98 protein-coding genes and 1 rRNA gene (1 of these 99 running past the window's edge) are annotated in these 115,343 nt (G+C 41.1%); 42 read left to right on the forward strand and 57 right to left on the reverse strand.

Annotated elements, in window-relative coordinates; translation table 11 throughout:
- The first annotated feature begins 202 nt into the window (after positions 1-202).
- Together rrf and ATK78_RS18770 are read left to right on the forward strand one after the other, a co-directional pair.
- Positions 203-314, forward strand: a 5S ribosomal RNA gene (gene rrf, locus ATK78_RS18765).
- Between the two features lie 240 nt (positions 315-554).
- A complete protein-coding gene (locus ATK78_RS18770) occupies positions 555-1,535 on the forward strand; it encodes an acyl-ACP desaturase (protein ID WP_133577672.1) in 981 nt (326 codons plus the stop codon).
- A gap of 222 nt (positions 1,536-1,757) precedes the next feature.
- Here the strand turns inward: ATK78_RS18770 and ATK78_RS18775 are convergent, their stop codons facing one another.
- The 16 genes from ATK78_RS18775 to ATK78_RS18850 all read right to left on the reverse strand — a co-directional run bounded on the left by ATK78_RS18775 (position 1,758) and on the right by ATK78_RS18850 (position 25,224).
- Positions 1,758-5,147, reverse strand: coding sequence for a methylmalonyl-CoA mutase family protein (locus ATK78_RS18775; RefSeq protein ID WP_133577673.1), 3,390 nt, complete (start codon positions 5,145-5,147; stop codon positions 1,758-1,760).
- Positions 5,148-5,253: 106 nt separating this feature from the next.
- Positions 5,254-6,921 (reverse strand): alkaline phosphatase PafA, encoded by a 1,668-nt coding sequence (gene pafA, locus ATK78_RS18780; protein ID WP_133577674.1) that lies wholly within the window; start codon positions 6,919-6,921, stop codon positions 5,254-5,256.
- Between the two features lie 67 nt (positions 6,922-6,988).
- On the reverse strand, positions 6,989-8,275 hold the full coding sequence (locus tag ATK78_RS18785; RefSeq protein ID WP_133577675.1) for a bifunctional folylpolyglutamate synthase/dihydrofolate synthase: 1,287 nt from the start codon (positions 8,273-8,275) through the stop codon (positions 6,989-6,991).
- Positions 8,276-8,313: 38 nt separating this feature from the next.
- Positions 8,314-9,132, reverse strand: a complete 819-nt coding sequence (locus ATK78_RS18790) for an energy transducer TonB (RefSeq protein ID WP_133577676.1) — start codon at positions 9,130-9,132, stop codon at positions 8,314-8,316.
- A complete protein-coding gene (locus tag ATK78_RS18795; RefSeq protein ID WP_133577677.1) occupies positions 9,132-9,533 on the reverse strand; it encodes an ExbD/TolR family protein in 402 nt (133 codons plus the stop codon). Before ATK78_RS18795 ends, ATK78_RS18790 begins: the two co-directional genes overlap by 1 nt.
- Positions 9,533-10,243: a MotA/TolQ/ExbB proton channel family protein gene (locus tag ATK78_RS18800; protein WP_133577678.1), complete on the reverse strand. Its 711-nt coding sequence runs from the start codon at positions 10,241-10,243 to the stop codon at positions 9,533-9,535. The genes ATK78_RS18795 and ATK78_RS18800 overlap by 1 nt, the downstream gene beginning before the upstream one ends.
- A 2-nt stretch (positions 10,244-10,245) precedes the next feature.
- Positions 10,246-13,152: a hypothetical protein gene (locus ATK78_RS18805; RefSeq protein WP_133577679.1), complete on the reverse strand. Its 2,907-nt coding sequence runs from the start codon at positions 13,150-13,152 to the stop codon at positions 10,246-10,248.
- A gap of 54 nt (positions 13,153-13,206) precedes the next feature.
- Positions 13,207-14,898 (reverse strand): porin family protein, encoded by a 1,692-nt coding sequence (locus ATK78_RS18810; protein ID WP_133577680.1) that lies wholly within the window; start codon positions 14,896-14,898, stop codon positions 13,207-13,209.
- Positions 14,899-14,908: 10 nt separating this feature from the next.
- Positions 14,909-17,926, reverse strand: a complete 3,018-nt coding sequence (locus ATK78_RS18815; protein ID WP_133577681.1) for a tetratricopeptide repeat protein — start codon at positions 17,924-17,926, stop codon at positions 14,909-14,911.
- Positions 17,927-18,061: 135 nt separating this feature from the next.
- Positions 18,062-18,994 carry an aspartate carbamoyltransferase catalytic subunit gene (locus ATK78_RS18820; RefSeq protein WP_133577682.1) on the reverse strand — a complete coding sequence of 311 codons (933 nt, stop codon included), beginning with the start codon at positions 18,992-18,994 and terminating at the stop codon, positions 18,062-18,064.
- 1 nt (position 18,995) lies between these two features.
- Positions 18,996-19,544 (reverse strand): bifunctional pyr operon transcriptional regulator/uracil phosphoribosyltransferase PyrR, encoded by a 549-nt coding sequence (pyrR, locus tag ATK78_RS18825; protein WP_133577683.1) that lies wholly within the window; start codon positions 19,542-19,544, stop codon positions 18,996-18,998.
- Between the two features lie 88 nt (positions 19,545-19,632).
- The gene (locus ATK78_RS18830) at positions 19,633-20,397 is read right to left on the reverse strand and encodes a CPBP family intramembrane glutamic endopeptidase (protein ID WP_133577684.1); all 765 of its coding nucleotides are present in this window, start codon (positions 20,395-20,397) and stop codon (positions 19,633-19,635) included.
- Entirely contained in the window at positions 20,398-20,919 is a 522-nt protein-coding gene (locus tag ATK78_RS18835) for a hypothetical protein (protein WP_133577685.1), read from the reverse strand.
- 82 nt (positions 20,920-21,001) lie between these two features.
- Entirely contained in the window at positions 21,002-22,936 is a 1,935-nt protein-coding gene (rpsA, locus tag ATK78_RS18840; RefSeq protein WP_133577686.1) for a 30S ribosomal protein S1, read from the reverse strand.
- Between the two features lie 114 nt (positions 22,937-23,050).
- The gene (locus tag ATK78_RS18845; protein WP_243732574.1) at positions 23,051-23,977 is read right to left on the reverse strand and encodes a GlxA family transcriptional regulator; all 927 of its coding nucleotides are present in this window, start codon (positions 23,975-23,977) and stop codon (positions 23,051-23,053) included.
- A 95-nt stretch (positions 23,978-24,072) separates the two neighbouring features.
- Complete coding sequence (locus tag ATK78_RS18850; protein ID WP_133577688.1) at positions 24,073-25,224, reverse strand: PepSY-associated TM helix domain-containing protein; 1,152 nt, start codon at positions 25,222-25,224, stop codon at positions 24,073-24,075.
- Between the two features lie 234 nt (positions 25,225-25,458).
- Between ATK78_RS18850 and ATK78_RS18855 the strand changes: the two genes are divergently transcribed.
- Complete coding sequence (locus ATK78_RS18855; RefSeq protein ID WP_133577689.1) at positions 25,459-26,478, forward strand: LacI family DNA-binding transcriptional regulator; 1,020 nt, start codon at positions 25,459-25,461, stop codon at positions 26,476-26,478.
- 246 nt (positions 26,479-26,724) lie between these two features.
- On the opposite strand, the gene ATK78_RS18860 is transcribed toward ATK78_RS18855, so the two are convergent.
- The 4 genes from ATK78_RS18860 to cmk all read right to left on the reverse strand — a co-directional run bounded on the left by ATK78_RS18860 (position 26,725) and on the right by cmk (position 29,728).
- On the reverse strand, positions 26,725-26,907 hold the full coding sequence (locus ATK78_RS18860; protein ID WP_133577690.1) for a hypothetical protein: 183 nt from the start codon (positions 26,905-26,907) through the stop codon (positions 26,725-26,727).
- A 71-nt stretch (positions 26,908-26,978) separates the two neighbouring features.
- On the reverse strand, positions 26,979-28,292 hold the full coding sequence (locus ATK78_RS18865; protein ID WP_133577691.1) for a sensor histidine kinase: 1,314 nt from the start codon (positions 28,290-28,292) through the stop codon (positions 26,979-26,981).
- A gap of 18 nt (positions 28,293-28,310) precedes the next feature.
- Positions 28,311-28,988 (reverse strand): response regulator transcription factor, encoded by a 678-nt coding sequence (locus ATK78_RS18870; RefSeq protein ID WP_133577692.1) that lies wholly within the window; start codon positions 28,986-28,988, stop codon positions 28,311-28,313.
- Between the two features lie 59 nt (positions 28,989-29,047).
- Entirely contained in the window at positions 29,048-29,728 is a 681-nt protein-coding gene (cmk, locus tag ATK78_RS18875) for a (d)CMP kinase (protein WP_133577693.1), read from the reverse strand.
- A gap of 28 nt (positions 29,729-29,756) precedes the next feature.
- Between cmk and ATK78_RS18880 the strand changes: the two genes are divergently transcribed.
- Positions 29,757-30,167, forward strand: coding sequence for a peptide chain release factor-like protein (locus tag ATK78_RS18880; RefSeq protein ID WP_133577694.1), 411 nt, complete (start codon positions 29,757-29,759; stop codon positions 30,165-30,167).
- Here ATK78_RS18880 and ATK78_RS18885 read toward each other — a convergent pair.
- The 3 genes from ATK78_RS18885 to lon form a co-directional block, all read right to left on the reverse strand.
- A complete protein-coding gene (locus tag ATK78_RS18885) occupies positions 30,164-31,114 on the reverse strand; it encodes a lipid A deacylase LpxR family protein (RefSeq protein WP_133577695.1) in 951 nt (316 codons plus the stop codon). The genes ATK78_RS18880 and ATK78_RS18885 overlap by 4 nt on opposite strands.
- Before the next feature lie 130 nt (positions 31,115-31,244).
- Complete coding sequence (locus tag ATK78_RS18890; RefSeq protein WP_133577696.1) at positions 31,245-31,748, reverse strand: hypothetical protein; 504 nt, start codon at positions 31,746-31,748, stop codon at positions 31,245-31,247.
- A 35-nt stretch (positions 31,749-31,783) separates the two neighbouring features.
- The gene (lon, locus tag ATK78_RS18895; RefSeq protein ID WP_133577697.1) at positions 31,784-34,258 is read right to left on the reverse strand and encodes an endopeptidase La; all 2,475 of its coding nucleotides are present in this window, start codon (positions 34,256-34,258) and stop codon (positions 31,784-31,786) included.
- Between the two features lie 314 nt (positions 34,259-34,572).
- Between lon and ATK78_RS18900 the strand changes: the two genes are divergently transcribed.
- Positions 34,573-35,199 carry a tetratricopeptide repeat protein gene (locus ATK78_RS18900; protein ID WP_133577698.1) on the forward strand — a complete coding sequence of 209 codons (627 nt, stop codon included), beginning with the start codon at positions 34,573-34,575 and terminating at the stop codon, positions 35,197-35,199.
- 52 nt (positions 35,200-35,251) lie between these two features.
- On the opposite strand, the gene ATK78_RS18905 is transcribed toward ATK78_RS18900, so the two are convergent.
- Positions 35,252-35,776: a hypothetical protein gene (locus tag ATK78_RS18905; RefSeq protein ID WP_133577699.1), complete on the reverse strand. Its 525-nt coding sequence runs from the start codon at positions 35,774-35,776 to the stop codon at positions 35,252-35,254.
- The gene (gpmI, locus tag ATK78_RS18910) at positions 35,776-37,296 is read right to left on the reverse strand and encodes a 2,3-bisphosphoglycerate-independent phosphoglycerate mutase (protein ID WP_133577700.1); all 1,521 of its coding nucleotides are present in this window, start codon (positions 37,294-37,296) and stop codon (positions 35,776-35,778) included. The genes ATK78_RS18905 and gpmI overlap by 1 nt, the downstream gene beginning before the upstream one ends.
- Positions 37,297-37,429: 133 nt before the next feature.
- Here gpmI and ATK78_RS18915 point away from each other — a divergent pair, with 133 nt between their 5' ends.
- From ATK78_RS18915 to ATK78_RS18930, 4 genes are read left to right on the forward strand one after another with little or no spacing between them, the layout of a single operon-like run.
- On the forward strand, positions 37,430-37,825 hold the full coding sequence (locus ATK78_RS18915; protein ID WP_243732575.1) for a DUF4783 domain-containing protein: 396 nt from the start codon (positions 37,430-37,432) through the stop codon (positions 37,823-37,825).
- Positions 37,826-37,861: 36 nt separating this feature from the next.
- Positions 37,862-38,704: a carboxylating nicotinate-nucleotide diphosphorylase gene (nadC, locus tag ATK78_RS18920; protein WP_133577701.1), complete on the forward strand. Its 843-nt coding sequence runs from the start codon at positions 37,862-37,864 to the stop codon at positions 38,702-38,704.
- A gap of 3 nt (positions 38,705-38,707) precedes the next feature.
- A complete protein-coding gene (plsY, locus tag ATK78_RS18925) occupies positions 38,708-39,358 on the forward strand; it encodes a glycerol-3-phosphate 1-O-acyltransferase PlsY (protein WP_133577702.1) in 651 nt (216 codons plus the stop codon).
- Between the two features lie 7 nt (positions 39,359-39,365).
- Positions 39,366-40,193, forward strand: coding sequence for a M48 family metallopeptidase (locus tag ATK78_RS18930; RefSeq protein ID WP_133577703.1), 828 nt, complete (start codon positions 39,366-39,368; stop codon positions 40,191-40,193).
- Between the two features lie 3 nt (positions 40,194-40,196).
- On the opposite strand, the gene ATK78_RS18935 is transcribed toward ATK78_RS18930, so the two are convergent.
- From ATK78_RS18935 to ATK78_RS18950, 4 genes are all read right to left on the reverse strand, one after another.
- The gene (locus ATK78_RS18935; protein WP_133577704.1) at positions 40,197-41,465 is read right to left on the reverse strand and encodes an anthranilate synthase component I family protein; all 1,269 of its coding nucleotides are present in this window, start codon (positions 41,463-41,465) and stop codon (positions 40,197-40,199) included.
- A gap of 78 nt (positions 41,466-41,543) precedes the next feature.
- A complete protein-coding gene (locus ATK78_RS18940; protein ID WP_133577705.1) occupies positions 41,544-42,821 on the reverse strand; it encodes an adenylosuccinate synthase in 1,278 nt (425 codons plus the stop codon).
- A 39-nt stretch (positions 42,822-42,860) separates the two neighbouring features.
- Complete coding sequence (locus tag ATK78_RS18945; RefSeq protein WP_133577706.1) at positions 42,861-43,346, reverse strand: Fur family transcriptional regulator; 486 nt, start codon at positions 43,344-43,346, stop codon at positions 42,861-42,863.
- A 62-nt stretch (positions 43,347-43,408) separates the two neighbouring features.
- Positions 43,409-45,616: a RelA/SpoT family protein gene (locus ATK78_RS18950; protein ID WP_133577707.1), complete on the reverse strand. Its 2,208-nt coding sequence runs from the start codon at positions 45,614-45,616 to the stop codon at positions 43,409-43,411.
- Positions 45,617-45,878: 262 nt separating this feature from the next.
- Between ATK78_RS18950 and ATK78_RS18955 the strand changes: the two genes are divergently transcribed.
- The 4 genes from ATK78_RS18955 to ATK78_RS18970 are packed head-to-tail and all read left to right on the forward strand — an operon-like array spanning position 45,879 to position 49,134.
- A complete protein-coding gene (locus ATK78_RS18955) occupies positions 45,879-46,496 on the forward strand; it encodes a DUF4294 domain-containing protein (protein WP_133577708.1) in 618 nt (205 codons plus the stop codon).
- A gap of 6 nt (positions 46,497-46,502) precedes the next feature.
- A complete protein-coding gene (locus tag ATK78_RS18960; RefSeq protein WP_133577709.1) occupies positions 46,503-46,979 on the forward strand; it encodes a glutathione peroxidase in 477 nt (158 codons plus the stop codon).
- 23 nt (positions 46,980-47,002) lie between these two features.
- Complete coding sequence (bshB1, locus tag ATK78_RS18965) at positions 47,003-47,719, forward strand: bacillithiol biosynthesis deacetylase BshB1 (protein ID WP_133577989.1); 717 nt, start codon at positions 47,003-47,005, stop codon at positions 47,717-47,719.
- Positions 47,720-47,772: 53 nt separating this feature from the next.
- A complete protein-coding gene (locus tag ATK78_RS18970) occupies positions 47,773-49,134 on the forward strand; it encodes an acyl-CoA dehydrogenase family protein (RefSeq protein WP_133577710.1) in 1,362 nt (453 codons plus the stop codon).
- Positions 49,135-49,136: 2 nt separating this feature from the next.
- Here ATK78_RS18970 and ATK78_RS18975 read toward each other — a convergent pair whose 3' ends face one another.
- The 3 genes from ATK78_RS18975 to ATK78_RS18985 form a co-directional block, all read right to left on the reverse strand.
- On the reverse strand, positions 49,137-49,541 hold the full coding sequence (locus tag ATK78_RS18975) for a hypothetical protein (protein WP_133577711.1): 405 nt from the start codon (positions 49,539-49,541) through the stop codon (positions 49,137-49,139).
- The gene (gene lat, locus ATK78_RS18980; protein WP_133577712.1) at positions 49,541-50,872 is read right to left on the reverse strand and encodes an L-lysine 6-transaminase; all 1,332 of its coding nucleotides are present in this window, start codon (positions 50,870-50,872) and stop codon (positions 49,541-49,543) included. The genes ATK78_RS18975 and lat overlap by 1 nt, the downstream gene beginning before the upstream one ends.
- Before the next feature lie 151 nt (positions 50,873-51,023).
- Positions 51,024-52,721, reverse strand: a complete 1,698-nt coding sequence (locus ATK78_RS18985) for an ATP-binding protein (RefSeq protein ID WP_133577713.1) — start codon at positions 52,719-52,721, stop codon at positions 51,024-51,026.
- A gap of 192 nt (positions 52,722-52,913) precedes the next feature.
- On the opposite strand from ATK78_RS18985, the gene ATK78_RS18990 reads away from it, so the two are divergent.
- Positions 52,914-55,949: a glycosyl hydrolase gene (locus ATK78_RS18990; RefSeq protein WP_133577714.1), complete on the forward strand. Its 3,036-nt coding sequence runs from the start codon at positions 52,914-52,916 to the stop codon at positions 55,947-55,949.
- On the opposite strand, the gene ATK78_RS18995 is transcribed toward ATK78_RS18990, so the two are convergent.
- Positions 55,941-56,813: a 1-aminocyclopropane-1-carboxylate deaminase/D-cysteine desulfhydrase gene (locus ATK78_RS18995; protein ID WP_133577715.1), complete on the reverse strand. Its 873-nt coding sequence runs from the start codon at positions 56,811-56,813 to the stop codon at positions 55,941-55,943. The genes ATK78_RS18990 and ATK78_RS18995 overlap by 9 nt on opposite strands.
- A 252-nt stretch (positions 56,814-57,065) precedes the next feature.
- Between ATK78_RS18995 and ATK78_RS19000 the strand changes: the two genes are divergently transcribed.
- Positions 57,066-58,097, forward strand: a complete 1,032-nt coding sequence (locus tag ATK78_RS19000; RefSeq protein ID WP_133577716.1) for an RluA family pseudouridine synthase — start codon at positions 57,066-57,068, stop codon at positions 58,095-58,097.
- Positions 58,067-58,936 (forward strand): aminotransferase class IV, encoded by an 870-nt coding sequence (locus tag ATK78_RS19005; protein WP_317126225.1) that lies wholly within the window; start codon positions 58,067-58,069, stop codon positions 58,934-58,936. The genes ATK78_RS19000 and ATK78_RS19005 overlap by 31 nt, the downstream gene beginning before the upstream one ends.
- Here the strand turns inward: ATK78_RS19005 and fmt are convergent.
- Positions 58,931-59,839: a methionyl-tRNA formyltransferase gene (fmt, locus tag ATK78_RS19010; RefSeq protein WP_133577717.1), complete on the reverse strand. Its 909-nt coding sequence runs from the start codon at positions 59,837-59,839 to the stop codon at positions 58,931-58,933. The two genes, ATK78_RS19005 and fmt, sit on opposite strands and share 6 nt — an antisense overlap.
- 59 nt (positions 59,840-59,898) lie before the next feature.
- Between fmt and ATK78_RS19015 the strand changes: the two genes are divergently transcribed.
- Positions 59,899-60,966: a DNA topoisomerase IB gene (locus ATK78_RS19015; RefSeq protein WP_133577718.1), complete on the forward strand. Its 1,068-nt coding sequence runs from the start codon at positions 59,899-59,901 to the stop codon at positions 60,964-60,966.
- A 19-nt stretch (positions 60,967-60,985) separates the two neighbouring features.
- On the opposite strand, the gene ATK78_RS19020 is transcribed toward ATK78_RS19015, so the two are convergent.
- The 3 genes from ATK78_RS19020 to ATK78_RS19030 form a co-directional block, all read right to left on the reverse strand.
- The gene (locus ATK78_RS19020; RefSeq protein WP_133577719.1) at positions 60,986-61,198 is read right to left on the reverse strand and encodes a hypothetical protein; all 213 of its coding nucleotides are present in this window, start codon (positions 61,196-61,198) and stop codon (positions 60,986-60,988) included.
- 10 nt (positions 61,199-61,208) lie between these two features.
- Positions 61,209-62,483 carry an exo-beta-N-acetylmuramidase NamZ family protein gene (locus ATK78_RS19025; RefSeq protein WP_133577720.1) on the reverse strand — a complete coding sequence of 425 codons (1,275 nt, stop codon included), beginning with the start codon at positions 62,481-62,483 and terminating at the stop codon, positions 61,209-61,211.
- A 65-nt stretch (positions 62,484-62,548) separates the two neighbouring features.
- On the reverse strand, positions 62,549-63,955 hold the full coding sequence (locus ATK78_RS19030; RefSeq protein WP_133577721.1) for a discoidin domain-containing protein: 1,407 nt from the start codon (positions 63,953-63,955) through the stop codon (positions 62,549-62,551).
- A gap of 550 nt (positions 63,956-64,505) precedes the next feature.
- Between ATK78_RS19030 and ATK78_RS19035 the strand changes: the two genes are divergently transcribed.
- Positions 64,506-65,726 (forward strand): ABC transporter permease, encoded by a 1,221-nt coding sequence (locus ATK78_RS19035; RefSeq protein ID WP_133577722.1) that lies wholly within the window; start codon positions 64,506-64,508, stop codon positions 65,724-65,726.
- An 11-nt stretch (positions 65,727-65,737) separates the two neighbouring features.
- On the opposite strand, the gene ATK78_RS19040 is transcribed toward ATK78_RS19035, so the two are convergent.
- Complete coding sequence (locus tag ATK78_RS19040) at positions 65,738-68,146, reverse strand: S9 family peptidase (RefSeq protein ID WP_133577723.1); 2,409 nt, start codon at positions 68,144-68,146, stop codon at positions 65,738-65,740.
- A 300-nt stretch (positions 68,147-68,446) separates the two neighbouring features.
- Between ATK78_RS19040 and ATK78_RS19045 the strand changes: the two genes are divergently transcribed.
- Positions 68,447-69,316, forward strand: a complete 870-nt coding sequence (locus ATK78_RS19045; RefSeq protein WP_133577724.1) for an Rpn family recombination-promoting nuclease/putative transposase — start codon at positions 68,447-68,449, stop codon at positions 69,314-69,316.
- A gap of 53 nt (positions 69,317-69,369) precedes the next feature.
- Positions 69,370-69,567, forward strand: coding sequence for a hypothetical protein (locus tag ATK78_RS19050; protein WP_133577725.1), 198 nt, complete (start codon positions 69,370-69,372; stop codon positions 69,565-69,567).
- Positions 69,568-69,578: 11 nt separating this feature from the next.
- Here ATK78_RS19050 and ATK78_RS19055 read toward each other — a convergent pair whose 3' ends face one another.
- Positions 69,579-72,017 (reverse strand): phosphocholine-specific phospholipase C, encoded by a 2,439-nt coding sequence (locus ATK78_RS19055; RefSeq protein ID WP_133577726.1) that lies wholly within the window; start codon positions 72,015-72,017, stop codon positions 69,579-69,581.
- A gap of 173 nt (positions 72,018-72,190) precedes the next feature.
- Between ATK78_RS19055 and ATK78_RS19060 the strand changes: the two genes are divergently transcribed.
- On the forward strand, positions 72,191-73,486 hold the full coding sequence (locus ATK78_RS19060; protein WP_166664917.1) for a DEAD/DEAH box helicase: 1,296 nt from the start codon (positions 72,191-72,193) through the stop codon (positions 73,484-73,486).
- 8 nt (positions 73,487-73,494) lie between these two features.
- Here the strand turns inward: ATK78_RS19060 and mazG are convergent, their stop codons facing one another.
- From mazG to ATK78_RS19095, 7 genes are all read right to left on the reverse strand, one after another.
- Positions 73,495-74,301, reverse strand: a complete 807-nt coding sequence (gene mazG / locus ATK78_RS19065; protein ID WP_133577727.1) for a nucleoside triphosphate pyrophosphohydrolase — start codon at positions 74,299-74,301, stop codon at positions 73,495-73,497.
- Between the two features lie 6 nt (positions 74,302-74,307).
- Positions 74,308-74,604 carry a hypothetical protein gene (locus tag ATK78_RS19070; protein WP_133577728.1) on the reverse strand — a complete coding sequence of 99 codons (297 nt, stop codon included), beginning with the start codon at positions 74,602-74,604 and terminating at the stop codon, positions 74,308-74,310.
- 11 nt (positions 74,605-74,615) lie between these two features.
- Complete coding sequence (locus ATK78_RS19075; protein WP_133577729.1) at positions 74,616-75,728, reverse strand: AI-2E family transporter; 1,113 nt, start codon at positions 75,726-75,728, stop codon at positions 74,616-74,618.
- Between the two features lie 103 nt (positions 75,729-75,831).
- Entirely contained in the window at positions 75,832-76,785 is a 954-nt protein-coding gene (locus ATK78_RS19080; protein WP_133577992.1) for an aldo/keto reductase, read from the reverse strand.
- A 173-nt stretch (positions 76,786-76,958) separates the two neighbouring features.
- Positions 76,959-77,435 carry an Lrp/AsnC family transcriptional regulator gene (locus tag ATK78_RS19085; RefSeq protein ID WP_133577730.1) on the reverse strand — a complete coding sequence of 159 codons (477 nt, stop codon included), beginning with the start codon at positions 77,433-77,435 and terminating at the stop codon, positions 76,959-76,961.
- Positions 77,436-77,785: 350 nt separating this feature from the next.
- Positions 77,786-78,523, reverse strand: a complete 738-nt coding sequence (locus tag ATK78_RS19090; RefSeq protein WP_133577731.1) for a LytR/AlgR family response regulator transcription factor — start codon at positions 78,521-78,523, stop codon at positions 77,786-77,788.
- The gene (locus tag ATK78_RS19095; RefSeq protein WP_133577732.1) at positions 78,513-79,589 is read right to left on the reverse strand and encodes a sensor histidine kinase; all 1,077 of its coding nucleotides are present in this window, start codon (positions 79,587-79,589) and stop codon (positions 78,513-78,515) included. Before ATK78_RS19095 ends, ATK78_RS19090 begins: the two co-directional genes overlap by 11 nt.
- A 186-nt stretch (positions 79,590-79,775) precedes the next feature.
- Here ATK78_RS19095 and ATK78_RS19100 point away from each other — a divergent pair, with 186 nt between their 5' ends.
- Genes ATK78_RS19100 through ATK78_RS19115 form a run of 4 tightly spaced genes read left to right on the forward strand, consistent with a single transcriptional unit; the run spans position 79,776 to position 84,284 of the window.
- Complete coding sequence (locus ATK78_RS19100; protein ID WP_133577733.1) at positions 79,776-81,110, forward strand: TolC family protein; 1,335 nt, start codon at positions 79,776-79,778, stop codon at positions 81,108-81,110.
- Positions 81,111-81,113: 3 nt separating this feature from the next.
- On the forward strand, positions 81,114-82,286 hold the full coding sequence (locus ATK78_RS19105) for an efflux RND transporter periplasmic adaptor subunit (protein ID WP_133577734.1): 1,173 nt from the start codon (positions 81,114-81,116) through the stop codon (positions 82,284-82,286).
- A complete protein-coding gene (locus tag ATK78_RS19110; protein ID WP_133577735.1) occupies positions 82,286-83,032 on the forward strand; it encodes an ABC transporter ATP-binding protein in 747 nt (248 codons plus the stop codon). The genes ATK78_RS19105 and ATK78_RS19110 overlap by 1 nt, the downstream gene beginning before the upstream one ends.
- A gap of 31 nt (positions 83,033-83,063) precedes the next feature.
- Entirely contained in the window at positions 83,064-84,284 is a 1,221-nt protein-coding gene (locus tag ATK78_RS19115) for an ABC transporter permease (protein WP_133577736.1), read from the forward strand.
- Here ATK78_RS19115 and ATK78_RS19120 read toward each other — a convergent pair whose 3' ends face one another.
- On the reverse strand, positions 84,285-84,632 hold the full coding sequence (locus ATK78_RS19120) for a DUF6370 family protein (RefSeq protein WP_133577737.1): 348 nt from the start codon (positions 84,630-84,632) through the stop codon (positions 84,285-84,287).
- Positions 84,633-84,666: 34 nt separating this feature from the next.
- Positions 84,667-85,374, reverse strand: coding sequence for a tRNA (5-methylaminomethyl-2-thiouridine)(34)-methyltransferase MnmD (gene mnmD, locus ATK78_RS19125; RefSeq protein WP_133577738.1), 708 nt, complete (start codon positions 85,372-85,374; stop codon positions 84,667-84,669).
- A 60-nt stretch (positions 85,375-85,434) separates the two neighbouring features.
- On the opposite strand from mnmD, the gene ATK78_RS19130 reads away from it, so the two are divergent.
- Entirely contained in the window at positions 85,435-85,782 is a 348-nt protein-coding gene (locus tag ATK78_RS19130; protein ID WP_133577739.1) for an MmcQ/YjbR family DNA-binding protein, read from the forward strand.
- On the opposite strand, the gene ATK78_RS19135 is transcribed toward ATK78_RS19130, so the two are convergent.
- Positions 85,783-86,418, reverse strand: a complete 636-nt coding sequence (locus ATK78_RS19135; protein WP_133577740.1) for a DsbA family oxidoreductase — start codon at positions 86,416-86,418, stop codon at positions 85,783-85,785.
- A 183-nt stretch (positions 86,419-86,601) separates the two neighbouring features.
- Here ATK78_RS19135 and ATK78_RS19140 point away from each other — a divergent pair, with 183 nt between their 5' ends.
- A complete protein-coding gene (locus ATK78_RS19140) occupies positions 86,602-87,291 on the forward strand; it encodes an OmpW/AlkL family protein (protein WP_133577741.1) in 690 nt (229 codons plus the stop codon).
- 71 nt (positions 87,292-87,362) lie between these two features.
- Here the strand turns inward: ATK78_RS19140 and ATK78_RS19145 are convergent, their stop codons facing one another.
- Complete coding sequence (locus ATK78_RS19145) at positions 87,363-89,399, reverse strand: M13 family metallopeptidase (protein WP_133577742.1); 2,037 nt, start codon at positions 89,397-89,399, stop codon at positions 87,363-87,365.
- Between the two features lie 265 nt (positions 89,400-89,664).
- Positions 89,665-90,549: a DMT family transporter gene (locus tag ATK78_RS19150; RefSeq protein ID WP_133577743.1), complete on the reverse strand. Its 885-nt coding sequence runs from the start codon at positions 90,547-90,549 to the stop codon at positions 89,665-89,667.
- A 73-nt stretch (positions 90,550-90,622) separates the two neighbouring features.
- On the opposite strand from ATK78_RS19150, the gene ATK78_RS19155 reads away from it, so the two are divergent.
- Both ATK78_RS19155 and ATK78_RS19160 read left to right on the forward strand, forming a co-directional pair.
- Positions 90,623-92,779 (forward strand): S9 family peptidase, encoded by a 2,157-nt coding sequence (locus tag ATK78_RS19155; RefSeq protein ID WP_133577744.1) that lies wholly within the window; start codon positions 90,623-90,625, stop codon positions 92,777-92,779.
- Between the two features lie 75 nt (positions 92,780-92,854).
- Positions 92,855-95,521: a valine--tRNA ligase gene (locus tag ATK78_RS19160; RefSeq protein WP_133577745.1), complete on the forward strand. Its 2,667-nt coding sequence runs from the start codon at positions 92,855-92,857 to the stop codon at positions 95,519-95,521.
- Between the two features lie 21 nt (positions 95,522-95,542).
- Here ATK78_RS19160 and ATK78_RS19165 read toward each other — a convergent pair whose 3' ends face one another.
- On the reverse strand, positions 95,543-96,004 hold the full coding sequence (locus tag ATK78_RS19165) for a type I restriction enzyme HsdR N-terminal domain-containing protein (protein ID WP_133577746.1): 462 nt from the start codon (positions 96,002-96,004) through the stop codon (positions 95,543-95,545).
- A gap of 44 nt (positions 96,005-96,048) precedes the next feature.
- Between ATK78_RS19165 and holA the strand changes: the two genes are divergently transcribed.
- The 3 genes from holA (at position 96,049) to ATK78_RS19180 (ending at position 101,365) form a co-directional block, all read left to right on the forward strand.
- Complete coding sequence (gene holA, locus ATK78_RS19170; RefSeq protein WP_133577747.1) at positions 96,049-97,074, forward strand: DNA polymerase III subunit delta; 1,026 nt, start codon at positions 96,049-96,051, stop codon at positions 97,072-97,074.
- 81 nt (positions 97,075-97,155) lie between these two features.
- Positions 97,156-99,714 (forward strand): zinc-dependent metalloprotease, encoded by a 2,559-nt coding sequence (locus ATK78_RS19175; protein ID WP_133577748.1) that lies wholly within the window; start codon positions 97,156-97,158, stop codon positions 99,712-99,714.
- Between the two features lie 304 nt (positions 99,715-100,018).
- Positions 100,019-101,365 carry a TlpA family protein disulfide reductase gene (locus tag ATK78_RS19180; RefSeq protein ID WP_133577749.1) on the forward strand — a complete coding sequence of 449 codons (1,347 nt, stop codon included), beginning with the start codon at positions 100,019-100,021 and terminating at the stop codon, positions 101,363-101,365.
- A 6-nt stretch (positions 101,366-101,371) separates the two neighbouring features.
- On the opposite strand, the gene ATK78_RS19185 is transcribed toward ATK78_RS19180, so the two are convergent.
- Positions 101,372-102,028: an HAD family hydrolase gene (locus tag ATK78_RS19185; RefSeq protein WP_133577750.1), complete on the reverse strand. Its 657-nt coding sequence runs from the start codon at positions 102,026-102,028 to the stop codon at positions 101,372-101,374.
- A gap of 242 nt (positions 102,029-102,270) precedes the next feature.
- On the opposite strand from ATK78_RS19185, the gene ATK78_RS19190 reads away from it, so the two are divergent.
- From ATK78_RS19190 to ATK78_RS19230, 9 genes are all read left to right on the forward strand, one after another.
- Positions 102,271-102,867, forward strand: a complete 597-nt coding sequence (locus ATK78_RS19190) for a hypothetical protein (RefSeq protein WP_133577751.1) — start codon at positions 102,271-102,273, stop codon at positions 102,865-102,867.
- 164 nt (positions 102,868-103,031) lie between these two features.
- Positions 103,032-103,718, forward strand: a complete 687-nt coding sequence (locus tag ATK78_RS19195; RefSeq protein WP_133577752.1) for a response regulator transcription factor — start codon at positions 103,032-103,034, stop codon at positions 103,716-103,718.
- Positions 103,715-105,079, forward strand: coding sequence for a HAMP domain-containing sensor histidine kinase (locus tag ATK78_RS19200; protein ID WP_133577753.1), 1,365 nt, complete (start codon positions 103,715-103,717; stop codon positions 105,077-105,079). Before ATK78_RS19195 ends, ATK78_RS19200 begins: the two co-directional genes overlap by 4 nt.
- Positions 105,080-105,167: 88 nt before the next feature.
- On the forward strand, positions 105,168-105,656 hold the full coding sequence (locus tag ATK78_RS19205; protein ID WP_133577754.1) for a hypothetical protein: 489 nt from the start codon (positions 105,168-105,170) through the stop codon (positions 105,654-105,656).
- 26 nt (positions 105,657-105,682) lie between these two features.
- Entirely contained in the window at positions 105,683-106,612 is a 930-nt protein-coding gene (locus ATK78_RS19210) for a bestrophin family protein (protein WP_133577755.1), read from the forward strand.
- Positions 106,613-106,838: 226 nt separating this feature from the next.
- A complete protein-coding gene (locus tag ATK78_RS19215; protein WP_133577756.1) occupies positions 106,839-107,237 on the forward strand; it encodes a hypothetical protein in 399 nt (132 codons plus the stop codon).
- Between the two features lie 150 nt (positions 107,238-107,387).
- Positions 107,388-107,789, forward strand: coding sequence for a c-type cytochrome (locus ATK78_RS19220; RefSeq protein WP_133577757.1), 402 nt, complete (start codon positions 107,388-107,390; stop codon positions 107,787-107,789).
- Positions 107,790-107,834: 45 nt separating this feature from the next.
- Positions 107,835-109,133: an ATP-binding protein gene (locus ATK78_RS19225; RefSeq protein ID WP_133577758.1), complete on the forward strand. Its 1,299-nt coding sequence runs from the start codon at positions 107,835-107,837 to the stop codon at positions 109,131-109,133.
- Between the two features lie 101 nt (positions 109,134-109,234).
- Complete coding sequence (locus tag ATK78_RS19230; RefSeq protein ID WP_133577759.1) at positions 109,235-109,639, forward strand: EVE domain-containing protein; 405 nt, start codon at positions 109,235-109,237, stop codon at positions 109,637-109,639.
- A gap of 25 nt (positions 109,640-109,664) precedes the next feature.
- Here the strand turns inward: ATK78_RS19230 and ATK78_RS19235 are convergent, their stop codons facing one another.
- Positions 109,665-110,858, reverse strand: a complete 1,194-nt coding sequence (locus tag ATK78_RS19235) for a cation:proton antiporter (RefSeq protein ID WP_133577760.1) — start codon at positions 110,856-110,858, stop codon at positions 109,665-109,667.
- Between the two features lie 32 nt (positions 110,859-110,890).
- A complete protein-coding gene (locus ATK78_RS19240; protein ID WP_133577761.1) occupies positions 110,891-111,412 on the reverse strand; it encodes an acyl-CoA thioesterase in 522 nt (173 codons plus the stop codon).
- A 78-nt stretch (positions 111,413-111,490) separates the two neighbouring features.
- Here ATK78_RS19240 and ATK78_RS19245 point away from each other — a divergent pair, with 78 nt between their 5' ends.
- Positions 111,491-112,981 carry an alpha-amylase gene (locus tag ATK78_RS19245; RefSeq protein ID WP_208112403.1) on the forward strand — a complete coding sequence of 497 codons (1,491 nt, stop codon included), beginning with the start codon at positions 111,491-111,493 and terminating at the stop codon, positions 112,979-112,981.
- Here the strand turns inward: ATK78_RS19245 and ATK78_RS19250 are convergent.
- Positions 112,978-114,246, reverse strand: coding sequence for a type IX secretion system plug protein (locus ATK78_RS19250; RefSeq protein WP_133577762.1), 1,269 nt, complete (start codon positions 114,244-114,246; stop codon positions 112,978-112,980). The two genes, ATK78_RS19245 and ATK78_RS19250, sit on opposite strands and share 4 nt — an antisense overlap.
- A protein-coding gene (locus ATK78_RS19255) for an ABC-F family ATP-binding cassette domain-containing protein (RefSeq protein ID WP_133577763.1) crosses the window boundary here: on the reverse strand, positions 114,243-115,343 show its 3' portion. Its footprint extends 816 nt past the window's final position; only the last 1,101 of its 1,917 coding nucleotides appear in the window; its start codon lies off the right edge, out of view; its stop codon occupies positions 114,243-114,245. The genes ATK78_RS19250 and ATK78_RS19255 overlap by 4 nt, the downstream gene beginning before the upstream one ends.

A 115,343-nucleotide genomic window follows, 5' to 3' on the forward strand; every position in this document is an offset into this window, starting at 1 on the left:
GCAGACTACTACGTTGATAGGTTACAGATGTAAAGGTGGTGACATCAAAGTCGAGTAATACTAATCATCCGAAGCTTTCAAGAGCATAGAACTGTTGTTTGTTCTTCCTAACTAACTTCTTTCAATAATATGTCATTGTTATGGACAGTTGCAGTATACCGCAAGGTAAGTACAGCGGGATGTCCGTTAACATTAAAAATATTCAGGTGCCTATATCGGTGGTGTCCACCTCTTCCCATTCCGAACAGAGAAGTTAAGCCCACCAGAGCCGATGGTACTGCGGTAACACGTGGGAGAGTAGGTCGGTGCCAGATCTTAAAAGAAACCCTGTAGCTAACAGCTGCAGGGTTTTCTTGTTTATAACTGATTTTAAATAATACTTTCATTGAGCGGATCTTTTAGATACTGAACCATTTCATTGGATAATGTTGGCGTATGGCTTTAATTCGCAATTAAACCATCGTATACTGCTCTAATCAGAATAAAGTACCTGTTAAATCACATCTTTATGCAATAATTTTGATATCTTTGGATTCAATTTAAATAACATACGAATGAACTTTTTCGCGGAAAAAAGAAGGGAAGTGATGCTACATATTGAGTCTTATATGCTTGATATGATGGATACTTACTTAAAACCGATTGATACAAATTGGCAGCCATCTGATTTTTTGCCTGATTCTACAAGTGAAACATTTTTCCAGGATATCAAAATATTGCGTGAAAATGCAAAGGATCTTTCTTACGACCTTGTAGCCGTTCTTATTGGTGATACCATTACCGAAGAGGCATTACCTACGTATGAATCGTGGTTAAGTATGGTTGACGGGATTACCAGGAATGAACAAGGCGGATGGATGAAATGGGTTAGACACTGGACTGCTGAAGAAAACAGACACGGTGATCTACTGAACCGTTACCTTTACTTATCCGGACGTGTTGATATGCGCCAGATGGAAATATCTACTCAATATCTGATTGCTGATGGTTTTGATATTGGTACTGGTCATGATCCATACCGGAACTTTGTTTATACTTCGTTTCAGGAACTGGCTACCAATATATCTCACAGAAGAGTGGCATCCTTAGCTAAGAAGGATGGAGATACTTTACTTTCAAAGATGTGCGGACTGATCGCTTCAGATGAAGCACGCCATGCCAAAGCTTACAAAGATTTTATGAGTAAGATATTTGAAGTTGATCCGAATGAAGCAATGATCGCCTTTGAAGATATGATGCGTAAAAAGATTGTAATGCCTGCGCATTTCCTGCGTGAGATGGGTATGAAGATTGGTCAGACCTTTGGTCACTTTACCGATGCTGCGCAGCGTTTAGGTGTGTATACTGCGGTTGACTATGTAGAGATCATGCAGCAATTGATCGAAGAATGGAAACTGGATAGCATGCGTGACCTAAGTGAAGCTGGTGAGAAAGCACGCGATTATATCATGGCTTTACCAAATCGTTTATTACGTGTTGCCGAGAGAATGGGTAATCCTTCTATGGAGTATAAATTCAGCTGGATACACGCTTAAATCTAATAAGTTTATCAGCTGCAATAAAAAGCAGCGGATATAATATATTTCTAATACAAAGGCCTGAAGATGATCTTCAGGCCTTTGTATTTATTATCGGGCTTCTTACTTTGTTATAGGATATTATCCGTTATTATAGTACTTGTTTTTTATAGCGTATTATCCTTTATTATAGTACTTATATTCTTTTTTATAGCGTTATAGTGTATTATTATGAATCAGTTACATGTTGCGCCTGTATTGGCCGCCAACTTCATACAACGCATTTGAGATCTGGCCCAGAGAACAGATTTTACAAGCTTCCATCAGTTCTTTAAAGATATTTTCACCTGCTATGGCTGCAGCCTGCAGGTTTTTCAATACCTCTGCTGTCACCCCAGCATTTCTATCCTGAAAGGCTTTTAATGTCTCGATCTGGTATTGTTTTTCATCTTCTGTTGCCCGTATAACCTCACCCGGTACAATGGTTGGTGATCCATTTTTATTTAGGAATGTATTTACGCCTACTATAGGGTATTCGCCGGTATGCTTTAAGGTTTCGTAGTATAAGCTTTCTTCCTGGATCTTTCCACGCTGGTACATGGTTTCCATCGCGCCCAAAACACCTCCTCTGTCGTTAATTCGCTTAAATTCGAGGAGTACGGCTTCTTCGACCAGGTCTGTAAGGTCTTCGATGATGAAAGCACCTTGTAAAGGGTTTTCATTTTTAGCCAGTCCGAGTTCCCGGTTGATGATCAGCTGTATGGCCATCGCCCTGCGCACAGATTCTTCTGTTGGGGTGGTAATCGCTTCATCATAGGCATTGGTATGGAGTGAATTGCAATTGTCATAGATGGCATATAATGCCTGTAAGGTAGTCCGTATATCGTTAAAGTCTATTTCCTGTGCATGTAATGACCTTCCTGAAGTTTGAATGTGGTACTTTAGCTTTTGGGACCTGTCGTTTCCATGGTATTTATTTTTTATGGCTTTGGCCCAGATCCTTCTGGCTACCCGTCCAATGACCGCATATTCAGGATCGATGCCATTAGAGAAGAAGAAGGACAGGTTTGGTGCAAAATCATCAATATTCATCCCCCTGCTTAAGTAATACTCTACGAAGGTAAATCCATTACTTAAAGTAAATGCAAGCTGAGATATCGGATTTGCCCCGGCTTCTGCGATGTGATATCCGGAGATGGACACGGAATAAAAATTTCTGACTTTTTCTGTGATGAAATAACTTTGTATATCGCCCATCATCCTTAAAGCGAACTCGGTAGAGAAGATGCAGGTGTTTTGCGCCTGGTCTTCTTTTAATATATCTGCCTGAACGGTTCCGCGTACCTTACTGATGGCACTGGCCCTGATCTGAGCATAGATCTCCGGCTGCAATACCTGATCTCCGGTAACACCTAAGAGCATTAAACCCAAACCATTATTTCCCGCCGGCAATGAACCGCTGTAAACAGGTCTTTTTATATCCTTGTTTTCATAAATCTTCCGGATCTTTTTTTCTACTTCTTCTGCCAATCCATTTTCAAGAATATACTTTTCACACTGCTGGTCGATTGCAGCATTCATAAAAAAGCCAAGAAGCATGGGTGCAGGTCCGTTAATGGTCATAGAAACGGATGTTGATGCAGCACACAGGTCAAAGCCTGAGTATAATTTTTTTGCATCGTCCAGCGTGGCAATACTAACGCCTGAATTTCCTATTTTCCCATATATGTCCGGGCGTATGTGCGGATCTTCTCCATAAAGGGTTACGGAATCAAAGGCGGTAGACAACCGGTGTGCCGGCTGGCCGAGTGATACGTAATGAAACCTTTTATTTGTTCTTTCCGGACCACCTTCTCCTGCAAACATTCGTGTTGGATCTTCACCTTCACGCTTCAATGGGAATACACCTGCAGCGTATGGAAATTCGCCGGGTAGATTTTCTGTGAGCAGCCAGCGTAAAAGATCTCCCCAGTCTTCATAGCGGGGTAAAGACACCTTTGGGATCTGCAGTTTGGAAAGTGACTCATAAAACAAGGGTTGTTTGATCTCTTTATCCCTTACCTTATAAATGAAAAACTCTTCCCGGTATTGTTTTTTTGTATCCGGCCATTGACGAAGCAACTTCTTACAGGTTCCGTCCAGTTGCTCTTCCAATTGGGAATACCGGTTTTTTAAATGATCCAGGATCTGTTCAGAAGCTATTTTTTGTGCTGCATTGTCTTCGTCCGGTAAGTTGATTACGCCGTGTAACTGGTATAATTTACGGGCAATGCTGCATTGCTGATCTACCCAGTTTGTATAGGTCTGGCTCGCTTCAGCGATTTCTGCAAGGTATCGTATGCGGTCTGGCGGGATGATATAGATTTTCTCTGATTCACCCGATACTGGTATTGTGGTATAATTGAAGTTTACACCTGTTTTCTCTTTGATGGTATGCAATAACGAATAGAACAGGCGGTTCATTCCCGGGTCGTTAAATTGGCTGGCCATGGTTCCAAATACAGGGATTTGATCATCCTTCGCATCAAAAAGATTGTGGTTGCGTTTATACTGCTTACGTACATCCCTTAATGCGTCCAATGCACCACGTTTATCAAACTTATTGATCGCTACAAGGTCTGCAAAATCCAGCATGTCTATTTTTTCCAATTGTGTAGCAGCACCAAATTCCGGGGTCATGACATACAATGAAACGTCACAGTGTTCAGTGATCTCTGTATCAGATTGTCCTATGCCCGAAGTTTCTACAATGATCAGGTCGTAGCCTGCAGCTTTACAAATATCGATGCTTTCCTGTACGTTCTTGGACAGCGCTAAATTAGCCTGCCTGGTTGCCAGTGAACGCATGTATATTCTGGGATTGTTAATCGCATTCATACGAATCCGATCGCCCAACAGTGCCCCTCCGGTCTTGCGTTTTGAGGGGTCGACGGATATAATGGCCAGTGTTTTATCTTTAATTTCCATTAAAAAACGCCTGACCAGCTCATCGACCAGGGATGATTTTCCGGATCCTCCGGTCCCGGTTATCCCGATCACAGGTGCATTGCTGTTTTTGGCCAGGTCTTTTAATTCATTGACGAATCCCTGGGCAGATTCGGGATCATTTTCTGCTATGGTAATTGCGGAGGCGATGCTTTTTATATTCTTTTGAAGTATGGTGTTCAGCTCACTATCCAGCGTCCTTATTGTTGGGAAGTCGGTTTCTTCGAGCATATTATTGATCATTCCCTGTAGTCCCATTTTGCGTCCATCATCAGGAGAATAGATTTTGGTTATTCCATATTCCTGTAATTCGGTAATTTCTGAGGGCAGGATTACACCCCCGCCGCCACCAAAGATCTTGATGTGTGCAGCGTGTTTTTCTTTCAGCAGATCATACATATACTTAAAGTATTCTATATGCCCGCCTTGATAGGAGGTCATTGCAATTCCCTGTACATCTTCTTGTATGGCACAGTTGACTACTTCTTCTACAGAACGGTTATGACCCAAATGGATTACTTCAGCTCCTGAAGATTGCAGTATGCGTCTCATGATGTTAATAGTTGCATCATGGCCATCGAATAATGCTGCTGCTGTTACAAAACGGATTTTATGTTTCGGCTTGTAGATCTCTATTGGTTCCATAAGAAAAGTTTATACCTGGTAAACAAAGGTAACAAAAAGCAGCAGGTATGAAAAAAGCCATTCTGATTGGGAATGGCTTTTAATATTTTATAAGGTCAGAGTTTTTTTATTGATGTGTTAGTTCAGTGATGGGTTCACCAACACAACCACTTGGCATCTGGATGTGGAGCATTGCTGCAAGGGTTGCAGCAATGTCTGTCATATAATGCGTTTTGTTAGTTTTACCCGGCTTCACATTCCAGCCCATAAATACACAAGGGATGTGTGAATCGTAAGGATACCACGATCCGTGGGTTGTGCCGGTAGATCCGCTGCCAATGTAACCTGATTTCAGATAAAAATAAATGTCCCCACTTCTTTGTGCATTATATCCGTAAGTAATGGCCTTTTTTATTTGCTCTGGCATTGTTTCGCCCGGAAGGTTGTTTAGATCAACGGCATTCATTACTTCGTCATTCTGTTTCAGGATATCAATAGCCACACGCTTTAGCGCATCATAATTGGCTTTGGCATCTTCGATCGCTTTATGATTGAGATATATTTGATTATTTGTGGAAGCAAGAATGGCTTTTTTAACCTTAAATTGTTCTTCCAGCGCAGTATTGATCTTTTTTATTGCTGCTGATTCACTGAACCTTCCTCCGGGAAGTTTGTTTTCTTCCATAAAGCCTGGTACATGTGCTGCACCATGATCTGCGGATAAGAAGAACAGGTAGTTTCCTTTACCAATCTTGCTGTCCAGGTAATTGAAAAATTCTTCCAGATCTTTATCTAACCTCAGGTACGTGTCTTCTGCTTCTATGGAGTTTGGGCCATATTGGTGGCCTACATAATCTGTTGCTGAACAACTTACAGCCAGGAAATCCGTTGATTTACCCTGTCCAAGGTCTTCAGAAAGAATGGCCAGTTTTGCCAGATCCAGGGTAATGGTATTACCATATGGGGTGCTTTTGATCATCTCATAGTTTTTTCCTATGTATAATTTTAGCGGGTGAGGGAAGGTAGGGGTTTGTTCTCCTCTTGCTTTTCCTTCATAGATCTTATTATCTGCATCGCTTTGGGTATATGTTTCAATTGGGTATAAGGTGCTCCAGTTCTTATCAAAGAATTTGTTGGCAAGCTTGATCTTATTGTAGTCTTCTAACCAGATTGGCAGTTTTTTCATGTAATGCGTGCTGGTAATCCAATCGCCGGTTTGTCCGTCATACCAATAGGCGGCATTTGCGGTATGGCCTGCCGGAAGAATTGATCCGCGGTCTTTTAGGGAGATGCCGATTACCTTGCTCTGGAAATTTGTAGCCAGGCGTAATTCATCAGTTATGGTCGTGGTAACCATGTTTTTTGGCGACATGAGTCCTGCACGTGTATTGCTTCCCACTGTACTTACGCTTGTATCTTCCGCGCAATACACATTCCGGTTAAGCTTTGGATCGAACCAATCATTGCCGATGATGCCGTTCACTGCGGGAACTGATCCGGTATAAATGCTCGCATGTCCACATGCGGTATACGTGGGTGTATAGGGTATAAATGTATTTTCCGCAGAAAATCCTTCATTGATTAATCTTTTAAATCCTCCATTCGAGTATCTGCTGTAATATCGATACAGGTAATCCCACCTCATTTGGTCAATAACCAGGCCTACGACTAGTTTTGGTCTGCTTATGCTTGCAGGAAATTCTTTTTTTACAACTGTTTTGGTCTTTTTTGTTTGTGCGATTGATGTACTGCTCATCAGTGCGAGTACAGAAAACAATAAAATGGTTCTTCTCATTATTTGTGTTAAGATCGTTAAAGGTAACTACTTGGTAATAATTATACTTTAATGTTATGTAAAGATTTTATAAAACTTCTGCCACTACAAAGGTGCTTCCCCCAACAAAGATCAGATCATTTACTCCGGCCTCCATCTGGGCTGCTTTCAGTGCTTCTGGAACAGTTTCATAGGTCTGGCCTTCAAGATTGTGCTTTCCAGCTTCATCTGCCAGTTCATTGGCTGGAAGTGCACGTTCCAACTGCGGCTGACAAAAGTAGTATTTTGCTGTAGCGGGAAGCAAGCTCAATACGCCATTGATATCCTTATCTTTTACCATTCCAATTACGATATGGAGGTTTTCATGCGGCGTTTCGGTAATGTTTTTTAGTACCTCTTTAATTCCGGCTTCATTGTGCCCGGTATCGCAAATCGTTAAGGGCTGGTGGCTCAGTATCTGCCATCTGCCTTGCAGGCCCGTTAATGCCTTTACATTTTTTAGCGCATTATATACTGCTTGTTGTGGTATTTTATAAGGGGATCCTTTAAGGGATTCAATGGCCTGGATCACAGTTAATACATTCTTTAGCTGGTACGTTCCTGTAAGATCCAGTTCAAGGTTTTCATAGATCCTACGGTCTGCATTAGAAATGGTTAGCTTTAGATGGTCGTCTACCCGTTCGGATCTCTCAATTTTTAATTCCTGGTCTGCAAAAACGAGTTGGCTTCCGCCTTGTTCTGCCTGCCGGATAAATACATCGGCAGTTTCCAGGTCATTTTCTCCAATGACAACCGGTATTCCCGGTTTAATGATGCCTGCTTTTTCTGCTGCAATTTCAAGTAGGGTATTCCCTAAAATATTCGTGTGGTCTAAGCTGATATTGGTAATTACGGACAGCTCTGGTGTAATGATGTTCGTTGAATCTAACCGGCCCCCTAAGCCGACTTCAATGATGGCAATGTCCACTTGCGCATTGGCAAAGTAAGAAAAGGCCATTGCAACAGTTACCTCAAAAAAAGACGGGCTTATATCTTCGATGATTTCTTGTTGCTGGTCAATAAAATCAACAACGAATTGTTCTGATATCATCTCGCCATTGATGCGGATCCGTTCTCTGAAATCCTTTAGGTGGGGAGAGGTATACAACCCGGTTTTATATCCGGCCTGCTGAAAAATGGCTGCAAGCATGTGAGAGGTTGAACCTTTTCCATTTGTTCCTCCAATGTGGATGGATTTGAATTTATTTTGTGGGTTATCCAGTTTTTCACACATGGCTATGGTGTTGTACAAATCCTTTTTAAAGGCTACAGCACCAACGCGTGTAAACATGGGAAGTTTACGGTATAAATAGTCAAGGGTTTCTTTATAATTCATTGCTGGAATTTAAAGGCACAAAGATAGCAGACTCCTGATTATTTAACTTTAAAATTAAAAACTACCACGCCAATCTGAACATCCGGAGCGGTTTCAGATTGGGTTAACCGTGCGCCCATTACAGCTGTTTTACATTTTTGCCACAATTCCCTGTCATTTAAGGTTGTTCCTTTAACGCCGGGTGTTGCATCTATGACTACACCATTTTTATTGATCTTTATACGTACTGCGATCTTACCCGTTTTTTGTCCGTCATCTTCAGGTGTAACCAGTTGGGTGAATTTTCTCAGGGCAATTGGCGTTTCACCAAATCCTGATCCACCTTCACCATAATTGTTTGCCAATGGATCACCATCCACATCACCCTGGTTGCCAGGCGTGGTGCCTGTTCCATCACCTCCGCCGGTTCCTTTATTGGATTTTCCTTTATAGAGGGCATTCTGATTGATTGCAGGTTTTGCAGGTTTGTTTTCTGTTGATGCCGCAGGTGTAGAGTTTTTGTTGGTATTTTTTGTGTTTACGCTAACTGCATCTTCAGAATTTTGCGTTACAATTTCCTTATCGCTAACCTGTGATGTTGGTGTTTGGGGTGTAGGTTCTGTTGGGACTACCTTATCGGGAGGTTGGTTGTTTGCATTTGGATCTGCTGAAGGCTCCTCTATACTGGTATAATCTGAACCCATGCCGGTTACCGAAGTTCCATAGTTTACAACAATCCCACCCATTCCGGCCTCTTCAACGGGTTGAAAACTACCAATGACGATGAAAAAGCTCAACGCAATTAATACACCCATAATGCCGGTTGCTATGGCAAGTGCTTTTGGATAATTGTTTTCTTCTTCTTTAGGATAAGTCATTATTTCTTAGGCTCTACAGCTAATACAACTTTTAATTTCAATTTGTTTGCCACATCAAATACAAGCATGGTATTTTCTATGGAAACGCCACGTGCTACATACAATACGATGGTAAGATCTGGTGATGCTTTTTGATAGGTTTCAATTGCTGCCTGAAGGTTTTCAAGCGAAGTCGGTTGCTTGTCTACAAAATATTTCAGATCATCATCTATAGATACAGTAACGGTTTTTTGTGCTGAAGATTGTTGTCCCGATTCTGAACGCGGCAATAAAAGTTTGACCACTTTTGGATTAACTACGGCAGATGCCAATAGAAAAAACAGCATCAGGAAGAACATAATGTCATTCAATGCAGAAGTATGGACCTCTACAGTTGCTTTACTTCTTTTGCGTAAATTCATTATTTTCCTGGCTCCTCTAATAGATCTATAAATTCAATTGCGTCTGTTTCCATTCTTAAGATGATCCGTTCAACCATCATATTCAGTATGTGATACAATACATAAGAAATGATCCCAATAATTAATCCTGTAGCAGAGGTAATCATTTTAGTGTATAGACCACCTGAAATGGTACCAATTTCAATAGCTCCTTTAATGGATACATCATGAAAAATGGTGATTACCCCGATGATCGTTCCTACGAAACCAAGCATGGGTGCAATACCGGCTATTATACCGAGTATTCCAAGGTTTTTCTCTAGTTTTGAGACTTCCAGTTTTCCATTGTTCTCAATGGCTGCTTCAATGTCTTTTATTGGTCTGCCAATTCTTTTTAGCCCTTTTTCAAGCATTCTTGCTAAAGGTGATTTATTGTTTTTACAAAGGGCAATGGCATTGTCTAACCTTCCTTCGTGAATGTATTGCTTAATTTGAAGCATGAGGTTGGATTCGCTTTTTGATGCTTTTCTAATGGTTAAATACCTTTCAACAAAAATTACCAGTCCTAAAAATGCAAGAAAGGCCAAAGGAATCATTACCCATCCGCCTTTAAACAGCAGGTCTATAAAGTGAAGTTCCGTTGGTGCTGTTGTTATAGGCTGGGTGATTGTGTTTGCGCTATCAAGAATTTGGTTAGCCGTATCCGTGGCACCTTGTAGTAATGAAATCATATTTATTGTGGTTTGTGTGTGTGTTTATTTTGAAAAACGTAGAGCTCCGGATTTTTTAGCTGTTCAGCATATTTTCTGCGGGCTTCACGGGCAGTTTGTTCGTCATTAAATGTTGCAATACTGATCTTAATGCGGTTACCCGGCATTCCTTCGATCACCTTTGTAGTAATTCCCTTTTTTTTCATTTGAGCAACAAAAGCATCGACTTCTTTTTGATTGATCACTGATGCAGCAATTACTTCCCAGGTTGTAGCCGTGTCAGGAGTTGCAATAACGGGGGGAGTACTTACCGATAGGGTATCATTTACTGAACCTATTGGAAGTGCAGTTACTTCTGCAGCTTTTTTAATGCGATCTGCATTGGCTATTGAATCTGTTTTTAATTTATTATTGAGGGCTATTTCTTCTGGTGATGGTCCGGTTTTCTCCGTGTTCTGGAAAAGGTCTGGTTTTACAAAATAAGTGATTGCAACCAACGCAATTAGTATAGCTACGCCTATAAGGATCTTTACGTAAGCTGGCATGCCTTTTTCTTCGATCTCGCTTTCTGATGAATCGATTGCAGGCGCTAATGTCGGCTTATTTATATTGCGGTCTTTATCAAAGTGCCATACACTGATTAAATTTTCATCTGAATCTTTGGCATTTGTATTTACTGGACTTTCTTCATCTATTATATTTTTATAGATGATCTCTTCTTCAATTACAGGATCAGCTTCAGAGAAAGGCTCAACAATGTCTTCTTCTACACTTTCTTCAGTGTGATCTTGCAGCTGGCCTTCATTGTTAGTTGTTTCTTCTTCTGCATTTTCCTCATGATATTGTTCATCCGTTGCTTCTTCTTCGATATTCTCAATATTGAAATTGTCGTAAGCAGGATGTTCTGTATCATCAGAAGTCTCTTCTGTTATATTTTCGTCGTTGTACGCGTCATGTTGTTCTTCATCGTCAGTAACTTCTTCGACTACATTTTCTTCGTGATGCTCTTCCTGTTGTTCTTCATCATCGATTACTTCTTCTTCGATGTTTTCAACTGCGAAATCTTGCTGGGTATTTGATTCTGTGTTTTCAACAGATCCTGTCTGCTCAGTAGTTTCTTCTGTTAGATTTTCATCGTCAGTAACTTCTTCCGCTACATTTTCTTCGTGATGCTCTTCATCATCGATTACTTCTTCTTCGATGTTTTCAACTGCGAAGTATTGCTGGGTATTTGATTCTGTATTTTCAACAGGTTCAGTCTGCTCAGTAGTTTCTTCTGTTACACTTTCGTCGTTGTGCGCGTCGTGTTGTTCTTCATCGCCAGCAATTTCTTCCGTTAGATTTTCTTCGTGATGCTCTTCTTGTTGTTGTTCTTCATCATCGATTACTTCTTCTTCGATGTTTTCAACTGCAAAATCTTGATGCGTATCTGATTCTGTATTTTCAGCAGGTTCAGTCTGCTCAGTAGTGTCTTCTGTTAGATTTTCATCGCCAGTAACTTCTTCCGCTACATTTTCTTCGTGATGCTCTTCATCGTCAGTTGCTTCTTCTTCGATGTTTTCAACTGCGAAATCTTGCTGGGTATTTGATTCTGTATTTTCAACAGATTCTTTCTGCTCAGTAGTGCCTTCTGTATGATTTTCATCGCCAGTAACTTCTTCCGTTACATTTTCTTCGTTGTGTGCGTCGTTTTGTTCTACATCGTCAGTAGTTTCTTCTGCTACATTTTCTTCGTGATGCTCTTCCTGTTGTTCCTCATCATCGATTACTTCTTCTTCAATATTTTCAACTGCGAAATCTTGCTGGGTATTTGATTCTGTGTTTTCAACAGATCCTTTCTGCTCAGTAGTGCCTTCTGTATGATTTTCATCGCCAGCAACTTCTTCCGTTACATTTTCTTCGTTGTGTGCGTCGTTTTGTTCTACATCGTCAGTAGTTTCTTCTGCTACATTTTCTTCATGATGCTCTTCATCATCGATTACTTCTTCTTCGATGTTTTCGACTGCAAAATCTTGATGCGTATCTGATTCTATATTTTCAACAGCTTCAGTATTTTCAACGGGTTCTTCCTGCTCAGTAGTTTCTTCGGTTAGATTTTCTTCGTTATGCTCTTCCTGTTGTTTTTCATCATCAGTTGCTTCTTCTTCGATGTTCTCAACTGCAAAGTCTTGCTGAGTATTTGATTCTGTATTTTCAACAGATTCAGTATTCTCAACGGATTCTTCCTGCTCAGTAGTTTCTTCCGTTACATTTTCTTCGTGATGCTCTTCTTGTTGTTCTTCATCATCGATTACTTCTTCTTCGATGTTTTCAACAGCAAAATCTCGCTGAGCATCTGATTCTGTATTTTCAACAGCTTCAGTATTTTCAACGGGTTCTTCCTGCTCAGTAGTTTCTTCTGATATATTTTCATCGTCAGTAACTTCTTCTGCTACATTTTTATCTGTATGCTCTTCTTGTTGTTCTTCATCGTCAGCAGTTTCTGCCGTTAGATTTTCTTCGTTGTGCTCTTCCTGTTTTTTACCTGAACCTTCTTTTAAGTTCGGCAATCCGTAGAAATCAAACCCAAATCCTGATTGATCGGCTGGGGTAAAGCTCAAGCTGCCAGACTGCATGGAAAGCATTCCCAATTCTCCCAGATCAGCTTGCTGAGTTTCTGAAAGTGTTTTTTGTATTTCTTCTACAAATTTACCGATGTAATAATCTGAAGAATCAGCGGATATATTTCTTTTCCTGGTAATGAATCCGGCAAGTGCAGCCTGTTCTTTAAGTTCTGTTGTAAAATCCAGGGTATAGCTGGGAGGCAGAAACGAATGCGTTTCCATATTGTAGCGTCCCGGGGATTTTTTCTTATAAATAGTCCCTAATCCGGGAATACCCACTTCTTTACGGGTTTTTATAATTTCAGCGAGGTATGATAAGATATCCATTTTTGTAAAAATAAATTTTAATTCCGTACCAACCAATTATTAATTTAAAACGGGTTAGAATGAGTAAGATATACCTCCAAAAGCATTTAAGCCAATTACCTCATAATGTAAGTATTTACTATAAGAACTGTTCAGCAAATTGTTAACCCTGATAAATGCAGAGAATTTGTTATTGATCTTATAGCTTGCCCCGGCACCCAGATCTACAAATCCTTTAACTGTGACTACGGTTTCGTTTAAAGGATCTGGCGTATAGTACGGATTAGCAGGAGCTGCAGTATAAACTTTTGCTTTGCTGTCGTCCTGGATAGCTACTGACGCATTCAGCGTGATTTGTTTATTGATGTTATAAACCAGATCAGAAGTAACACGCATTAAGGGTTTAAACCAGCTCTGGGTTTCTGATGCCGGGCTATAATCTTCAAAATTTAGTTTTCCTGTCCATTTTAGCGCGTCGCTTACCTGTACGGATATTTCACCTTCCAGTCCCATGAGCTTCATTTTTCCGAAATCATAGATGACATCAAACTTATTGAAGTTAGTGAAGCTATTTACGAACAGCGGCATATCTTCTATGCTTTTATGATAAACCCTGGCTTTGTAGCCAAAGCCCGGACCGCCAGTACCTTTAATACCTCCGCTAATGCTTAGCTTTTCTACCGTATTTCTAATGGTTATATTGCTGTTTAAAAACGGGTTCTCATCGGTAAGCTGTTTCAATGAATTTCGTGTTACATCGCCTTTCAATTCTCCGAATAATTGTAAGTAATCCGGGATCAGGGTAAAGTCTGCCGTTACAGTAGGAAAGATTCTGCTTGAGGAGAAATCACCAAATTCCTGTACAAAGTTAATACCTGCATTGATCTTAACCCCGTTTGCCTGTAACCTGATATAAGGGTTCAGCTTTAGGATGTTGTTGCTAACTTTTACAAGAACGTCTTTGGTACTTCCAAATTCTGCGGATGCAGCAAGTCCGAGGTTAAAGCTGCTGATCCTTTTATTTACATATCCGTTTAATACGATAGAGTTATCTTTGGCGTCAAATTTATCGCTCCAGATGTAGCCGTTAACTTTTGCTGAATAGCTTAATGCATCCGGATCGTCGACAAATTTATTCACGATCTCAGCTTCTCCTTCAATGAAGTTTAACGTTTGTTTTTCCGGATCGGGATTTAAGGTGGGATTGTTCTGATCTATACCATAAAAGAACAGGCCATTTCTTTGAAAGTTAATACGTCCGCTTAATGTATTCTGATCTCCGATGCTTCGTCCAAAGACACTTAATTTCTGCTGGTCAAATTGTTGTTTGTTTAAGCTGCCCGATTGACTGAAGTGCTGAAAAAAAGCACCTGTCTGCAAAGCAGGATCTGCGCCTATATTTACATAGGCTTCGCCGAATATTGTTTTAGAGGTTCCAAATGCACCTTTTACATAATTGTTGATCAATTCGGCTTCTTTTTCTGCAGCTACTGCTTGTGCCTGTAATTTATTGATGTCTGAGTTGAGTTCTAATTTGCGTTCCGTTAAGCTGTAATTAAATTTAGCCTTGTACGTTTTAACATCATTCAAATCGGGACTTCTTCTTAATTTTACGGCTTCAGCTAAAACAGGTTTATACGGCCTAACGACCTCAATTTCTTCTGTAACGTTTTTCTCTTCGGTTTTCCTGGTGTCTTGTGCTTTAGTAACTGCAGAACATGCAGCCATAAAAAAAAGGGTACTATATATAAATTTAGTTGATCTCATGTTGCTTGTCTTATTTAATTTTTTCTAATTTCTGTTTCGCAGTGGGAACAATGTCATCATTGCCATCATAGTTGTCTATGATACTTAACAGCGTACTTTTTGCTTGCAGATTGTCTTTTAAAGCCACATAATTATCTGATAGAAGTATAAAGCTTTTGGCTACCCAATAATCGTAAGAAGGCATATTATTGATCAGGTCAAAGCAGGTTTTGGTAGATGTTTTATAATCGCCTTTGGCATATTGTACCCAGGCAAGGTTATATTTTGCTTCTGCTGCAGCCAGGGTTTTTGTTTTACTGGTTACATTGTTGAAGGCTTTTATTGCAGCTGTCGTATCTGCTTTTAGCAGGTATGCCTTACCCGCATACAGATCTGCACTGTTTTTCTCTTCTTCGGAACCTTTTTCAGATTCTTTGATCAACGCCACATATTTGATCATGTCATCTGGCATGTTCAGTGCATCATAAGCCTTTAGCAGGTTATTAATGGCATAGCTATGGTGTACCTTATAATCTGCTGTTGTTTCTAAACGCTTTAAATAAACGATGGCTTCGTTGTATTTCTTCTGATCTAAGAACAGCTTTGAAATACTTACCAGTGAACGTTCGGTATAATCACTGGTCCAGTCGTTAAGAATGTATTCATAATCGGGAACTGCTTCCAGTGGCCTATTTAGTTTTACCAGGGATTCTGCGCGGATAAATTTGGCTTCTTTATCGTGTATGGCTTTTGGAAATTTATCAAAATAGGCATTGATGGCTTCAAATGCACCTTTAAAATCACCTTTTAAATAACGGTTGTTTGCAGCCTGGAAAACGATATTGTCTTGTTCCGCTGTCGTATAATTTCCGAGTGAGGTTGAATTGGCATAGGCCATGAACCCATCAGAATCACCTCTGTCCAGATAAATGTTTTTGATCGATTCCAGTGCTTGTTTTGCTTCTTCGCTGCTGGAGTACTCATTGATTACTTTTTTAAAGGATTCTATCGCTTCATTGTCCTGATCCTGGTTGTACTGAACGAGGCCGATGGTAACCAATGCACGCGGTACATAGCTGCTTCTTGGGTATTGGCTAACCAGTGAGATTAAGTCTGACTTGGATTTCTCAAAATCACCTTTGTTAAAATACGTATAGGCAGTTTCGAATCCGGCATCATCTGCATAGTTTGAGGTCGGGAATTTTTTAAGCAGATCCTGCATGGTCGCAATCTTTGCATCATTCTGGTTTTCCAGTCCCTGGATCATACCGCGTTGAAACAAGGCATAATCTTCTCCGGTAGATCTGTTGCTGATGATCTTATTATAATTAACCAGTGCGTTGCCATAGCTTTTACTTACAAAATAAGAATCTGCCAGCCTGATCACGGCATCGTTCACTGTTTTTTGATCCTTATCGTTACCTCTTAAAAACTTTTCAAAATAGTTCGCTGCTTTGGCATAGCGCTCATCTTCGAAAGCGGCGTAGGCCAGCGCATAATTGGCAAAATTATAAACACCTGTTTTATCTGCTTCGGGCATTTCTAAAAAGGTTTCGAAATGTTTTACCGCTTCCCCAAACTTTCTAAGTTCATAGGATGCTTCTGCTTTCCAGTAAGTACTTAGTGCATGGATTTCCTGATCTTCAGGGAATTTTTCTGAGCGAAGGAACATCGACAGTGCATTTGGAAATGCACGTTCATTGTAAAACTCTAACCCTCTGAAATAAGTTACCTTTTGATATGCTTCTTTGGCTTCTGCGTTTTTGTTCGGGATTGGCTCCAGGATATCAATGGCTGCCTGGTAGTTTTTGCTGGTTAGTAAAATTTCTCCAAGCAATGTTTTTGCATCATTCAGCTTGCGTGAGTTTGGAAATTGTTTTAAGAAGTTTTGTGTAGATTCTAATGCTTGCTGGTTAAAGTCAAGTTCATAACTTAACCGGGCATAATTGATCCATGCTTCTTCTTGTATTACTTTATCAAAATCAAGCCTGGAAGCTCTGAAAAATGCACTTCTTGCTTTTTCTTTATTCTTTAACTGGATGAGGGAGCGTCCAAGGGTATACATCCCGCTTTGCAGATAAACATCATCTGTATTTAATTTTTCAAGAACAGTTACCGCCTGTCCATATTTTTTAAGCTGGAACAGGGCATATCCGTACTGGTAGGTGAACAGGTTGTTCTTGTTGTCAGATTTATCCTTAGCATAGAAGTCTGCAAAATATTTCTCTGCATTTACATAATCCGATTTCGCAAAGTAGGAAGCGGCAATAATGCTCAGCATCTCTGATTCGTACTGTTGCTTAGATGTTTTAAGAACCGGTACAGCGTAGCTGATCACGTCGTCATACCGTTCGTCCAGATAGTACATGGAGGTGATGTAGTAAGGGTAGCTGGCTTCGTAGGTTGGTGATCCTTTTAATTTCTCAAAATTGCTGAGTGCCGTTTTGTATTCCTTATTCAGGTAATTGATGTAGGCGAAATAATAGGTTGCGCTTTCCTGAAATGGTGATTGATCTCTTTTTACGAGTTCAAACAATGGTTCTGCCTTTTCAATATTGTTGAGTTGAAAATAGGCGTATCCTTGCTTAAACTGATATTCTAACCGTTGCTTTGCGGATAGGGTAGTAGGTTCTGTTTTCTCAAACCATTCCAGTGCTTTCTCATAATTCTTCTGGGCAAAGTAAGATTTACCGACATGGAAATAAGCGAGCTTGGTATTTGGATTAAGCGGATATTCTTTGATGAAATTTTGAAACAGGCTTTCTGCATCGCTGTTGCCAAGTTCCAATGCACAGACAGCAGCATAGAATTTCGCATTTTCGCGTAACAGAGAGAGTTCTGAATTGCTTTCCTGCTGGCTTCCGGGTTTTTCCCGGATCTGTTCAACAAGTCTGAATTGCTGGGCTGCAGCAACGTATTTCTCATTATCCAGTAGTTCTAAACCGGTTTGGTAGTTTTTATTAAGATCTACGATTGTATTTTTCTGCGCATAACCGGCCGTTAAGCCTCCTGCCAGCAACAGGGGAATAAAAAGGTATTTTTTTTGCATTTGTTTCAAATATGGTTGGTACTAATATAAATATAGTATTGGCTCTTATTAACATAAGAAATTAACATGTGTTGATAACACAGGTTTTAACGAAAAGAAAAAGAAATTGGTATGCGGGGGATCTGTTAAAAGAACTTAATCTCTTTGAGATGCCAACAAGTAGAGAACGGCCATTCTTACTGCTACCCCATTTTCTACCTGATCCAGGATGATGGATTGTTTGCTGTCTGCTACATCACTGGTAATCTCTACGCCCCTGTTTATAGGACCTGGGTGCATCACGATGATTTCTTTGTCCAGGTTGTCTAAGATTTGCTTATTTAACCCGTACATCATTGCGTATTCTCTTTGGGAGGGGAAATATTTGATGTCCTGTCTTTCCAGCTGAATGCGGAGCATATTGGCTACATCGCACCAGTTCAATGCTTTAATCAGGTTATGTTCTACTTTTACGCCGAGACTTTCTATGTGTTTCGGGATTAATGTTGTGGGTCCGCAGACCATTACTTCTGCGCCAAGTTTTTGAAGGCAGAGGATATTTGAAAGGGCTACCCTAGAGTGCAGGATATCGCCAACGATCACTACTTTTTTTCCGGCCACATCACCCAATTTTTGACGGATGGAGTAGGCATCCAGCAAGGCTTGTGTGGGATGTTCGTGTGCACCATCTCCTGCATTTACGATCTGCGCATTGATGTGCTTACTTAGAAATACGCCTGCGCCGGCATAGGGATGCCTCATGACCACCATATCTACTTTCATGGCGAGGATGTTATTTACCGTATCGATGAGGGTTTCTCCTTTGCTTACGGATGATGATGAAGCTGCAAAATTTACCACATCTGCGGACAGCCGTTTTTCAGCAAGCTCAAATGAAAGTTTGGTGCGTGTAGAGTTTTCAAAGAAGATGTTTGCTATGGTAATATCCCGTAGTGAAGGAACCTTCTTAATTGTTCTATTGATTACGCCTTTAAAATGATCTGCAGTTTCAAGAATCAATTCTATATCATTCCGGTTAATATCTTTGATGCCTAAAAGATGTCGGGTTGATAACTTTTCTACTGCCATATTATTTATTGCTTTCTGATAATAAGATAACTTTGTCTTCTCCTTCGGTTTCTTTCCAGCTTACTTTAACGTGTTGTGAGTTCAAGCTGTCAACCTGCCGTCCGATATAATCGGGTTCAATAGGGAGTTGTCTGGAAAAACGCCTGTCAATCAATACCATGAGTTCAACCTTTGCTGGTCTGCCAAAAGCCAGCAGTGCATCCATAGCGGCCCTTATTGTTCTGCCGGTCCACAATACGTCATCGATTAAGATCACATTCTTGCCTTCTATAATAAAATCTATGGTGTTGCTGTTTGCTGAAACTATTCCATCTTTTCTTCTAAAGTCATCCCTGAAAAAGGTGATGTCTAAATTTCCTTTTTTGATGGCTGTTTTTTTGAGGATCAGTGAAAGCTCTTGCTGCACTCTATCCGCGAAATAACTGCCTCTTGGCTGGATGCCAATTAAAACGGTATTGGAAAAATCGGTGTGATTCTCAATTAATTGATGACAAAGTCTCTTAATTGTGATTTGGAATTTTTGTCCGTCTAGCAGGGTTCTCTTTTGCATTGACTAATGATTAAGCAAATATAGGGAAAAAGTTTTAACCGCAAACGCCAAAATGTGCTTTTTGTAAAATAGGGTTGGGTTTTGGCTGTTAAAAAAAGTTGTTAGGATTCAAAATGTCTATTAAACAGACCGTTAAATTAAAAAAGAAGTGCATTGCAATTCCATACCATAACGTGTTTTCTTTAATTCTTACATAGGCCATGACCATGGCAAATGGTATCATCCAGAAAAAAGAGATCAGACTAAAATGCATCAGGAAGAACAAGATTGAAGTAATGTATATTGCTTCCCTCTTATCTACAATTTTTAGTAATTTTTGAAGTAAGTATCCTCTACAGGCTAATTCTTCAAAGAGAGCCGGAAATATGGCTATTGACAGGATCATTAAATAGCTGCCATATTCATGAAACATAAATGGCCCATAGTAAGAGAAGTCGGCCTTAAAAAGAGTCTGGTTGATATATCCTACAAGGAAATTAATGAGCAGTGAGCTGCCTATTGCCAGGCCAATCAGAAGCAGTAGTTTCTTTAAGGAGAAATTCGGCCACTTCAATAAGTGTTTGTTCTCTTGCCAGCTGTATCCAAAGAATGAAATTGCGGCGACAGCTGAAATGATATCGAAGAACAAGCTGCTGGTTATCGTTGTACTTTCAAAAAACGATGGACTGACACACAATAGGAGTTGTATGCTGAAAAATAGGGCAATCTGTTTTAGATTGGGCCATTTTCCATTGTATGTTTTAAGCTCTTCCTCATTCTGAGCCTGCCCGCAGCTACTGCAGAATTTGATACCTGCAGAGATTGGGTTTTCGCAATTACTGCAAATAATTGGCTGAGTAATTTGTTGATCCAATTAGTCGATATTCAACTCTTTTTTAAGTTTATCTGCTTCAACAACTGCTTTAATGCCTTTGATCAGATAACCTATGATGATCACTTTAATTATGATTCCGGAAAGTATGGATAACGGATCTACTATTGCACTTAAGATGATCAAGATCAGATACAGCGATAGTCCTGAGATCATTGCGGTTGTTGGTTTACGTTTGCCCCAAATTGCGAGTCCTGAAAATGCACAGATTATAATTACTGCAATAACAGCTTGTGCCATCTTTTCCTGCTCATCCTCTATGCCAAAATAAGTAATAAAAGTAGATACTCCGATGAGTACAGCAATCCAATAAAGAGATTTACGGGCTGATTCAACTTTTCCAGTTAGTTCTCCTAAGTCTATTTCTTTTGCTGTTCTTTCAGATTGATAAAAGGCTTGTTCCTGTTCAGTTCCCTGCAGCGGAAAGCCGCAGCCATTACAGAATACATCATTAGGGCTATAGGTGCGGTAGCAGCAAGTACAAAGGTTGTTCGGCGTTTCCATATGGGCGTTTATATGGCATAAATATATACAAAAAAGGCATTCCTTTTGGGAATGCCTTTAATATATTGGTTTTAAAGATTAACTAGCCTTTTTTAGCTTTGCTTTCTTCACCTTCCATTTGTTGTTTTAGTTGTGCAAGCACGCCTAAATCACCTAATGTAGATTTTTCAACAGAATCTTTAACTTTTTTAACGGCATTGTTTGATGCTTTAGCTTCTTTTTTCTTAGAAGCTCTTTCTTCAGCAACAGCTTCAGCTTTAGCCTCTTCCCAGATGCGGGCATGAGAAACAACGATACGTTTGGCATCTTTGTTAAACTCAATGATTTTGAAGTCATTGGTTTCTTCAGCTTTGATGGTAGTACCGTCTTCTTTAGCCATGTGTTTAGTTGGTACGAAACCTTCTACACCATATGGTAAAGCGATAACAGCGCCTTTATCCGTTACTTTAACAACTGTACCCTGGTGAATCGAATCTACTGTAAAGATCGTTTCGAAAGTATCCCAAGGGTTTTCTTCAAGTTGTTTGTGACCTAAGCTTAATTTGCGGCTTTCAACATCTAATTCAAGAACAACTACATCTAATGTATCACCAACTTTAGTGAATTCATTAGGGTGGTTTACTTTTTTAGACCATGAAAGATCAGAGATATGGATCAGACCGTCGATACCTTCTTCAATTTCAACAAATACACCGAAGTTAGTCATGTTTTTAACTACTGCAGTATGTTTGCTTCCGATAGGATATCTTTCAGCAACATTTTGCCAAGGATCTTGAGTCAATTGTTTAATACCTAAGCTCATTTTGCGTTCGTCTCTGTCTAAAGTTAATACTTCAGCTTCGATCTCATCGCTAACTTTAAGGAATTCTTGTGGGCTGCGCAGGTTTTGTGACCACGACATTTCTGATACGTGGATTAAACCTTCAACTCCAGGAATGATTTCCAGGAAGGCTCCGTAATCTGCAACAGTAACAATTTTACCTTTAACTTTAGAACCAACAGCTAAGTTTGTGTCTAAAGATTCCCAAGGGTGAGGAGTCAATTGTTTTAAGCCTAATGCAATACGTTTTTTCTCGTCATCAAAGTCAAGAACAACTACATTGATCTTCTCATCTAAGCTCAATACTTCTTTTGGATGCTCTATGCGGCCCCATGAAATATCAGTGATGTGAAGTAAACCATCAACGCCACCTAAATCGATGAATACACCGAAGTCAGTAATGTTTTTAACTGTTCCTTCAAGTACCTGACCTTTTTCAAGTTTAGATACAATTTCAACTTTTTGGCTTTCTAAATCGTCTTCGATTAAGATTTTATGAGAAACAACTACGTTTTTAAACTCATGGTTGATCTTAACAACTTTGAATTCCATTGTTTTACCCACGTATACATCGTAGTCGCGGATAGGTTTGATGTCAATTTGAGAACCAGGTAAGAAAGCTTCAACACCCATGATGTCAACGATAAGACCACCTTTAGTACGGCTTTTAACAAATCCGTTGATGATTTTGTCATTGTCAAGAGCCTCGTTAATAGTCTCCCATGATCTTTGAGTTTTAGCTCTTTTACGAGATAAAATTAGTTGACCGTTAGCATCTTCAGGGGCTTCCACAAAAACGTCAACTGTATCACCAACTTTCAAATCCGGTGTATCACGGAATTCTGAAGTAGATACCAAACCGTCAGATTTAAATCCTACGTTTAATACTACGTCTTTGTTGTTGATTGAAACAACAGTACCGCTGATAATTTCACCCTGAGTGATTTGATTGAAAGTGTCGGTATACATGTCTTCAAACTTTTTACGGTCTTCTTCATTGTAATTTCCGAAAGCTTTGTCGTCTGCATCCCAGTCAAAGTCCTGATCTGGTGTTGCCAATGATGATTTGATCTGTTCGATCGATACTGAATCAGCTTCTGATTCAATAGTTTCTTTCTCAGCCAGACGAGCGTCTGTGCCTTGTAATTCGGCTGTTTTAGCCTCTAGTTCTTTTTCTGCTACTTGTTTTTTAGCCATTAAATTAAAATCTCCTTTTCCCGTTAGGGACGGCAAAGATAAAAATTTATATTTTTAAAAAAAGATTTTTTTTGATAAATGTTGTTGATTTTGAATGGATTGTGCTATAATTGTTTATGCAGCCCTTGGTTTAAACTTATCGCGGTAATCTTTTGGGGTCATTCCTGAGCTTTTCTTAAAGAGCTGCCTGAATGCTTTGGTGTCATTATAACCTGAATGCATCATGACTTCAAGAATGCTTTGATTGGTTTGTTCCAGCAGTTTTTTGGCAGCTTCTATTCTTGTTTTTTGCAGGTACTCTATGAGTGTATTTCCTGTAGCTTGTTTAAAACGGCGAATAATATTACGTCTGCTGGACGGGATCTGCTGCAGAATATCTTCAATGGTGATTGACTTATCGTAATCGTTTTCTATGCAGTTCTGGATTTTATAGACCAGATCATCTCCATGATCCCGGACGGGTGTAAAAATTCCAAAATAGCTTTGCTGCTCACGGTTCATATCGATGGCAAATATTTTTGCCATTCGTACGGCTACATCCCTGTTGCAGTAGTTGTGTATCATCTTCAACAACAGGTGGAAGGTGCTGGTAGCTCCTCCGCTTGTATATATGCCGTCTGAATGCGTAACCACTGCATCCTGTTTTAAAATTACATCCGGAAAGTATACTGCAAAAGCTGGACTGGCATTGATGTGTGTTGTTGCTTCCTTACCGTCTAATAGCCCACTTGCTGCGAGTAGAAATGCACCTGTACAAAAACTTCCGATTTCTGCACCATGTTTGTACTGCTGCTGGATCCATGGAAGCAATTCTTTGTTTTCCGGCTGCGACAGGCTAGACTCTACCGCCTCAAATGCAGGAATTAAAACTAGATCCTGCTGTCCGGAAGTATGGTAGTGGCTGGGATTATATTTTTCAAAGGCTGAGATTTCTGGTGCCGGAGTTCCGGAATACAGTAAACTGAGTTTAAAAAAGGCTGCTTCGCCATTCATCTCGTAATAACTATTTACGGTATCAAAGACATCTAATATAGCAGCCACGCTGAGAAGACGATATTTTTTTGTTAAAAGCAGGGCAACTCGTACCATTGTTTTTCAATTAGTGAGTATGCAAATTAGCAAAAATATCTTTTAGCTCAAGATGTTGTTTCTTTAGTTCTATTCTTTTTTTTACGTCCCCGCCAAATGATAAAGCCTGTAATTGGCAAACTTGCAGCAATTAAGCTGGCAAGAAATGCCATGATCTTTCCAGGTATCCCGGCAATTGCGCCAATATGGATGTCGTAATTCATCCTCATGAGCTTATCTGCTACTGTTGCATTTGCATATTTTCCAAACACATGGGCAACTTCCATTTCTTTGAGTGTGTATTGGTCGTAATAGTAATAGTTTGTTTTCCAAAAGACATCTGTGTCCGGGTTCAATGCCACTTCAATAGCAGATTTAGGGCCATCAGGAACGTGTACTTCCAGACTTCCGCTAAAGTTCTGCAGGGTATCCCGCGTTCTTGCCCAAAGTATATCTATGGCTGGTTTGCGTCCGGCTGCCGCGTTTACCAGTGTACTGTCTGAATAGGTTTCTTCAAACAGGTTCAACTTTTTACCGCCTGAAGATACCCAATAGGCAGACTTAGCAAACCATTGAAATCCCATAACCAGACCCGAAAAGGCAATGAATATCAGGATCCAGGTCATGTAAAAACCAAGAACATTATGGAGGTCGTAATTTACCCTTCTCCATTTGGCATTCCATTTAATGGTAAACCGTTTTTTACTTGCTGCTTTATTCTTAGGCCACCAAAGGATCAATCCTGAAATTAAAAGGAAAAAGAACATTAAAGTTGCGCTGGCTAATACAGGCTGACCAATATTTGCAGGCAGCCATAAATAATAGTGGCCCATGATCATGACCCTGAAAAAGTCATCATCCATATTTTTGACCTTCAAAACTTCACCGGTGTAGGGGTTGAGGAAAACAATCCAGTAATATTCCGGCTCAAATGCAAAGTACACGACCTGAGATGATTTTCCCGGTTGATAGCTGACACTGTGTGCATGCTTTCCGGGAATGGCCTTGTCCGCAATTTCCTTTAACCTGGAAGGTTCCAGTAATGGCTTGTGCTGCGTTTCCGTGAAGCGATAGGGTTGTGATACATTCTCTATTTCACGCTCAAATGCCAGGACGCAGCCGGTAATACCTAAAAAACATACAAATAATCCAGATGTCAATCCGAGCCATAAGTGTATTTGTCCGATCCAGTATTTAAATCTGTTTTTTCTTTTGCTCACTACTTGTTTTTAAAATTTTTAGGTAAAACTTCTTGCGGGTATGGCGATCGTGCTATCAATTTTATTTGGAATAATTCTAATTAGCCCGCAAAGAAAGTAACTAATCCCTTACGAACAAAATTTATTTTAGATGGCCAGATGTTTTTTTGAACAAATTAAATCGGTTTAGGATGTAATAGGAGGGTGTAAATTAAAACCTAATTCCTATATTGCCAATTATATGAAACTACATTAATGAAAAAGAAAGTCTCAATTAAAGATATAGCTAGGCAACTGGGGATTTCAATAAGTACTGTTTCTTTTGTAGTAAATGGCAAAGCCAAAGAGAAAAGAATTAGCGATGATCTCACTAAAAAAGTATTACAGCTTGTAGAGGAACTGGATTATAAGCCAGATGCCCTTGCGAAAAGTTTCCGCACTGGAAAAACAAACATCATCGGATTTTTAGTAGCCGATATTTCTGAGCCCTTTTTTTCCGGAATTGCGAGGTTCATTGATGAAAAGGCTTCTCAAAAGGGATATAAAATTATTTATAGCAGTACAAAGAACAATAAGAACAAGGCGATTGAGCTTCTTCAGATCTTTCAGGACAGACATGTTGATGGTTACATCATTGCACTTCCGGAAGGTTTGGAAGATGAGGTTAAGGCTTTAACGCTGAATCAAAAACCGGTGGTTTTATTTGACCGTTATTTTCCGGAGTTAAATACGGATCATGTGATCATTAACAATGAGGAAAGCACGTATAATGCAACTAAACACCTTGTAGATAATGGTTATAAGCATATTGGCTTTGTAACTATTGATACCATAGAGCAGCAAATGCTTGACCGGTTAAAGGGTTATGAACTTGCGATCAAAACGGAGGGGCTTCAAGAAAGCATCATAAAGATCCCATATTCTAATTCTGCCAGTTCCATTAAGGAGATCTCTGCTTACTTTCAGAAAGAGCAGCAGCTGGATGCGGTGATTTTTGCAGCCAACTATATTTGTATGGATGGTTTGAGGTCTATCCAGAGGCTGGATTTAAAGATTCCTGAAGATCTTGCCGTGGTTTCTTTTGATGATTTTGAATTGCTGGAATTTTCAAGCCCAACTATAACCGCTATTGCGCAGCCTTTAGAAGATATTGCTGAAAATATTATGAGCATCTTATTGTCCAGACTGGACGACCAGAAATCTGAAAAGGGGCATAAACAAGTGGTATTGCCTACGGTTTTAAACGTTAGGAAATCCTCTTTGGCACAATCGTAAACCCGCTGCTCAGTCCATTACCTGCAACTCTCGTAACCTGCATTATAACCTGCAACTCAACCGTAAGCCCGCTGCTCAGTCATTACCTGCAACTCTCGTAACCTGCTGCATTATAACCTGCAACTCAACCGTAAACCCGCTGCTCAATCATACCTGCAAATCAACCATAACAACTTGTACGATAAAACGCTTTAAATAAAAAAACCGCCTGTATACACAGACGGCTTAGGTAAATATTGAACCTGTTTATTTACCTGATTTCTTTTTTTCTACTGTCTTTGTCGTAACAACGGGTACAACTTTCTTTTCTGCTGTTTTTTTATGTGACTTCGTCTTGTGGACTGCTGGTTTTTGTGGGGTTGAAGGTGTTTGTGCGAATGCGCCGAACGTGGTTGCAACGAATGCTAACGCTAAAATTGTTTTTTTCATGTGGTTATTATTTAGTGATTTCTTAGATCAAAGTTGCAGACCCTACATGAAGATTTCATGAAGTTTTAAGGTTAGTTTGGAAAATGTAATTTGAGGCGGGTGCCTTTTCCTTTATGTGATTCTATGGTCAGTTCAATTTGATGAAAAGCGGCTATACTCCTTGCTATTGCAAGCCCCAGTCCGTGGCTGTCTTCTTTTTCTGATTGAAATTTTTCAAAACGTACAAAAGCATTTTGCACCTGTTCTGCATCCATACCTTTTCCGGTATCTTCAATAAAAAGTCCGAAGCCATACTTACTGTTCAGGCTATAGACATTTATAGTACCCGATGGAATATTGTATTTAATTGCATTGCTGATTAAATTCATCAATAACGTGTGGATCAGAGATTGATTTCCATAAAAAGTATGATCTGTGGATATATTCATTTCCATTTTTAAGTCCATCATCATAAGCCGGTGCTGTAATTCTTCAAATACTTCTGCTACGGTTTCTTTAATGGAGATGCTGTCTTTTTTATGGTATTGATTGTTCTCTACTTTTGATATTAACAGTAAACTGTTTATGATAGACTTTAGGCGGCTCAATGTTTTTAGACATGCAAAAATCTTGTTTTCACCTTCTGAGGTTAGCTGTTCATCATTTAGCAGGTTTTCCAGCCTGGTGTTTAATATGGATATTGGCGTTAGCAGTTCATGGGATACATTGGCAATAAATTCTTTTTCAGTAAGAAAGAGTGTGGCAATCTTGTTCATCAGGGAGCTGATGCTTTGGTCCAAAATTTTAAAATCCTGCGTTGTAGTAGCCACAGGTTCATAATTGAAATTTATAGGATCATTTACCTTATTGAGTTTCTTGTCTATAATTTGATATAAGGGCGCTAATAAAAATTGAGTAAATGCGAGATCTGCAATCAATGTCAATACCACCGCAACAATAAGAATGAAAAAGGTAAATACGGAGATGGTATGTTCCAGTTGTGAGATGTTAGACCTGGTTTCTCCTAACTCCAGCTGGTATGTTTTACCTTCATAAATAAAATCTGCTATTAAGATCTGATATTCTTCATTGCTTCCTTCTATACTTTTCTGCTCTGTAATGAAGTATTGTTTAAGTGGGACTTTCGTATTTGCCACCTCTTTGAGAATGATGTATTCTTCTTTGAGCAGGTTATAATCTGTAAATGTTCCCTGTTTGGTGAGGAGGTCATTAATTTCAACATTAGACAGGTTTAAAATCAGCTTGCTTTTCTTTTGTAAAAGGCGCTGTTGTATGTGTTTTGTTGAAATGTGATTGATCGATGCGAGGATGAGAATTCCCAGCAACGTAATAATGGCAACCTTTGTTAGGGTATTGTATAAAGCGAGTTTAAACTGTAATTTCATAACACGGCTTTACTTAGGCTACAAATTAATCCGGTATCCAATACTTCTAACGGTTTCAAACCATTCTATGGCTGCATGTACAGCGAGTTTTTTTCTTAGGTTTTTTACATGAACATCGACAAAGTTAGAATCAGAATTAATTTCAAGAATATCTCCCCAAACGTGTTCGGTTAAATTTACCCTGGATATTACCCTGTTTTTATTTAAAACGAGGTAATTGAATATTTCAAATTCTTTATTGGTCAGGTTGAGTTTTTCTCCGTTAAAGCATACCTGATGGTTTCTGATATCGAGTATAAACTTATGGATCATAACCTCATTCATTTCAAGCTTGTGCTTGCGCCTGATGATCGCATGCATTCTTGCCAGAAGTTCTGTTAGCGAAAATGGTTTTGCCAGGTAATCATCGGCCCCTGCTTCAAGCCCTTTGATGCGGTCATCTACCGCTCCGCGTGCTGTTAATATAATGACCGCATCTTCACGGCCGCTAATCTTTTTAAGCTGGTTTAAAAGTTCGAAGCCATCACCTCCGGGCAGTCCTAGGTCCAGCAGGATAAAATCGTACGAATTGACAAAGATCTTTTCTTCGGCGGAAGACTTTTTCCAGGCATGTTCTACTGTATATCCTTCTTTACCAAGAAATATTGCCATTTCTAAGGCCAGGTTTTTCTCGTCTTCAACAATCAGGATCTTCATTGAAATATAATTGCGAATTTATATAGAACGGTATGATAACTGTTGGAGCGGTATGTGAACTATAAGTGTAAGTGCTGTTGTACTTGTTCCAGTGCGAAATTAAGCTGCTCTTCTTCGGTAAGCTCTGTATTGTCTAAGATAATTGCATCATCTGCCCGCGTTAGCGGACTTTCAACTCTGGTTGTGTCTGCATAGTCCCGGTGTGCCAGATTCTCGAAAACTTCTTCCAGGGTAGTGGTGGTATCGCCTTTGGTTTGCAATTCTTTAAAACGGCGCTCTGCCCTGATCTTCGGGTCGGCTGTCATGAAGAATTTAACCTGTGCATCTTCAAAAACAGTGGTACCAATATCCCTTCCGTCCATGACAATGTTTTTTGATTTCCCCATCCGCTGCTGCTGTTTTACCATTTCTTTGCGGACTTGCTTGTTTGCTGAGATCTCACTTACGGTTTCTGAAACGGGCATCTGCCGGATCTCTTCAGATACTTCTTCGCCGTTTAATGTAATGTGCGACTGATAATCCCTGGAATGAAAGTTCAGTTCTATATGCTGGAGGGCATCTGATACTGCCTCCGGATTATTGATCTCTACCTGGTTTCTAATAAAGAAAAGGGTAACTGCCCTGTACATTGATCCACTGTCTATATAAATAAAGCCCAGCTTTTTCGCTAATGCTTTTGCCAGCGTACTCTTTCCACACGATGAATAACCATCAATGGCAACTACAAGGTTTTTTCTCATATCGCACAAAGTTAATTACTTTTACAGGATGTTACCAAATAAAGATGATGTCATTAAGGCCGTTACTTTTAAAACTTCCAGAAGCGGGGGTAAGGGCGGACAAAATGTAAACAAAGTTTCCAGCAAAGTAGAGCTGATCTTAAATGTCAATGATGCCCCATTTTTTACAGATGCAGAGCGGCTGCTTTTGCAGGATAAATTGGTACATCGTTTAGATTTGGAAGGCAATCTGCACGTCGTTTCTCAGGAAGACCGCAGTCAGCTGATGAATAAGGAGCGTACCGTTGTTAAATTGATCGCATTATTAAAGTCGGCATTGCATGTAAACAAAGTAAGAAAGCCGACTAAAACGCCTAAATCTGTAATTCGGAAAAGACTGGCAGATAAACAATCTGTTGCTGCTAAGAAGGAATTCAGAAAGCGCCCTCAAGCCGATTAGTTAAAGCGGTAGTACATGCTGATTGAGCCGTACTGGTGTGCTTTGGCTGTACTTTTAATTTCTTTGGTCTTAAAAAGCATGCTGAAGTCGAACGTGAAACGCTGTGAGCTGTAATTAAATCCAATCTGCTGTGCGAATACAACTGGTTTTACATCAAATGTAACCGGACTGTTGTTGTTGAACATACTTCCCTGGATGGTTGCATCGTAAGCTACAAAGTTTAATTGTGGCTTGGCATAGAAGAAGATCTCTCTTTTTACCAGCGCTTTAGTCTTTGCCTGGTTTCCGATAACTGCATTTGTGTAAGCTGAATTAAATAGCTGGTTAATGGCACCTGCCCTGAATAGTACGCCTGCCCCTGCACCACTAAAGGTTGTTCCTGCATTGGCGTAACCTTCAAAAGAAAGGTCTGTGGCGTTATTTGATAGCCGTGTAAGCAGTCTGGTGTATTGCAGTGAAAGGTTTACAGCCATCTCATTCCTGATCTGGTACTGCCAGCCGTCGAGTTCATAAAATCCTACGGTATTGTGCAGGAGTTCCTGTCCGTCTTCTGCTAAGGAATTTGGACCAGTAGTTCCAATTTCTGCACTAGCCTTTAAAACACTTTCATTGCTTTTAAACCAGCTAAGTGCGCCGCCTAAGTACAGGTATCCGGCAAATGGTCTGTCCTGCCTGTTTGGATCCGGTGCGTATCCTGATATTGGATTGTACATTTTCTGTCCGGCGGAGATTTCATAGGTCTTTTTTTCCAGTCCTTCTTTTAATGCCGACTGGTTCACTGCCCTGCGAAAGCTTAAAAATAGTCCATTGGTGTAATACCGGTCAGAGCCCTGGGCCAGGTAAGAATCATTGTCACTTTTAAATCCAAACTCATTTTTATAAGTCTGTGCATTTGCATTAAAAAACAGTAAAGTACCAACCGCAATAATCAGGAGAAATTTATTCATAGGTGTTATAAAAGAAAAACTCCGGCAAAAGTACCGAAGTTTTATGTTTTTATTTGAGATTATTTGAAGCATTTAAAATTGCAGTCAGTGCTGACCCTGGCATAAGAAATAAAATGGCTACTATAAATAGCTAAAAAGTATACCCTAAGCTAAATCCAGCATAATAGGGGATGAAATTAGTCCCACTAAAGACAGGAGTAAATCCTGCTCTAAGCGCAAAGCCACTATCTACTGGCTGCAGGCGATAAGCAAAACTCATTGTTCCAATTACTGAACTGCTTGTGCCTTCGTCAAATATAAAGCTTTCTCCGGAGGCTGTAAGGGATGTAAATGTAGCTCCAAGACCTACCTCAAAGAAGTTTTTTCCTTTGCCCAGCAAGTAGTTTAATGATATAGGAACTGTTGTGATGTTATCACCATCAGCTCCTATATAACCTATACCAGCTCTTCCTCCAAGGCCATCTCTTCTGTTGCCAAACCGGGTATCGTAATTGGCGGAAAAGATAAGGCCTTGTCCGCCCAATTCAACAAATACATTTTGTGCACGTTTTACAGGTGTAGTGCTTTCCTGTGCAAAAGATTTGAGAGTTACTACAACCAGTAGTAAGCTTAGCAATAATTTAGTTGTTTTCATTTGGTTAATTTTTAACCAAGTATAAACAAAATAAATTAATTAGCAGGCTGATCCTTAGTCTTAACCGTTATATTTTGTGCATTTTTTACTTTGTCCTTTGTTAATGCTATATCGATAACCTCTTTCATTTCGGTTACGTAATGGAAGTTGAGGTCTTTAATATAGCTTTCCTTGATTTCCAGAATATCTTTACGATTTGATTTACATAAGATGATGTCTTTGATGTTTGCCCTTTTAGCAGCCAGGATTTTTTCCTTAATGCCGCCAACTGGCAATACCTTGCCACGAAGTGTAATTTCACCGGTCATTGCCAGGTTCGATTTTACTTTACGTTGTGTAAATGCAGAGGTTAAGGCGGTAAGCATGGTGATCCCTGCTGAAGGGCCATCTTTAGGCGTTGCACCTGCAGGTACGTGAACGTGAATATCCCATTGGTCAAATACCAAATGATCAATTCCAAACAGGTCTGCATGTGCCCTTAGATAAGCTAAAGCTATGATGGCAGATTCTTTCATTACTTCACCAAGGTTTCCGGTTAGGGTTAATTTACCTTTTCCGGGACTTAAACTTGCTTCAATAAATAGAATGTCACCGCCAACCTGTGTCCATGCTAATCCGGTAACTACTCCTGCAACCTCATTACCTTCATACAGATCTTTATCGTAGATCGGGGCTCCCAGGATCCGTTCAACGTCGTCATAAGAAAGGTTTGGCTCAAATGCCTCGTCCATTGCAATTTTGGTTGCAATACCACGAACCAGCGATCCGATCTTCTTTTCGAGTCCGCGTACGCCAGATTCCCTGGTATAATCTTCAATAACCTTCTCAATTAAAGCATTCTTCAGATTGATGTCCTTTGTCTTTATTCCGTGCTGTTCTTTCTGTTTAGGCAGCAGGTATTTTTTAGCAATCTCAATCTTTTCTTCAATGGTATATCCGTTTACCTCAATGATCTCCATACGGTCTAATAAGGCCGGCTGGATGGAGTTTAACGTGTTTGCCGTGGCAATAAATAATATGTTTGACAGATCATAATCAGTTTCTACATAATGGTCATTAAACGCATTGTTCTGTTCCGGATCCAAAACTTCCAGCAGGGCAGAAGAAGGGTCACCTCTGTGGTCTGATCCTACTTTGTCAATTTCGTCGAGTACAAATACAGGGTTTGCTGCTCCGGCTTTCTTGATGGACTGGATGATCCGGCCCGGCATTGCTCCGATGTATGTTTTTCTGTGGCCTCTTATTTCTGCTTCATCGCGTATTCCACCAAGGGCCATACGTACATATTTGCGGTTTAGGGCTTTTGCGATTGATTTTCCGAGGGATGTTTTTCCAACTCCCGGAGGGCCAACCAGGCAAATGATCGGGGCCTTCATGTCCTTTTTAAGTTTTAGGACAGCCAGATACTCTACAATGCGCTGCTTTACTTTTTCCAGTCCGAAATGATCTTTGTCCAAGATGCGCTGGGCGCGTTTCAGGTCGAAGTTATCTTTTGTGAAATCATTCCATGGCAGGTCCAGAAGCAGTTCCAGGTAATTGATCTGAACGGAGTAGTCGGGGGCCGCAGGGTTCATCCTGCCCAGCTTTTCAAGTTCTTTATTGAAATGATCTTTTACATGTACCGCCCATTTTTTCTTTTTGGCGCGTACCTGTAAGGTTTCATATTCCATGTCTGAAGAATTGCCGCCCAATTCTTCCTGGATGGTTTTTAGCTGCTGATTTAAAAAATAATCACGCTGCTGTTTATCCAGGTCAGTGCGTACCTTGGACTGGATCTGGTTTTTCAGCTCGAGCATCTGCAATTCCAGTGTAAGCAATTTCATCACCATCATTGCCCGGTCACGGAGACTGGTCATTTCCAGCATCTTTTGCTTTTCAGCAACATCGGCATTCATGTTGGAAGAGATGAAATTGATTAGGAAAGAGGTGCTGTCTATGTTTTTTAGTGCAATGCCTGCTTCACTTGGAATGTTTGGTGATAAATGAATGATCTGTGTTGACATCTCTTTGATGGATGCAACAAGCGCTTTAAATTCTTTATCTCCTTTGTGTTTGGCTTCTGTGAATTTGTTGATCTTAACCGTGATGTATGGTTCAGATTTCACTTCTTCAACCAAACGAAAGCGCTGTTTGCCCTGGATGATTACGGTTGTATTTCCGTCGGGCATTTGCAGCATCTTAATGATATGGGCTACAGTACCCACACTATTTAATTGCTCGAAGGTAGGATCTTCAATGGAAATATCACGCTGTGATACCACACCGATGATCTTGTTTCCTTTGTAAGCTTCTTTTATTAATTTTATTGACTTATCTCTTCCTACGGTAATGGGAATGACCACTCCGGGAAACAGCACCGTATTCCTTAAGGGTAGTATGGGTAATACATCCGGGGTTTCCTCATTGTTCATCTCTTCTTCATCCTGCTGGGACATTAATGGGAAAAACTCAGTGTCTTCATCTATGATAGGCAGTGCATTGATAAAATCAAATCGATCTTGTTTACTCATTAAATTATTATTCTTAAAATTATAACGACAATCTGACAGCATGTCGCATTCAATCGCCGTATTTAGTATCAGATAAGCATAATTTCAACTCCTGTGCCAAAATTAAAATACCATGTTTTCTATGTTAAAACGTCATGTTAAAAATAATAATTACTGAAACATCATAATTTTTATTTTTTTGCGTTTATTATAACATATTCACAAAAGATACCTTAATTACATCAACTAATTTTGATGCCATAAAAATAGTTGATAAAATTATTATGGGATTGGGTTAAAACTAAATATATTTATTTTTTATTAGATAAAAATTAATGAACTATTTCAAACAGACTTTAATCTTATTACTGGTAATCTCTGCCATAAATGGTATGGCGCAAAACAACAATTACGATAAGTTGGGTATGCAAGCCTGGTTAAAGGGTGATTATAAAGCGGCCGTAACGCAATTGGAGAAAGCCGATACCAAAGATCCCAATAATGCCGGTGTATTGAAGATGCTTGGTTATTCCTATTATCAATGCGGCAATTTTGAAAATGCAGTTTCTACTTACAGCCGTTACATCACCTTAAAGCCGTCTGATTATTCTGCTTATTATTACCGGGGAAAAGCACGCCTTAATGTGGCCAATGACCCTAAAGAATCTTTGAGCCAGATGAGAGAGAATTTTTATCTTTCTGCGTTGAAGGACTTCACTAAAGCCATTGAGATCAATGGAGAAGAGGATGCCCAGCTTTTACAAAACAGGGGACTGGCTTACAAAGACTATGCGATCTATAAATCATACAAAATAAAGAAGACTGCTGAAAAGACCGCTTGTATTGCTTTGTTTAATAATTCTGTGACGGATTTTCAAAAGATCCTGGTTATGCAGCCACAGCGTAAAGACATCATTTCTTTGGTTGATTATGTGAAAGCCCAAATTACCAGTCTGAAATAAGAAGAAATTTATATTACATATGAAAAATGGGCTGTTTTGCAGCCCATTTTTTTTATTTAAACTTTCCGGTTATCGTATAAACCTTTGGGGAAAGCAGCCTGATGTGCTGTGTTTTTTTAACGCGGTAGATACTATCTGCATAGTAAGTGAGACTATCTGTTGAGGTGTACAGGGAGTTGTTGTTTCTGATCAGGATATTGAAGCCTTTAACCTGCGTTCCTTTATAAAATACAGTCACCTTTTTTACGGGTACTTTTTCATGATCTGAAGTATAAACTTCCTGGCTGCCGTTTTTTTGAACTTTAAAAAGGCCCTTCCAGGATGCTTTATTAAGATCTGCATCTGTAAAGGCACTCAATTCTCGCTTCCAGTCTTTGATGTTAACGGTTTTGGTTTCTGAAGCCGTATCGACCGCTACTGTTTTTGTGAACACTGGTTTTTTTAAGCTGAGCCGGGTAATCTCTTTATTAAAGTAGTCTTTAATGTCAAAATAATTATCCTTTTGCCTGACTTCTGCAGATGGATTGCAGCTGATACAAAACAAAAGGATAACCGGTATAGAAAGGATCCGCTTCATTATATCAGGCTGTTACCAGTCATGATCTCTGGTTTTGGAATTCCCAATAGCTGTAAAACGGTTGGTGCAACATCGCCCAGTTTTCCATCGCGGATGCTGGTATAATCTGAGCCTACTAAAATACAGGGAACCAGGTTGGTGGTATGGGCTGTATTTGCAGATCCATCATTGTTTACCATAAATTCAGAGTTGCCATGATCTGCCAGGATGATAAATGAGTATCCATTTTCAAGTCCTTTATTTACCACGATCTCCGTGCAACTGTCTGCAGTTTCAACGGCTTTAACTACCGCATCAAAAACTCCGGTATGTCCTACCATATCCGGATTGGCAAAGTTCAGACATACAAAATCCGGCCAGCCTGATTCGAGTTCTTTGACAATGGCTTCCGTGATCCCTGCGGCGCTCATTTCTGGCTGCAGGTCATACGTTGCCACTTTAGGTGAAGGGACAAGGATCCTTTTTTCATTTTTAAATTCCTGCTCCCTGCCTCCGGAGAAAAAGAAGGTAACGTGCGGATATTTTTCCGTTTCAGCAATCCTGATTTGATTTTTGTTATGGCTTTCCAATACTTCGCCCAGTGTTTGTGAAAGGTCGTCTTTGGTAAATACGACCTTTACATCTTTGAAGTTTTCATCATAGGTCGTCATTGTCACATAGTACAAGGGCATTTTATGCATATCAAACTCAGGATAATCCTCCTGGGTTAGTACGGCCGTAATTTCCCTTCCCCTGTCTGTTCTGTAGTTGAAGCAGATGACCACATCTCCGGGCTGTATGGTTGCGGTTGGTGTACCATCGGGTTTGGTTACTACGATGGGTTTAATGAACTCATCTGTAATTCCATCGTGATAAGATTGTTCTATTGCGGCAATGGGATCGCTTACAGCTTGTCCAGTGCCTTTTGTTAATAAGTCGTAGGCCAGCTTAACCCGTTCCCATCTTTTGTCCCTGTCCATGGCATAATAGCGGCCAATTAAACTGGCTATCTTTGCGGAAGAATTTTCCAGATGGTGATTCAGGTCTTTGGTAAAATTAAGGCCAGAATTGGGGTCTGTATCGCGTCCGTCTAAAAAAGCATGGATAAACACATCCTTCAAGCCTTGTTCGTCTGCAGCGTCGCATAATGCCTTTAAATGATTAATATGAGCATGTACACCTCCGTCAGACACAAGTCCGATAAAGTGAACCGGTTTGTTATTGGCTTTTGCGTAATCGAAAGCGTCCAGCAATGTTTTATTTTCGTGAAGGGAATGGTCACTTATTGCTTTGTTAATTCTTCCAAGCTCCTGGTAAACGACACGTCCGGCACCCAGGTTCATATGTCCAACTTCTGAATTTCCCATCTGTCCTACCGGTAAACCTACGGCCTCACCGGAAGCTTCCAATTTTGAATTGGGATACTTTAGTAACAGAGAATCAAAGAATGGCGTATTTGCGGCATAAGCTGCATCAGATTTGTCTTTCTTTCCATAACCCCATCCATCAAGGATCAGTAGTACTACTTTCTTATTGCTCATTATCTGCTAAATTTTTTACGTCGACTGTACCTGGCAAATATAAGTCTATTGCTGATTTTTTTTAAAGCAATTTGATTTTTATGATGTATTAGTGGCATAATTTGTGTGCGAATGAAATAATTAGCTATATAAGATGATGAAGCCCTTACTCTCTATATTTATTTTTTTTATCCAATTTTCGTCTTTAAATGCGGTTGAAGCTGATATAATCGATGATTTATCCGGGTATTTTAAATCGGGAAATTCAAAAGACATCGCTTCAAACTTTTCAGCTTCTGTAGACTTAATCATAATTGACGAAGAAGATGTTTATTCTAAAGCACAGGCTGAACAGATCTTAAGAAGTTTTTTTATTAAATACCCGCCTGTAAAATCATCTGTTATCCACCGTTTAAATACCAACCCAAATTACCGTTATGGGGCGCTTTCGCTGGTAACCAAGAATGGTACATTCAGAGTGTCTATCACCCTGAAAAAGACAGGAAGTACATTTTTTATCACAGAATTGAGAATAGAGGCTGAGAAATAGTAGTAAAAATGCTATTTTTGGGTTTAAATTTAAGTTTTGGATAAGCAAATCGTAGATCAATTTATAAAGAATGCTATAGCTGAAGACTTGGGTGACGGTGATCATACCTCACTTTCAACGATACCGGCCGATGCTCAGGGTAAAGCGAAATTGTTAATAAAGGAACCCGGGATTATTGCTGGAGTAGCATTGGCACTGGAAATATTTAACCAGGTAGATGCTTCACTTACCGTAGAAGTTTTGATAAATGATGGCGCTGAGGTTAAATATGGCGATATTGCATTGACGGTATCCGGTAGTACACATTCCATTTTGCTTGCTGAAAGATTGGTGCTTAACTGTATGCAGCGCATGAGCGGTATAGCGACTACTACCCATCGAATTGTAAAACTTCTGGAGCCATATACCACTAAAATATTAGATACCCGTAAAACAACCCCTGGCTTAAGATACCTGGAGAAATGGGCTGTTCGTATTGGCGGCGGGGTAAACCACCGTATTGGATTATATGATATGATCTTAATCAAGGATAATCACGTAGATTATGCTGGCGGTATTGCTTCAGCAATCCAATCTGCAAACTCCTATTTGAAAGAAAAGGGTAAAGAACTGCAGATCGAGATTGAAGTGAGAAACCTTGAAGAGCTCAATGAGGTGCTTGAACAAAAAGGTGTGGACAGGATTATGCTGGATAATTTTAATTTTACTGATTTAAAGAAGGCTGTTCAGCTGATTGATCACCGCTTTCTAACTGAGGCTTCAGGAGGGATCACCGAACAGAATGTTACTGAATATGCCGCTTGTGGGGTTGATTTTATTTCTATGGGTGCGTTAACGCATTCTGTAAAGAGTTTAGACATGAGTTTAAAAGCCTTTTAGGTTATGATTTCGATCTATTCTATCTCCGCCGTTATTCTTGCCTACCTGTTTGGGTCTATACCTACCGCGGTTTGGCTTGGGCAGGCGTTTTATGGCGTTGATGTACGTGAATATGGCAGCGGTAATGCAGGGGCAACCAATACATTCCGGGTATTGGGTAAAAAAGCAGGCATTGCAGTCATGACCATTGATATTGCAAAAGGATATACCGCAACCAAACTTGCCTACTTTATAGGTCTGTCTGTTACCGGACCACAACACTCCTCACAATTTATTAATTATGAACTTGCATTAGGTGTTACCGCTGTTATGGGACATTTATTTCCAATATTTGCAGGCTTTAGGGGAGGAAAAGGAGTAGCCACTCTTTTTGGAATGATTTTGGCAGTTAACCCATCAGCAGCTATGCTTTGTGTTCTTGTCTTTGTTGTTGTATTGTTGGCTACCAACTACGTTTCCCTAAGCTCTATATGTGCAGGTTTTACCTTCCCGTTAAGTGTGGTATTCGTACTTCAGTCATCAGTAAAATCTGAAGTTCTTTATGGGATGTGTGTTTGTGTCTTAATTCTCATTACGCATCAAAAGAACCTGGAAAGACTACTCAAAGGAAAAGAATCAAAAGTTTATCTGTTTAAAAAACAAATAACTAAATAATTATCTGATGAATAAGTTAAAATTGATGGGTATTGCCGCAGTAGTAATGCTGGCCTACGCATGTTCAACCGTACCGCTTTCCGGCAGGAACCGGGTTAGTTTTGTAAGTGAAACTGAAATGCAGTCTGCTGCTGCACAGAGCTATACTGCACTTTTAAAAGATCCACAGACTAAAGTTTTAAATAATGCCGATGCCGTAAGGGTTAAAAGGATAGGGCAAAAAATTGCTGCTGCTGTTACCAGTTACATGAATGCAAATGGTTATGGTTCACAGATCCAGGGTTTTAGCTGGGAGTTTAACCTGATCGACAGTAAAGAGGTAAATGCCTGGTGTATGCCGGGTGGTAAAGTAGCTGTTTATTCGGGAATCCTTCCGGTTACGAAGGACGACGCGGGACTGGCTACGGTTATGGGACATGAAATTGCGCATGCTGTTGCCCAGCACTCTTCAGAGCGTGCCTCAAAGGCGGCTGTTGCTGAAGGGATAGGTAGCTTGATCGGTGCTGCTACTGCTAGTAAATCTGCTACCACACAGGCCGTAATTAACCAGGTTTATGGAATTGGTGCCCAGGCAGGTGTGCTGTTGCCCAATTCAAGAACCCAGGAACTTGAAGCCGACCATCTTGGACTGATCTTTATGTCTATGGCCGGATATAACCCAACCAATGCGGTTAGCTTTTGGCAGCGCATGGCTTCTGCCAGCCAGGGATCACAAAAACCACCTGAATTTTTAAGCACGCACCCCGCTGATGGAACGCGGATTGCACAAATTCAGAAAGACTTGCCTGAAGCACAAAGATATTATAACTCTACTACAGGAAAACCTGTAAAATAAGGATTAAGAGGGCTGCTTATGCGGCCCTTTTAATGTTTTAATGATTGGAGACGCTTTCAATAAGCATTCTTCATATTCGTTCTCGGCCACACAGGCATAGGTAATGGCCCCGCCTACCTGAAATGATAAGTACTTTGATGCAGACTGATATAGGATGCTCCTGATAATGACGTTGAAATCAAAGTTTCCTGAAGGTGCCAGGTATCCAAGAGCACCGGAATATGCTCCCCGTTTGCTGCTTTCATACTGTTCAATCAGGTTCATTGCTTTAATTTTTGGTGCCCCGGTCATAGAGCCCATGGGGAAACTATTTTTAATGGCATCGATAAAGTGTATGCCGGGATCAAGCCGGGAACTGATCGTAGAGATCATCTGGTAAACCTGTGGAAAACCATAAATGCCGAAAAGCTCTTCTACTTTTACACTTCCCTTTGCTGCCGTTTTTGTGAGGTCATTCCTTACGAGGTCTACGATCATTACATTTTCTGCCTGTTCCTTGGCATCTTTTTTTAAGTTTGCCCTGATGACACGGTCTTCCTGTTCGTTTGTACTTCTCCTTGCCGTTCCTTTTATAGGCTGCGAAATTAGCTGATCGCCAATCTTTCTCAGATATCTTTCCGGACTGGCGGATAAGATGTACTGCTCATTGATTTTGAAGAATCCTGAAAATGGGGTAGGGGATAATTCGTTCAATTTATGATAAACGGCTAGTGGGTCGATCTCTGCATGTTCTGCAAAAAATTCCTGGCAAAAATTAACTTCATAGATGTCGCCTTGAACAATATGCTGCTTTAGCTTATTGATGGTATCCAGATAATCTTCTTTTGAGATCCTGCTCTGGATAGAAATGTCCTGGCTAACTGTTTCTTTTAAGCGGGTATTTGTAATCAATTCCAATATACTGGAATCTCCAATGATGATCTCCAGTTCTCCATTCCTGATCACGATCAGGTATTTGGGGATAAAGAAATAAAGGTCTGGAAATAAGAGGCGGTCAGGGTTGGAGGAGCTGAGGCTTTCCACTTCGTTTTTAAGGTCATAGCTAAGCAGGCCGAACATCCAGTTCTTATGGCGCTCATAAAAAGACTTTAGTGCTTCAAAGGCAGATCCGGTTTCTGCATGAATGGATTGATCTGCACCTACAGCAAGCATGAAATCAAATTCGCCGTAAGCATCGGCGTAATGATTTGAATCCAAACAACAGCAAACGTCAAACGTATTTGCCCATTGTAAAGCCTGCTGTTTAAAAACGTGTAAATCCTGAACTTTCATCTTGCCTGGCAAATGTAAAAAATAGTATGTAAAACAAAAGGCGGCAAATAGCCGCCTTTTGTTTTAACCGGATGTGATCTAGTTTAAGATCAGGGTCTGAACACGGTCTGGTCCTACAGAAAGGTACTTAACCGGAACTTCAAGCTCTTTTTCTAAGAACGCGATGTAATTAGAAAGTTGTGCAGGTATTTCTTCTACTTTATTTACTTTAGTTACATCTGTTTTCCATCCTTCAATGGCTTTTAAAACCGGAACTGGCTTTACAGAGATAATATCATACGGCATATAGTCAATGGTTTCTCCATTGTGCTCATAATGGGTACAGGCGTATATGGTATCAAAGCCATCTAATACGTCTGCTTTCATCATGATCAAATCGGTGACCCCATTGAGCATGATCGCATATTTAAGGGCAGGCAGGTCTATCCAGCCGCATCTGCGGGCACGTCCTGTAGTTGCACCAAACTCATGGCCGATCTGACGCAGGTTCTCACCAACTTCATTGTCAAGTTCAGTAGGGAAAGGGCCGCCGCCAACACGTGTGCAATAGGCTTTAAAGATTCCAAAAACGCTACCAATCTTATTTGGGGCAATCCCCAAGCCTGTGCATGCACCGGCAGTAGTGGTATTGGAAGAGGTAACAAACGGATAGGATCCAAAATCAACATCCAGCAAGGTTCCTTGTGCGCCTTCTGCAAGAACGGTTTTTCCTTCTTTCAGGTAACCATTTACAAAATGCTCACTGTCTACATGTGGAATAGACTTGATAAATTCAATGGCTTCAAAAAATGCAGCTTCTTTTTCAGCAAGATCGTATTCAAATTTATAGTGGGAAAGCATTTCTTTATGCTTTTCAACCAGCTTATTATACCGTTCTTTAAAGTCAGGAAGGGTGGTGTCACCAATCCTTAAACCATTACGGCCGGTTTTATCCATATAAGTTGGTCCGATACCTTTCAGTGTAGATCCAATTTTATCCTTACCCATTTTTTGTTCGTTAGCGGCATCAAGCAGCTGGTGGGTAGGTAAAATTAAATGTGCCTTACGTGCAATGACCAATTTGCCTTTTGCGATTGGGTCATGACCAGCTGTTTTAAGGTTGTCTAACTCTCTTTTTAGAATGATGGGATCTATAACCACACCATTTCCTATTAAATTCATTGTTTTTTCATTAAAAATACCGGATGGTATGGTATTTAAAACGAACTTTTTGCCATCAAACTCTAAAGTATGTCCAGCATTCGGACCGCCTTGAAAACGAGCTATCAAATCATATTGCGGACTTAATACATCAACAATTTTTCCTTTGCCTTCATCGCCCCATTGCAGGCCCAGAAGCACGTCTACTTGCGTCATTATTTAAATTTAAAACTAGAAATATTATAATTGGATATTTTAACTTGCATGTTTAATGTTTGCATTGTTCATGGCTGCTTTAGCCGAGCAATCAAAACAAACGCCATAAAGGTTTAGAGAGTGGTGTTTGATCTCAAATTTTAACAGATCACCAACCATACTCTGAATTTGATGAACGCGTGGGTCGCAGAATTCTACTACCTTACCGCAGTCAATACAGATGATGTGGTCATGCTGATGATAGCCATATGATTTTTCAAACTGTGCCATGTTCTTGCCAAACTGGTGTTTGGTAACCAGATCGCATGAAACCAAAAGCTCTAATGTATTGTATACGGTAGCCCTGCTTACGCGGTACTTTTGATTTTTCATATGGATATAGAGGGTCTCTACATCAAAGTGATCGTCTCTGGAATATATTTCTTCCAGGATCGCAAAACGCTCAGGTGTTTTTCTTAGATTTTTATTTTCGAGATAGGCTTCGAATATTTTTCTTACCAACTCGCTGTTGTGGTTTGTAGACATAGTTTTTAACTCCTTTCAAAGGTATTAATTTTTATATAAAACGCTAATGATTTATTCGCAATTTAAGCATCAAACCTGGTAACGCCTGTTACACCCTTAACGCGGAGCAGGTTTTCAATCAGGTTGTCTAAGTGGTCTTTATCATTTACAAAGATCATTATTGAGCCATCAAAAATCCCATTATCCGTGTCTACGGTAATAGAACGCATGTTTACTTTAAAATCATTAGATATAACTTTGGTAATGTTGTTTATTAATCCAACATCATCAATTCCTATAATGTGCAGTCCTGTCAGGAATGTTAATTCCTGTTGCTTGTTCCATTTTGCTTTAACTACACGGTATCCGTAATTTGCCATGAGCTGTGCGGCATTTGGACAGTTGGTACGGTGGATCTTAATGCCCTCATTAACCGTTACAAATCCAAAAACATCATCTCCCGGGATCGGATTGCAGCATGCAGCGAGGGTATAGTCAATTTTTTGCAGGTCCTCTCCAATTAACAGGGTATCTGATCCGGGGCCTTTGATCTTATTTAATAAGGTTTGGATCTTCTGTTCATCATTTTTCTCCGATCCTCGGTTTTCAATCTCTTTTTCACTGGCCAGGTAATCTTTAAGGTCTTTGATCTCAATCTTGCCATTGGCTACTGCAATAAAAAGTTCCTGTGTTGACGGCAGTTTAAAGAAATAAGAGAGTTTATTTAAATTGTCTGTATTGTAGGTTATTTTTAAGGACTTGAGCTTACGTTCCAGCGCTTCTTTGCCCATTTCGGCAATTTTACGCTTTTCTTCCTTCAGTGAGGATTTGATCTTTGATTTGGCTTTTGCCGTTACCACAATGTTCAGCCAATCCTCTTTCGGGGTTTGCTTGCTTGAGGTGATGATCTCTACCTGGTCTCCATTCTGAAGTTTGTAGGATAGGGGAACCAGCTTATGGTTTACTTTGGCGCCAATACATTTTGCACCTACATCGGTATGGATCTCAAATGCAAAATCGAGGGCTGTAGCACCCAGTGGAAGTTGTAACAGCGCGCCTTTTGGGGTAAAGATAAAGATCTCATCAGAAAAGAGGTTCATCTTAAAATCATCCAGAAAGTCAAGCGCATTGGCTTCCGGATTATTCAGCATCTCCCGCACTTTCATGATCCATTGGTCTAAGCCATTGTCATTGCTGGATTCTTTATATTTCCAGTGGGCAGCAAATCCTTTTTCTGCAATTTCGTTCATGCGCTGGGTACGGATCTGAACTTCTACCCATTGCCCCTTAGGCCCCATTACCGTGGTATGTAAAGATTCATATCCGTTTCCTTTCGGAGAAGATACCCAATCCCTTAATCTGTCCGGATTTGGCCGGTAAAGGTCGGTTACGATGGAGTATGCTTTCCAGCAATCTGCTTTTTCATGTTCAGGAGAACTGTCCAGAATAATGCGGATGGCAAATAAGTCGTACACCTCTTCAAACGGGATATTCTTGCTTTTCATCTTATTCCATATCGAATGGATCGATTTTGGGCGTCCATAAATATCTGCGGTTAATCCCTGCTCGGCAAGGATCTCGTTAATCGGTTCTACAAACCTTTTAATAAATAACGTACGTTCGGCCTTTTTTTCATTCAGCTGTGTCGCGATGTATTTATAGGTGTCAGGTTCCAGGTATTTCATGGAAAGATCTTCCAGTTCGGACTTAATGGCATATAAACCCAGGCGGTGGGCAAGGGGCGCATACAGGTATATGGTTTCGGACGCAATTTTAAGCTGCTTTTGACGCGGCATAAAATCCATCGTACGCATGTTATGAAGCCTGTCTGCAAGTTTGATTAAAATTACCCGTACATCATCTGCAAGGGTAAGCAGCATTTTTCTGAAGTTCTCTGCCTGCAGGGAGCTGTTGTAATCAAAAACGCCTGATATTTTGGTAAGTCCGTCAATGATCTTTGCCGTCTTTTTCCCAAATTCACGTTCAATATCTTCCAGGGTGATGTCTGTATCTTCTACCACATCGTGCAGTAATGCACAAACTATGGATGTTGTTCCCAGTCCAATCTCTTCAGCAGCAATTTGTGCTACTGCAATGGGGTGATAAATATAAGGTTCTCCAGACTTTCTCCGCATGTTTTTATGGCTTTCCAGTGCCATATCAAAAGCTTTTCTGATTTCTTTTTTATCTCCTCTCTGAAGGGTGGGTTTACAGGCACGTAAAAGTGCCCTGTATCTTTTTAATATCTCTTGCTTCTCTGCCTCTAAATCAATCACTAACGCATTTTTCATCTGCTATATCTTATTTCCGTAAGTAATCACCATGTTCAAAAATCTTCTGTTTATAATTTCCAGTGAAATCAATATATGTTTTTTTATAGAAATTTAGATAAATCATCACAATAATTCATCCAATTTTATGTTTGACCTATGTTGACAGGTATTGTATTATTTACGTAAAAAATAAAGCTGTTTACCTTTAAAAGATTATATTAGAGTTCAAATAAATATTAAAGTTTAAAATTAGCTTTACCTTTACCGGGGGTATAAATTTATGAAATTTTATAGGTTAATTATTCTGTTAATTGTCATTATTGGTGCTTCTTCCGCAAAAGCGCAGGTTAATGGTGTTTCTGTAAAAATGCCTGTACTCGGTAAGAATGATACGATCCGGGTTGCCGGAACAAATGACAATGGCGAAATGATTCCCTGGATTGCCCTTCGTGAGGTAGTGATCTATGGCTATCGGGTATTTAAGTCCCCGGCAGAACGGCTGGCCTATGACAGGTTAAGATATAATGTCATGAAAGTTATGCCTTATGCCCTCTATGCCAAAAGAAGGTATGAGCAGCTGGAACAGGAGCTGGCATCCACCACGGATAAGAAAGCCCAGAAAAAGTTTGTTAAGCAGTGTGATAAAGAGATTAAGGACATGTTTAACCGTGAAATTAAAGAACTGACCATTACACAGGGGCAGATCCTGACCAAGCTTATAGACCGTGAACTTGGCAGAACGACTTACGACATTGTAAAAGAAACCAAAGGGGGCATCACTGCTTTCCTGTACCAGTCGGTTGCAAGGGTTGTTGGTCATAATTTAAAAAGTAAGTACGATCCGCAGCAAGAACGTGATATCGAATCGATCATCACTTCATCCGGATTCTATCAATAAGATCACATGCCAGATTTATCAAAAAGCATCCATCAATTCAAATTAAAACTAATCAACGGTACTGAAAAAAGCCTTTCCGATTATAAGAATAAAGTTCTGCTCCTTGTAAACATTGCTTCTGCATGTGGTTTTGCCCCGCAACTAAAGGAGCTTCAGCAACTCAGGGAAGAGTTTGCTGATGCAGACTTTGAAGTACTGGGTTTCCCCTCAAACGATTTTGGGCGGCAAGAGCCGCTTGATGGTGAAGAGATCAGTAACTTCTGTGAGAAAAATTATGGTGTTCAGTTCCCGGTTTTTGAAAAGATCATGGTACGCGGCGAACAGGCCCATCCGCTTTTTAAATTTCTAACCCAAACGGCTACCCCAAGGTGGAACTTTCACAAATACCTGATCAATAAAGACGGTGAAGTTACAGACTACTTTTTCCCATTTACAAAACCGCTCTCCGCTAAAGTAAAGAAGAAAATTCAAAAGCTGCTTTAGTCCTTATTTTATTTTAAAACATGATGAAATTAGATATATTGGTACTTGCTGTTCACCCGGATGATGCAGAACTGGGGTGTTCAGGAACGATAATTAAACACATCGCGCTCGGTAAAAAAGTTGGAATTGTTGATTTTACACGCGGAGAACTTGGAACCAGGGGCTCTGCAAAGATCCGTGACGAAGAAGCGGCAGATTCTGCAAAGGTCATGGGACTTCATGCCCGTGAAAACCTTCGTTTTAAAGACGGGTTCTTTAAAAATGATGAGGAGCACCAGCTGGAAGTGATCCGGATGATCCGTAAATATCAGCCTGAAATTGTGCTGAGCAATGCGCTGCATGACCGTCATCCCGACCATGGAAGGGCAGGGGATCTTGCCAATGATGCGTGCTTTTTATCTGGTTTGTCTAAAATAAGCACCCAGCTTGATGGTGTTGAACAGGAGGAATGGAGACCGCGGTTGCTATTGCAGTACATTCAGGACCGGTATATCAGGCCAGATGTGATCATAGACATTACACCTTATATGGAAACCAAGATTGCTTCTATAAAAGCATTTAAGACCCAATTTTTTAATCCTGATGTAGACGGACCGGGCACCTACATTTCATCTCCTGAATTTTTTGAAAGTGTGATTGGACGGGCACGGGAATTTGGTAAATCTATTGGTGCTACCTATGGAGAGGGTTTTACGTCGCGTAAGTTGCTTGGTGTTGATGATCTTTTTCAATTAAGATAAGCTGGCTTCCAACAAATAGGACTATATTCTGTTTTATTTAAAACAGAGCAGTTATGTCTAACATTTTCTCATCCATAAAATCCGCCTATACCCTTTTTAAAAACATCGATCTTGCTAAGCTGGATGCACTTTCAAAGAAAGTTGACCTTACCAAAGTTGTCGACTCGTTTTCTAATCTTGATGATAACCAGTTAAATGGTCTCTTAAAAATGATGGGCTCCTCTGGTAAAAAGAAAGAGCTGCCTCCAATTGAAGGTGATTTTTACCATCTTGGTGATGAGGCTTTGAATGAGGAGGACCGGGCACTCCAGCTTAAAGTGAGGGCTTTTCTGGAGAAAGAGGTAAAGCCCCTGGTAAACCAGTACTGGCTGCGGGCGGAATTTCCTTTTGAGATCATCCCCAAGCTGGCTGAACTTAATATTTGCGGATTAACGTATTCTGGTTACGGTTGTCCGGGTAAGACAAACCTGATGGAAGGGATGCTTGCGATGGAAATGGCCAGGGTTGATACGTCTATTTCTACTTTTTTTGGTGTTCAGAGCGGCCTGGCGATGGGTTCTATTTACCTGCTGGGTTCTGAAGCCCAGAAGCAGGAATGGCTGCCTTCTATGCAGCAATTTAAAACCATCGGTGCCTTTGGCTTAACTGAGCCTGAGGTGGGTTCTGGTGCTGCAGGCGGGTTAACTACTACGGCTAAACGTAATGGGAGTAAATGGATCTTAAACGGTCAGAAAAAGTGGATCGGTAATGCTACTTTCTCTGATGTCACCATTATCTGGGCCAGGGATCTGGATGATAACCAGGTAAAGGGTTTCCTGGTTAGAAAAGGGACCGCTGGCTTTGCTGTTGAGAAGATGCAGGATAAGATGGCCCTCCGGATTGTGCAGAACGGGTTGATCACGCTAACCAATTGCGAGGTTGATGAAGCAGACCGGCTGCAAAATGCCAATTCTTTTAAAGACACAGCGAAGGTATTGAAGATGACCCGTGCGGGTGTAGCCTGGCAGGCTGTGGGCTGTGCCAGGGGTGCTTATGAAAGTGCTTTAAATTATACGAGGACAAGGAAACAGTTTGGTAAACCGATTGCTTCTTACCAGCTGATCCAAAACCACCTGGTAGAAATGCTGTCTAACTTAACGGCGATGCAAACGTTGTGTTTTCGTTTATCGCAGCTGCAGGATCAGGGTTTGCTAACGGATGAGCATGCCTCGCTGGCAAAAGTATTCTGTTCTATGCGTACCCGCGATGTGGTGAGCAGGGCCAGGGAAGTGATGGGCGGAAATGGAATTTTGCTGGAGTATGATGTGGCGCGTTTTGTGGCCGATGCCGAGGCCATTTACTCTTACGAAGGAACTAAAGAAATCAATACGCTGATTGTTGGCCGTGCCATTACCGGTTTCTCTGCGTTTGTATAATCCTATTTAAACGGATGCCGGATAAGGCTGGCATCGCCCATGGCACTTTTTTCATAGATGGCAATGCAGTACGGATTAAATCTTGAATTAAAATTTACAGATCCTGCTCCTAAGTTGACAGGAGCAGGGCTGCCTTCCATAAAATAATACACCTTGGTGTTGCCACCTTTGTGGTGGGGTTTAAAGTTGCCAAATATTTCCATCTCGCTCCATAGCGAGTCTTTTACCGTTACTGAATATACGTGCTGTATGGGGCCTGTATTGTTCTCATTTCTGTAGTGTGCAATTTCCTTAAAGCCAGCCTTCAGGTTGTCTGCTCCGGGTTGTGTAAAAGTGCCTTTCAGCATCCATGCCACCAGTATAAAAACGGCTATGGCTAAAACCAGGTTAACTTTTCTGTTTCTCATTATAAATTCGGCAAGATACTTTCCATTACAGAGAGGCCTTCATCAATGTGTTTCTTTTCCATGCATAATGCGGGCCTGAACCTGATGGTCTGGCTGCCGCAGCCTAAAAACATGACGTTGTTTTCCATGCCTTTTTTTATGAATTCATCACGCAGGCTTTTATTCTGAAAATCGAATGCACAGAGTAAACCTTTGCCTCTTACGTTACTCATTTTATCGTATTTTGATGCCAGGTCTTCCAGTTTGTCTTTTAAGTATTGACCAACTTCGGCCGCATTCTCACACAGTTTATCGTCTGCAATGATCTGGAGAATTTGAGAAGAGCGTACCATATCTACTAAATTGCCTCCCCAGGTTGAGTTGATCCTGGAAGAAACATTGAATACATTATTTTCTATCTGGTCTACTTTATCTCCGACTAATATTCCGCATACCTGCATCTTCTTGCCAAAGGCCAGGATATCGGGTCTTGCTTTTTCGCTGTAATGCTGGTGGCACCAGAATTTTCCGGTTAGGCCAACCCCGGTCTGCACCTCATCATAGATTAAAAAGGCATCGTTTTCATCGGCAAGTGCCTTAAGTTGAATTAAGAATTCTTCGCGTAAGTGGTTATCGCCACCTTCAGATTGGATGGGCTCAACGATGATGGCACAGATATCGTCCTTGTTTTCTGCAAACGCACGTTTGATCTGTGCGATGGAATCTTCTTCGGTTTTGATGGCTATTTTTAAATTCTCGTCTTTTAAGGGGAATTTAATTACGGGGACAGAAACGCGTGGCCAGTCGAACTTTGCAAACCATTTTGTTTTATCGGGCAGGGTATTGGTTAAGCTTAAGGTATAACCTGTACGGCCATGAAAGGCTTTTTCAAAATGCAGTACTTTAAATCCTTTCTCTTCCTTGTATCCAAGGGCAAAGTTCTTTTGGACTTTCCAGTCCATCGCTACTTTAATTCCATTTTCTACGGCCAGCGCACCACCTGCAATAAAGAACGCGTGGGGTAAATAAGAAGGAATCCCAATTTTAGAGAAGGTATCTACAAACTGTGCAAACTGCTGCGTGTACACATCTGAGTTTGAGGGATTGGCCATTGCCGCTTGTAAAAGATTCTTTTTAAAAGCTTCATCGTTAATCATTTTTGGATGATTATATCCCAATGGAACAGACGCAAAACATGTAAAGAAATCGAGGAGCGTACGTTTGTTCTTAGAGTCGTAAATGTACGTTCCATTACTTTGTTCCATGTCGTAGGTAAGATCAAAGCCATCTGCTAAAATGTGCTTGCTTAATACCTGGTTCACCTGATCCGGACCTACAGTTAATTGATACATAATGTTATATTTTGGTATCATCAAATGTAGTAAAAACAGCCTAATTATCAAATTTAGGCACTATTTGAGTAAATAAGTTTAAAAAGTAGGTTTAAACGTTTTAAAGTATGATTTTCCTGGAAATCGAAATTTGTGTTCCTTTAATTTGCTGTTAGACCCGAGTAAGCGGAAGCGTAAAATAGAAAGTCGAGCCTGTTTCAATTTCACTTTCGGCCCAAATTTTACCCTGGTGGATCTGTATAATTTCTGAACAGAGGTACAAACCGATGCCAAATCCGGAAATCAGTTCTGTACTTTTGGTTTCAACCCGGTAATAGCGTTCAAATAACCGTTCCAGGTCTTGCTCGCTGATGCCCATTCCGTCGTCTTTTACACTAATCTCAATTTCATCATTTAAGACCCTGCATGCAATGGTAATATCCGTTTCTATGGGCGAATATTTAATGGCGTTACTGATCAGGTTAGAAATTACGTTCCCAATTTTATCAGAGTCAGCATATATTCTTGTTGATCCACATCCATCATAACTAATGGTATGGTTAATTTCAGATGCGGTAAAATCTTCAATCGTGTTTCTGATCAGCTCATCCATGCCGAACTCCTGTTTTTGAAGCAGGATCTTCCCGGATTGTAATCGGGAAACATTTAGAAAGCTGTTGATCATGGTTGTCATTTTTCTAATCTGGGCCACTGATTTATTCAGCAAGCCAGCAAAAAACACATCGCCGGATTTAGCTGCTTTTTTGTGCAATATTTGGATGTACCCGTTTAAAGAAGTAAGCGGTGTTTTTAACTCGTGGCTTACCATACCAATGAAATCATTTTTACGGATCTCATCGAGTTTACGCTCTGTAATGTCCATAAACATTCCAGAGTATTCTGAGGGGATGCCATTACTGTCATAATAGACCTTTCCTGTTGCTTTTACCCATAACCGTTCATTGGTAATCTGGTTGGTAATGGGGTATTCGGTATCACTGGGCATTTGCTTTTCTACTGCATTCTTTAAAACTGTGAGCAGCATTTCTCTGTAATCCGGATCAATAGCTGCCAGAATCTCTTCCATTGCAATTTCCCTATCCAAAGGGAAACCGAACATTTCCTTGATAAAATCTGACATGGTTACCTCAAAGGTAGCGGGATTGATGCTCCAGGTATCCATTTTTCCGGTTTCAATGGCTTGTTTAAGCTTTAATTGAGTTCCTTTTAATTCATGGTGGGCGGCAACTAATTTTTCATTGGATAGGGTAAGTTCTTTGTAGGTAGCGGCCTGCTCTATGATTGTTCTTCTTAATTCCAATTTGTCGACAACATGGTTTGCCAGTATAACCAATGCCTGAATCTGATCTGCAGTTAATTCCCTTGTTTGGCGGTCAATCACACACAATGAGCCCAGAGCAAAACCATCACTGTTTACAAGGGGTACACCCGCATAGAATACGATATTTGGGTCGCCTGTTACCAATGGGTTTTCTTTAAATCTATGATCCAGTTTAGCGTCAGGTACGACCAATATGTTTTCTGCTGAGGTGATGCCGTGCGCGCAAAATGAATACGCTCTGGGCGTTTCCCGTGCAGGTAATCCTCTGTGTGACTTAAACCATTGCCTGTCTTTATCTACCAAACTAACCAATGCAATAGGGGTTTGGCAAATCGCAGAAGCCAGCATGGTCAGATCATCAAAATCTTTCTCCTCGGCAGTATCTAATATGTGATAGGAACGAAGTGCTGCGATCCGCTCCATTTCATTAGTTGGTATGGGGAATTTAGACTGGTTGCCATCCGCATTGGAATTGGTATGGTGATCAATTTTACCAGTGGGTATATTCGCAGAACTATTTTTGGTCATCTTCTATGTGATCGGTTTAAGCAGTAGCTAAAAGTATAAAAGTTTATACGAATACCACTAGAAATGATCACCTTCTTTTGGGGAGGTAACAGGATAGCACAGGTTGCCATTGATTCAGTATACCTATATCTTGCTCTGATCACCTAATAAAATAACCGGCCACTACAGACAGGTAATTCTCAGATCATTATAATGAATAAAACATACCTTAATTTATTACTTATCCTTTTATTTTGCTGCTTTTGCGGATGCAGCAAAACGGTTAAATCTGGTGCTTCAGAAAAAGATACCTTAAGAGCAGGTTTTTTAAATCCGCCGGATTCCGCCAAACCTGGAGTTTACTGGTACTTTATGGATGGCAATTTAACCAGGGAATCTATGACCAAGGATCTGGAGTCTATGAAAGAATCGGGTTTAAGCAACCTGGTTTTTTTAGAGGTAAATGTGGGTATTCCACGTGGTGATGTTGATTTTTTAAGTGAAAACTGGCAGAATTTGTTTGCACATGCCGTAAAAGAATGTGAGCGGCTTGGTATTGAGATGACTTTAGGCATTGGTCCGGGCTGGACAGGTAGTGGCGGCCCATGGGTAACCGCAGGTCAGTCCATGCAGCACCTGGTATCCAGCACTGTGGTTGTGGATCATGCCGACCCTAAGCCAATAAAATTACCGGTTCCCAAGCCTATGCGTCCTTATTTTGGTGAAAATTCATTCACCCCTGTATTAAAGGATCAATGGAATGAATTTTATAAGGATGTTGCTGTACTGGCGTATCCTACACCTGTTGAAGGTAAACAAATAGATGATGTTCAGGAGAAGGCGCTTTATTACCGCGCTCCATATTCATCGGCGCCAGGGGTTAAACAGTTTTTACCTTCTGTTGCTTCTTATATAGAGATCCCTAAAGATCAGACCATCGATCAAAGCAAGATCATAGATCTGACTGATAAGCTTAAGCCTGATGGTACCTTAGAATGGACTGTTCCGGAAGGAAAGTGGACCATCGTTAGATTTGGGGCGAGAAACAACGGTGCCATCACCCGTCCGGCACCTTATCCCGGACTTGGTTTTGAAGCTGATAAATTCGATACCACAGCTTTTAATGTGCATTTGGATCGCTATATCGGATCACTGTTAAAGAAAATTAAACAGAACAGGTCAAATACTACAGGTGCAGCAAGTACAGCCGGAGGATTAAAAAGACTGCATATGGACAGTTGGGAAATGGGCGCGCAAAACTGGACCGCTGATTTTAAAAGGCAGTTTCAGCTGAGAAGAGGGTATGACCCGCTGCCTTATTACCCGGTTTATGCCGGTCATGTGGTGGGCAGTGTGGAGATTAGCGAGCGGTTTCTGTGGGACCTTCGTCAGACCTCGCAAGAGCTTGTTCTCGAAAATCATGCCGGCCATGTCAAAAGGTATGCCCACCGCAACGGAATGAGCTTGTCTATTGAACCTTATGATATGAACCCAACGGCAGACCTGGAACTTGGTTCTGTTGCCGATGTGCCCATGGCGGAGTTTTGGAGTATAGGGCTGGGCTTTAACGCGTCTTTTAGCTGCATTGAGGCTACTTCAATTGCGCATGTTGACGGTCGGTCTTTGGTACCTGCAGAGGCTTTTACTGCCCAGAACAATGAAGGCTGGAAACAATATCCGGGGTCAATGAAGAACCAGGGCGACTGGGCCTTTGCAACCGGGATTAATCGTTTTGTATACCATACTTTTCAAAACCAGACCCTGGCAGATTCCCTTAAACCGGGTATGACCATGGGAGAATACGGTGTGCACTGGGACAGAAGCCAGACCTGGTGGCCCATGGTTGGCGATTATCATAAATACATTTCCCGCTGCCAGTATATCTTACAGCAGGGAACTGCAGTGGCTGATATCTTATATCTGAGTCCTGAAGGTTCGCCACATGTGTTCCGTCCGCCGTTTTCAGCCCTATCGGGCGATGCATTTATACCAGACCGAAAAGGGTATAATTTCGATGGCTGTGCACCCGGACAATTATATAAAGCCAGGGTAAAGGACGGTAAGATCGTATTTCCCGGAGGGGCTTCTTACCGGATCATGGTATTGCCTGAATTACAGACCATGACCCCTGCACTTTTAGAGAAAATTAGATCCCTTGTTCGTGAGGGTGCTGTAATTGTCGGTATTCCTCCATTAAAGTCGCCAGGTTTAGCCGGATACCCGAATTGTGATGATCAGGTACATTCGTTGTCTAAAATGCTTTGGGGGTCTTTAGAAACACCAGATCAGCAAACTGAACATCCCTATGGAAAAGGAAAGGTAATTTGGGGAGGATCACTCTACCGTAAAACAGACAATCTCTATCCGGCATACGAACTTACTTCTGCGTTGTTAAAATCTTTAGGTGTTGCCGAAGATTTTAATGCTGAAGGGCCAATCCGTTATACGCACCGCATGGTTAAAGGCCGTGATATTTATTTTGTATCCAATAAAACAGATCAACAGGTAACACATGATGCCTTATTTAGAAATCTGAATGGAACAACTCCGGAGCTTTGGGACCCGATTACCGGAACCAGCAGGCCATTGCCTGATTTCTCAAGCTCTGCTAATCAGACCAAAGTGCCTTTGCAGTTTGATGCTTATCAAAGTTATTTTGTGGTGTTCTCTAAAAATAATGCGGTTGCCAAAGCCGCTAATTTCGATGAACTCCAAACTGTTTCTACGTTAGAGGGTTCATGGAATGTTTCTTTCAATCCGCAATGGGGAGGCCCTGAAAAGATCAACTTTGATCAGCTGTACGATTGGACTAAACGAAAGGAAGCAGGCATAAAATACTATTCTGGCATTGCCGTATATCGTAAATCATTCGACTTTCAGACCGCCCAAAATAGTAAAAAGCATGTTTATCTTGACTTGGGAACTGTTAAACACCTTGCGCGGGTAAAGCTTAACGGTAAGGACCTGGGGGTAGTTTGGACAGCTCCATGGCGGGTAGACATTACAGATGCTGTTATACAAGGTAACAACCAGCTGGAGATTGAGGTGGCTAATTTGTGGCCCAACCGTTTAATTGGTGATGAGCATTTGCCGGATGACGGTATAAAGAATGGCAGGTGGCCGGACTGGCTCAAAAAGGGGTTGCCGCGTACCAGCGGGCGGTTTGCATTTACAACGTATAGGCATTACTCAAAGGATTCGCCATTAATTACTTCCGGATTGCTGGGGCCTGTTAAGATCTTACAATAGTTTATCTTTCATTCCTAAAATGCCGAGCAGGCCGCCTGTATGCAGTGCAATAATTTTGCTGTTTTTTGCAAAGTAGTTTTTGCTCAGGAGATCATCCAGTGCAAAAAACATTTTTGACGTGTAAACAGGATCAATCAGCATGCCCTCTTCTTTTATAAACCGCTTTATGAATTCGATAAGCGCAGGGTTGGTTTTTGCATATCCCCCAAAATGATATTCGGTATGGAGTACCAGCTGTTCTGTACTTCCGGTATGTTTTAAGATTTCATCCGCAATAAAATCACCGCCTTTTAAAACCGGAATGACATGAAGAAGGGTCTTTAATTTGCGCTCCTGGATTCCTTTTAGCAGTCCGGCAGCTGTAGTGCCTGTTCCTGCTGCACAAAATAAGTGTTCTGTATCATCGGGCAGTTCTGCGATGATTTCCGCACAACCTGTTACCGCCTCTGGGGAGGCACCGCCTTCATCTACAAAATAAGTGTTTTCTAAAGCTCCGAAGTGCTGTTCAAATAGCAGCGCTTTGTTTTTGTAGCTTTCGCGGCCGGTAAAGATGAGCTCCATTCCAAACAACCTGCATAAGAGCAGCATTTCATTGTGAACAGATTCACCCCTAACAAATGCGGTGCTTTTAAGACCTGCTTTAGCACATACTGCTGCAGTAGCAACCAGATGATTGGAATAAGCGCCACCAAAGGTTACCAGGTGGTTTTTATGTAAGCTTTTTGCGGTTTCAAGGATGTATTTTAGCTTACGCCATTTATTCCCCGAAACATAAGGATCAATTAAATCATCTCTCTTAACCTGGATCTGGGTTCTTGTTGGATGCTGTAACTGATGTAAAGGACTATAAAGGTCTTTAAACATCTTACAAAGATATCATCCTTTATTAAGCCTTAATCAGTTACGCTTTAAAATAGATTTTTTTAATCAGGTAAGGGAAGAAGTTTAGGATAACTTTAACATTTTGAGTAAAATTTTTCATAGTTCGTCTAATTTGATGGTTTCAGGTATCCACAAATAATAGGCCAATTTCTTTTTTAAATATGTAGATGTTAAAGATTAATTTTGCAACGCGGATACATCAGTTTAGAATGGCTCCCTAACTTTAATTTAATAATGGAAAATACAAATAGCGGGCAGGAATCCGAAGATCAGGACTTATACGAACATTTTGGTATTGTCGTTGATAAAGGACAGTCTTTATTGCGGGTTGACAAGTTTTTGATGCAGCGTATGGAAAATGCGTCACGCAACCGGATACAAAATGCGATTGAAGCAGGAAACGTACTCGTCAATAAAAAAACGGTTAAGGCCAGTTATAAAGTTAAGCCCGCTGATGAGATCTCTATCGTGTTTCCTCATCCGCCAAGAGATACTGAAGTTTACCCGGAAGATATTCCTCTTGATATTGTTTATGAAGATGCAGACCTGCTTGTGGTAAATAAGCCGGCAGGAATGGTTGTTCACCCTGGATTTAATAACTATACGGGTACGCTCGTTAATGCCCTTGCCTTTCACTTTGAGCAGCTGCCCCAACTGCCAGGCAATGAAGGACGCCCGGGATTGGTTCACCGTATTGATAAAGATACATCCGGATTATTACTGATCAGTAAGAACGAAATTACGATGACCAAACTGGCCAAGCAGTTTTTTGATCATACCATTACCCGTAAATATGTGGCCTTAGCCTGGGGTGATGTTGCTGATAATGGTACGGTTACCGGTTTTATTGGACGGAGTTTGAAAAACAGGATCGTGATGGATGTTTATGACGATGAAGAAAAAGGTAAGTGGTCGGTAACACATTATAGTGTATTGGAGCGTTTAGGCTATGTAACTTTGATCAGCTGCCAGCTGGAAACTGGTCGCACACATCAAATCAGAGCACATATGCAGCACATCGGACATCCGCTATTTAATGACGCCAATTATGGCGGGGATAAAATTGTGAAAGGAACGACATTTACTAAGTACAAACAATTTGTACAAAACACGTTCGACCTTTTACCAAGACAGGCCTTGCATGCACAAACGTTAGGTTTTATTCATCCAACTACACAAAAGTATATGGAATTTGAAGCATCTTTGCCACCCGATTTCGATGCGGCGCTTAATAAATGGAGAAACTACATCGTACAGCCCCAATAATGCAACAGGAATATATTTTACATAACGACGAATTTATTGAGAATAACCAACCCATCCTAACCGCCCAAAACCGGGGCTTTAGGTATGGAGACGGGTTATTTGAGTCTATGCGGATCTGTAATGGCAAGCTAAAATTTGCCGAGCAGCATGCAGACCGGCTAAAGGCAGGGATGCAGGCATTAAAAATTGACGGTGGTAATTTGCTGGATGAATATTTTTTGAGACAGAAGACCGCAGAGTTGTGTAAAAAGAACAGGTTTAAAGACAATGCCAGGTTTAGACTGTCCGTTTACAGGGCCGGAGAAGGTTTGTATACGCCGGACCAAAACAAGTGCGGATACGTTCTGGAAGGTTCTGCGTTGACAGAGAGCAGCTATGAACTGAATAAAAAAGGGTTAATTGTTGATGTTTACGACGAGCTGACCAAGCCGGTAGATAAGCTGTCTAATTATAAAACCTCCAATTCATTACTTTATGTAATGGCGGGACTTTATAAAAAACAATATAGCCTCGATGAAGCATTCATACTGAACCAAAATGGTTTTCTGTGTGAGAGCATCAGTTCTAATGTATTTGTGGTTTACAATAAGCAGATCTATACACCTGCATTGTCTGAAGGATGTATTGCGGGGGTAATGCGCGGCGTTGTGATGGGGATTGCAAAAAGCAATGATATTCCATTAATAGAGGCGCAGATCAATCCTGAAGTTTTAAAAGAAGCGGAAGAAGTATTTGTAACCAACGCTGTTGGCGGCATCCGCTGGGTAATGGGCTATGGCAGGAAACGTTATTTTAATGAAATGTCAAAGTTGCTGAGCCATAAGCTCAACGAACTATAACCGCATTCCTCTTAAAAATTCATCAACCAGCATTCTTTTCTTTCCTTCATACTGAACATCGGTCAGCCTGATAAAGCCATCCTTTGCGGCAAACTTTAAAAATGTCTTTCCGTCTGTTAGGAATCCTCCGGCAGCAATACCCGGTTCACTATTGTCCAGCTCTGACTTAAAGATCTTTAATGTCTTATCGTTAAGTTTGGTGAAGGCAGTAGGGTAAGGGCTTAGTCCGCGGATCATGTTGTAGATCGTTTCTGCAGATTGGTTCCAGTTGATTAAGCAGTCGTCCTTAAATATTTTTGGTGCATGTTTAAGTGTTTCAGTTTCGGGCTGCGGCTGTTCTTCATAATTTCCTTCTTCAATGGCCTTTACTGTTTTTACGAGTAACCCGGCACCGGTAACCATCAACTGATCGTGCAGTTCTCCGGCAGTTTCATTCTCTGAAATGGTTACCTTTTCAGAAAAAATGATGTCACCAGTATCAATCTCATGTTTTAAAAAGAATGTGGTTACCCCGCTTTCTTTCTCCCCATTGATGATGGCATGGTTAATTGGTGCAGCACCGCGGTATTGCGGAAGCAGGGATGCATGCAGGTTGATGGTTCCTTTGGGAGGCATATTCCAAACCATTTCCGGAAGCATACGGAATGCAACAACAACCTGGAGGTCTGCCTCCAGTGCTTTAAGTTCTTCGATAAACACCGGGTCTTTCAATTTCAACGGCTGTAATACCTTAATTCCTTTGGCTGCCGCATATTGCTTCACTGCGCTTTCCTGTAATTTTTGTCCTCTGCCTGCAGGTTTATCTGCTGCGGTAACTACACCAACTACATCAAATCCAGCCTCAACCAATGCGTTTAAAGACGCTACAGCAAAATCGGGGGTACCCATAAAAACTATTTTCATTGACTTGTGTTTAGATAAACAAAATAACTAAAAATTTAACGCAATTTTAAGCGAGGTATATGGTCGACACCCTGGAAGAAATCAAATTAAGCGGATTAGTATACGCAACGGATAGTCAGCCAGGTATATACAGAAAGGGTAAGCCCGGGAAATTTTTGTATACTGATCGGGAAGGGAATAAAATTACGGATGAAGACCAGCTGTCGAGAATAAAATCACTGGTTATACCTCCAGCATGGACTGAAGTGTGGATTGCAAATAAAAAGAACGCCTACCTGCAGGTAACCGGTTTAGATGCAGCAGGAAGGAAACAGTATAAATACCATCCGAAGTGGACCTCCCGAAGATCCGACAGCAAATATTTCAGGCTCTTGGAATTTGGTAAAACATTGCCGCAGGTTCGTAAAAGGATTGCAAAAGATTTAAAGCGCAAAGATTTTGATGAGTTAAAGGTTTTGGCCATCTGTATGCAGGTGATGTTAAAAACGTTGATCCGAGTAGGTAACGATGCATATAAACAGCTTTATGGAAGCTATGGACTAACTACGCTAACCAATAAGCATGTTAAGATCAATGGAAATACATTGAAGCTGGCTTTTAAAGGAAAGAAAGGGGTTCAGCAGAATGTAAGCCTCAATGATAAGACACTCGCCAAATTGATTAAGAGATGTAAGGAAATCCCCGGTCAGGATCTTTTTCAATACTATACTGAAGGTAACGAACACCGGGCAATAGACTCTGGTAAAATCAATACTTATATTAAGGAAATTACCGGCGGTGATTTTACGGCTAAAGATTTTAGAACCTGGGGGGGTACGCTGGAAGCACTAAGGCAACTGGCATCCTGCTGCAGTGATGGCACTGAGCGTCCAAAGAAGAAGATCATTGTGGAAGTGCTGGACTGTGTAGCCAGCAAGCTTGGCAACACCAGGGCAGTCTGTAAAAGTTCTTATGTATATCCGCTGCTGCTGGAAGCTTTTGAAAATGATCAATTGAGTAAATACCTCAAAAAGATTAATCTGGTACATTCAGAAACGGTCAAGTCCCTGGAAAATGATGAAAAGGTGCTGATGCAGTTTTTAAAAGCAGTGCAGAAAGCACCGAAGATCCCGGCAAAGAAAAAATAAGGATTCCAGTACAGCTGTATTATTCTTTTGGGGGATTTTTTACAGGATGTACCGGCTGCTCACTTTGCTCCCTTTTCTTAGCGGGGTTTTTAAAATCAGCTTCCTCTTCGGTGTAATCTTTGTCTTCCGCTTGTTTTACCGCTTTATCGCCTGCAGGTACTTTCCCTTTTGGGGCTTCTTCCTGGAAGTTGCTGCTTGGCTTTTCGTTTTTCTTTTTAGGTTCGCTATTCATAACTAGGCGTTTATGGATACAGCAAATACTTTTTGCGCATCGTTTTATACTGACTCAATCCAGGTTCCCAGCTTGCCCTTATCTCTTTTTCAGACTTCCCTGCTATAATTTGTTCTTTTACGCTATAGGCACCGGCAAGCTTGTCAAAACTTCCCATTTGCTTGCTTAGTTTAAAATTAAAGAAGTCTTCCTTATTGGGGTAAGCCTTGTACATCTCAATGATCCAGTCTAACTTTAACGCTTTAGCGTTCCTAATGTTTGAAATATTGTAATTTCTTAGATCAAGTCCGTAGCAAGCCTGGTCCTGATGCAATGGTGTTTCAGACATTCCGGGAATACTTTTTGGCGTAAAAGAAAAGCTGTACTTTCCTTTCAAAGCGGGTGCTCCGAGTACGGTAAACGGAAACTGTGTGCCTCTTCCCTGGCTCAAATAGGTGCCTTCAAATAAACATAGGGTGGGGTATAATAAGATAGACTGCTGGGTGTTTAAATTCGGTGAGGGCTTTACAGGAAGGTCATATGCCATGCTGTGGTCGTAATTGGCAACCTTAATAATCCTGATCTTGCATTTTAACTTGTCCTTTAACCAGCCTTCTCCATTTAGCATCTGTGCATATTCTCCAACCGTAAGGCCATGTACAATTGGGATGGCATGCAATCCTAATCCAGAAACCAATCGCGGATCCAGAACAGGCCCGTCAATATAAAAGCCATTTGGATTGGGACGGTCCAGGATCAGTACTTCTTTACCATTTGCTGCACAAGCCTCCATCACATGCTGTAAGGTATTGATATAGGTGTAGAAACGGACACCAACGTCCTGAACATCAAATATCATAAGGTCTACATCAGAAAGATCTTCTGTAGTTGGTGTAGCGTGTTTGCCGTATAAAGAAATGGCTTTGATGCCTGTTTTGGTATCGACAGCATCGTCTACATGCGCCCCATTACTGGCATCGCCCCTAAAGCCATGTTCCGGGCCAAAGATCTTAACAATGTTAACACCCCGTTTTAAAAGACTGTCCACAGCGGTTTCTTTTCCAATAATAGAAGTTGGGTTAACCACCATACCAACGCGCTTTCCTTTCAGGTAAGGCAGGTATTTCTCGGTTTGTTCTGCACCTGTTAGTAATTTTACTGCTTTGGGCGGATCAATGGCCTCAACATTTACCTGGTTAGGTTTAGGCACTGCCGGGTTAAATGTGACTTTGGCAGGGGTGCTGCAAGAACTAACGGAAGCAGCAATCAGGATTGTATTGATCAGGTGAATGGCGGATGACAGCATATTTTTCAAAGTATATAAAATAAAGGTAACAAAAAATGCTTGTTACCTTTATATGCAATCGGGGTTTATTGAAGAACACGCCACTCACTAAGCTGCAGATCAACACTACCGTTGTTTGCTGTAATGTACAGGCGATAGTATTTGTAAGCTGTGGTATTGGTGAAACTGTATTTTTTAGTTTGGTTTCTGCTGGCAAACGCCTCATTGCTCCTGATGTCCAGCTGTGTAAAGTTTGTACCATCATTTGAGGCCATAATTTTAAAGTTCTTAGGGTCTCTGTCTATCGCATCATTCCCGGAGGTAATGGTATACCCTTTGATAACCTGTGCGGTTGGAAAGTTTAACATGGCGTAAAAACTGGTTGGGTAGGCGCCCAGAAAAAACTTGGTATTATAATAGCTGTCTGTCAATTTTGATGATCCTTCAGCAGCACCAGATCCATTGGTATTTTCATTGCTTACAGTTAACGCTGCGGTTGAAGTAATATCTTTGGTGTAGGTTACGCCTGAAAAGGTAGAACGCGCTGTAGTTAACTGGGTAGTCCAGTTGTTGCCCTGCTCATCCAGTGTACCAAAGGCAGTTAGTGCCAATGGCTTAAGGTCTATTCCGGTAGCGCCGCTCCAAAAGTGTACAAATTCTCCCATGTTCATGCCGCGGGTATAGGTACTGATATTGGCAATACCGTTATTGACGGTCTGTTTTGGGAAATGTACGGAAAGCAAGGTAAAGAAATTGTTTAAAGAAGCCTGGTTTCCCTGTTGTGTATAGATTGGGTAGAACCAGTCCTTAAACCAATGGGTATTGGCGCGCGGATAGCTGTCTGATCCGTTAATAACGAGATTATACCAGCGCTGTGCATCGGCAGTTCTGCCCAAGCCTACATAGACATCATAATTGTAAAGCTCCATCCATTTGCTGTCATGCCAAATACCAAATGCCGGAGATCCTTTTACATTCTTTGAAGCACCTTCAACAATATGTCCAACCTCATGCGTACTCAGATCCAGGTCATTGCCTGTTCCGGAGGTCCATGCCGTAGTGCTGGATGATCCGCAATCGATCACGTTTCTATAATCGTGACCGCCGTCAAAATAGGTACTTGGGTGTCCGCCGCTGTATTTAGCGGTGTGGAAGATGGCATACAGCCGGGAGTCAGTTCCAAAAGAACCGTATTTAAGCTTGGTGTAGTTCCATACCTGGGCCAGAAAGGTGTTGGGCCAGGTCACTGTAGCGGCCACGTCATTGTCATGATAGACTACTACGCTGGTGTCAAAATACTTCCGCTGCAGCAATTGGTTGTGTTCAAACCAGTGTTCCTGCCAGGTGAGGGGCGGATCGGCAAGGACTTGTACGTCTGATTTAGCATCAGGCTTTCCGTAAAGTTCGTCCTGGGTTTTAACTTCGCTTTTTTTACAGGCTATGCCCAGGGCAAGGAGCAAAGCAGTGGCAATCAATAATGGTTTTTGGTTCATAATAGGGGATTTTTAGGTGAGTTAATTGATTTATTTCATACGGTTATTTTAAGAGAAGAATTTGGTTAATTAGGATCAGACACATTAAACAGGCAGCAGCTTATTACTTAAAACGTTTTAGCAAAACACGTTTAAAAAACCATTATTAAATAATGGTCGTTATTGCAACTGCCTTTAATTCAGTGAATAAGAGCGGTGATCAATAGATACAAGGTAAAGTTTTAATATTTGTAATATTACAATGTAATCGGAATGTTACGAAATCAGCTTACCTCACATCTTTTTAATCACGTGTAGCCCTGATCAAATCGCATGATAGGGCTTTTCACTTAAGGTGAAGTTTTTATTCTAACCGTTTTGTTAAATTAGTTATGCCGTTTGGCTTTAACTTCCAGAAGCTGCTGAGTTGTATTAAACTACAAAAGATCAATGGGTGCCTGTTGACCGCTTTTAGTCACGTTATTTGAATTTAAAATCAGATTATAAATTTAAAGTTGCATTTTTACATTTTTGCCGGTTACAATGATCACCATACGTTGAGTAAAGCATATTGAATACAGAATATTTTATAGCGGGGCGGATAGCCATTAAGTCTGAGCGTACGTTCTCTAAGCTGATCGTTCGCATTGCTATAGCTGGGGTAATGCTTAGTCTGGCGGTGATGATGTTATCTGTTGCCATTATTAAAGGATTTAAAACGGAGATCCAGGAGAAAGTAAGAGGCTTCATTGGCGATGTAAGGATCTTTAAATACGATCTCAATAATTCTTTTGAATTATCGCCATTTACGCCGGATACCGGAACGATCAAGAGCCTTAAGAATAACCCGGAGGTTGTTTACTATCAGCCCTATGCAACCAAGCCGGCAATTATATCGGCAAATGATGAAGTTGAGGGCATAAACTTTAAAGGTATTGACGCTACCTTCAATTGGGATTATATCAAAAGGCACCTGGTAAGCGGTACGGTGCTTAATTTTGCAGACAGCGCAAAAGCGATGCAGCAGATCATGATCTCTCAGTATACTGCCAACCGCTTAAAACTTAAGACAGGCGATGATTTTATCATGCATTTCGTTCAGGGTCGTCCGCGCCCGCGAAAACTTAAGATAGTCGGCATTTATAGTATCGGGGTTGAAGAAATAGATAAGAGTTTTGTTGTTGGTGATATCAATCTGATCCGGCGCTTAAACAATTGGAAACCTGACCAGATTGGCGGAATAGAAGTACGTGTAAAAGATTTCTCTAAATTAAAGGAAACATCAACTACAATCTACTCCTCCCTGGAGCTGCGGTTAAAATCGGAGTCTGTTGAAGAATACTTTCCGGCAATTTTTACCTGGCTGTCCCTTCTGGATGTTAACACCAAGGTATTGCTTGTTTTAATGATGGCCGTTGGAGTCATTAACATGATCACTGCATTGCTGATCATGATCCTTGAACGTACGAATATGATTGGGATGCTTAAGGCTTTCGGTATGACCGATCTGAGTATTATGAAGATCTTTCTTTACAATTCCATTTACCTGGTTGGACTGGGCTTGCTTTTAGGTAACCTGCTGGGATTGGGCATTGCCTTTTTACAGACCTGCACACATATATTTAAGCTGGACCAAACGTCATATTATTTGTCCTATGTGCCCATGGAAATCCATTTTACGGATGTATTGCTGTTAAATGTTTCAACGGTACTTATCTGCTTTATCGTGCTTATTTTGCCGTCATTGCTGATCAGCAAAATAAGCCCGTTAAAAGCAATCCGGTTTAAATAGACCGGGTTTTTCTATTTTGTATTCTTCACGTATTTATCCAGCCAGGTGTTCATTTCCCAAAGCATGTGAAGCAGGTTTTCTTTTCCGCTATAGCTGTGTGATTCGTAGGGAAGGAACACAAAACGTGTAGTTCCGCCAAAACCCTTAATGGCATTAAATAACCGTTCACTATTGATCGGAAAAGTACCCGGGTTGTTGTCGGAGTCTCCGTGGATCAAAAGGATTGGTGTTTTAATTTTATCAGCATAGCTGAAAGGGCTCATTTCATAATACAGTTGAGGGGCGTCCCAATAGGTACGTTCTTCATTCTGAAAACCAAAAGGAGTAAGTGTACGGTTATAGGCACCGCTGCGTGCCAGTCCGGCTTTAAAAAGATTGGTGTGTGCCAGTAAGTTGGCAGTCATAAAGGCGCCGTAACTATGTCCGCCAACAGCAACGCGGTTCCTGTCGCCAACACCAAGATCAGAAAGTTTATTGATTGCTGCTTCAGCGTTTAGTTTTAACTGCTCAACAAAAGTATCGTTTGGTTTTTTACCATCCCTGGCTACGATAGGCATCTCTGCATTGTCAAGAACGGCATATCCCTGGGTTACCCAAAAGATAGGTGATGCCCAGCTGATGGTTGTAAAGCGGTCTTTTGAGCCTCTTATTTGCGCGGCATCTGCAGCAGAGTTGAATTCGCGCGGGTATGCCCAGATCAGTACCGGCAGTAGTCCGTCTTTGGCTTTGTCATACCCTTTTGGCAGGTAAAGATCACCGGTAAGATCTACACCATCTGCACGTTTATAGGTAATCTTTTCCTTGCTTACACCTTCCAGCTGCGGATATGGGTTGCTGAAATTGGTAATTGGCTGATCTGCGATACGAAGCATCAAATTTTTAATCAGGTAGTTTGGAACATTCTTTTGAGATTCCTTACGGGTTAGCAATACCAATTTGCTGGCATCCAATACATCAGAAACTACTTCATAAGTTCCCGGAGTGCTTCTCCAGATAATCTCATTCTTTTTCGTTCCAAGATCAAACTTAGCCAGGAAAGGCAGGTCGCCTTTATCCGAAGATCCTGTTGGATTGTTCATTAAAAGTTTGGTTCCATTATCCAAAACCTGGATTACCTGGCGGCCATATTTATTCTTAGTCGTTACCGGGCTTCCAGGGTCACTGTAGGCATCCGTTTGATTGCGTTCGTATAAAGTCTCCAAAGCGCCAGTTGAAGGATTGTAGCGGCTTACCTTTACGGTTTGCTTACTTCTCAATCCTTCTTGGACCAGTGCTAGTGTAGCATCGCCCCAGGAAGTACCGCGATAACGGGTTTGGGTTTTAAAAAGTTCTTTGCCTGCTCCGCTAAATGGCGCACTTAAAGCATAAACGGCATCGTGGAAATCAACTTTAGTTTTAATCAGTCCGCTGTCAAGGGGTTTTGCCCAAACTACGGTTGCGGGTTCATCATCACGCCAGTCGAAACCACGGGGAACATTCTGGGTATTGTCATATCCGGAGGGCGTGCCTTCAGTAGAAGGCAGTTCAGCCAAAACCTTTACCGGTTTACCTGTCAGATCTGTGATGGTTAAAGTTGATGGAAAGCCGCCAGAAGTAACCAGGTAAGAAAATGGTTTTCTAATGGTCCTGATCATTAAATAGTTCTTATCTGGGGATGGAATTACGCTGGTATAAATGGCGGGTTTTGCAATTGGGGTTTCTACGCCTCCTTTATTGCTCACCAGCTGCGCAGTGGCAAAGAAATCAAAGAGCTGCTCATCATACGGAGATTTAATTAAATCCTGGTAGGTAACGCTGGGGGCCGCTTTACCTAGGTTTTGCTGTACAGTTGGTCCTTTAGGCATGAGTGGTTTTGGCGGTGCAGCGCTCGCCGGTTTGGTTACTACCCGATATAGAAGGGTGCTGTTGTCGAGCCAGGTAACCCCAGATCCTAAAACTACGTTTAAAAACTGTTTATTGATCCTGGTGGCTTTTTGTGTGGCCACATCAATCAGGTAAAGGTCTACACCTTTCTGCGTGGTATTTGTAAAGGAAATCTTTTTATCATCCGGACTCCAGCTGATGCTTCCGGCATAAAGAGGAACAGGCAATCCGGTTACTGGTATGGTTTTGCCTGTTTTAATGTTCTTAAGGCTAAAATTGTTGATATAGATCTGTCTGCTCGGAGAATAATTGTTTGGGTTAATTCTCAGTCCGGCTATCCGGTATTCGGGCATGGCCAGTTCTTCCACAGAAGGGTATGAGTTGCGTTCACTAAAAAGTGCCCATTCGGCTTTACCGTCAATGCTGACAGCAGGAGTAGGCTTTGCCAGAAGCAGATCTGACATGGCCTTGGGTGGTACCTGGTAATCTATGGCATCTTGTGCAAAGACATTAAAGGTACCGGTTATAAGAAAAAGGTTTAGGATCAGTTTTTTCATAAAGAATTGGGTTAATGTTGATTTATGCCAATGACTAGTTCAATAAACTTACGGAATGTTTGTCCTAATGAAAATTAGTTTGTATCAAAATGTTGATACAAACTAATTCTTTGTTGAAGATTAATAGCCCCATAGGGAAGTCTCAATCCTCTTAATTAGGAGTGCCGCTATTTGCAGTAAATTTAATTTGGAAGCAGGGGTTTACAAAGGCTGCTAATTGCTTGATAGAACCTTCAAAAAATAGTTTTTTGAAAATTTGGTTTCCTGGTTCAATACTGCCTAATGTTGCATGGTAAGTATATGAAAAAACAGCTTAATCTTCCTGCGCCATTGATCCCGGAATACATTGATCCGTATTCAGATTTTGGCTTTAAGCACTATTTTGGAAACAAGGATTTGCTGATCGATTTTCTGAACAGCATTTTTAAGGGACATAAAGTGATCCGGAGTTTGGAGTATGGTAATTTGGAGCACCGCGGTCCGAAGCATGCCTATCGAAAAACCTTATTTGACCTATATTGCACAGGAGAAAATGGAGAGAAATTTATTGTCGAAATGCAAAAGGCAAAGCCCCTGTATTTTAAAGACCGCAGCATCTTTTACACTGCTGCACTTATTCAGGAACAGGGGATCTCGGTGAAATCTGGCTGGGATTACTTGCTTACAGAGGTTTATTTGGTTGCGGTCATGGATTTTTGTTTTGATGATACTCCCAAAGACCGTTACTTTCATCACATCATGCTGATGGATACTTATACGAAGAAACCATTTTATTCGAAGCTGGCATATATCTTTATTGAGATGCCAAAGTTCAGAAAGCGAATACATGAACTGAAGACCTTGCAGGATAAATGGTTATTTATGTTAAATAATTTAAACGCAATGGATCAAATTCCCGTATCCCTTATGAATAGAGAAGAATTCGTTAAATTATATACCATTGCCAAAATTGGCAGCTTAAATCAAAATGAAATGACTGAATATCAAAGGCGCCTGAAAGTTGAGCGCGATAATTTTAGTATTGGAGAAGCGTATAAGCTTGAAGGAAAATTGGAAGGCAGGCTTGAAGGTAAAATTGAGATCGCTTCAAAATTAAAAGCTGAAGGAATGACCATTACTAAGATCGCTCAAATAACTGGATTTTCTGTTTCGAAAATTAGTGATCTTTAATAGAGGATCGTTAGGTACTATGACTCAAAATTGGCAGCTTAAATCAAAATGAAATGACTGAATATCAAAGGCGCCTGAAAGTTGAGCGCGATAATTTTAGTATTGGAGAAGCGTATAAGCTTGAAGGAAAATTGGAAGGCAGGCTTGAAGGTAAAATTGAGGTCGCTTCAAAATTAAAAGCTGAAGGAATGGCCATTACTAAGATCGCTCAAATAACCGGACTTTCTGTTTCAAAAATTAATGATCTGTAAATGAAGAATAATCAGATACCTCCGTTTCCCATTAATGGATCTGTAAAACTCGTTGTTCCATGTTCAACATGTCCTGCAAACTGCTGTACGAACATCGGATAATCTTTGACGCCAACTGTAAAATCATACCAATGGTGGCTGCTTTTTAAATCAATGGGAATGGTAAGTTCCTGCATATCCTTTTTCAATGTAGCTTCCTTAACCGAAGTTCCGTAAGCATTGTCATTTATCGCGAGTTTAAAAGCTTCACCTTTAGCTGTACGCTTAATATGGAGCAATATATTTCCTGTTAATTTCTTACTGTCTGCAAAATCGCTTTGATAGATTAAAGAAATCTCAACTGCCGGATCATTTGTGTTTCCACTGTATCTCCTGTAAAAACCATTTACGCTATACACTTTTAAATCATAAAGCCCATTTTTAAAAATATTTAAGGGCCACACGTAATTGATGGTGTCGCCGGCATCAGCGGTAAATGACCAGTTCTTTTCAGGACTATATACATTAAAACCAACCCCGCTGCTTGCCTTTCCAAAAAACCGTGTTCCTGCACTAAAGTAAATTTTAAACTGATCTTTGGCCAACAAGCCGCCATGAGCGTAAATTTCGTATGGGATCGTATTGGCCGGTTTAATACCTTTTTCCTGCTGGGGTAAATGGATATTGCCTTTTGGGTTTTTAAGAATTTCAGCGATAGCAGCCTCATTTAGCAACTTAAAATTGTCTGGAACCCTGGCGAATTTTGCTTTATGGATATCTGCTATGAAAGGCTTTTTTTCTATTGTTTTTGGAAGGTCAATCTTTTCACCGTTATACGGCCTGAACACTGAGGTAAGGTCGCCGCATAAGCTGCGGCGCCATGAAGTGATGTTATCTTCCTGGATGTTCTTGCCCGTTTTTTTACTTAAAAAACTTTCCAGGAACTGGATGGAAGAAGTGTGGTCAAACACCTGCGAATTGACATAGCCACCCCTTGTCCACGGAGATACGACCACCATTGGTACCCTAAATCCTAAGCCAATTGTACTTTCTCTTTCACTTTGGTCTTTAGTAATATATTCTGCTGTAACATCGAGCGACTTTGAAACCAGACCAGTTGATGGATCTTTTGGATTTGGTGCAGAATACGGAGGCAGATGATCAAAATAACCATCATTTTCATCATAAGTAAGCACAAAAATTGTCTTCTTCCAGACTTCAGGATTTTTAGTCAATATGTCAATCGCTTCAGACAGATACCATGCCCCATACCATGGTGCACTTGGGTGATCAGAAAAATTATTAGAAGCCACAAGCCAGGAAACAGCGGGCAGTTTACCCGCATCAACATCAGTGCGAAACTGGTGCAGCACATCGCCTTTTGGTATCTTTGCTGTTCTTTCTATACCTTTATCCATATAGGTCATGGATTCCAGAGCATGGTAATCCGGGTCATTGATATTGGTCACAAAAGCCCTTTTATGCAGGTCCTGCTGCCCAGGTGTCAATGATTCCAGCGGGTTATTTTCGAGAAATGTAATGTCCTTTTTAATGGCATCAAGGGTAGACTGTAATTTAACATCAGGCTTCACCTTAATCTTGTTCTCCAATTCAATAACTGCCTTTTTTAGGTGGATGAGGTGTGCCGGATGTCTTTTAACGTGATACTGCTTAAAAAATTCAAGCGTATTGTCTGTAAAGTTTGCCAGCCAATCGTCTTCTTCATTTTCAAAACCGACACCAACACTTAATTCATTTTGATAGATCTTCCAATCGATATTATGTGCAGACAGGCGTTCGGGGAAAGTACCCCAGGATACGCGTTCAGAACCATCAATATCCCCATTAGATAAATGGGCTTTAGACGCTGATGTTTGTTCTTCTTTGATCTTACCCGTCCAGAAGTAGCACCTGTTTGGGCTGGTGCCCGTAAGTGACGAGCAAAAATTATGATCACAAACTGTAAATGCATCTGCCAGTGCGTAATAGAAAGGGATATCTTCCCGGTTGTAATACCCCAGGGTTAACGGGAGTTCTGAATATTCTTTATTGCCGGATCTTTTTGAATCCAGCCAGCCATTAAAATCACCATTGTTCCGGGCATCCACCTGGTTTTCCCAGGAGTGAGGGAGCGCACTCATCCATGTTGACTTCGTATCTTTAATGTTTAGCCGGAAAGGTGCATAGGTTTCACCTTTTTTATTGCTTTGAAGCCAAACCGGATAACGATTGGTTAAGGTGATTGCCCTGGGATCATTGAAGCCCCTGACTCCCCTTAACGTTCCAAAGGCATGGTCAAAAGAGCGGTTTTCCTGCATTAGAAAAACCACATGCTCCGCATCCTCAAAGGTTGATCCCGGAGCAGGGTCAATAGCCAATGCCCTTTGTATGGATGCCGGCATTATTCCGGCAACACCAAGAGCCCCGGTTAATACAGATGCTTTTTTAATAAACGTTCTCCTGTTCTCCATATTTTAAAGGGCTGTTGTGGTCTGTGGCAAAACTATATAATACCTATAAAATTAACATGAAAATCCCGTTAAGTCTAAACGTAATGAGATATAATTGTTCAGATGATTGGGAACTACGGAAATATTAGCGACTTAATGCGTAAATTTGCGAATTATAATTAAATACAGGAAAAGTGTCATTAGATAAATTAAAACTAAGCAAGCAACTGGTTACAGCGATGACTGATGCCGGATACATCTCTGCAAAAGAGATCCAGGCAAAAACCATGAGCCGGATCATTGGCGGACAGGATCTCATTGCTGTTGCACCGGAAGGTGCTGGTAAAACGACAAATTATGTGCTTGGTGTTCTAATGCGCTTAAAATATGGAGATGACGAAGCGCCAAAGGTATTGATCCTGGTACCGGATAAAGAACGTGCGCTTGCCGTTATTGAAGAATTTCTCCTGTTAAGTAAGAACAGAAACCTTCGGATTATCGGATTGTATGGAACCGGAGGGATGGAAACCGAAGTGAACGACCTTTCTGATGGCGTTGATATTGTAGTTGCACTGCCAACGCGTGCGCGTGCAGTTTACCTTAAGCTGGGCTTAAATTTGAGTAAGCTGCAGATGTTCATTGTGGATGACGCAGAACAAATTGTAAAACAAGGCATGCAGCTGCCCGTGTGTGAGCTGGCCAGAAGTGCCGGTAAATGCCAGCATTTGGTATTTACTACTGTAGTACATGAGAAACTGAATAACATGATTGATCAGTTTATGAACTTTCCGACTACACTGGAAGTGGATGAACTGGGCGAACGTAAAGCAGAAACGCACGACCTGATGTTATACCAGGTTCCAAATTTTAAAACAAAGATCAATCTATTGAATCTCCTGCTTAGGGATGATGAAGTATTTGATCAGGTTGTTGTCTTTGTAAATACCCGCTTAACGGCACAAAAGCTTGGTAAGGCATTGTTTTCACGCCATGCTAACGAGGTGTCTGTTCTGAATCCACTATTTTTTGATGAAGAAGGTTTTGACCATATTGAAGATTTTAAAGACACACCAGAGGCCAGGATCCTGATCGTGGCCAATGAGGGAACGTCTAACATAGACCTTTCAGGCATTCCATTCTTATTTCATTTTGAGATTCCGGAGAATAAAGAAACTTTCTTAAGCAGGATCGTTAAGACCGGAGCAGAAGAAGTTGCGGCAATTAGTTTTGCAACAGATATGGAACTGGTTGATGTAAGGAAAATTGAGCAATCCATAGGGGTTAAAATCCCGGTGATGGATCTTCCGGAAGATCTTGTTATTGATAAAGCGGCAAAATCTGCAGGAAATAAAGTTAAAACTGTAAAAGAATCTGCTGATAATCCTAAGGGAGGTGGTGCTTTTCATGATAAGAAGGAAAGTAACACCAAGGATTATAACTATGGCATTGGCCAGAAGGCTAAAATGACCATGAAAAAGAAACACGGTTAAGCGGCAGACTATAACGTCTTCGCTTCATTCCAGTAAATATCCATTTCAGCTAGGGTCATGTCCTGCAGTGCCTTACCGTTCTCCTTTGCTTTGTTCTCAAGGTACTGAAAGCGTTTGATGAATTTTTTATTGGTTTTCTCTAAGGCATTTTCCGGATTGATATCTATAAAACGGGCATAATTGATCAAGGAGAACAGGAGGTCGCCAAATTCAGCTTCAGCCTTTTCAAGGTCAATGGTGCTATTGCCGGCAACATTATACTCCTCTTTAAATTCCTGCAGTTCTTCTTCAACCTTTTCCCAAACCTGCTCTTTATTGTCCCAGTCAAAACCAACTCCACGAGCTTTTTCCTGAATGCGGCTTGCTTTTACCAATGATGGCAAGCCTTTAGGTACACCGGCCAATACAGATTTGTTGCCTTCTTTAAGTTTCAGCTTTTCCCAATTCCGTTTTACATCGTGCTCATCTAAAACCTCTACATCGCCATAAATATGGGGATGTCTGCTAATCAGCTTGTCGCACACGCTGTTCAATACATCAACAATGGTGAAATCATTCGTCTCTGACGCAATGCGTGCATAAAATACCAGGTGCATCATTACATCTCCCAGCTCTTTCTTTACTTCATTCAGGTCGCCTTCCAGTATCGCATCAGAAAGCTCATAGGTCTCTTCGATGGTTAAGTGGCGCAGGGTTTCCATAGTTTGTTTCTTATCCCAGGGACATTCTGTTCTCAGGGTATCTAAAACAGTTAACAGCCTGGTGAAGGCTGAAGAAGGGTCGGCAGCAGTAATTGGAGGTATATTGTTTGGCATCGGTTATTAAATTATAAAATCAAAGGTAACGATCATTGTGGTTAAAAAAAGGACAACCAATCCGCTTAAAAAAATGAAGTCGGCAGCCTTTTCCAGTTTATAGTTGGAGTTGTCTTTCTTTCTCATTGCCAGGAAGGATAGGATACAGCTGGTCATAAACAGGATAATCGCCAAAGCCGTAGTTTCATCAATAATAGAACTGTCTTCCATTTTAGAAACTTTTATGGATGTTAATACCACAAAGCATAATCCCAGCAAATTGGCCGAGGTATTTAAAATATGGGGAGATCTGTTTTCGGGCATTGATATAGGTATTATTCCTTTTCTTCGAGTTTAAGCGTCTTTGTAATGTGGTAGATCTTCCGTTTTTTATGCGGTTTATCTTCACCACCAAGTAAAATACCCCAGGGTTTTAACGGATCAACGCGATCAAATATGATCTTTAACATGGCCAGATATGGAATACAGAGGAACATACCAGAAATGCCCCAAACCATTTCACCTACCACAATGCCTATAAATGCAAACAGGGCATTGATCTTTACTTTAGAACCCACTACAAGCGGCATCAGTACGTTACCATCAAGGGCATGTACACCAACAAATGCGACCACGACGAGCAATACCTTTGCGGCCCCTGCAGTGGCAAAAGTGATCAGAACGCTGATCAGCAGTGCACTAAAAATCCCGATATATGGTATAATGTTGAAGATGCCGGCTACTAAACCCAATAATATCGCATATTTAACATCAAGGATCCACAAGACAAAAACCATCATTGCGGTAACGATGATCATTTGTAAGAATAGCCCGGTAATGTATTTTTTAATAATGTATTGAATACGGACCACAATCTCGCTAACTTTTTCTTTGTGCTGCTCTTCAAATACAGACGTTAAAAAACTAAAAAGCACCCTTCTGTAATTAAGAATGAAAAATGTAAATAACAACAGGAAAGAAAGAAAGAGCAGGGTAGAGGATACGGTCAGTAACGTTGCACCCAATACGGTAGCACTGGTTGCAAGCGCACTGGTTGCGCTATTTTGTAAATAATCAATTTGTTTTTTTGTGTTGATATGAAACGTGTTGGAGATCCAGTGCTGTACATCATGGAAAGAAGTTTCTGCCTGTTTTTTAAGCAGTGGCCAATCTGCCCAAAGATCAGTAAGCTGATTGCCTAAAAAATACATGATGCCTGAAATAAATGCAATCATGATCACTACGGCAATAATGGAGGCTATGCTCCGCTTAAAGCGAAGTTTATGCTCCATGTAATTGGCCAACGGAAGCAACAGTAAAGCCAACAGAAAAGAGGTAAGCAATGGTGCAAGAATCGTTTGGCCAATTATAGCCAGGTATCCTAAACAAATGATTGAAAATAACACCATGGCAAGTTTGGTGTAAAAAGGAAGAGAAATATTGTTCATCTGCTGGAACCTGTATTTTTATGGTGTAATTTATACAAAAACAAATGCCCTGCCAAATATATCCAGCGAGGCATTTGTTTTTATTTTACACGATATACGCACATTATTTCCAATCGCTTGCCTGATCCAGGATAGCGATGTCTTCAGTATTTAGTTTCAACGAAGCCGCCTTAACCAGGTCTTTTAACTGGTTTAAGTTCGTTACGCTCGCAATAGGTGCGGTAATTGAGGGGCGGGCAATCAACCATGCCAGGGCTACACTTGCAGGATTTGATGCATATTGTTCAGAAACCTGATCGAGCGCTTTCAGTATTTTAAAGCCTCTGTCGTTCATGTAGGTTTTCATTCCCCCGCCACGCTGACTTTTATTCAGGTCAGCATCAGAACGGTATTTGCCAGTTAAAAAGCCACTTGCCAATGCATAATAGTTAATTACACCCAATTGATTGTCAGAAACAAGCTGCTCAAAATTCTTTTCATAATCTTCGCGCTTGTACAGGTTATACTCCGGTTGAAAAGTTTGATACTTTGGCAGGCCCAGTTTTTCTGAGGTTTCCAGCGATTCCTTTAAACGTTCTGCAGAAAAATTAGAGGCGCCGATCCACCTAACCTTTCCTTCTTTGATCAGTTGGTCATAGGCTTCTAAAGTTTCCTGAACCGGGGTTTCAGGATCGTCATAGTGTGACTGGTAAAGATCAATATAGTCTGTTTTTAGCCTTCTCAAAGAATCTTCAACAGCCTGTAAAATGTATTTTTTTGCCAGACCTTTCTTACCCGGGCCCATTGGCGAACCTACTTTAGTTGCCAGAATGATCTCCCCGCGGTTTTTCTTTTCGTGCATCCAGTTACCGATGATCTTTTCAGATTCGCCGCCCCCATTTCCGGGTTTCCATGCAGAATATACATCGGCGGTATCTATGAAGTTAAAACCGGCTTCGGTAAACCCATTTAATATCTCGAACGACTTGCTTTCATCTATGGTCCAGCCAAAAACGTTTCCGCCAAATGTTATTGGATATACCAGCAGATCGGTATTTCCTAATTTTCTTTGTTTCATCATATATAAGTACGGTTTAGGAATTAAATAAAGAATTTGCTATTAAACAAAAATAACAGCACAGCAGTTTCCTTTCGTCCTTAATTTGTAATTATAAATTGCAGCAGTTAAAATTACGAATGATCAACCAAACCTTTGATCTCAAAATAACTCTGCATGGGCTCATCGTTTAGCTAGCCGAGTTTTAAAGCGGTTTCATGTTTGTGCTCGGCTATTACGAAATAGCTTTCTACGGCGCCAAGGTTTGGAATGGCCGATAGTCTGGTTCTTAAAAACTGGTTGTATGCTGCCATATCAGGTACAATGATCTTCAATTTAAAATCATAGCTTCCTGTCATGTGGTAGCATTCCATTACTTCTTCAAAATCAGTAACCATTTCCTGAAAAACATCAAGTGCATTGGAAGAGTGTTCATTCAGCTGAACCTGGGTGTAAACGGTAAGCAGGTTAGGGATCTTTTGTTTGTTTACGGTTACTGAATAGCGGATATATTCTTTTTGCTTAAGCGCGCGGATCCGGTCATAGATCGCAGTATGCGATTTGTTTAAAAGAGCGCCGAGCTGCCTGGGTGTATAATCTCCGTTTTGCTGTAAAAGCTCTAATATACGGACATCCATTTTGTCCAGTTCAGGTATTTTAAAAGTAGTCATTCAGTTAAATATTTGGCTGTGTTCAACTTTAGGCAGCTGAAAATCAAGCTGCAAAAATAATCAAAATAGCTTAACTGTCAAGGAGTTTCAAATAATATAAGCTGCTTTTTAAAATAAAGTGCATTACAGAATTATATGTTGTTTGTGTTGTGTTTAGATCTGTCAGGAGAAATAAAACCGTTCATAAAGTGTGTTAAACTTTACAGTTTACGGATGTTTGGTATTGCCCTTTGTATATAAAAGTACATTAAAGATATTTGAAGCCTTGTAAAAGCTCTTAATACGCATAATACAAAAATAATTTAGGTTAATACATGTTCATGCCCGGATAGGATGAACATGTATTTTAATTACAACCACTGACTTAAAAATTGTTTTAAAGCGTCTTTGTATTGATCTCCAACATTGATGGTCACATTTCCAACCTGAACGGCATTTTTAGTGATGGCAGTAATCTTTTCCAGCGATATAATGAAAGAGCGGTGTACCCTCATAAATCTCTTTACAGGAAGTTTTTCTTCCAAAGCCTTTAGGGTGATCAGGGAAAGTATGGGTTTCGGATCGCTGGCGAGATAGATCTTCGCATAATCCTTTAAACCTTCTATAAACAGGATGTCGCTCAGTGCAACTTTGATGTGCTGGTATTCTACCTTTATAAAGATAAAATCTTCACTTTGTGGGGCAGCAGGTTGTTGAGGCTGGGCCTGGTTCAGCAATTCATAATAAGCTACAGCTTTATTGGAGGCTCTTAAAAATTCTTCATAATTAAAGGGCTTTAATAAGTAATCAAGTGCATCTACACGATAACCATCAATGGCAAAGTTGTTAAAAGCTGTAGTAAAAATAATCCGGGGATGGTTTTGCTGGTTTCCATTGTGGATGAGCCTGGCAAGTTCCACACCATTCAGGTCTGGCATTTGGATGTCTAAGAAAATAAGATCGGTCTGTTCCTGCTGGATCATCTCCATTGCCTTTAGTCCGCTTGAAAAACTTCCGGCTAATTTTAAAAAAGGGGTCTTTTCAATGAAGCTACAAATTAGTCCCAGGGCCAATGGCTCGTCATCTATGGCAATACAATTAATTATCATCAAGAACAATTTCTAATTGAACAATAAACTCATTGGTGTCTTTTGCATGATGCGCCGAGAAACTATGTTTACCCGGGTACAGGAGGTCGAGTCTTCTTTTGGTGTTCATTAAACCAATACCTCCATACTCATCTGCTGTTGCCGCATGCGCATTGAAGATCGCATTTTTTACGGTCATTTTTAAACGGTTTCCATCCAATGCCAAATGAATAAAAATATGAGAGGGCTCTGTGGTGCTTACCCCGTGCTTAAATGCGTTCTCAATATAAGGCAGAAACAGCATGGGTGCAATTTGTACGTCAGATTGTACTATTGGCTCGTTAAACGTAACTTCTGTAAATTCATTTAAACGCAGTTTCATGAGTTCAATATAATCTACAATAAAAAAAACCTCTTTGCTTAGTGGTGTAATTCCGGCCTGTGTATCATACAAAAGGTAGCGCATCATCCTTGATAACTTGTGTAAGGCCATCCGAGAAGTCTCAATATCGATATGCGTTAGCGCATATATGTTATTTAAAGTATTGAAAAAGAAATGCGGATTGATCTGTGCCTTTAAGAATGAAAGTTCGGAAGCGATCTTTTCCTTTTCAAGGGCTTCACCTTCCTGCTTGTTCGTCTGCCAGCGTTGAATTAAGGTTACGCTGGTGCTGATGCCAACGATAAGCAGGGTCATCATGAGCAGAAAAAGATCCAGCCGGTCGCCTCTTCTTGGCGGTCTCTGAAAGCCAGCCTTACTAAAAGACTGCTGCATAAGTTCAGGTAAGTTTAAGGCTTCATCAACCACTTTAACCAATGGCCCTGCCAGGAGGGAGATGCCGAAAATGATCAATACAAAAACCAGGTTCCTGTTTTTCATCAGCAGCTGCGGAACAAAGATCGTGCTGTTCAAATAAAATATAAAGACCAACAGCATCAGTATACAGCTTTGCTTAACCCAAAACTGGTAGGGTAGCGCAATATCCCAGGATAAGGGCTGGTAAAACAAAAGTATAAATGCGAATAGCATCCACAACAAGGTGTGGAGCAATACGGTAATGTAGGAGCGGCTTTTTATTGCGACCATCTGTGTTAAAATTATGCAGTTTAAGACGTGTACAAGGTAATGAACACACCTAGATATGTGCAAATATTTCCGTCGGCTCAAACTTACGTTCCGTCGGTGTGTTTTGCTAACTGGTCTATTTCGTTTTTTTAAATGGTTGGATAACTGTTGTTTTGATCAGTTAACAACGAATTTTAAATGCAGTATATGTCAAAATTAAGAATTAAAATCCTGCTTTTGCTGCTGTTTGGTTTTACTACCCTAAAAGGGTACAGCCAGGATACTACCGCCAGGGTATTCCCAAATGTGTGGGACCTGGCCAGCTGCCTTGAATTTGCGAAGAGCAATAACATTCAGCTTAAGGAACTCCGGTTGGATAAGCAAAGTGCAGAACAAGACCAGCTGCTGGCCAGATCAGCACAGCTTCCGGATCTGTATGGCTCCGCCTCACAATCCTTTAACCATTACAACCGGAATACAAGCGGATCAACGGCTGCATTGAATTCATCCGGATCGTACGGATTAAGTTCAGCATGGACATTATATCAGGGCGGTTATCTCAAAACCGATATCAGGCAAAAGGACCTTTCTATCCAGTCTGCAAATTACAGCATCCTGGAAAGTGAAAATGACATCACCTTACAAATTACCCAGGCTTACCTGAACATTCTGCTGGATAAAGAAAGTATCATTTACAACAAAGATCTGGTTAGTACCTCCACAGCACAACTGGAGCAGGCCAAACGTCAGTTTGCAGCTGGTTCGGTAGCAAGAAAGGATGTAGCACAATTTGAAGCCCAGCTTGCTGGTGATCGCTATAATCTAACTGCGGCAGAGAATGCCGAACGGCAGGATAAGATCACGCTAAAGCAGCTGCTTCAGTTGCCTTCCCAGCAAAATTTCGATGTGGTTAAGCCAGATACGATCATTAGTGCACAAAATGTGCCCAGCCTGGCCGAAGTACAAACGTATGCGCTGCAGAACCGTCCGGAAATCAAAAATGCCGAACTGGGTGTCAGCATCTCAGACCTGGAGGTGAATAAGGCAAAATCCGGATACTTACCTACTTTATCTTTGGGCGCAGGCATTGGAACGAGTTATGCCAATGACCCGACCTACAATGCATTCCGGCAATTTGATAATAATTTTTATCAGCAGGCCGGCATTAACCTGTCCATTCCAATCTTTACCAAACGTCAGAATAAAACGAATGTAGCCAAAGCTAAAATAGCATTGGAGCAATCCAAACTGGCACTTGAAAATGCAAAGACAACACTATCCCTAACTACAGAAAGTGCCTTTATCAATTTTAAAAATTCTCAGGAGCAATACTTGTCGGCCATAGAGCAACTTAAATACAATGCAGAAGTGTACCGGATTGCCAACCAGGAATTAAAAATTGGGGCAGCTAATATTGTTGATTTTTACCAGCAAAGGAACCTGTATGTGCAGGCTATGCAATCTTATATACAGGCTAAATACAATGCCGCGCTATCAACCCGGATCTATGAATTTTACCTCGGTGTACCTATTAAATTATAAGTCATGAAAAAAACCATTTTAATCATTGCCTCCATCCTTGTAGTACTTGCCCTGGTATGGTATTTCTTTTTAAGAACCAAAGAACAGCCAGTTACGTTGACTACAGAAAAACCGGAAACCGGCAATATCTTTACCAGCGTAACGGCCACAGGAACGGTTCAGCCGGTTGATACCGTCATTATAGGTACACAGGTATCCGGTACCATATCTGCATTGTATGCAGATTTTAATTCAACCGTTAAGAAGGGACAGCTGCTTGCCGAACTGGATAAAACATTGATCCAGGCTACGGTAGACCAGGCAAAGGCCAGTGTTGCACAAGCGCAGAGTAATGAAAAGTACCAGGCTGCAAATTTCAGCAGACAAAAACAATTGTATGAAACCGGTTCGATCAGTAAGGCAGAATATGACCTCGCTTTAAACACCTACCAGGTAGCCACGGCAAATGTGAGTAATGTAAAGGCACAACTGCGGTCTGCGGAGCGAAATCTTTCCTTTACCCAGATCTATTCGCCAATTGATGGGGTTGTGCTTGGCAGAAGTGTAAGTATTGGCCAAACCGTTGCTGCCAGCTTTAATACACCAACCATCTTTACCATAGCCAAAGACATTACCAAAATGCAGGTACAGGCCAAAGTGGATGAGGCCGATATTGGTACAGTATTAAAGGGACAACGGGCTACCTTTACGGTTGATGCTTTTATAGATGATACCTTTAAAGGATCGGTGAAGGAGATTCGGCTGCAGCCGTCAATCTCATCAAATGTAGTTACCTATTCTACGCTTATTGATGCACCCAATGACGATAAGAAATTAAAGCCGGGTATGACCGCCAATATTATGATCTATACCAAAGAGGTTAACGATGCCTTATTGGTTTCGGCGCAGGCATTAAAATTTAATCCCGATTCTGCGCTGTTAAAAAATTATGAGATCATTGCAGATCAGAATAAGAAACGGCCGGGCCCCGGAACGGAATATGTTTGGGTTTTACAGGATACCAAACTGGTCCAAAAGCAAATTAAGACCGGTTTAAATAACAACACCCATGTAGAGGTACTTGGCGGCATCACGGCTAATGATATTATCGTTACCGGCATAGAAGGCGGGGCATCAGGTACTCCGGCAGCAGCAGCTTCCAGTCCATTTATGCCTAAAAGACCGGGGAGGAAATAATGAACGAGAAAATTCTTGAGATCCAGAATGTTAAACGGGAGTTTATCATGGGTACTGAAATTGTGAGGGCATTAAAAGGCGTGTCGTTTGATGTGAATGCCGGTGAGTTTGTAACGATCATGGGCAGCAGCGGATCTGGCAAAACTACTTTACTGAATATGCTGGGCTGCCTGGATAAACCGACAGACGGCACGTATTTGCTGGATCGTGTAAATGTAAAAGAATTATCGAGGGATGAACTGGCCAGGCTTAGAAATACCAAGATTGGATTTGTATTCCAGGCCTATAACCTGTTGCCAAGAACATCAGCCCTTGAAAACGTGGAACTGCCTTTACTTTACAATCCTACAATAGGAACAAAAGAAAGAAAGGAACGGGCCATTGCGGCTTTGCAGGCCGTTAAGCTGGATGGACGGTTTGATCATACGCCAAACCAGTTATCTGGTGGTCAGCAGCAGCGTGTAGCCATAGCAAGGGCACTGGTCAATGAACCTGTAATGATCCTGGCCGATGAGGCTACAGGAAACCTGGATACGCGGACCTCTTATGAGATCATGTCGCTGATGCAGGAACTGAACCAGAACGGAAAAACAATTGTCTTTGTTACCCATGAGCCGGATATCGCGTCGTTTAGCAGCAGAACGGTGATGCTGCGTGATGGAAAAGTACAAAAAGACACCCAAAATACAGATCGCCGGTCTGCCAAAGAAGCCCTGGCTTCATTACCCGAATCGGACGATTATTAATTGAACCCGACGACTATAAATTCCTGAAATTATGAAATTAGTAAATTTAATCAGATTGGCACTACGGGCATTGCAGCGTAATAAATTACGGGCATTATTAACTATGCTGGGTATTATTATCGGCGTTGCCTCTGTAATTACCATGATGTCTATCGGTGAAGGATCTAAACAAAGTATTAGTGAGTCTCTTTCCAGTATGGGTTCCAATATGATTACGATCATGCCTCAAAGTAATGAGCCGGGCGGAGCGCGGATGATGGGAAGCAGCTTAAAAACGCTGACCATTGCCGATGTGGATGCGCTCAGAAAAAATGCCCCGGATATTGACAAGATATCTCCGCTTGCATCATCCAGCGGTCAGGCCATCAGCGGAGCATCCAACTGGCCCACTTCCATGCAGGGGGTAGCGCCAGAGTACCTGGAAATTAGAAAGCTATCCGTTAAAGAAGGGATCTTGTTTTCTGATGAAGATGTGCGTTCATCAGCCAAAGTATGCCTTTTGGGTAAAACCGTGGTAGATAACCTGTTTCCAAATGGAGAAAGTCCGCTCGGAAAGATCATCCGTTTCGGAAAGATCCCTTTCCAGGTTATTGGGGTGCTTACCCCAAAAGGCCAGAGTAATTTTGGTCAGGACCAGGATGATATTATTATTGCACCTTATACTACGATACAGAAAAGGGTATTGTCGTCCATTTACTTTAACCAGATCTATGCGTCTGCGGTACGCGAAGATGCTTCTGATGCGGCGGTAGATGAGGTAAATGCTACACTGAGAGAAACCCACCGGCTGAGGAACGACGAAGAAAATGATTTTCAGGTACGGACGCAGGCAGAATTAATGACCATGATGAACTCCACAAGCAGTATGATGACTGCACTGTTAACTGCCGTTGCGAGTATCTCTTTGGTAATTGGCGGAATAGGGATCATGAACATCATGTATGTATCGGTAACAGAAAGGACCCGTGAAATTGGGTTGAGGATGTCTATCGGTGCAAGGGGAATAGATATTCTGCTGCAGTTTTTAATCGAAGCGATCATGATCAGTATTACCGGGGGGGTAATCGGCGTAATTTTGGGCATCTCTGCAGCATTGATCATACCCGCAGCACTGAACTGGCCAACGGTCATTTCAGAATTTTCGATCATTATATCCTTCCTGGTGTGTGCCGTAACCGGAATATTCTTCGGTTACTATCCGGCACTTAAGGCATCCGGGTTAGATCCAATAGAGGCGTTGAGGTACGAGTAGTTACGGTTTTTTATCGGGCAGTAGTTTGAACGAGGTGGCCTTAAAGCGGCCATCAACTACTTTTCCTACCACTTCTGCTTTGCGTACCGCATTGCAAAAGCCGTCTTTGGCATGGGCATCACCGTGGTCATCAATGGAGGTGCCGTCAACAAAGTAAGCTCTTCCGTTAATGCGGACAGCCAGGTCACAATCGCTGCCTTTCAATTTAAACATGCATTCTCCGCAGGCCGTTTCTACAATTTGAGGCTTGATGGCGGACGCAGCAACGGTGTCTTTTTTAACACTTTGCTGCGCATTGGCACAAACGGCAAAGCAAAGAAGAAATAAGGTGGTGATCAGGTATTTCATGGTTTTAGGTATTGATGATCTAATTTACTGATAATTAAGATTCAGTGTTAATATCTGCTGATAAATATTCGGCAGTATTTTTTGTAGCCCGCAGCATTTCCCTTTTGCCGGGTGCTCCCGGAAGTTTTTCTATGGTAAAACCAATACTTTTTAATGCGCGTTTAAGTTTTCCGGTAATGGCATACGTTACAAAAGTACCGCCTGGTTTAATAAACTGGCAGGTGTGTGCAATGATCTCATCGGTCCACATTTCTGGTTGATGCTGCACAGAAAATGCATCAAAATAAACCAGGTCAAAGCGTTGGTCGGTCTGGAAGCGGTGCAGGTAGGTATGCAGGATCCTCAGCTGTTGTCCGGCTACAAGCTCAACAGACTGCTGTAAAGTCTTCCCATAATTTTCAATCAGGCTGTCCCACAATGTTTGGGGCACATAATTGCTATAACCTGTAGATTGCAGTTCTTCCAGCGTAAGCGGAAAAGCCTCTAAAGCGGTATATAAAAGCCTGGTGTTTTGTTCTGCGCAATGTGCCGCAGTCAGCAAAAAATTGAGACCTGTACCAAAGCCAATTTCTAAAACGGATACTTCAGAGTTGGCAGATTGGGCGATCACGTGCTTTAAGCCGGCATCAACAAATACATGTTTGCTTTCTTGCAGGGCGCCATGCTTAGAATGGTAATGCTCTCCAATCTGTTCATTGTATAGGGTATTTGATCCGTCTGCCGTTGTGGTGATGATATTCATTTCATACAAACTTAGCTAAAACTGCGTTATGATTTTATCTTTGATTATTATTTTTGACATATGGATATTGAAACATTTAGAGATTTTTGCCTGAGTTTAAAGGGAACTACGGAAGACCTGAAATGGGGGGATAACCTGTGTTTTATGGTTGAAGGAAAGATCTTTGTGATTGCATCTTTAGATAGCGGCGGCTTGGCCCTTAAGTGCGATCCGGATCATTTTGATGCCCTTGTATCCCGTGATGGGATTAGTCAGGGGTACCATTTGGCCAAACGGCACTGGATCTCCCTGGAAAACCTGGAAGTGACATCAGACAATGAATTGAAGAAGCTCATCAATACCTCAAGGGCATTGGTAATCAGTAAACTCAGTAAAAAGCTGCAGCAACAATATTCAGTGGGAGCGTAACTATTGACTCTCCCAGACCTGTTTCATGGCACCTAAAAACGTTTCAGGAGGCTGTGCGCCCGATACGGCCAGCTTTTGGTTAAAGATAAAGAAGGGTACTCCCTGAATCCCTATATTTTGGGCCATCTGTTCATCGTAACGAACCTCATCAGTAAATTCATCACTGCTTAACATAGTCTCTATAGATAGTTTATTGAGCCCAATGCCTGTTCCAATTTCAACGAGGGTCTGGTGGTTGCTAATATCCTTTCCACTGGTAAAGTAAGCTACAAATAGCTGCTCTTCCACTTCATCACCCAGGTCATTGCTTTTAGCAAGCTGGATGAGGCGGTGTGCATCAAAAGAATTGGCCACTACGGAGATGTCGAAGTTAAATTTTAAGCCAACAGCTGCTGCGGTCTGTGCTACCTGTTGATGGGTTTCAACTGCCCATTCCCTGGATTTTCCGTAGCGCTTGGCCAGGTAATCATACGGACTAACGCCGGGCATAGTTTCCGCGTTTGGATCCAGTTCAAAACTGTGCCATTCTACTTCAACCTTATCTTTATGTTCAAATTGCGCAAGGGCAGCCTCAAACTTTCTTTTTCCTATATAACAGAACGGACAACGTACGTCTGACCAGATATCTACTTTCATGACGCTAATCTAACTGAATTCAGATACTTCCATGAATCTCTGTTTAATTATGAGTTTCTGGTGATTTTTGGGCGACTGGATCAACTTTACCGCAATTTGTTTTATATCACTTTTTTGAATGTTCTAACTCATTATTTCAAGCGCTTACAGCCTATAGATTTGCTTTAAATAAATGAATTAATTATGAAAAGATTATTTTTACTAGCAATGTTAATGGTTATGGGAATGGGTGTGTTTGCCCAAACTGCCGAAACAAAGAATGAATGGAGAATCAGGCTGCGCGGAGTCGCGGTAATACCGCAGGAAAGTGCTGAGATTGGGGTTATCGGTGGCGATGTAGCTATTTCGAACTCATTTATACCAGAACTGGATTTTACCTACTTTCTTAACCGTCATTTTGCAGCTGAACTGATTCTTGGAACAACCAGGCATAAAGTGAGTACAACATCATCAAACCTTACAGCAATTGGTGCAGGCGCGTCGGCTGATGTAGACTTGGGAAAAGTATGGTTATTGCCGCCTACGCTAACGTTGCAATACCATTATCCGGTTGGTAAATTTAATCCTTACCTGGGTGCAGGTATTAATTACACTATTTTTTATAGTGCGAATGAAGGACCAACGGTAAAATCAGTAGACTATAAAGACAAATTTGCTTTTGCTGCACAGGCGGGTCTTGATATCGATATAAGTCAAAGGTTCTTTTTGAATATAGATGTGAAAAAGATCTTCTTATCTACTACAACAACTGTTGATGCATCTAATTTAACGCCGGCTGCAAATCCTGGTCTTGCTACAACATTGAGTAATATATCTGCAGATGTAAAAATAAAACCGTGGTTGGTTGGGATAGGAGTTGGCTGTAAATTTTAGTGAATATCTTATAAACAAACCAGGGGGAGCCAATTCTGGCTCCCCCTGTTCTTAAAAGATCAAATGGAATGTTACCACATTCTAATTCTATCTTCTGGTTTCTTATATAATTTATCTCCGGGTTTAACATCAAATGCCTGATACCAGGCATCCATATTCACTGGTGCGCCAATAGTACGGTAAGGGCCCGGAGAATGCGGATCTGTTTTAATCAGCTGTGCTGCACTTTCAGGCAAAATATTGCCTCTCCACACTTGTGCCCATGAAAGGAAGAAGCGCTGGTCTGGCGTAAAGCCATCAATCTTCTCGTTCGACTGGCCTTGTTTTGTTAATTTAAACGCGGTATAAGCTGCATTTAAGCCACCAAGATCGCCAATGTTCTCACCCATGGTCAATTTACCAATTACATGAATGGTATCCAATACGGTATACGCATCAAACTGCTCACCTAATGCTTTGGTCTTGGCGTCAAATTTAGACTTGTCTTCATCAGTCCACCAGTTTCGCAGGTTTCCGTCTTTATCATACTGACTTCCAGAATCGTCAAAGCCATGAGACATCTCATGACCAATTACTGCACCAATACCGCCATAGTTTACGGCATCATCTGCTTTCGGATCAAAGAAAGGGAATTGAAGGATTCCGGCAGGAAACACAATCTCGTTCATAGTCGGGCTGTAATAGGCATTTACCGTAGGAGGGGTCATTCCAAAACGGGTACGGTCAACAGGTTTACCCAACTGATCGATCATTTCTTTATATCCCCATGCACCCGCATTGCGCAGATTTTGAAAGTATGTACCTTTATTGATGACAAGGCCATCGTAGTTTTTCCATTTATCAGGATAACCGATCTTAGGCACAAAAGCATTCAGTTTGGCTAAAGCCTTTTCTTTGGTTACATCGCTCATCCAGTCCAAACCTTTAATGCGAATCTCAAATGCTTTTCTAAGATTACTGATCAGTTCATTCATCCTGGCTTTAGCTTCAGGCTTAAAATATTTCGCTACATAAAGCTGGCCCAGCAATTCTCCGATCGTTCCATCTGTTAAAGACGACATTCTCTGCCATCTTGGTGTTTGTACTTTCTGTCCGGTTTGAGCCTGGTTAAATACAAAGCTGGCGTTTACAAATGGAGAACTTAGATTAGAAGCAGCACCTTTTAACAGGTTCCATTCCAGGTAAGTTTTCCAGTCGGCCACGGGAACGCTTTTCAACAAACCATCAACACTGGTAAAGAAAGCAGGAGCAGAAACCAATAGCGTATCCTGACCAGCAACCTTAAACTTAGTCAGCATTTCTGTCCAGTTGATGTTTGGCGTGGTCGCTTTAAACGCAGCAACCGTAAATTTGTTATAAGTTTTATACGGGTCACGCATCTCCAGCCTTGACATTTGTGCAGCTGCAAGTTTGGTCTCAAGGGCAAGCACCGTAGCTGCTTTTTTAGCGGCATCGGCAGCAGAGCTACCCGTTAAGCTGAAAAGGGTGGTCATGTACGTGCTGTATGCATTGCGGATGGCTACACTTCTGTTATCATCTTTCAAATAGTAATCACGATCAGGCAATGTAGTTCCGCCTTGTCCCAATTGAGGGAGATATTTGGTTGCATTTTTACGGTCCTGACCTACGCTAAATCCAAATAAAGGTCCGCCAATGCCCGAAGTGCGCATGTAAGCAATCTGATCTAAAACGCCGGCAACTGTTTTAATTTGTTTTATTTTTTCAAGATCTGCTTTGATCGGAGAGTAGCCTAGTTTTTCAATGGTTAAGCTGTCCATCGCTGCGGCGTAGAAATCGCCAACTCTTTTTTTAACAGAACCTGCGGGTGCAGATTGATCTGCGGAGGCTTCTTCAACCAAGCCCCTAACAGCTGTGCTGTTAAAATCCCTCAGTTCATTAAAACTTCCCCAGCGGGTTTCTTTTGCAGGTACCGGGTTGTTTTTGATCCAGTTTCCACTGGCATAGTTGTAAAAATCATCACCGGGCTTTACGGTAAGATCCATGTTTGCAGGATCTATTAATTTAGCAGGTGTTTGAGCATTTGCAGAAAATCCGGCAGCAACAATTCCCAAAGCAGCAAAATAGCTCTTCAATTTAATTTTATTCATAAATGGTTAATAATTGATGTATAGGTAATTCAATTTATCAAGCGATAAAAGTACGGATTACCTTTTTTCGGGTAGCTTCTCTACCAAAAATATTACTTGTTAAACCAGTAGTAGATCTTGGCAAGACCTAATTTTCTGAGGATAGCTACGGTTACAGATGATACATTTACAGTTTTCATGTCTTTTGCTATTTATATGTATTTAACATATTTTAACATTTATTATTGTGCAGTACACACAATAAATATGAAAATGTTTTAAAAAGCTATCCTTCTACAACCTTTTTGAATTTTTGTCGCTGGCCAAGATATAGTCCGAAGATGACGAGCAGCGTTCCGGCATAGGTATAATAAGTAATGGGTTCGTCCATCAGCCACCAGGCGTAAAGGAACCCAAAAAGCGGACAAAGAAACAGGTACAGTGAGGCTTTAACAGTATCTATCTTTAATAGATAGAACCAGCAGATCAATCCGATTACAGAAACGGCGAGACCTAACCACAACACAGAATATAACAGTCTGCCATCGGGGTGGACTTCAGAAAAATCACTAAAAATAAGGGTAATGGGTAAAAGGGATAATCCCCCGATGGTAACCTGCCAGCCATTGATGAGCAGATTCGGTAATTTCCATTCCACACGGGCATAATAAACACTGGCAAAAGAAACGGAGATCATGCTTAAGCCAAGCAGCAAAAGCCCGGTAAGTGTGGTGTTACTGGTTTTTAACAGGGGATAGGTAGCTACCGCTATTCCAACCATACCGATAACAATACTCCAGATCTCTGCTTTAGAAGGACGCCTTCCCATTAGCCAGGAAGAAAATAGGACAATGAACAATGGGGTGGTTGAGGTAGAAAGACTTCCGATACCTGCAGCTGCATATTTCATGGAGTATACATAGAGGCCGAGATAGATGGTTGTATTTAAACTCGCAAAGATGAAAAGCTGTTTCCATTCTTTACCATTTGGCAGGCGAAAGGACGAATCTTTTTTTGTGGCATACGCGTAAGTAAGCAAGACTATTCCGGCAAAGAAGAATCGGATATTGGCCAGTATTAGTGGCGGGGCAGACTGGATACCGAATTTAGTGGCTACAGATGCAGATGCCCATAACATGGCAAAAAGTAAACCTATTAGAAAGTTTTTCACGGCGTAAAGGTAATATTCTTATAAATCGTTACGCAGTTTTATCTAAGTTTGGACATTTAAAATACAAAACCGAATGCTAAAGAAACTGATTATTTCCATACCTCTATTGTCTGCAGCCTTTTGCGGTATTGCCCAGCAAAAGATGCTGACCATGCAAGATGCCATGACAAATTCACGTACCACACTGGCACCGAGAAACTTGTCGCAGCTGCAATTTATATACGGAACTGAAGATTATGTATACCTTAAAGGGATCAACAATCAGCCGGTATGGGTAAAAGGCAATTTTAAATCTAAGGAAGAACAACCTTTCTTATCCCTTAGGCAGTTAAATGAAAAGCTGGCAGCAGCGAAGCTGGATACACTGAAAAATATGATCCCCATCCAGTTTAATAAAGGACCAGAGTGGATCTTAAATTTAAGCCAGGGTAAAGTAGCTTTTAATGATGCTGCAAAAACCTATCGCGTATTGGTTGATCGTACCATTGCCGCCAAAAGCAATGTGGAAGAAAGTAAGGCTGGCTTTGTAGCTTACCTTGATCAGTTTAACCTGTTCGTTTCGAAAGGCTCTGAGCAGCACCAGGTAACCAAAGACGGAAGCAGTGATATTGTTTATGCTTCATCTGTACACCGTGATGAATTTGGCATTACCAAAGGTACTTTTTGGAGCAATTCTGGTAAACAGCTTGCCTTTTACAGGATGGATCAAAGTATGGTTGCCGATTATCCGATCATTGACTGGACCAGCAGACCAGCTAAAAATGTGAATATAAAATATCCCATGGCCGGAGATAAAAGTCATGAAGTAACAGTGGGTGTTTATAATGCAGAGACCAAAGCGGTTGTTTATTTACAAACCGGACTTCCTGCAGAACAATATTTAACCAATATTGTGTGGAGCCCGGATGATCAGTTTATCTATATCGCGGTATTGAACCGGGAACAGAACCACATGAAACTGAATCAGTACAATGCCGCCACCGGTGCATTGATCAAGACCCTGTTTGAAGAAAAGGACGACAAATACGTAGAGCCGTTGGTACCGATGCTGTTCCTTAAAAATGACCCTTCTAAATTTATCTGGCAAAGTAACCGTGATGGGTGGAACCACTTGTACTTGTATGATCTGAATGGAAAGGTTGTAAAACAGCTGACCAAAGGAAACTGGGAAGTGCTGGAAGTAAAGGATTTTAATGCCAAAGGCGATCAGTTGTATTACGTGTCTACAGATGAATCTCCAATTACCCGTAACCTGTATGCTTTAACATTAAAAACAGGTAAATCTAAACGCATTACCAAAGGTTTTGCGGTGCACAATACGCAGGTAAGCAGTTCAGGAAATTCTGTGCTGGACAATTACAGCAGTCCGGATCAGCCCAGGGTGATCGATTTCATTGAAACGGCATCGTTAAAAACCAGGACGCTTTACCAGGCAGAAAACCCTTTAGCTGCTTATGCAACCGAAAGCGCCAAAATATTTACACTGAAAAATAAAACCGGTGATGATCTGTATGTCAGCTTATATAAACCTTTGGGATACGACAGCACAAAAAAGTACCCGGTTGTGGTGTACTGGTATGGCGGTTCTCATGCCCAATTGATTACCAACAGCTGGAATTCTGGGGCCGGTGACTACTGGTTCAGGTATATGGCCGAACAGGGTTATGTGGTACTTACGGTAGATACCCGCGGCAGTGACAACAGGGGTAAAGCTTTTGAGCAGTCTATGTTCCGCAAGGCTGGTGATGTGCAAATGGAAGACATGCTTACCGCTGTTGACTACCTGAAAGGATTGCCTTATGCAGATTCTTCGAGGATGGGACTGTTTGGCTGGAGCTTTGGCGGTTTCAATACCGTTGATTTTATGGTGAGTTATCCGGGGATATTTAAAGCTGCCGTTGCGGGCGGACCAGTGATTAACTGGCAGTTTTATGAAGTGATGTATACCGAGCGCTATATGGATACGCCGAAGGAAAACCCGGAAGGTTATGCGGCTACAGACCTGGCCGGTAAGGTAAGTCGTTTAAAAGGTAAACTGCTGCTGATTCATGGATTGCAGGATCCGGTAGTGTTGCAGCAGAACTCTGTAGATTTTGTTAAGAAAGCCGTTGATCAGGGCGTTCAGGTTGATTATATGATCTATCCAGGTCATGAGCATAATGTGATTGGCAGAGACCGCGCACATCTTTATCAGAAAGTAACAGATTACCTGATGGAACATTTAAAATAAGGAATTCGAGCGTAAAAAGTCCTTTATGCTATTTTATTATTATTTTTACCACAAAATCTGATACTTTTCAAAATAATGAGCATTTCTACAAAATACGATCCGGCAGCAACCGAAGATAAATGGTACAGCTACTGGATGTCAAAGAACTTTTTTCATTCTGAACCTGATGAGCGTGAACCGTATACCATAGTCATTCCGCCGCCAAATGTTACCGGCGTGCTGCACATGGGGCACATGCTTAACAATACCATCCAGGATGTACTGATCCGCAGGGCACGTATGCAGGGAAAAAATGCATGCTGGGTACCGGGAACAGATCATGCTTCCATTGCTACTGAAGCAAAGGTTGTAGCTATGCTTAAGGAAAGAGGGATCAGTAAAAAAGACCTGAGCAGGGAAGATTTTCTAAAGTATGCCTGGGAATGGAAAGAGAAATACGGTGGCATCATCTTAGAACAGCTTAAAAAACTGGGTGCCAGCTGCGACTGGGAACGTACCCGTTTTACCATGGAAGATGATCTTTCTGAAGCGGTTATAGACAGTTTTATCCACCTGTATAAAAAAGGAAGGATTTATCGTGGTGTTCGTATGGTAAACTGGGATCCGGCAGGTAAAACAGCCGTTTCTGATGAAGAGGTAATCCGTAAGGAAATTAACCAAAAATTATATTATATCAAATATTCCGTATCTGGAAGCGACGACTTTTTAACCATCGCTACTACACGTCCGGAAACGATCATGGCCGATGCTGCGATCTGTGTAAACCCCAATGATGAGCGTTATACCCATCTGAAAGGTAAAACCGTATTCGTACCGCTGATTAACCGGGAAATTCCTGTTATTGAAGACGAATACGTGACCATGGACTTTGGAACAGGATGTTTGAAAGTTACACCTGCACATGATCTTAATGATTATGAACTGGGTGTTAAACACAAACTGCCGGTAATTGACATTTTAAATGATGATGGTACGCTAAATGAGCTGGCTGTAGTATTGGTTGGTGAAGACCGCTTTGTAGCCCGTAAAAAGATTGCCGTGCTGCTTGATGAAGCCGGTCACCTTGAAAAGGTAGAAGATTATAAATCACAGATCGGTTTTTCTGAACGTACCGATGCCGCCATTGAACCAAAATTGTCTATGCAGTGGTTCTGCAAAATGGACGAGATGGCAAAGCCTGCACTGGAAGATGTGTTAAATGGTGATGTTAAACTGATCCCTGAAAAGTTTGTGAACACGTACCGCCACTGGATGGAAAACGTGAGGGACTGGAACATCAGCAGGCAGCTGTGGTGGGGACAACAGATCCCGGCATGGTATGACGACAAAGGAAACTGGGTTGTTGCAAAAACAAAAGATGAAGCTTTAACTGAATTCTTAAAGCTAAAAGATATTGATGGTGTATTTACAGATGAAGAAGCCAATGGCTTTAAAAACCAGCTTGCTCCATTTGTAACCCAGGATCCGGATGTAATGGATACCTGGTTCTCCTCATGGCTGTGGCCAATCTCTGTATTTGACGGGTTTAAAAATCCGGACAATAAAGACATCAACTACTACTATCCAACCAATGACCTGGTTACTGCCCCGGAGATCTTATTCTTTTGGGTGGCACGGATGATCATGGCCGGACATGAGTTTAGGGGACAAAAACCTTTTACCAATGTATACCTTACCGGTATTGTAAGGGACAAACTGGGACGTAAAATGTCCAAGTCGCTGGGTAACTCTCCAGACCCGATCGGTCTTATTGAGAAATATGGTGCAGATGGTGTACGTGTAGGGATGCTGCTTTGCTCTCCGGCAGGAAACGACCTCATGTTTGATGAAAGCTATTGCGAACAGGGAAGGAACTTTGCCAACAAGATCTGGAATGCTTTCAGACTGGTTAAAGGCTGGGAAGTTGATGAAAACCTGGAGAACCCAAATAAACAGGCCATCCTTTGGTTTGAGAACCGCTTTAATGAAGCCCTTGCCGAGATTGAAGATAACTTTAAGCAGTACCGTCTTTCTGAAGCCTTAATGGCGTGTTATAAACTGGTATGGGATGATTTCTGTGCCTGGTACCTGGAAATGGTTAAACCCGTTTATCAGCACCCTATTGATGCAGAAACCTTAAAGGTAACCATTGGTTTCTTCGAAAAGATATTAACGCTTCTGCATCCGTTCATGCCGTTCCTTACTGAAGAGTTATGGCACGATGAACTGTTCGGTGAAAAAGCTGAAATGGACTGCTGTATTGTGGCCAGCTATCCGGTTGTTGGATCTGCCGATCTGCCCTTGCTTAAAGAAGTAGAAACCATAAAAGGATTGGTTGCAGAGATCAGGAATGTTAGAAATATAAAACAGATCTCTCCGAAAGAAGGATTGCCTTTATCTATCAAGGTAAACTCTGCACTGGATTATGAGAAATGGTTAAACATCGTCTTCAAGCTGGCGAATATCACTGAAGTTGAATTTGTAAACGACAAGATCCCCGGAGCAGCAAGCTTTATGGTGGGCAACGACGAATTCTTTATCCAGTTAAACGAATCCATTGATATTGATGCAGAGATTGAGCGCTTAAATGCGGAACTAACGTACCTGCAGGGTTTTCTGAAGTCTGTTGATGCCAAACTGGGCAATGAGCGTTTTGTACAAAATGCAAAGCCGGAGATTATTCAGAATGAGCGCAATAAAAAAGCGGATGCTGATGCCAAGATCAAAATTATAGAAGAAAGCCTAGCCGCATTAAAAGGCTAATATAGCCCGGATTATCAGGGATTACAATCCCTGATAATCCGGTAATTCTTTAACAAATAAAAAACTTTCAGCAAGGTGGTCAATCTGCGCATAGCAGTGCATCAGGCCGTTGGTTACCACCAGCCATTTCGTTTTGTGTACAGAATTGTACCGGGCTGCCTGGTCAAATGTAGCCTGACTGATCTTAACCGAAGGTGCCTTACACTCGATCACCATGATCCGCTCGCCATGCGAATTAAAGATCACAATATCCGTTCTCTTCTGGAGCCTGTTCAGGTTCAGTCCGCCTTCAATCTGAATCAGTGATTTCGGGAATTTTTTTTCAAGAATTAAATATTGTATAAAATGCTGACGCACCCATTCTTCAGGTGTTAAAATGAGGTGCTTCTTACGTACCTCGTCGAAAATGAAGTACTTAGCATCCTTTAATGTGATCTTAAAAGGATACCGGGGCAGATTAAGTGCAGCAGGGGTAAATGACATTTGTGTAAAAATAGACAAAATTTTATCTAAGTTTGAATTATCATATGAGTGCCGACGATATAATCAAAGACATTAAAGCCAGAAAGTTTAAGCCCGTTTACCTGTTACACGGTGAAGAATCTTATTACATCGATAAGATCATTCACTATATGGAAGCGAATGTGCTTAACGATATGGAGAAAGGTTTTAACCAGACGGTTCTTTATGGTAAGGATACGGATATGGCGACGATCATGAATGCCGCCAAGCGTTATCCAATGATGTCAGATTACCAGCTCATCGTGGTTAAAGAATCCCAGGACCTGAAATGGGCCAAAGAAACTGAAGGCAACGGAAAGGAAGCGGAGTTTGTACTCAACTATTTTGAGAAACCAATGCCTACCACCATCCTGGTGCTTGGGTATAAGTATGCGAACTTTGATAAGCGCAAGAAGATCTATAAGGCAATTGATAAAAGCGGTGTAGTGTTTCAATCTGACCTTGTGCGCGATTATAAGCTGGCCGGATGGATAGATGACCTGGTTAAGGAGAAAGGCTATAAGATTGCCCCGCAGGCATCAGCCCTGATGGCTGAGTACCTGGGTACCGACCTTTCCAAGATCTCCAATGAACTGGAAAAGCTCCTTTTAAATATCAGTAAAGAAACCACCATCGATACCGATCTGATCCAAAAGAACATTGGGATTAGTAAGGAGTATAATGTGTTTGAACTGCAAAAGGCACTCGCCGTACGTAATGTGCTTAAATGCAACCAGATCGTTAATTATTTTGCAGACAATCCCAAGGCCAATCCAATGGTGATGGTTATGGCCAATTTAAGCGCTTATTTTTCTAAGATCCTGAAATATCATTACCTGCCGAATAAAGGTGATGCAGCTAAGGAACTCGGCGTGAACCCTTATTTTGTGAAGGATTATGAAACTGCAGCACGCAGTTACAGCCTGGGTAAAGTGTTCGACATTGTAAGCCTGCTTCGTGAATACGACCTGAAGAGTAAAGGGGTAGACAGTACCGGTAACACGACAGATGGTGAATTGCTCAAAGAATTACTATTCAAAATAATACATTAATGTAACTGTAAAGTTATAATCCCAAATTTCATTTCATACGGTCGCCCTGTATCTTTACGAATAACCTAATCGTTAATATTCATGAAGAAAATAGTTTTATTTACACTGCTGGGTGTAGCGGGGGCATTTATTGCCGAAGCTCAAACCCGGCCAACCACTACACCTGTAGTCTCCGATACCGTAAGAAGGGCTCCCGGAGCTCCTGGTGCTGTTACGCCAAGGGCACAACCTAAACCTTACGCTACCGTAATTACCGATAAAGCGATTACCCGTAAAGGGATGATCACTACCCATAAACTGGAAGATAAGTTCTTCTTTGAAATTGCAGATTCTACCTTAGGCAGGGATATCTTAGTGGTAAGCCGTATTTCAAGGGCTGGTGCTGAAGTTCGTTCGGCATCCGGCTATGCCGGCGATCAGATTGGAAGCAGTGTGATCCGCTTTGAAAAAGGGCCGAACAACAGGATCTTTATGCGTAAGATCTCTTTCCGTACCTATGGCCCGGATAGTACTACGGCCATGTACCAAAACTTGCAGCGGTCAAACATCCAGCCTATTGCTGCTGCATTTAATATTGCAGCCTACACGCCGGATAAAAAAGGAAGTGTAGTAGATATGACCGAGTACATTAACAGTGATAATGATATTTTCTATTTTAGCTCACCTGGTGCAAAGAGCAGGTTTAGACTGGGTACTCAGCTTTCAGACCGCAGTTATATTCTGAGTGTGAAGAGTTTTCCAACCAATGTAGAGATCAATGTGGTTAAAACATATACGTTAGCAGCTGCAACAGCTTCAGCATTCGGATCGGCACCAGCCGGTGGTGGTGGGGGCGGTGCTACCGGTTCATCAACCGTGGAGCTGAATGCCTCATTGGTTATTTTACCTAAAGTGCCGATGAAACCGCGTTATTTTGATCCGCGTGTGGGTTACTTTACCGTTGGTTATACCGACTTTGATGCAAACCCACAAGGGGTAAAAGAAGTGGAACTGGTTAAACGCTGGAGGTTAGAGCCTAAGCCGGGCGACCTGGCAAAATATAAAAGAGGCGAGCTGGTTGAACCCATCAAACCAATTATATTTTACATCGATCCGGCTACCCCAAAAGAGTGGGTTCCTTATTTGATTGCTGGTGTTAACGATTGGCAAAAAGCCTTTGAAAAGGCAGGTTTTAAGAATGCAGTGATGGGTAAAATGGCGCCAACGGCTAAAGAAGACTCTACCTGGAGTCTAGATGATGCCCGTCATTCTGCAATTGTGTATAAACCTTCTGAAATTGCCAATGCAAGTGGTCCGAGTATTTCCGATCCGCGTAGTGGAGAGATTATGGAAAGCCATGTAAACTGGTACCATAATGTGATGAAACTTGTTCACGACTGGTACATGATCCAGGCTTCGGCAATTGACCCCAGAGCACAGAAAATGGACTTTAGTCCGGAGTTAATGGGCGACCTGATCCGTTTTGTTTCTTCGCATGAAGTTGGACACACCCTGGGTCTTCGTCATAACTATGGCTCAAGTTCTACTGTTCCATCAGAAAAACTGAGGGATAAGGCATGGGTCGAGGCCAATGGTCATACTCCTTCTATTATGGACTATGCCCGTTTTAACTACGTTGCACAACCAGAAGATAACATTAAGCCAAAAGGGATCTATCCACGAATTGGTGATTATGACCTTTGGGCTATTGAGTGGGGTTATAAGTTATTGCCAGATGCAAAGACTGCAACAGCTGAAGTTCCTGTGTTGAATAAATTAACCATGGAGAAGCTTAAAAATAACCGTTTATGGTTCGGAACAGAAAGCAATCCGGATGATCCGCGTTCACAAAGTGAAGACCTTGGGGACAATGCCATGATCTCCAGTGATTATGGGATCAAAAACTTAAAAAGGATCTTAGCGAAGTTACCGGAATGGACAAAGGCTGATAACGAAGGTTACGATAATCTTTCTGTAATGTACGGACAGCTTACTACACAATTCGCAAGGTATATGGGCCATGTCAATAAAAACATTGCCGGTGTATTCGAAACGCCTAAAACCATAGAACAAGGCGGTACAATCTATCAGCGTACGCCAGCAACAAGCCAGCGTGAGGCGATCGCATTCCTGGATAAAAATCTGTTCACTACGCCAACCTGGTTATTGGATCAGAAAGTTTTAGATAATATTGGTGAAAGCCCGATTGATGTTGTCAGCAGACTTCAGTCACCGGTATTGTCAAGACTGATCAGCAGCACTACCATGAGCAAACTGATCACTGCAGAAACCGTTGATGGTGCCGATGCTTACAAGATCACTGATTTACTTACAGACTTGCAGGGAATCATTTTTAAAGAGTTAAAAACGAATGCACCAATCGATGTTTACCGTCGTAACCTGCAAAAGAACTATGTAGATAAGTTAATTGCAATTGTTAAGCCTGCTGCTTCAGCCCAAACGCTAACCGTTGGTGGCACTACGCTGCGGGTTTCGGGCGGAGGTTCTTCACAGAGTGATGTGATTTCTGTAGCCAAAGGTCAGCTGCGTGAGCTGGCTGGTATCATTACAGCGGCAACCCCGTCTGCTACCGGATTAAGTAAATACCATTTAGAAGATCTTTCAGACCGTATCGATACGGCTTTAAAATCTAAAGAATAACACAAATTATATTTGCCTGATCCTTCGTTAAACCGAAGGATCAGGTTTAAGCAAATGTGAGAACGTGTGAGAACGTTGGAGAACGTAAGCACACGTGAGAACATTGTCGCGTGAGCACGTTTAGAACATAAGTACGTTAACTGCATTCACAACTTTAGAGCGGGTGATCAAGCGATTGATCGCCCGCTCTTTTGTTTAAACAGAATTTCATTTGATGTCGTTCAAATAAGAAAACGGGTTGTTCATCCATTCGTTTTTTTTGGTACTGGGGTATACTATACTTTTGATCATAAATGTAACCCCCATGAAAAAAATCATTATACTCTTATCGATTGTGTTTGTTGGTTTGGTAGCCAAGGCCCAGGTTAAACAATCTGTTATAAAAACCTCTTTTAAAAAAATAGAGGTATTCTTTACTGATCCTGCAACGGGCGAAGATCTGGACTATTTTGGGAAGGATGGAGTCATCTCATTTCCATTGACTCAACCTTATCAGGTTACTTTGGGTTATGATAAGAAATATAAATCTATTCTCATGGTGCCGGGAGATACCCTGATCGTTGCTGAAAATCATTTTGAAGGTAAAGGCGCTAAGGTAAACGAAGAGGTTCAATTGTATCAGAATATGTTTTACGGGGCAGATCGTTTTGCGCGGTCAAGAGAGACCAATTTGTTTATGGCTAAAAGCATCGATTCCTGTAAGTTGCTCCTGCGGAAGCGTTTTGAAAAGGAAAGTCAGGTGCTTGAACAGTTCATTCAAAAAAACAAACCGGAGACACTTTTTATAACCTGGGCAAAGAATGAATTGTTGTACGATTATGGCAGGCATTTAATGCGGTATGTCTGGATCAATAATCTTAAACCAATTTCGGATACCTATTATGAGTTTATTCCAGAATTTCCGGTAAACAATAATCACGCCGTAGTTTCTGCCGGTTATATTAATTTTATGGACGAATATTTCAACTATACGCTTGGTAAAGTGGCCGCAGAGAAAAAAGATTACATCGCGTATTGCAGCTCACTTCAGCCAGGTGTTTACCGTGATCTGCTCCTTTGCCGGTATGCGGACGCACTGCTGCAGGCTGAACTTGGAATCGTACTTAGTACCAATCTGAATCAATTTAAGGAATTGGTAGAAAATGAAGCATTTAGCCAGCCAATTATAGCACGCTACAATAAACAGTTGAAAGACCGGAAATCTTATGAATTGAGTAAAGATAGTAAGTTAAGAAGTACTGCAGACAGCACCCTTCAGCAGTTTGTGGCTCCATATGCGGGAAAGGTGGTATACATTGATGTGTGGGGTACCTGGTGTGGCCCTTGCGTGGCAGCAATGCCGGCATCTAACAAATTGCGCAGTGCTATGGAGAAAGAAAACGCCGACAACGTGGTATTTCTATATCTATGTGTACAATCGGATGAGCAATCCTGGAAATCAATGATTGCTAAATTAAAGATTGGTGGTGAACACCTGTTGCTAAATGATGATCAATACAGCAACTTAAAACAAGCTTATAAAATTACCGGCGTGCCGCATTACCTGATTGTAGATCAAAAAGGAAATGTGGTACTTAACGATGCCATGGGGCCAGAAGATGCAGCGGTAAAGGTGAAATTAACCACACTTGCCAGGCAATCATCCAATTAAGCTTTTTTAGAATAATCCGATTATTTTTTGATAAGTCAGTCCGGTATAATCTTCAATGTATAAATTGCAGGGAGGGAGTTCTTCTTTGGGGTGTGAGGTAAGAACACCTACAACCTTCATCCCTGCATTTAATGCAGCAGATACCCCCGAAAAGGAATCTTCAAAAACCAGGCATTGGTCGGGCGACAGGCCAAGGTTTTTAGCAGACGTTAAGTATACTTCGGGATCAGGTTTGTGCTTTTTAACATCTTCACTGGCTAAAATAGATCCCAATTTATCTTTAAGATCGATTTTACTCAGTATAAGTTCCAGGTTGGCGTAAGGCGCAGATGTAGCCACGCCAATCTTTGTACCATTCGCTTTGATATCGCTAATAAATTCAAGAATGCCTTTGATCGGCTTTACATGCGGCTCGTATATTTTGCGGAACAAGCCTTCTTTTTCCTGTTCCAGCTGCAGCAGTTCATCTCCCTTGATGGGTCTTTTTAAAAAGTGGCTTAGGATATAGCTGTTACTCTTGCCAAACATATGCTGGGCAAATTCGTCATCTGTAGGGGCAAGGTCCCTGGATGAAAAAAACTCGCGAAAGGCAATGGAATGGTAGGGGTTTGTATGGCAAATTACGCCATCCATATCAAAAATAACAGCAATTTCTTTATTCATCCGGCAAAGTTAACGAATTCCAGCCTGTTGTTTTATTAAACTTAATTGTCGATATTACTAATAATTTAGTTGTTCCTTGTTTGGTGCTGTACGAGTTTAGTTGTTCCTGATGTTACTGTGGTATTTACAGGTTGATTTCGTATCATGATTGCTAAACATTGCTGTATTTGAATGAAAAAATGTAAATTTATTTTATTGTAATTGGGTGAATATTTAATATTCTAAATGCTTTTGACTGCTCTATGAAATTTTCAGAAGATACAATCCTCCATGCTTGTCCTTTAATTTTAAGATGGACACTTTCTGCGCTCGTTGAAGTTTCACTAAAAAAGGCCTTGAAAGTAGAATTAAAAGACTTTACCGGTTTAATTGATCCGGAAGAAACATCAGATCTTGACCTGGAATTACTTTCTGAACTCGATAATCCCAACATTGATAATGTAATAGAGATTGTCAATCTCATCCATAATTCTATCCATATCTTTTTAATCATTAATAACATTACTGAAGAGGATTGTGAAGATAATGAAGAGGCATTTGAGCTGGCTGAAGATTTCTATCATCTTTTTTACATCATCAGTGATGAGTTTAACGGGACTGAAAATGGTAATATTGAAATCAGCTGGGGGGTATTAAATACACTTTGTCTGCTATATGAGCTTGGTAATTTGATCATTGACAAAGAATATGATCTCGACGAGGAAAATTCAGGAGATTTTATGAAAACCTATGTATCGATCTGCAATGACCGCGATTTACTTTACCGGGGCTCTGACCATAAGAACTTATCTGTAATCAATGAATTGTACAAAGAGGTAGAGCAGCGGTTTATGCTGTAATTGCCTTATTGTTTGTATTTGTATTGAACACAAATTAAATAATTCCCATATCAGGGTATTTATAAAATCAAAGAAAGAAAATTCAACGTATATCCTACCAGTGTTTTGATTATTGTAATAAATTAGGTCGCTGGCGCCCATTTATTGAATGCTGTTTATACGACATGAAAGTTTTATTGATTGAGGATGAACCCGGGTTAGTTTCTGTAATTGTTAGGGGTTTAAGTGATTCGGGAATTGAAGTAAGTGCTGCTACAGATGGAATAACCGGACTGGAGATGGTGATTAAGCATCAGTTTGACCTGGTTATTCTGGATTTAATGCTGCCTGGTATGAGCGGAATTCAGGTTTGTCGTGAAATTAGGAAGATCAATGATTCTATTGCTGTTCTCATGCTTACCGCATTATCAAGCACTGAAAACATCATCACTGGATTAGATAGTGGAGCAGACGATTATCTCGTTAAGCCATTTAAATTTGCCGAACTGGAAGCAAGGATCAGGACCCTGATCCGGCGCAGTAAAGGCAGTTCTATACCTAAAAATACCATTCGGATTGCCGACCTGGAGGTTGACATTCTATCCAGAACAGCGCAGCGTAACCAGGTGCCCATCCAGTTAACGGCTACAGAATACCGGTTGCTGGAGTATTTTGTACAGCATCAAAACCGGGTATTGTCGCGGATCCAGATCCTGGAAAACGTATGGGACATTGATTTTAATATGGGAACTAATGTAGTAGATGTGTATGTCAATTATCTCCGTAAAAAAGTAGATCAGGGCCAATCCTCAAAATTGATCCATACCGTTTTTGGAATGGGATATATGTTTAAAGAAGAAGCAAAAGTATGAAGATCCAGGAAAAGATCACCTTATTCTTCGTTATTATAGCGACTACAGGACTAATCCTGGTCAATGGGGCGATCTTTTATTTTGTTTCTTCCTTTACTTTTGAAGATTTCTTTAAACGTCTCGAAGCGCGCGTAAACCTCAGTGCAGAGATCAATGTTCATCCGGATTCCAGATCAGAGGCCTATCAGCACGTAAGAAGCCGTTATCTGGAAAAACTGGATAATGAACAGGATTATGTAAGTAAAATGGATTCTGGAACACAAAATACGTTTAAGAAACCGTTGCCGCTTCCCGATAAATTCTATAATGAGATCATTGGTACAGGTAAAGCCCGGTACAATGAAGGAAATCATTTTTATGCCGGTTCATTCTTTAAGACAGAGCAAGGTAATTATATAGTGATCGTTGCTGCGGAAGATCCTTATGGTTTTAAGGAACTAGAGCAGCTTAAAAAAGTGCTTTTAATCGTCTTCGCTATCTCTATCTTACTAACCTATATTGCCGGAAAGATCTTCTCTTATTACACAATAAAGCCGGTAAGGTCAATCATCAGGAGCGTTAAAAAGATCAGTGCCGATAACTTAAATTCGAGGTTGACAGAAGTGAAGGGTAAAGACGAAATAGCAGAGCTGGTGTTGACATTTAACAATATGCTGACCAGGCTGGAAACTTCCTTTGAAACCCAGAATAACTTTGTGAGTAATGCTTCGCATGAGCTTAGAACCCCACTTACCATTATAACGAGCGAAGCTGAACTTTTATTGACCAATGGGAACCTTTCCCCAACGAACGGTGAAACGGTTAAAACCATACTTTCAGAAGCAGAGAAGCTGGTTAATATATTAAGCAGTTTATTGGGAATGGCACAATCCGGCTTTAACGGGAAGAAACAAAACTGGGAGCGGATCCGGATGGATGAGCTGATCTTAACCGTTGCTGACCATGTGAAGAAGATTGAGCCAAAAAGCATCTTAGATGTCAATTTCTCTAATCTTCCTGAAAATGAATCGTTATTATATACGGAAGGAAATGCAAACCTGCTTCAGCTCGCGGTGAGCAACATCATATTGAATGCATGTAAATATTCGAATAATAACCCGGTAACCATTAGTGTAGGTTCAGAAAATGGGAGAATCCTGATTGTGGTATCGGATATTGGCATTGGCATCCCTATGGATGAGCAGCAGCATATTTTTGAACCTTTTTTTAGGGCTTCAAACACGGGCGACTTTGAAGGCCACGGTATTGGGTTACCCTTAACGTTAAATATCATCCGTCTTCATAAAGGCAGCATCGGCATCCGTTCTGAAGAACAGGTAGGTACAGAGATACAAATTATGCTTCCTGTAGATTCTAATTAAATTCTAATAAGTTCCTTATATCCTTTTAATAACTGCGGGGTAGTATTGCATCAGTAAATAATTAAAGTTTAACCTTAAACAATTACTCATGCAAACCATTCTAGTTCCAACAGATTTTAATATCTCATCATTAGATTGTATTTCGTCTTTATGCAATCAGTTCAAAAACGAAGACCTGCGCTTCATCTTTGTACATGTATTTAAACTTTCTGATTCTATGGGTGATCTGCTGATGTTATCCAGACGGAGCCGCGAGTTTGAGCAGGTAAGCGACGAATTTTATAAGCGCTGTAACGAGATCAAAGCTCAAAACAAACAGGTAAAAGGACTGCAGATTGAATTTCTGTATGGCAGTACCTTAAGCATGTTCAAAAACTTTTTGGAAGCCAACGCGGTAAACCTGGTTTTGGATTCTTCCAACTGTTATTTGAGTAAGATCAATAAATCCAGTATAGATCCACAGGTGCTGGTACAAAAATGCGGGCTGCCGATTGTTGCCATAGCAGAACAGGCCCCGGTTAAAGCGGCATCCGTTAGTAAAGTACACCGCTATGAAGAAGAGCTCTCTGAAGTCTAATTGAAAAATATTTTTAACACGATCCTATGCTATTAAAAGAAAATATACCGGTAACCTACATATTTGGAAAAATATGGAAAGAGATTTCTATTGTAACTGCTTACGCAGTGCTTATTGCCATATTGTATAACAACTACCACTTTACCAGAATTTCAATACCTATTGCTGTCCCTACAATTCTGGGTACGGTGATCTCATTGCTGCTGGCATTTAAATCGAACCAGGCGTATGACCGCTGGTGGGAAGCACGCACACTTTGGGGCGCTATTGTAAATGATTCAAGAACGCTTACACGGCAATTGTTAACATTTATAGATGCACCGTATGCAGCAGACGATGCCCGCATTTTCTGCAACCGGGTTGCGAAGCGCCAAATTGCCTGGTGCAATAGTCTAAGCAGACATTTAAGGGGGCAGGATCCTTTATATGGATTGGAGAAATACCTTAGTCAGGAAGATCTTGAAGCAGTAAGCCGATACACTAATGTTCCGATGGCTTTATTAGAGCTTCAGGGAGAAGATCTGAGAAATGCCTATAAGTTAGGCTGGATCAATGAATATCAGCAGGTAGAGATGGATAAAACGTTAACCCGTTTTTCTAATGAAATGGGCGGATGTGAGCGGATCAAGAACACCGTTTTTCCGGCAACATACAGCACCTATATCCATTTTTCTGTGATTCTGTTTATTATGCTGTTACCATTTGGGCTGATCGAGTTTTTTGGGATTATAGAAATCCCATTGGTTATGGCAATTGCCTGCTCTTTTTTCTTAATTGAGAAGATGGCGATCCATTTGCAGGATCCGTTTGAAAATAAGCCTACGGATACACCAACGAGTGCCATTTCTCAAACCATTGAGCGCGACATTTGCCAGATGTTAAAGGAGAACTTTAAAGCTGAAGAAAAGCAATATGGTGCCGGAGCTAAAAGCTCTAAAGTATTTTACGTGCTTTAATAACGAACTTTTCTAACCAAAAATCCAATAGCATGTGTTTAGTGTTATTAGAAATCGGGCGTCCATTTTGGACGCCTTTTTTCATTTAACGTTAGGCGGTCATCCTAAATTAGAGTTTATTAATAAATTAGATTGTCACCCTATTATAAGTTTAACACTTCTTAACATTTCTACATTAAACTTCTAATGAGATAGACACTCTATCATTCAAAACAACAAAGAAACCATGAGAAAATTAATCTTCACCGCTATTTTATTCATTAGTATGGGTACTATGGCATTTGCACAACAAGGCAAAGGAAAAAAAGAAAGTAAAACTCCTGAGCAGCGGTCACAACATGCTGCTGAGGCATTGACTAAAAAGTTATCGCTTAGCGCAGATCAGAAATCTAAGGTTTATGCCATTAACCTGGAGAGCTTTAACAAGGCAAAGGCGAACCACGTAAAAGGTGAAAAACCAGATAAGGCAGTGATGAAAGCTGCATTGGAAGATCGCGATCACAAGATTAGTGCGGTTCTTAATGATACCCAGCTTAAAGCATATCAGGATTTAAAAGCAGACCGTAAAAAAGCGATGAAAGGCCGTGGTAAAAAAGGCAAGGACCACACAGCTAAAAAAGTATAACCGGTTTCTTTTATAAGAAGCCACCAAGATTGCAGTGCCCCCAAAAATTTAGACACTTCTGGGGGCATTTTTATTAAGATTCATTCCTTATAACTTCATTACTTGTACCATTTATTGAATCTCTATATATTGGTATACAAATGATCTGTTATGCGCTATAAAAAAACCATTACCCTTTCAATAATCTGTGCTGTAGTTGTGACGCTCAGTGCATTTATGCCTCAGCAGCAGGAGAAAAAAGCAACCAATCTTAAAGTGCTGCCTAAAAATACCAGTAAAGAAGAACTAGATAAAGTTATGGATGGATTTAAAGTTGCATTGGGTGTAAGGTGCAATTATTGCCATGCTTCAGCAAAAGATAATCCTAGAAAGATGGACTTTGCAAGTGATGAAAACCCTAAGAAAGAAGTTGCCAGAGATATGATGCGTATGACAAATAAGATCAACAAGAAATATTTTCATGAAAAGGATAAAGAAGGAATGCTCGTGAATATTTCTTGTGTTAGCTGTCACAATGGAAAAGCAGAACCACAAACGGTTAAGATTAAGTAAAATAACCTTACCTTACATCAATCGATATATTAATGGAAAGGTTCTATGTTTAAGCTTAAGTTTTTATTTTTATGGCTGTTTGCTGGAATAATTACAATAGGCTGTAGCGCTAAAGAGCAACCTGTTCAGATTGATACTCCCCAGGTTCAGCAGATTAAACAGCTCAGGAATTTGGCTCTGCATCAAGAATCCAAAGGTGACAGCGATGCCGCTATGGATCTTCATAAGAAAGCCCTGATGAAATCCAGGATCTTTGGTTTACAGGAGCAAGAGGCCAGATCACTCGTAGAAATTGCCCGGCTATTGAAAAATGATGATGCGGATGAGAGCCTTAAACATCTTCAAAATGCGCTTAGGATTGCAGAAGGATTGAACCGTCATGAATTAAAAGCCAATATCTATTTTGCAATAGCAGGAATCTATAAGCAACAGCGAAACTATCGCGAAGCACTATCTGCACTTGAAGCACATCAGGCCCTTCTGGTACGGGTTTTCACAAAAAATAAAGAAGATTCTATCAGGCATGTTAAAGATGTAGAAGAGCGAAGACTGGAGCGGTATATGCTATTAACGGTGATTGCTTTTATCATGCTTACAGCTTTAGTACTTGCCTTTTATTATATACGGACCAGTAGACTAAATAAAGCACTTCAGAGCTCCAATAAAATAAAGGATAAATTATTTTCTGTGATTGGACATGATTTGAGAGGGCCAGCAGGGGGAATTATGGTGGCACTGGATATGTTGGGTACCGGCATGCTCAACGAAAATGAAGAGCAGGAAATTATAGTTCTTTTAAAAAAGCAGAGCCAATCATTTAATGAGACACTCAACGCGCTTTTAAGTTGGGCATCAACACAATTAAATGGCGCAGAAACCCATATAACTGAGTTTGATCCACTATTGGTGATTAACAAAGCGATCGCTACCCTGGAAGGACAAGCCACGCAGAAAAATATATTACTGAAGGTAAGTGCTTCAGATCATTTAACCGCTATTGCAGACCCGGATCACTTTAGTCTTATCATTCGTAATATCTTGAGTAATGCCATTAAGTTTTCACATCTGGATAGTACTATTGAAATTGATTTGGAACTGAAAGGAAAATTTGTCGTTGTTAAGATAGCCGATCATGGGGTTGGTATTCCAGATGAAAAAAAGAAGCACTTTCTGATATCAGGAAATCACATGGAGAGTAGCTTCGGTACCAGTGGTGAGAAAGGGACAGGACTTGGACTAATGTTGACCAAAGAATTTGTTCGGGTAAATAAGGGGCATATTTGGTTGGAAAGCTATGTAGGAAAAGGAACAACTTTTTTTATAGACTTTCCGGCATTGATTTAATCGAAGGGACTTACCTTTTGAAAACTTCAAAATGGTGTCATTTCATAGACTGATCTGAATAAAAATCTTGTTAGCTTTGGCCATCAAAACAAAGAAAACAAATGAATCATTGGCTAGTCAAATCAGAACCTTTTAAATACAGCTGGGAAAAATTCAATCAGGATGGAAGAACCTTCTGGGATGGCGTACGCAATTACCAGGCACGCAACAACCTGAAAGCTATGAAAGAAGGTGATCTGGTCTTGTTTTACCACAGTAACGAAGGTAAGAATGTAGTGGGGATAGCTAAAGTGGTCAAAGAATTTTACCAGGATCCAACTACCGACGATGCCAATTGGGTAGTGGTTGATCTTGCTCCCGTAGAATCTTTAAAAAACCCGGTAAGCCTTGAACAGATCAAAGCTGAAGAAGGCCTGAAAGATATCTCTTTGGTTAGACAAGGCCGCTTATCCGTAATGCCATTAAAAGCAGAAGAGTTCGATAAGGTACTCGAAATGGGAAGTTAACCAACGTTCTTCATCAATTAAATTTCTATACTAAACCTTCAGGCTTAGTCTTTGATTTTTTTGTGGCCAGTAAACCAATGCTCATAACCAGACTGGAACCGAGTACGACAAGGAACAGGAAAGATGTGCCAACCTCTGGTATTTTAAGAGACGCTGGCAGGTTAAAATACAGCAGGATGCTGATCAGTCCGCGGGGAGCAATAAATGCTTCCTGTCCGCTATTCTCCTTTCTAAATAATTTCAGGTATAAGAACCTGATGATAAATATAGCAGCGAGGATAATGAGTCCGTTTGCAATAACTACCTGATCATTCAGCGTATAAATATTCATTGTAAAACCAAAGATCACAAAGAAGAACGTGCGGATAATAAATGCACTTTCTGCAGAAAGCTGATACAGCTGGGTTAAGTCATTGGATAAGTTCTTATAAATAAAGATACTTCTAAACCAGGCATGCTGTATTGCATCGGCATTGTTTAGGAACAAGCCAAATGCAAGCACCAACACCAGCGACGATAAGTGGTAAGACTGGCCAATGGCATAGACCAGGATCAGGATAGAAATGATCAGGAAGAACTTAATGTGGTGCGAGATCTTGCCCATAATATACAGCAGTACAATACAGGAAACCGCAGAAAGTATAACGATCAATAATGTGTTTAAGCCCAGCCCGGCAAAGGAGGATGCGCTGATGTGCGGATTGGATATTGCGAAATTAAATAGGATGATCCCTAATATATCAGAAAATGAAGATTCATAAATAATGAACTCCCTACTTTTCTTTACCAACGCAGCAGCCGAGGGGATCGCAATTGCAGAACTCACCACACTGAATGGAATGGCATTGGTAAAACAAGTATAGAAACTCTGTCCGGTAATCTTATAAATGATAAAGGTAATGACGGATACACTGGCTATAAGGATGAACAGGGCAGAAAAGAATGCCCCTTTGATGAGCTTATTCTTTTCCCGTTCATATTTTAATTCCAGCGAACCCTCAAATACGATCAGGATTAAACCTACTGTTCCCAGTGTGGGCAGGATTTTTAAAAAATCAAACGTGTGGATCTTCAGGTTATCAACGAGTACACGCAGACCAATACCTAAAAGTAAAAGCAGAAGCACAGCGGGCAGCTTCGTTTTACTGGCAACCAAATCAAATAAATAAGAAAAAATGACCAATCCGCTTAAAATGATCAGTGTGGTATAGGTTGTCATGTTCTCCTTTTATTTTATAACCGCATCAGCAGTTATTCTTTAAAAAACAATGCCTTTAATTCTTTGGCATCGTCGGCTTTCATTTTACCGCTTAAGATCAGACGAAGCTGTCTTCTTCTCAAGGCACCAGCAAATAACTCAATTTCTTCGACAGTTTCTGGTATCAATTCTGGTACAGGAACCGTTTTTCCATCCTGGTCTAAAGCCACAAAAGTATAATAGGCCTCGTTGGATTTTGCACGGCTGCCCGAAGGAATGTTCTCCGCCCAAACGTCTAAACGAACTTCTACAGAGGTATTAAACGCACGGGTAACCACAGCTTCGATCGTGATTACATCACCTAATTTAATGGGGTGCTTAAAGGAAACATTGTCTACAGATGCGGTAACTACGATCCTGTTACAGTGCTTTTGCGCGGAGATTGCTGCTGCAATATCCATCCAATGCAATAACCGGCCTCCCATTAAGTTGTTTAGCGTATTGGTATCATTTGGTAGTACCAATTCATTCATAATGGTGTGCGAATCCTTAGGATTTTTAACTTTTATACTCATATTCCCTGCAAAAATAAACAAATTGTGCAATTTAATGTTATTAATGACCTGCCGATACAGGCAATCTAACTTAACTGCATGATCAATCAACTCCTGATCCAGTACTTTCACTGGTATTATAACGATGAAAAAAAACTTTGGAACAAAACAGCAGATGAAGCAAAGCACCTTCAGGAACTGGGTGTAACCCTGGCCTGGCTGCCCCCGGCATATAAGGGAACTTCTGGTGGCGTATCTGCAGGTTATGATTGTTATGACCTGTACGACCTGGGTGAATTTGATCAGAAAAACTCAAAAGAAACCAGATATGGGAATAAGGATGAGTACCTTAATGCAATAAAAGCACTTAAAGAGGCAGGTATAGGGACGATTGCAGACGTGGTATTTAACCATAAAGCAGGTGGAGATGAGCTGGAAAAGATCAGTGTGAGAAAGGTTGACCCGGAGAACAGGATGGAGTTTATATCTGAAGTGATGGAGATAGAAGCCTGGACTAAATTTACTTTCCCGGCCCGAAAAGGAAAGTATTCTGAATTTATATGGGACCACAGGTGCTTTAGCGGAATAGACTGGGCCGAAGATTTGAAGGAAGAAGGTATATTCTCCATCCAGAATGAATATGGTGATTCATGGGAAGACGTTCCATCCAATGAACTCGGCAACTATGACTACCTGATGTTCAATGATATTGATTACAGAAACCAGGAGGTGCGAGAAGAGCTGAAACGCTGGGGAGAATGGTATTATAATACCTGTGGTATGGAAGGTTTTAGACTGGATGCAGTAAAACACATTGCTAGTGACTTTCTGGATGAATGGCTGGACCATATGAGAAACACCTTTAAAAAGGATTTCTTTGTTGTAGCAGAGAACTGGGTAGTTGATAACCTGGAAGAGCTGCTTGTTTATATCGACATGACTAAGGGAAGAATGCAGCTTTTTGATTCGCTGCTGCACCACAACCTGTATGCGGCAAGTCATGAGCATGAAAATTACGATCTCTGCAAGATCTTTGACGGTACACTGGTACAGAGTCACCCTACGTTAGCCGTAACCTTTGTAGACAATCACGATTCACAGCCCTTGCAGGCCCTGGAATCTTACATTGAATATTGGTTCCGTCCCCTGGCTTATGCCTTGATCCTGCTTCGTGAAGGCGGTATCCCATGCTTGTTTTATCCGGATCTGTACAGCAGTACCTATACCGATAAAGACAAAGAAGGGGATGAAACAGAAGTAGAATTGGTTTCCTTGCCGGAATTACCTGAACTGTGCAGAGTGCGGAAAGAATTATCTTACGGAATACAGCGCGATTATTTGAACCATGCCAATTGTATTGGGTGGACTAGAGAGGGAACCGATGAACAGCCAGGTTCTGGAATTGCAGTGCTGCTGAGCAATGGGGAAGAGGGATATAAGGAAATGGAAACAGGTAAAAGAAATGCAGGGAAGACATTTATTGACGCCATGGGTAAGTGTGACCACGAGGTTGTTGCAGATGAAAATGGATGGGCTGAGTTTAAATGTGAAGCCAAAAGTGCTTCTGTATGGATCGTTAAACCCGATTAGCGTTTAAGGTTACTGATGCTCGTAAAACCAATCAGCTCTTCAAAACGGCTGCCCGGTCTTTTATAATAGGCATAGACCTGGTAGGTATTTCCGGTTTCAAAATAAGAACCTTCAAAAACAGTTTGATCGGCTTTGCCGCTTGTTTTATCAAGCCAAACGTATTTATAGTCGTACAAGCCCTGCTTTAGCAGGATGTTTCCATAAAAACGTTTGCGGGAAGCATCATAATTAAGTTTACTGGCTTCATTTAGCTGGAAATTGTTAAAGCGCCCAATGATGTAAGCATCGCCATTGGCACTGGGCTGGGTTGCGTTTAAGGTAAACGATACGCCAACATAATCGCCATCGGTGTCGTTATCACGGCCTTCCTGGTTCCGGATAAAGAAATTACCATCCTCATCAACCAGGTTGGTATACTTGGCTTTATTGGTATTTACATCCTGAAACAGGATTACATTGGTTGTGCTGTCTTTAAGGATATCCTGAACATTTGCCCCTTTGTAGCGCAAGCTGCGGATATCAAATTTTCTGAACTCATTCCCCGCCGGAAAGTCATTGCTGTTTAGTTCGTTGTATAAGATCGATCCCGGACGTATAAAAGCAGGCTTGGTATTGGTGATGGCGGTTAAAGGATCACCATTCTGCATCACAATCACCTTAAGGTCTGTATATGGATTTTGTATTGGAGATTGATGTACAACAGTAAAATTGATCTTCTGGTTACTGAAACGCAGGGAAACCTGTGAACTTGGAACGATATCAACACCAATGCTGGCCTGGTTGTCTACGATATAAAACCGCTGAGATACCACTGGCTTTTGTGCATTCCCTTCTTCATATACCTTTAACAGGTAATTTCCGGAGATCTTAGGTTTAATCTGGCTGTTAGGCAGTGTGAGCCGGTAGTGTGTATATTTTTGAATGGTACCGAATGAAAATTTATAGTCGCTGATGCGGTCTTCAGATAAACCATCCAGGTAATCCAGCGGTGATAACCGGGATGGCTTCCAATCGGAAGTGCAGTGTTCTATCGTATAAGAGTAGTTTTTGCTGCTGCCATTCAAATCATCAAATGAAAATACAAGCTGTTCATTGGATTTTAACGTGAGGATAGGTAAGGACTGTTCTTTTTGCGCATTGTAGCATTGCACTGTTCTGATCTGCGGCTGGTATACTTTGTTTTCATACACAAATTGCTGCCCTTGTGCGACAGCAATTTGTGTACTGAGTACCATTAAAAAGAAAACCCTTAACAACCTGATCATTTTCCTTCCAGTTCCATGATTTCCGAAGCCAGATCTTCCCAGGTATTTTGGGCTGTATCCAGATCGTGTTTAGCGCTCAGGTATTTCTTATTCGCCTCTGCCAGTTTAGCTGCGTTTGAGTAAATGGTTTCATCTGCAATCTGCCCTTCAATGGTTTTTACATTTTCTTCAAAGGTTACAATTTCAGCTTCGATCTTTTTCAACTGATCGTTCAGCTTTTTCAATTGCTGCTGTGAATTGGGTGTAGCTGGCTTATCTTCAATTACTTTTTTAACTTCTTTATCTGGTCTTACCGGAATGCTGGTTGGCTTTCCTGGAGGTCTTTTGCTGTTCCATTCTTCATATTCCGCGTAAGTACCCGGATACTGTTTAATGTCTTTATCTTCAATGAACCAGATCTTGTTGGCTACATTATCCAGGAAGTACCTATCGTGAGAAACGGCAATGAAAGTACCTTCGTATTGCGTTAATGCCTGGATCAGGATGTTTACAGATTGTATGTCCAGGTGATTGGTAGGCTCATCCAGGATCAGGAAGTTGGAATCGGTAGTTAGGGATTTTGCCAGGGCAACCCTTGATTTCTCTCCTCCTGAAAGTACACGGATCTTTTTAAATACATCATCACCGGTAAACAGGAAACATCCTAAGATTCCGCGAAGTTCGGTATCTGTATGTTTAGGTGCAAATGCCTGCAGTTCTTCTAAAATGGTATTCTCCAGGTGAAGGGACTCCAGCTGGTGCTGTGCAAAAAAGGTAGTGGTTACGTTATGGCCAGTCTCACATGTGCCGTCAAAGCCTTCAGCGCCGGCGATCATGCGAAGCAGGGTAGACTTACCCTTACCATTGGCACCAATCAATGCAATTTTATCACCTTTTTCAATGACGCCTTCTGCATTTTCAAGAATCTCTATATTGGGATAGCTTTTAGAGGCTCCTTCAATACGGATTACGTGTCTGCCGGAAGGTTTAGAGAACTTAAACTGGAAGTTTACCGTTGGGTTATCATCATCTACATCTTCTACACGTTCCATTTTATCAAGGGCTTTCATTCTGGATTGCGCCATTTTAGCTTTAGAAGCTTTGGCCCTGAAACGTTC

It is taken from the genome of Pedobacter metabolipauper (genome assembly GCF_004362715.1).
GTDB classification, from domain to species: Bacteria; Bacteroidota; Bacteroidia; order Sphingobacteriales; family Sphingobacteriaceae; genus Pedobacter; species Pedobacter metabolipauper.

Excerpts from the sequence above, each read along its gene's own strand:
- ATK78_RS19090 (WP_133577731.1), bottom strand. The coding sequence starts at position 78,523 with ATGATAATTAATTGTATTGCCATAGATGACGAGCCATTGGCCCTGGGA.
- ATK78_RS18945 (WP_133577706.1), bottom strand. The coding sequence starts at position 43,346 with ATGTCTACAAACCACAACAGCGAGTTGGTAAGAAAAATATTCGAAGCC.
- ATK78_RS19055 (WP_133577726.1), bottom strand. The coding sequence starts at position 72,017 with ATGGAGAACAGGAGAACGTTTATTAAAAAAGCATCTGTATTAACCGGG.
- ATK78_RS19175 (WP_133577748.1), top strand. The coding sequence starts at position 97,156 with ATGAAGAAAATAGTTTTATTTACACTGCTGGGTGTAGCGGGGGCATTT.
- ATK78_RS18970 (WP_133577710.1), top strand. The coding sequence starts at position 47,773 with ATGTCTAACATTTTCTCATCCATAAAATCCGCCTATACCCTTTTTAAA.
- ATK78_RS18985 (WP_133577713.1), bottom strand. The coding sequence starts at position 52,721 with ATGACCAAAAATAGTTCTGCGAATATACCCACTGGTAAAATTGATCAC.
- ATK78_RS18775 (WP_133577673.1), bottom strand. The coding sequence starts at position 5,147 with ATGGAACCAATAGAGATCTACAAGCCGAAACATAAAATCCGTTTTGTA.
- ATK78_RS18900 (WP_133577698.1), top strand. The coding sequence starts at position 34,573 with ATGAACTATTTCAAACAGACTTTAATCTTATTACTGGTAATCTCTGCC.
- ATK78_RS19080 (WP_133577992.1), bottom strand. The coding sequence starts at position 76,785 with ATGAAACAAAGAAAATTAGGAAATACCGATCTGCTGGTATATCCAATA.
- ATK78_RS18990 (WP_133577714.1), top strand. The coding sequence starts at position 52,914 with ATGAATAAAACATACCTTAATTTATTACTTATCCTTTTATTTTGCTGC.
- ATK78_RS19135 (WP_133577740.1), bottom strand. The coding sequence starts at position 86,418 with ATGAAAGTAGATATCTGGTCAGACGTACGTTGTCCGTTCTGTTATATA.
- gpmI (WP_133577700.1), bottom strand. The coding sequence starts at position 37,296 with ATGAGCAATAAGAAAGTAGTACTACTGATCCTTGATGGATGGGGTTAT.
- holA (WP_133577747.1), top strand. The coding sequence starts at position 96,049 with ATGAGTGCCGACGATATAATCAAAGACATTAAAGCCAGAAAGTTTAAG.
- ATK78_RS18805 (WP_133577679.1), bottom strand. The coding sequence starts at position 13,152 with ATGGATATCTTATCATACCTCGCTGAAATTATAAAAACCCGTAAAGAA.
- ATK78_RS19215 (WP_133577756.1), top strand. The coding sequence starts at position 106,839 with ATGAGAAAATTAATCTTCACCGCTATTTTATTCATTAGTATGGGTACT.
- ATK78_RS19020 (WP_133577719.1), bottom strand. The coding sequence starts at position 61,198 with ATGAATAGCGAACCTAAAAAGAAAAACGAAAAGCCAAGCAGCAACTTC.
- ATK78_RS19025 (WP_133577720.1), bottom strand. The coding sequence starts at position 62,483 with ATGCTGTCATCCGCCATTCACCTGATCAATACAATCCTGATTGCTGCT.
- ATK78_RS19040 (WP_133577723.1), bottom strand. The coding sequence starts at position 68,146 with ATGAAAAAACTGATCCTAAACCTTTTTCTTATAACCGGTACCTTTAAT.
- ATK78_RS18860 (WP_133577690.1), bottom strand. The coding sequence starts at position 26,907 with ATGAAAAAAACAATTTTAGCGTTAGCATTCGTTGCAACCACGTTCGGC.
- cmk (WP_133577693.1), bottom strand. The coding sequence starts at position 29,728 with ATGAGAAAAAACCTTGTAGTTGCCATTGATGGTTATTCATCGTGTGGA.
- ATK78_RS19045 (WP_133577724.1), top strand. The coding sequence starts at position 68,447 with ATGAAAAAACAGCTTAATCTTCCTGCGCCATTGATCCCGGAATACATT.
- mnmD (WP_133577738.1), bottom strand. The coding sequence starts at position 85,374 with ATGAATATCATCACCACAACGGCAGACGGATCAAATACCCTATACAAT.
- ATK78_RS19015 (WP_133577718.1), top strand. The coding sequence starts at position 59,899 with ATGGTCGACACCCTGGAAGAAATCAAATTAAGCGGATTAGTATACGCA.
- ATK78_RS19240 (WP_133577761.1), bottom strand. The coding sequence starts at position 111,412 with ATGAGTATAAAAGTTAAAAATCCTAAGGATTCGCACACCATTATGAAT.
- ATK78_RS19165 (WP_133577746.1), bottom strand. The coding sequence starts at position 96,004 with ATGTCATTTACCCCTGCTGCACTTAATCTGCCCCGGTATCCTTTTAAG.
- ATK78_RS19115 (WP_133577736.1), top strand. The coding sequence starts at position 83,064 with ATGAAATTAGTAAATTTAATCAGATTGGCACTACGGGCATTGCAGCGT.
- pyrR (WP_133577683.1), bottom strand. The coding sequence starts at position 19,544 with ATGCAAAAGAGAACCCTGCTAGACGGACAAAAATTCCAAATCACAATT.
- rpsA (WP_133577686.1), bottom strand. The coding sequence starts at position 22,936 with ATGGCTAAAAAACAAGTAGCAGAAAAAGAACTAGAGGCTAAAACAGCC.
- ATK78_RS19000 (WP_133577716.1), top strand. The coding sequence starts at position 57,066 with ATGGAAAATACAAATAGCGGGCAGGAATCCGAAGATCAGGACTTATAC.
- ATK78_RS18800 (WP_133577678.1), bottom strand. The coding sequence starts at position 10,243 with ATGATTTCATTACTACAAGGTGCCACGGATACGGCTAACCAAATTCTT.
- ATK78_RS18885 (WP_133577695.1), bottom strand. The coding sequence starts at position 31,114 with ATGAATAAATTTCTCCTGATTATTGCGGTTGGTACTTTACTGTTTTTT.
- ATK78_RS18865 (WP_133577691.1), bottom strand. The coding sequence starts at position 28,292 with ATGAAATTACAGTTTAAACTCGCTTTATACAATACCCTAACAAAGGTT.
- ATK78_RS18795 (WP_133577677.1), bottom strand. The coding sequence starts at position 9,533 with ATGAATTTACGCAAAAGAAGTAAAGCAACTGTAGAGGTCCATACTTCT.
- ATK78_RS19050 (WP_133577725.1), top strand. The coding sequence starts at position 69,370 with ATGACTGAATATCAAAGGCGCCTGAAAGTTGAGCGCGATAATTTTAGT.
- ATK78_RS19235 (WP_133577760.1), bottom strand. The coding sequence starts at position 110,858 with ATGACAACCTATACCACACTGATCATTTTAAGCGGATTGGTCATTTTT.
- ATK78_RS19030 (WP_133577721.1), bottom strand. The coding sequence starts at position 63,955 with ATGAACCAAAAACCATTATTGATTGCCACTGCTTTGCTCCTTGCCCTG.
- ATK78_RS19140 (WP_133577741.1), top strand. The coding sequence starts at position 86,602 with ATGAAAAGATTATTTTTACTAGCAATGTTAATGGTTATGGGAATGGGT.
- ATK78_RS18815 (WP_133577681.1), bottom strand. The coding sequence starts at position 17,926 with ATGCAAAAAAAATACCTTTTTATTCCCCTGTTGCTGGCAGGAGGCTTA.
- ATK78_RS18975 (WP_133577711.1), bottom strand. The coding sequence starts at position 49,541 with ATGAGAAACAGAAAAGTTAACCTGGTTTTAGCCATAGCCGTTTTTATA.
- plsY (WP_133577702.1), top strand. The coding sequence starts at position 38,708 with ATGATTTCGATCTATTCTATCTCCGCCGTTATTCTTGCCTACCTGTTT.
- ATK78_RS18770 (WP_133577672.1), top strand. The coding sequence starts at position 555 with ATGAACTTTTTCGCGGAAAAAAGAAGGGAAGTGATGCTACATATTGAG.
- ATK78_RS19245 (WP_208112403.1), top strand. The coding sequence starts at position 111,491 with ATGATCAATCAACTCCTGATCCAGTACTTTCACTGGTATTATAACGAT.
- ATK78_RS18785 (WP_133577675.1), bottom strand. The coding sequence starts at position 8,275 with ATGAATTATAAAGAAACCCTTGACTATTTATACCGTAAACTTCCCATG.
- ATK78_RS19225 (WP_133577758.1), top strand. The coding sequence starts at position 107,835 with ATGTTTAAGCTTAAGTTTTTATTTTTATGGCTGTTTGCTGGAATAATT.
- ATK78_RS19110 (WP_133577735.1), top strand. The coding sequence starts at position 82,286 with ATGAACGAGAAAATTCTTGAGATCCAGAATGTTAAACGGGAGTTTATC.
- mazG (WP_133577727.1), bottom strand. The coding sequence starts at position 74,301 with ATGCCAAACAATATACCTCCAATTACTGCTGCCGACCCTTCTTCAGCC.
- ATK78_RS19210 (WP_133577755.1), top strand. The coding sequence starts at position 105,683 with ATGCTATTAAAAGAAAATATACCGGTAACCTACATATTTGGAAAAATA.
- ATK78_RS19100 (WP_133577733.1), top strand. The coding sequence starts at position 79,776 with ATGTCAAAATTAAGAATTAAAATCCTGCTTTTGCTGCTGTTTGGTTTT.
- ATK78_RS19005 (WP_317126225.1), top strand. The coding sequence starts at position 58,067 with ATGGAGAAACTACATCGTACAGCCCCAATAATGCAACAGGAATATATT.
- ATK78_RS18935 (WP_133577704.1), bottom strand. The coding sequence starts at position 41,465 with ATGAAAGTTCAGGATTTACACGTTTTTAAACAGCAGGCTTTACAATGG.
- ATK78_RS18820 (WP_133577682.1), bottom strand. The coding sequence starts at position 18,994 with ATGGCAGTAGAAAAGTTATCAACCCGACATCTTTTAGGCATCAAAGAT.
- fmt (WP_133577717.1), bottom strand. The coding sequence starts at position 59,839 with ATGAAAATAGTTTTTATGGGTACCCCCGATTTTGCTGTAGCGTCTTTA.
- ATK78_RS19185 (WP_133577750.1), bottom strand. The coding sequence starts at position 102,028 with ATGAATAAAGAAATTGCTGTTATTTTTGATATGGATGGCGTAATTTGC.
- ATK78_RS18880 (WP_133577694.1), top strand. The coding sequence starts at position 29,757 with ATGTTACCAAATAAAGATGATGTCATTAAGGCCGTTACTTTTAAAACT.
- lon (WP_133577697.1), bottom strand. The coding sequence starts at position 34,258 with ATGAGTAAACAAGATCGATTTGATTTTATCAATGCACTGCCTATCATA.
- ATK78_RS19160 (WP_133577745.1), top strand. The coding sequence starts at position 92,855 with ATGAGCATTTCTACAAAATACGATCCGGCAGCAACCGAAGATAAATGG.
- ATK78_RS18960 (WP_133577709.1), top strand. The coding sequence starts at position 46,503 with ATGCCAGATTTATCAAAAAGCATCCATCAATTCAAATTAAAACTAATC.
- ATK78_RS19220 (WP_133577757.1), top strand. The coding sequence starts at position 107,388 with ATGCGCTATAAAAAAACCATTACCCTTTCAATAATCTGTGCTGTAGTT.
- ATK78_RS18955 (WP_133577708.1), top strand. The coding sequence starts at position 45,879 with ATGAAATTTTATAGGTTAATTATTCTGTTAATTGTCATTATTGGTGCT.
- ATK78_RS18835 (WP_133577685.1), bottom strand. The coding sequence starts at position 20,919 with ATGGAAACGCCGAACAACCTTTGTACTTGCTGCTACCGCACCTATAGC.
- ATK78_RS19085 (WP_133577730.1), bottom strand. The coding sequence starts at position 77,435 with ATGACTACTTTTAAAATACCTGAACTGGACAAAATGGATGTCCGTATA.
- ATK78_RS18810 (WP_133577680.1), bottom strand. The coding sequence starts at position 14,898 with ATGAGATCAACTAAATTTATATATAGTACCCTTTTTTTTATGGCTGCA.
- ATK78_RS19075 (WP_133577729.1), bottom strand. The coding sequence starts at position 75,728 with ATGAACAATATTTCTCTTCCTTTTTACACCAAACTTGCCATGGTGTTA.
- ATK78_RS18950 (WP_133577707.1), bottom strand. The coding sequence starts at position 45,616 with ATGAAAAATGCGTTAGTGATTGATTTAGAGGCAGAGAAGCAAGAGATA.
- ATK78_RS19070 (WP_133577728.1), bottom strand. The coding sequence starts at position 74,604 with ATGCCCGAAAACAGATCTCCCCATATTTTAAATACCTCGGCCAATTTG.
- ATK78_RS19120 (WP_133577737.1), bottom strand. The coding sequence starts at position 84,632 with ATGAAATACCTGATCACCACCTTATTTCTTCTTTGCTTTGCCGTTTGT.
- bshB1 (WP_133577989.1), top strand. The coding sequence starts at position 47,003 with ATGAAATTAGATATATTGGTACTTGCTGTTCACCCGGATGATGCAGAA.
- ATK78_RS18790 (WP_133577676.1), bottom strand. The coding sequence starts at position 9,132 with ATGACTTATCCTAAAGAAGAAGAAAACAATTATCCAAAAGCACTTGCC.
- ATK78_RS19105 (WP_133577734.1), top strand. The coding sequence starts at position 81,114 with ATGAAAAAAACCATTTTAATCATTGCCTCCATCCTTGTAGTACTTGCC.
- pafA (WP_133577674.1), bottom strand. The coding sequence starts at position 6,921 with ATGAGAAGAACCATTTTATTGTTTTCTGTACTCGCACTGATGAGCAGT.
- ATK78_RS18995 (WP_133577715.1), bottom strand. The coding sequence starts at position 56,813 with ATGTTTAAAGACCTTTATAGTCCTTTACATCAGTTACAGCATCCAACA.
- ATK78_RS19180 (WP_133577749.1), top strand. The coding sequence starts at position 100,019 with ATGAAAAAAATCATTATACTCTTATCGATTGTGTTTGTTGGTTTGGTA.
- ATK78_RS18855 (WP_133577689.1), top strand. The coding sequence starts at position 25,459 with ATGAAAAAGAAAGTCTCAATTAAAGATATAGCTAGGCAACTGGGGATT.
- ATK78_RS19230 (WP_133577759.1), top strand. The coding sequence starts at position 109,235 with ATGAATCATTGGCTAGTCAAATCAGAACCTTTTAAATACAGCTGGGAA.
- lat (WP_133577712.1), bottom strand. The coding sequence starts at position 50,872 with ATGTATCAATTAACTGTAGGTCCGGATCAGGTGAACCAGGTATTAAGC.
- ATK78_RS19145 (WP_133577742.1), bottom strand. The coding sequence starts at position 89,399 with ATGAATAAAATTAAATTGAAGAGCTATTTTGCTGCTTTGGGAATTGTT.
- ATK78_RS18915 (WP_243732575.1), top strand. The coding sequence starts at position 37,430 with ATGATGAAGCCCTTACTCTCTATATTTATTTTTTTTATCCAATTTTCG.
- ATK78_RS18890 (WP_133577696.1), bottom strand. The coding sequence starts at position 31,748 with ATGAAAACAACTAAATTATTGCTAAGCTTACTACTGGTTGTAGTAACT.
- ATK78_RS19095 (WP_133577732.1), bottom strand. The coding sequence starts at position 79,589 with ATGGTCGCAATAAAAAGCCGCTCCTACATTACCGTATTGCTCCACACC.
- ATK78_RS19190 (WP_133577751.1), top strand. The coding sequence starts at position 102,271 with ATGAAATTTTCAGAAGATACAATCCTCCATGCTTGTCCTTTAATTTTA.
- ATK78_RS19200 (WP_133577753.1), top strand. The coding sequence starts at position 103,715 with ATGAAGATCCAGGAAAAGATCACCTTATTCTTCGTTATTATAGCGACT.
- ATK78_RS18870 (WP_133577692.1), bottom strand. The coding sequence starts at position 28,988 with ATGAAGATCCTGATTGTTGAAGACGAGAAAAACCTGGCCTTAGAAATG.
- ATK78_RS19205 (WP_133577754.1), top strand. The coding sequence starts at position 105,168 with ATGCAAACCATTCTAGTTCCAACAGATTTTAATATCTCATCATTAGAT.
- ATK78_RS19250 (WP_133577762.1), bottom strand. The coding sequence starts at position 114,246 with ATGATCAGGTTGTTAAGGGTTTTCTTTTTAATGGTACTCAGTACACAA.
- ATK78_RS18905 (WP_133577699.1), bottom strand. The coding sequence starts at position 35,776 with ATGAAGCGGATCCTTTCTATACCGGTTATCCTTTTGTTTTGTATCAGC.
- ATK78_RS19155 (WP_133577744.1), top strand. The coding sequence starts at position 90,623 with ATGCTAAAGAAACTGATTATTTCCATACCTCTATTGTCTGCAGCCTTT.
- ATK78_RS19130 (WP_133577739.1), top strand. The coding sequence starts at position 85,435 with ATGGATATTGAAACATTTAGAGATTTTTGCCTGAGTTTAAAGGGAACT.
- ATK78_RS18930 (WP_133577703.1), top strand. The coding sequence starts at position 39,366 with ATGAATAAGTTAAAATTGATGGGTATTGCCGCAGTAGTAATGCTGGCC.
- ATK78_RS18940 (WP_133577705.1), bottom strand. The coding sequence starts at position 42,821 with ATGACGCAAGTAGACGTGCTTCTGGGCCTGCAATGGGGCGATGAAGGC.
- ATK78_RS19195 (WP_133577752.1), top strand. The coding sequence starts at position 103,032 with ATGAAAGTTTTATTGATTGAGGATGAACCCGGGTTAGTTTCTGTAATT.